Origin of the sequence: Brevundimonas intermedia, from assembly GCF_004614235.1 — a bacterium.
Lineage (GTDB): Bacteria > Pseudomonadota > Alphaproteobacteria > Caulobacterales > Caulobacteraceae > Brevundimonas > Brevundimonas intermedia_A.
In genome coordinates this window covers 278,591-389,744 of sequence record NZ_SPVH01000002.1, presented here as the reverse complement: position 1 = coordinate 389,744, position 111,154 = coordinate 278,591, and the positions used below count along the sequence as shown (strand labels likewise).

At 66.4% G+C, this 111,154-nt stretch carries 115 protein-coding genes (2 of these 115 cut by a window edge); 54 read left to right on the top strand and 61 right to left on the bottom strand.

Annotation, left to right across the window (positions count from 1 at the left end):
- The 13 genes from EGY25_RS03695 to EGY25_RS03635 all read left to right on the top strand — a co-directional run.
- Positions 1 to 296: the 3' portion of a hypothetical protein gene (locus EGY25_RS03695; protein WP_135193699.1), read on the top strand. 1,057 nt of this gene lie to the left of the window's left edge; the window shows 296 of its 1,353 coding nt (coding positions 1,058-1,353); its start codon lies off the left edge, out of view; it ends in the stop codon at positions 294 to 296.
- Positions 297 to 340: 44 nt separating this feature from the next.
- On the top strand, positions 341 to 1,159 hold the full coding sequence (ccmI, locus tag EGY25_RS03690) for a c-type cytochrome biogenesis protein CcmI (RefSeq protein WP_135193698.1): 819 nt from the start codon (positions 341 to 343) through the stop codon (positions 1,157 to 1,159).
- 70 nt (positions 1,160 to 1,229) lie between these two features.
- Positions 1,230 to 1,724: a cytochrome c maturation protein CcmE gene (gene ccmE, locus EGY25_RS03685; protein WP_135193697.1), complete on the top strand. Its 495-nt coding sequence runs from the start codon at positions 1,230 to 1,232 to the stop codon at positions 1,722 to 1,724.
- Positions 1,721 to 3,709, top strand: a complete 1,989-nt coding sequence (locus EGY25_RS03680) for a heme lyase CcmF/NrfE family subunit (protein WP_135193696.1) — start codon at positions 1,721 to 1,723, stop codon at positions 3,707 to 3,709. The genes ccmE and EGY25_RS03680 overlap by 4 nt, the downstream gene beginning before the upstream one ends.
- Positions 3,706 to 4,212, top strand: coding sequence for a cytochrome c-type biogenesis protein (locus EGY25_RS03675; protein WP_135193695.1), 507 nt, complete (start codon positions 3,706 to 3,708; stop codon positions 4,210 to 4,212). Before EGY25_RS03680 ends, EGY25_RS03675 begins: the two co-directional genes overlap by 4 nt.
- Before the next feature lie 106 nt (positions 4,213 to 4,318).
- Positions 4,319 to 5,860 carry a Do family serine endopeptidase gene (locus EGY25_RS03670; RefSeq protein WP_135193694.1) on the top strand — a complete coding sequence of 514 codons (1,542 nt, stop codon included), beginning with the start codon at positions 4,319 to 4,321 and terminating at the stop codon, positions 5,858 to 5,860.
- A gap of 85 nt (positions 5,861 to 5,945) precedes the next feature.
- Entirely contained in the window at positions 5,946 to 6,617 is a 672-nt protein-coding gene (locus EGY25_RS03665) for a response regulator transcription factor (protein ID WP_066623947.1), read from the top strand.
- A gap of 138 nt (positions 6,618 to 6,755) precedes the next feature.
- Positions 6,756 to 8,177: a sensor histidine kinase gene (locus tag EGY25_RS03660; protein ID WP_135193693.1), complete on the top strand. Its 1,422-nt coding sequence runs from the start codon at positions 6,756 to 6,758 to the stop codon at positions 8,175 to 8,177.
- Positions 8,178 to 8,326: 149 nt separating this feature from the next.
- On the top strand, positions 8,327 to 11,263 hold the full coding sequence (locus EGY25_RS03655; protein ID WP_135193692.1) for a bifunctional [glutamine synthetase] adenylyltransferase/[glutamine synthetase]-adenylyl-L-tyrosine phosphorylase: 2,937 nt from the start codon (positions 8,327 to 8,329) through the stop codon (positions 11,261 to 11,263).
- Positions 11,264 to 11,312: 49 nt separating this feature from the next.
- Complete coding sequence (locus EGY25_RS03650) at positions 11,313 to 11,975, top strand: EF-hand domain-containing protein (RefSeq protein WP_209307965.1); 663 nt, start codon at positions 11,313 to 11,315, stop codon at positions 11,973 to 11,975.
- Between the two features lie 66 nt (positions 11,976 to 12,041).
- A complete protein-coding gene (locus EGY25_RS03645) occupies positions 12,042 to 12,626 on the top strand; it encodes an RNA polymerase sigma factor (protein ID WP_135193691.1) in 585 nt (194 codons plus the stop codon).
- Positions 12,623 to 13,030 carry a hypothetical protein gene (locus EGY25_RS03640; RefSeq protein ID WP_135193690.1) on the top strand — a complete coding sequence of 136 codons (408 nt, stop codon included), beginning with the start codon at positions 12,623 to 12,625 and terminating at the stop codon, positions 13,028 to 13,030. The genes EGY25_RS03645 and EGY25_RS03640 overlap by 4 nt, the downstream gene beginning before the upstream one ends.
- Complete coding sequence (locus tag EGY25_RS03635) at positions 13,027 to 13,542, top strand: periplasmic heavy metal sensor (protein ID WP_135193689.1); 516 nt, start codon at positions 13,027 to 13,029, stop codon at positions 13,540 to 13,542. The genes EGY25_RS03640 and EGY25_RS03635 overlap by 4 nt, the downstream gene beginning before the upstream one ends.
- A 12-nt stretch (positions 13,543 to 13,554) precedes the next feature.
- Here EGY25_RS03635 and EGY25_RS03630 read toward each other — a convergent pair whose 3' ends face one another.
- The 3 genes from EGY25_RS03630 to EGY25_RS03620 form a co-directional block, all read right to left on the bottom strand.
- On the bottom strand, positions 13,555 to 14,235 hold the full coding sequence (locus EGY25_RS03630) for a bifunctional 4-hydroxy-2-oxoglutarate aldolase/2-dehydro-3-deoxy-phosphogluconate aldolase (protein WP_135193688.1): 681 nt from the start codon (positions 14,233 to 14,235) through the stop codon (positions 13,555 to 13,557).
- A 156-nt stretch (positions 14,236 to 14,391) separates the two neighbouring features.
- Positions 14,392 to 14,655 (bottom strand): hypothetical protein, encoded by a 264-nt coding sequence (locus EGY25_RS03625; protein ID WP_135193687.1) that lies wholly within the window; start codon positions 14,653 to 14,655, stop codon positions 14,392 to 14,394.
- A 120-nt stretch (positions 14,656 to 14,775) separates the two neighbouring features.
- The gene (locus EGY25_RS03620; protein ID WP_135193686.1) at positions 14,776 to 15,624 is read right to left on the bottom strand and encodes an alpha/beta hydrolase; all 849 of its coding nucleotides are present in this window, start codon (positions 15,622 to 15,624) and stop codon (positions 14,776 to 14,778) included.
- 88 nt (positions 15,625 to 15,712) lie between these two features.
- Here EGY25_RS03620 and EGY25_RS03615 point away from each other — a divergent pair, with 88 nt between their 5' ends.
- Positions 15,713 to 15,970: an Lrp/AsnC ligand binding domain-containing protein gene (locus EGY25_RS03615; RefSeq protein WP_135193685.1), complete on the top strand. Its 258-nt coding sequence runs from the start codon at positions 15,713 to 15,715 to the stop codon at positions 15,968 to 15,970.
- Here the strand turns inward: EGY25_RS03615 and EGY25_RS03610 are convergent.
- Complete coding sequence (locus EGY25_RS03610; protein ID WP_135193684.1) at positions 15,967 to 16,482, bottom strand: GNAT family acetyltransferase; 516 nt, start codon at positions 16,480 to 16,482, stop codon at positions 15,967 to 15,969. The genes EGY25_RS03615 and EGY25_RS03610 overlap by 4 nt on opposite strands.
- Before the next feature lie 115 nt (positions 16,483 to 16,597).
- On the opposite strand from EGY25_RS03610, the gene hmgA reads away from it, so the two are divergent.
- Together hmgA and EGY25_RS03600 are read left to right on the top strand one after the other, a co-directional pair.
- Positions 16,598 to 17,893, top strand: a complete 1,296-nt coding sequence (hmgA, locus tag EGY25_RS03605; RefSeq protein ID WP_209307964.1) for a homogentisate 1,2-dioxygenase — start codon at positions 16,598 to 16,600, stop codon at positions 17,891 to 17,893.
- Positions 17,890 to 18,255 carry a hypothetical protein gene (locus EGY25_RS03600; RefSeq protein WP_135193683.1) on the top strand — a complete coding sequence of 122 codons (366 nt, stop codon included), beginning with the start codon at positions 17,890 to 17,892 and terminating at the stop codon, positions 18,253 to 18,255. The genes hmgA and EGY25_RS03600 overlap by 4 nt, the downstream gene beginning before the upstream one ends.
- 80 nt (positions 18,256 to 18,335) lie before the next feature.
- On the opposite strand, the gene EGY25_RS03595 is transcribed toward EGY25_RS03600, so the two are convergent.
- The 13 genes from EGY25_RS03595 to EGY25_RS03535 all read right to left on the bottom strand — a co-directional run bounded on the left by EGY25_RS03595 (position 18,336) and on the right by EGY25_RS03535 (position 30,657).
- Entirely contained in the window at positions 18,336 to 18,641 is a 306-nt protein-coding gene (locus tag EGY25_RS03595; RefSeq protein WP_135193682.1) for a hypothetical protein, read from the bottom strand.
- A 91-nt stretch (positions 18,642 to 18,732) separates the two neighbouring features.
- Entirely contained in the window at positions 18,733 to 19,704 is a 972-nt protein-coding gene (glk, locus tag EGY25_RS03590; protein ID WP_135193681.1) for a glucokinase, read from the bottom strand.
- Positions 19,705 to 19,735: 31 nt separating this feature from the next.
- Positions 19,736 to 21,625: a phosphogluconate dehydratase gene (gene edd / locus EGY25_RS03585; RefSeq protein WP_135193680.1), complete on the bottom strand. Its 1,890-nt coding sequence runs from the start codon at positions 21,623 to 21,625 to the stop codon at positions 19,736 to 19,738.
- A gap of 1 nt (position 21,626) precedes the next feature.
- Positions 21,627 to 22,343 (bottom strand): 6-phosphogluconolactonase, encoded by a 717-nt coding sequence (pgl, locus tag EGY25_RS03580; RefSeq protein WP_135193679.1) that lies wholly within the window; start codon positions 22,341 to 22,343, stop codon positions 21,627 to 21,629.
- Positions 22,336 to 23,808, bottom strand: a complete 1,473-nt coding sequence (zwf, locus tag EGY25_RS03575) for a glucose-6-phosphate dehydrogenase (protein ID WP_135193678.1) — start codon at positions 23,806 to 23,808, stop codon at positions 22,336 to 22,338. Before zwf ends, pgl begins: the two co-directional genes overlap by 8 nt.
- A gap of 48 nt (positions 23,809 to 23,856) precedes the next feature.
- The gene (gene hisIE, locus EGY25_RS03570) at positions 23,857 to 24,483 is read right to left on the bottom strand and encodes a bifunctional phosphoribosyl-AMP cyclohydrolase/phosphoribosyl-ATP diphosphatase HisIE (protein ID WP_135193677.1); all 627 of its coding nucleotides are present in this window, start codon (positions 24,481 to 24,483) and stop codon (positions 23,857 to 23,859) included.
- Positions 24,480 to 25,247, bottom strand: coding sequence for an imidazole glycerol phosphate synthase subunit HisF (hisF, locus tag EGY25_RS03565; RefSeq protein WP_135193676.1), 768 nt, complete (start codon positions 25,245 to 25,247; stop codon positions 24,480 to 24,482). The genes hisIE and hisF overlap by 4 nt, the downstream gene beginning before the upstream one ends.
- Positions 25,244 to 25,981: a 1-(5-phosphoribosyl)-5-[(5-phosphoribosylamino)methylideneamino]imidazole-4-carboxamide isomerase gene (hisA, locus tag EGY25_RS03560; protein ID WP_135193675.1), complete on the bottom strand. Its 738-nt coding sequence runs from the start codon at positions 25,979 to 25,981 to the stop codon at positions 25,244 to 25,246. Before hisA ends, hisF begins: the two co-directional genes overlap by 4 nt.
- Positions 25,975 to 26,580, bottom strand: a complete 606-nt coding sequence (gene hisH / locus EGY25_RS03555) for an imidazole glycerol phosphate synthase subunit HisH (RefSeq protein WP_209307963.1) — start codon at positions 26,578 to 26,580, stop codon at positions 25,975 to 25,977. The genes hisA and hisH overlap by 7 nt, the downstream gene beginning before the upstream one ends.
- A gap of 166 nt (positions 26,581 to 26,746) precedes the next feature.
- Positions 26,747 to 28,171, bottom strand: coding sequence for an imidazoleglycerol-phosphate dehydratase HisB (gene hisB, locus EGY25_RS03550; protein ID WP_135193673.1), 1,425 nt, complete (start codon positions 28,169 to 28,171; stop codon positions 26,747 to 26,749).
- Positions 28,168 to 29,475 carry a histidinol dehydrogenase gene (hisD, locus tag EGY25_RS03545; RefSeq protein ID WP_135193672.1) on the bottom strand — a complete coding sequence of 436 codons (1,308 nt, stop codon included), beginning with the start codon at positions 29,473 to 29,475 and terminating at the stop codon, positions 28,168 to 28,170. The genes hisB and hisD overlap by 4 nt, the downstream gene beginning before the upstream one ends.
- On the bottom strand, positions 29,475 to 30,356 hold the full coding sequence (gene hisG, locus EGY25_RS03540; RefSeq protein WP_135193671.1) for an ATP phosphoribosyltransferase: 882 nt from the start codon (positions 30,354 to 30,356) through the stop codon (positions 29,475 to 29,477). The genes hisD and hisG overlap by 1 nt, the downstream gene beginning before the upstream one ends.
- A gap of 10 nt (positions 30,357 to 30,366) precedes the next feature.
- Positions 30,367 to 30,657, bottom strand: coding sequence for a YerC/YecD family TrpR-related protein (locus EGY25_RS03535; RefSeq protein ID WP_135193670.1), 291 nt, complete (start codon positions 30,655 to 30,657; stop codon positions 30,367 to 30,369).
- A gap of 187 nt (positions 30,658 to 30,844) precedes the next feature.
- On the opposite strand from EGY25_RS03535, the gene EGY25_RS03530 reads away from it, so the two are divergent.
- From EGY25_RS03530 to EGY25_RS03475, 12 genes are all read left to right on the top strand, one after another.
- Positions 30,845 to 32,053: an NAD(P)/FAD-dependent oxidoreductase gene (locus tag EGY25_RS03530; RefSeq protein ID WP_135193669.1), complete on the top strand. Its 1,209-nt coding sequence runs from the start codon at positions 30,845 to 30,847 to the stop codon at positions 32,051 to 32,053.
- Between the two features lie 263 nt (positions 32,054 to 32,316).
- Positions 32,317 to 33,738, top strand: a complete 1,422-nt coding sequence (locus tag EGY25_RS03525) for a circularly permuted type 2 ATP-grasp protein (protein ID WP_135193668.1) — start codon at positions 32,317 to 32,319, stop codon at positions 33,736 to 33,738.
- Complete coding sequence (locus tag EGY25_RS03520; protein ID WP_135193667.1) at positions 33,738 to 34,676, top strand: alpha-E domain-containing protein; 939 nt, start codon at positions 33,738 to 33,740, stop codon at positions 34,674 to 34,676. Before EGY25_RS03525 ends, EGY25_RS03520 begins: the two co-directional genes overlap by 1 nt.
- 1 nt (position 34,677) lies before the next feature.
- Positions 34,678 to 35,520 carry a transglutaminase family protein gene (locus EGY25_RS03515; protein WP_135193666.1) on the top strand — a complete coding sequence of 281 codons (843 nt, stop codon included), beginning with the start codon at positions 34,678 to 34,680 and terminating at the stop codon, positions 35,518 to 35,520.
- Positions 35,521 to 35,584: 64 nt separating this feature from the next.
- Complete coding sequence (locus EGY25_RS03510; protein ID WP_135193665.1) at positions 35,585 to 36,370, top strand: peptidase; 786 nt, start codon at positions 35,585 to 35,587, stop codon at positions 36,368 to 36,370.
- 96 nt (positions 36,371 to 36,466) lie between these two features.
- The gene (locus tag EGY25_RS03505) at positions 36,467 to 38,827 is read left to right on the top strand and encodes a TonB-dependent receptor (RefSeq protein WP_135193664.1); all 2,361 of its coding nucleotides are present in this window, start codon (positions 36,467 to 36,469) and stop codon (positions 38,825 to 38,827) included.
- A gap of 77 nt (positions 38,828 to 38,904) precedes the next feature.
- On the top strand, positions 38,905 to 39,591 hold the full coding sequence (locus EGY25_RS03500) for a Fe2+-dependent dioxygenase (protein WP_135193663.1): 687 nt from the start codon (positions 38,905 to 38,907) through the stop codon (positions 39,589 to 39,591).
- A gap of 67 nt (positions 39,592 to 39,658) precedes the next feature.
- The gene (locus EGY25_RS03495) at positions 39,659 to 40,336 is read left to right on the top strand and encodes a PepSY-associated TM helix domain-containing protein (protein WP_135193662.1); all 678 of its coding nucleotides are present in this window, start codon (positions 39,659 to 39,661) and stop codon (positions 40,334 to 40,336) included.
- 11 nt (positions 40,337 to 40,347) lie between these two features.
- Positions 40,348 to 40,860: a DUF2271 domain-containing protein gene (locus tag EGY25_RS03490; RefSeq protein ID WP_135193661.1), complete on the top strand. Its 513-nt coding sequence runs from the start codon at positions 40,348 to 40,350 to the stop codon at positions 40,858 to 40,860.
- 11 nt (positions 40,861 to 40,871) lie between these two features.
- On the top strand, positions 40,872 to 41,672 hold the full coding sequence (locus EGY25_RS03485; protein ID WP_209307962.1) for a DUF4198 domain-containing protein: 801 nt from the start codon (positions 40,872 to 40,874) through the stop codon (positions 41,670 to 41,672).
- A gap of 9 nt (positions 41,673 to 41,681) precedes the next feature.
- A complete protein-coding gene (locus EGY25_RS03480; RefSeq protein WP_135193659.1) occupies positions 41,682 to 42,791 on the top strand; it encodes an FAD:protein FMN transferase in 1,110 nt (369 codons plus the stop codon).
- A complete protein-coding gene (locus tag EGY25_RS03475; protein WP_135193658.1) occupies positions 42,788 to 44,164 on the top strand; it encodes a sulfite reductase subunit alpha in 1,377 nt (458 codons plus the stop codon). Before EGY25_RS03480 ends, EGY25_RS03475 begins: the two co-directional genes overlap by 4 nt.
- A gap of 127 nt (positions 44,165 to 44,291) precedes the next feature.
- On the opposite strand, the gene EGY25_RS03470 is transcribed toward EGY25_RS03475, so the two are convergent.
- Positions 44,292 to 45,686 carry a UDP-N-acetylmuramate--L-alanine ligase gene (locus tag EGY25_RS03470; protein WP_135193657.1) on the bottom strand — a complete coding sequence of 465 codons (1,395 nt, stop codon included), beginning with the start codon at positions 45,684 to 45,686 and terminating at the stop codon, positions 44,292 to 44,294.
- A gap of 68 nt (positions 45,687 to 45,754) precedes the next feature.
- Between EGY25_RS03470 and EGY25_RS03465 the strand changes: the two genes are divergently transcribed.
- From EGY25_RS03465 to ligD, 6 genes are all read left to right on the top strand, one after another.
- A complete protein-coding gene (locus EGY25_RS03465) occupies positions 45,755 to 46,591 on the top strand; it encodes an LD-carboxypeptidase (RefSeq protein ID WP_135193656.1) in 837 nt (278 codons plus the stop codon).
- Between the two features lie 263 nt (positions 46,592 to 46,854).
- Positions 46,855 to 48,714 (top strand): DNA primase, encoded by a 1,860-nt coding sequence (dnaG, locus tag EGY25_RS03460; RefSeq protein ID WP_135193655.1) that lies wholly within the window; start codon positions 46,855 to 46,857, stop codon positions 48,712 to 48,714.
- A gap of 75 nt (positions 48,715 to 48,789) precedes the next feature.
- A complete protein-coding gene (gene rpoD / locus EGY25_RS03455; RefSeq protein ID WP_135193654.1) occupies positions 48,790 to 50,739 on the top strand; it encodes an RNA polymerase sigma factor RpoD in 1,950 nt (649 codons plus the stop codon).
- 52 nt (positions 50,740 to 50,791) lie between these two features.
- Positions 50,792 to 50,959 carry a DUF2256 domain-containing protein gene (locus tag EGY25_RS03450; RefSeq protein ID WP_135193653.1) on the top strand — a complete coding sequence of 56 codons (168 nt, stop codon included), beginning with the start codon at positions 50,792 to 50,794 and terminating at the stop codon, positions 50,957 to 50,959.
- A gap of 78 nt (positions 50,960 to 51,037) precedes the next feature.
- Positions 51,038 to 51,769 carry an extensin-like domain-containing protein gene (locus EGY25_RS03445; RefSeq protein ID WP_245159330.1) on the top strand — a complete coding sequence of 244 codons (732 nt, stop codon included), beginning with the start codon at positions 51,038 to 51,040 and terminating at the stop codon, positions 51,767 to 51,769.
- Positions 51,770 to 51,822: 53 nt separating this feature from the next.
- Positions 51,823 to 54,387 carry a DNA ligase D gene (gene ligD, locus EGY25_RS03440; RefSeq protein WP_135193651.1) on the top strand — a complete coding sequence of 855 codons (2,565 nt, stop codon included), beginning with the start codon at positions 51,823 to 51,825 and terminating at the stop codon, positions 54,385 to 54,387.
- Positions 54,388 to 54,417: 30 nt separating this feature from the next.
- On the opposite strand, the gene EGY25_RS03435 is transcribed toward ligD, so the two are convergent.
- The 6 genes from EGY25_RS03435 to EGY25_RS03410 form a co-directional block, all read right to left on the bottom strand.
- On the bottom strand, positions 54,418 to 55,269 hold the full coding sequence (locus EGY25_RS03435; RefSeq protein WP_135193650.1) for a Ku protein: 852 nt from the start codon (positions 55,267 to 55,269) through the stop codon (positions 54,418 to 54,420).
- 76 nt (positions 55,270 to 55,345) lie between these two features.
- Entirely contained in the window at positions 55,346 to 55,699 is a 354-nt protein-coding gene (locus EGY25_RS03430) for a DUF1428 domain-containing protein (RefSeq protein ID WP_135193649.1), read from the bottom strand.
- A 26-nt stretch (positions 55,700 to 55,725) separates the two neighbouring features.
- Positions 55,726 to 56,208, bottom strand: coding sequence for a VOC family protein (locus EGY25_RS03425; RefSeq protein ID WP_135193648.1), 483 nt, complete (start codon positions 56,206 to 56,208; stop codon positions 55,726 to 55,728).
- On the bottom strand, positions 56,208 to 56,660 hold the full coding sequence (locus tag EGY25_RS03420; RefSeq protein WP_135193647.1) for a VOC family protein: 453 nt from the start codon (positions 56,658 to 56,660) through the stop codon (positions 56,208 to 56,210). Before EGY25_RS03420 ends, EGY25_RS03425 begins: the two co-directional genes overlap by 1 nt.
- Positions 56,657 to 57,118: an SRPBCC family protein gene (locus EGY25_RS03415; protein ID WP_135193646.1), complete on the bottom strand. Its 462-nt coding sequence runs from the start codon at positions 57,116 to 57,118 to the stop codon at positions 56,657 to 56,659. Before EGY25_RS03415 ends, EGY25_RS03420 begins: the two co-directional genes overlap by 4 nt.
- The gene (locus EGY25_RS03410) at positions 57,118 to 57,561 is read right to left on the bottom strand and encodes a VOC family protein (RefSeq protein ID WP_135193645.1); all 444 of its coding nucleotides are present in this window, start codon (positions 57,559 to 57,561) and stop codon (positions 57,118 to 57,120) included. Before EGY25_RS03410 ends, EGY25_RS03415 begins: the two co-directional genes overlap by 1 nt.
- A 60-nt stretch (positions 57,562 to 57,621) precedes the next feature.
- Between EGY25_RS03410 and EGY25_RS03405 the strand changes: the two genes are divergently transcribed.
- Entirely contained in the window at positions 57,622 to 58,305 is a 684-nt protein-coding gene (locus EGY25_RS03405; RefSeq protein WP_135193644.1) for a winged helix-turn-helix transcriptional regulator, read from the top strand.
- A 6-nt stretch (positions 58,306 to 58,311) separates the two neighbouring features.
- Here EGY25_RS03405 and EGY25_RS03400 read toward each other — a convergent pair whose 3' ends face one another.
- Positions 58,312 to 58,536: a flagellar basal body rod C-terminal domain-containing protein gene (locus EGY25_RS03400; RefSeq protein ID WP_245159329.1), complete on the bottom strand. Its 225-nt coding sequence runs from the start codon at positions 58,534 to 58,536 to the stop codon at positions 58,312 to 58,314.
- Between the two features lie 164 nt (positions 58,537 to 58,700).
- Between EGY25_RS03400 and EGY25_RS03395 the strand changes: the two genes are divergently transcribed.
- The 4 genes from EGY25_RS03395 to EGY25_RS03380 all read left to right on the top strand — a co-directional run bounded on the left by EGY25_RS03395 (position 58,701) and on the right by EGY25_RS03380 (position 63,020).
- Positions 58,701 to 59,453, top strand: a complete 753-nt coding sequence (locus tag EGY25_RS03395; protein ID WP_135193643.1) for an SDR family NAD(P)-dependent oxidoreductase — start codon at positions 58,701 to 58,703, stop codon at positions 59,451 to 59,453.
- A gap of 193 nt (positions 59,454 to 59,646) precedes the next feature.
- Positions 59,647 to 61,539 (top strand): DEAD/DEAH box helicase, encoded by a 1,893-nt coding sequence (locus tag EGY25_RS03390; protein ID WP_135193642.1) that lies wholly within the window; start codon positions 59,647 to 59,649, stop codon positions 61,537 to 61,539.
- A gap of 183 nt (positions 61,540 to 61,722) precedes the next feature.
- Entirely contained in the window at positions 61,723 to 62,046 is a 324-nt protein-coding gene (locus EGY25_RS03385) for an Mpo1-like protein (protein WP_135193641.1), read from the top strand.
- 80 nt (positions 62,047 to 62,126) lie between these two features.
- Positions 62,127 to 63,020: a hypothetical protein gene (locus tag EGY25_RS03380; RefSeq protein WP_135193640.1), complete on the top strand. Its 894-nt coding sequence runs from the start codon at positions 62,127 to 62,129 to the stop codon at positions 63,018 to 63,020.
- A 70-nt stretch (positions 63,021 to 63,090) separates the two neighbouring features.
- On the opposite strand, the gene EGY25_RS03375 is transcribed toward EGY25_RS03380, so the two are convergent.
- Complete coding sequence (locus EGY25_RS03375) at positions 63,091 to 63,648, bottom strand: 3D domain-containing protein (protein ID WP_135193639.1); 558 nt, start codon at positions 63,646 to 63,648, stop codon at positions 63,091 to 63,093.
- Between the two features lie 198 nt (positions 63,649 to 63,846).
- A complete protein-coding gene (gene dusA / locus EGY25_RS03370) occupies positions 63,847 to 64,863 on the bottom strand; it encodes a tRNA dihydrouridine(20/20a) synthase DusA (RefSeq protein WP_135193638.1) in 1,017 nt (338 codons plus the stop codon).
- 113 nt (positions 64,864 to 64,976) lie between these two features.
- On the opposite strand from dusA, the gene EGY25_RS03365 reads away from it, so the two are divergent.
- Both EGY25_RS03365 and EGY25_RS03355 read left to right on the top strand, forming a co-directional pair.
- Entirely contained in the window at positions 64,977 to 65,684 is a 708-nt protein-coding gene (locus EGY25_RS03365; protein ID WP_209307961.1) for a hypothetical protein, read from the top strand.
- Positions 65,685 to 66,415: 731 nt separating this feature from the next.
- A complete protein-coding gene (locus tag EGY25_RS03355) occupies positions 66,416 to 67,426 on the top strand; it encodes an SDR family oxidoreductase (protein WP_135193637.1) in 1,011 nt (336 codons plus the stop codon).
- A gap of 724 nt (positions 67,427 to 68,150) precedes the next feature.
- Here EGY25_RS03355 and EGY25_RS03350 read toward each other — a convergent pair.
- The 9 genes from EGY25_RS03350 to cphA form a co-directional block, all read right to left on the bottom strand.
- Positions 68,151 to 68,750, bottom strand: a complete 600-nt coding sequence (locus tag EGY25_RS03350) for a DNA-3-methyladenine glycosylase (RefSeq protein ID WP_209307960.1) — start codon at positions 68,748 to 68,750, stop codon at positions 68,151 to 68,153.
- Positions 68,723 to 69,598 carry an NAD(P)H-hydrate dehydratase gene (locus tag EGY25_RS03345; RefSeq protein ID WP_135193636.1) on the bottom strand — a complete coding sequence of 292 codons (876 nt, stop codon included), beginning with the start codon at positions 69,596 to 69,598 and terminating at the stop codon, positions 68,723 to 68,725. The genes EGY25_RS03350 and EGY25_RS03345 overlap by 28 nt, the downstream gene beginning before the upstream one ends.
- On the bottom strand, positions 69,595 to 70,347 hold the full coding sequence (locus EGY25_RS03340; protein WP_135193635.1) for a histidine phosphatase family protein: 753 nt from the start codon (positions 70,345 to 70,347) through the stop codon (positions 69,595 to 69,597). Before EGY25_RS03340 ends, EGY25_RS03345 begins: the two co-directional genes overlap by 4 nt.
- Positions 70,344 to 70,655 carry a hypothetical protein gene (locus EGY25_RS03335; RefSeq protein ID WP_135193634.1) on the bottom strand — a complete coding sequence of 104 codons (312 nt, stop codon included), beginning with the start codon at positions 70,653 to 70,655 and terminating at the stop codon, positions 70,344 to 70,346. The genes EGY25_RS03340 and EGY25_RS03335 overlap by 4 nt, the downstream gene beginning before the upstream one ends.
- Positions 70,656 to 70,869: 214 nt before the next feature.
- Complete coding sequence (locus tag EGY25_RS03330; RefSeq protein ID WP_135193633.1) at positions 70,870 to 71,589, bottom strand: Crp/Fnr family transcriptional regulator; 720 nt, start codon at positions 71,587 to 71,589, stop codon at positions 70,870 to 70,872.
- A 429-nt stretch (positions 71,590 to 72,018) separates the two neighbouring features.
- The gene (locus EGY25_RS03325) at positions 72,019 to 72,939 is read right to left on the bottom strand and encodes an isoaspartyl peptidase/L-asparaginase family protein (RefSeq protein ID WP_135193632.1); all 921 of its coding nucleotides are present in this window, start codon (positions 72,937 to 72,939) and stop codon (positions 72,019 to 72,021) included.
- Positions 72,939 to 73,130, bottom strand: coding sequence for a hypothetical protein (locus EGY25_RS03320; protein WP_135193631.1), 192 nt, complete (start codon positions 73,128 to 73,130; stop codon positions 72,939 to 72,941). Before EGY25_RS03320 ends, EGY25_RS03325 begins: the two co-directional genes overlap by 1 nt.
- Positions 73,131 to 73,170: 40 nt before the next feature.
- Positions 73,171 to 73,995 carry a cyanophycinase gene (locus EGY25_RS03315; protein WP_135193630.1) on the bottom strand — a complete coding sequence of 275 codons (825 nt, stop codon included), beginning with the start codon at positions 73,993 to 73,995 and terminating at the stop codon, positions 73,171 to 73,173.
- A complete protein-coding gene (gene cphA / locus EGY25_RS03310) occupies positions 73,988 to 76,753 on the bottom strand; it encodes a cyanophycin synthetase (protein ID WP_135193629.1) in 2,766 nt (921 codons plus the stop codon). Before cphA ends, EGY25_RS03315 begins: the two co-directional genes overlap by 8 nt.
- A 343-nt stretch (positions 76,754 to 77,096) precedes the next feature.
- On the opposite strand from cphA, the gene EGY25_RS03300 reads away from it, so the two are divergent.
- The 6 genes from EGY25_RS03300 to EGY25_RS03275 all read left to right on the top strand — a co-directional run bounded on the left by EGY25_RS03300 (position 77,097) and on the right by EGY25_RS03275 (position 81,981).
- Positions 77,097 to 78,011 carry an iron-containing redox enzyme family protein gene (locus tag EGY25_RS03300; protein ID WP_135193627.1) on the top strand — a complete coding sequence of 305 codons (915 nt, stop codon included), beginning with the start codon at positions 77,097 to 77,099 and terminating at the stop codon, positions 78,009 to 78,011.
- 161 nt (positions 78,012 to 78,172) lie between these two features.
- Entirely contained in the window at positions 78,173 to 78,964 is a 792-nt protein-coding gene (locus EGY25_RS03295; protein WP_209307959.1) for a methyltransferase, read from the top strand.
- A gap of 270 nt (positions 78,965 to 79,234) precedes the next feature.
- On the top strand, positions 79,235 to 80,428 hold the full coding sequence (locus EGY25_RS03290) for an alpha/beta fold hydrolase (protein WP_167762466.1): 1,194 nt from the start codon (positions 79,235 to 79,237) through the stop codon (positions 80,426 to 80,428).
- A 549-nt stretch (positions 80,429 to 80,977) separates the two neighbouring features.
- Complete coding sequence (locus EGY25_RS03285; protein WP_135193624.1) at positions 80,978 to 81,208, top strand: hypothetical protein; 231 nt, start codon at positions 80,978 to 80,980, stop codon at positions 81,206 to 81,208.
- A 9-nt stretch (positions 81,209 to 81,217) separates the two neighbouring features.
- Positions 81,218 to 81,664 carry a hypothetical protein gene (locus EGY25_RS03280; RefSeq protein WP_135193623.1) on the top strand — a complete coding sequence of 149 codons (447 nt, stop codon included), beginning with the start codon at positions 81,218 to 81,220 and terminating at the stop codon, positions 81,662 to 81,664.
- Positions 81,664 to 81,981 (top strand): hypothetical protein, encoded by a 318-nt coding sequence (locus tag EGY25_RS03275; protein ID WP_209307958.1) that lies wholly within the window; start codon positions 81,664 to 81,666, stop codon positions 81,979 to 81,981. Before EGY25_RS03280 ends, EGY25_RS03275 begins: the two co-directional genes overlap by 1 nt.
- Positions 81,982 to 82,272: 291 nt before the next feature.
- On the opposite strand, the gene EGY25_RS03270 is transcribed toward EGY25_RS03275, so the two are convergent.
- The 3 genes from EGY25_RS03270 to EGY25_RS03260 form a co-directional block, all read right to left on the bottom strand.
- Entirely contained in the window at positions 82,273 to 82,455 is a 183-nt protein-coding gene (locus EGY25_RS03270; RefSeq protein WP_135193622.1) for a hypothetical protein, read from the bottom strand.
- Positions 82,456 to 82,616: 161 nt separating this feature from the next.
- Positions 82,617 to 82,928 carry a hypothetical protein gene (locus EGY25_RS03265; RefSeq protein WP_135193621.1) on the bottom strand — a complete coding sequence of 104 codons (312 nt, stop codon included), beginning with the start codon at positions 82,926 to 82,928 and terminating at the stop codon, positions 82,617 to 82,619.
- 92 nt (positions 82,929 to 83,020) lie between these two features.
- Positions 83,021 to 83,812: a DUF2243 domain-containing protein gene (locus EGY25_RS03260; RefSeq protein ID WP_135193620.1), complete on the bottom strand. Its 792-nt coding sequence runs from the start codon at positions 83,810 to 83,812 to the stop codon at positions 83,021 to 83,023.
- 124 nt (positions 83,813 to 83,936) lie between these two features.
- Here EGY25_RS03260 and EGY25_RS03255 point away from each other — a divergent pair, with 124 nt between their 5' ends.
- Positions 83,937 to 84,497, top strand: coding sequence for a DUF4142 domain-containing protein (locus EGY25_RS03255; RefSeq protein ID WP_135193619.1), 561 nt, complete (start codon positions 83,937 to 83,939; stop codon positions 84,495 to 84,497).
- Positions 84,498 to 84,521: 24 nt separating this feature from the next.
- On the top strand, positions 84,522 to 85,376 hold the full coding sequence (locus tag EGY25_RS03250) for an MBL fold metallo-hydrolase (protein WP_135193618.1): 855 nt from the start codon (positions 84,522 to 84,524) through the stop codon (positions 85,374 to 85,376).
- Between the two features lie 326 nt (positions 85,377 to 85,702).
- On the opposite strand, the gene glf is transcribed toward EGY25_RS03250, so the two are convergent.
- From glf to EGY25_RS03200, 9 genes are all read right to left on the bottom strand, one after another.
- Complete coding sequence (gene glf, locus EGY25_RS03245; protein WP_135193617.1) at positions 85,703 to 87,925, bottom strand: UDP-galactopyranose mutase; 2,223 nt, start codon at positions 87,923 to 87,925, stop codon at positions 85,703 to 85,705.
- A 192-nt stretch (positions 87,926 to 88,117) separates the two neighbouring features.
- A complete protein-coding gene (locus tag EGY25_RS03240; protein ID WP_135193616.1) occupies positions 88,118 to 89,650 on the bottom strand; it encodes a family 1 glycosylhydrolase in 1,533 nt (510 codons plus the stop codon).
- Entirely contained in the window at positions 89,651 to 90,850 is a 1,200-nt protein-coding gene (gene galE / locus EGY25_RS03235) for a UDP-glucose 4-epimerase GalE (protein ID WP_245159327.1), read from the bottom strand.
- Between the two features lie 93 nt (positions 90,851 to 90,943).
- A complete protein-coding gene (locus EGY25_RS03230; RefSeq protein WP_245159326.1) occupies positions 90,944 to 91,465 on the bottom strand; it encodes a ferritin-like domain-containing protein in 522 nt (173 codons plus the stop codon).
- 511 nt (positions 91,466 to 91,976) lie between these two features.
- Positions 91,977 to 92,186 (bottom strand): hypothetical protein, encoded by a 210-nt coding sequence (locus EGY25_RS03220; protein ID WP_135193614.1) that lies wholly within the window; start codon positions 92,184 to 92,186, stop codon positions 91,977 to 91,979.
- Between the two features lie 295 nt (positions 92,187 to 92,481).
- Positions 92,482 to 93,021 (bottom strand): hypothetical protein, encoded by a 540-nt coding sequence (locus EGY25_RS03215; RefSeq protein ID WP_209307957.1) that lies wholly within the window; start codon positions 93,019 to 93,021, stop codon positions 92,482 to 92,484.
- 10 nt (positions 93,022 to 93,031) lie between these two features.
- Entirely contained in the window at positions 93,032 to 94,177 is a 1,146-nt protein-coding gene (locus tag EGY25_RS03210; RefSeq protein ID WP_135193613.1) for a zinc-dependent alcohol dehydrogenase, read from the bottom strand.
- A gap of 390 nt (positions 94,178 to 94,567) precedes the next feature.
- Entirely contained in the window at positions 94,568 to 95,932 is a 1,365-nt protein-coding gene (locus EGY25_RS03205; RefSeq protein ID WP_135193612.1) for a L,D-transpeptidase family protein, read from the bottom strand.
- A 19-nt stretch (positions 95,933 to 95,951) separates the two neighbouring features.
- Positions 95,952 to 96,299, bottom strand: a complete 348-nt coding sequence (locus EGY25_RS03200) for a hypothetical protein (protein ID WP_135193611.1) — start codon at positions 96,297 to 96,299, stop codon at positions 95,952 to 95,954.
- A 643-nt stretch (positions 96,300 to 96,942) separates the two neighbouring features.
- On the opposite strand from EGY25_RS03200, the gene EGY25_RS16925 reads away from it, so the two are divergent.
- Both EGY25_RS16925 and EGY25_RS03195 read left to right on the top strand, forming a co-directional pair.
- On the top strand, positions 96,943 to 97,185 hold the full coding sequence (locus EGY25_RS16925; RefSeq protein ID WP_432417366.1) for a cyanophycin synthetase family protein: 243 nt from the start codon (positions 96,943 to 96,945) through the stop codon (positions 97,183 to 97,185).
- On the top strand, positions 97,185 to 98,474 hold the full coding sequence (locus EGY25_RS03195) for an NAD(P)/FAD-dependent oxidoreductase (protein ID WP_209307956.1): 1,290 nt from the start codon (positions 97,185 to 97,187) through the stop codon (positions 98,472 to 98,474). Before EGY25_RS16925 ends, EGY25_RS03195 begins: the two co-directional genes overlap by 1 nt.
- Positions 98,475 to 98,889: 415 nt before the next feature.
- On the opposite strand, the gene EGY25_RS03190 is transcribed toward EGY25_RS03195, so the two are convergent.
- The 3 genes from EGY25_RS03190 to EGY25_RS03185 form a co-directional block, all read right to left on the bottom strand.
- Positions 98,890 to 99,627: a hypothetical protein gene (locus EGY25_RS03190; RefSeq protein ID WP_135193610.1), complete on the bottom strand. Its 738-nt coding sequence runs from the start codon at positions 99,625 to 99,627 to the stop codon at positions 98,890 to 98,892.
- 298 nt (positions 99,628 to 99,925) lie between these two features.
- Positions 99,926 to 100,072 carry a hypothetical protein gene (locus EGY25_RS16425; protein WP_167762465.1) on the bottom strand — a complete coding sequence of 49 codons (147 nt, stop codon included), beginning with the start codon at positions 100,070 to 100,072 and terminating at the stop codon, positions 99,926 to 99,928.
- Between the two features lie 7 nt (positions 100,073 to 100,079).
- Positions 100,080 to 100,325 (bottom strand): DUF378 domain-containing protein, encoded by a 246-nt coding sequence (locus EGY25_RS03185; RefSeq protein ID WP_135193609.1) that lies wholly within the window; start codon positions 100,323 to 100,325, stop codon positions 100,080 to 100,082.
- A gap of 158 nt (positions 100,326 to 100,483) precedes the next feature.
- On the opposite strand from EGY25_RS03185, the gene EGY25_RS03180 reads away from it, so the two are divergent.
- On the top strand, positions 100,484 to 100,699 hold the full coding sequence (locus EGY25_RS03180) for a hypothetical protein (RefSeq protein WP_135193608.1): 216 nt from the start codon (positions 100,484 to 100,486) through the stop codon (positions 100,697 to 100,699).
- A 62-nt stretch (positions 100,700 to 100,761) separates the two neighbouring features.
- Here the strand turns inward: EGY25_RS03180 and EGY25_RS03175 are convergent, their stop codons facing one another.
- The 4 genes from EGY25_RS03175 to EGY25_RS03160 form a co-directional block, all read right to left on the bottom strand.
- Entirely contained in the window at positions 100,762 to 101,661 is a 900-nt protein-coding gene (locus tag EGY25_RS03175; protein ID WP_135193607.1) for a manganese catalase family protein, read from the bottom strand.
- 99 nt (positions 101,662 to 101,760) lie between these two features.
- Positions 101,761 to 102,369 (bottom strand): cysteine hydrolase family protein, encoded by a 609-nt coding sequence (locus EGY25_RS03170; protein ID WP_135193606.1) that lies wholly within the window; start codon positions 102,367 to 102,369, stop codon positions 101,761 to 101,763.
- Between the two features lie 6 nt (positions 102,370 to 102,375).
- Positions 102,376 to 102,603 carry a hypothetical protein gene (locus EGY25_RS03165; RefSeq protein ID WP_135193605.1) on the bottom strand — a complete coding sequence of 76 codons (228 nt, stop codon included), beginning with the start codon at positions 102,601 to 102,603 and terminating at the stop codon, positions 102,376 to 102,378.
- Complete coding sequence (locus EGY25_RS03160) at positions 102,593 to 103,117, bottom strand: hemerythrin domain-containing protein (RefSeq protein ID WP_135193604.1); 525 nt, start codon at positions 103,115 to 103,117, stop codon at positions 102,593 to 102,595. Before EGY25_RS03160 ends, EGY25_RS03165 begins: the two co-directional genes overlap by 11 nt.
- Before the next feature lie 178 nt (positions 103,118 to 103,295).
- Between EGY25_RS03160 and EGY25_RS03155 the strand changes: the two genes are divergently transcribed.
- Positions 103,296 to 104,174, top strand: a complete 879-nt coding sequence (locus EGY25_RS03155; protein ID WP_135193603.1) for an SDR family NAD(P)-dependent oxidoreductase — start codon at positions 103,296 to 103,298, stop codon at positions 104,172 to 104,174.
- Positions 104,175 to 104,178: 4 nt separating this feature from the next.
- Entirely contained in the window at positions 104,179 to 105,156 is a 978-nt protein-coding gene (locus tag EGY25_RS03150; RefSeq protein WP_167762464.1) for a DMT family transporter, read from the top strand.
- On the opposite strand, the gene EGY25_RS03145 is transcribed toward EGY25_RS03150, so the two are convergent.
- The 6 genes from EGY25_RS03145 to EGY25_RS03120 form a co-directional block, all read right to left on the bottom strand.
- Positions 105,104 to 107,173: a glycoside hydrolase family 65 protein gene (locus tag EGY25_RS03145; RefSeq protein WP_135193601.1), complete on the bottom strand. Its 2,070-nt coding sequence runs from the start codon at positions 107,171 to 107,173 to the stop codon at positions 105,104 to 105,106. The genes EGY25_RS03150 and EGY25_RS03145 overlap by 53 nt on opposite strands.
- A 5-nt stretch (positions 107,174 to 107,178) precedes the next feature.
- A complete protein-coding gene (locus EGY25_RS03140) occupies positions 107,179 to 107,583 on the bottom strand; it encodes a DUF6766 family protein (RefSeq protein WP_209307955.1) in 405 nt (134 codons plus the stop codon).
- Positions 107,584 to 107,652: 69 nt separating this feature from the next.
- Positions 107,653 to 109,038 (bottom strand): UDP-glucose dehydrogenase family protein, encoded by a 1,386-nt coding sequence (locus EGY25_RS03135; RefSeq protein ID WP_135193600.1) that lies wholly within the window; start codon positions 109,036 to 109,038, stop codon positions 107,653 to 107,655.
- Positions 109,035 to 109,970: a glycosyl hydrolase gene (locus EGY25_RS03130; protein WP_135193599.1), complete on the bottom strand. Its 936-nt coding sequence runs from the start codon at positions 109,968 to 109,970 to the stop codon at positions 109,035 to 109,037. The genes EGY25_RS03135 and EGY25_RS03130 overlap by 4 nt, the downstream gene beginning before the upstream one ends.
- Positions 109,967 to 110,749 carry a TIGR04290 family methyltransferase gene (locus EGY25_RS03125; RefSeq protein ID WP_245159325.1) on the bottom strand — a complete coding sequence of 261 codons (783 nt, stop codon included), beginning with the start codon at positions 110,747 to 110,749 and terminating at the stop codon, positions 109,967 to 109,969. Before EGY25_RS03125 ends, EGY25_RS03130 begins: the two co-directional genes overlap by 4 nt.
- Before the next feature lies 1 nt (position 110,750).
- Positions 110,751 to 111,154 carry the 3' portion of a histidine phosphatase family protein gene (locus EGY25_RS03120; protein WP_135193597.1) on the bottom strand. Its footprint extends 184 nt past the window's final position, so the window shows 404 of its 588 coding nt (coding positions 185-588); the start codon falls outside the window, past its right edge; the stop codon is at positions 110,751 to 110,753.

Here is a 111,154-nt window from a genome sequence, read left to right as displayed (position 1 = left end):
AACCCATCGAGGCGGCGGCGGCTCTGCTGGCGGCAGTCGCGGCCCTGCGCGGCGCGGCCGTCACCTTCGGCTGCGAGGCCGACCGTTCGGCGCTGAAGATCGAACTGACCGACTATCTGTCCACCTGGGCCAACGAGGCGCTGGACAGCGTGGCGGACGGGGAGGCGGAGAATGCCGATCATGTGCTGCGTCTGGTGGGGGTGACGGCGCGGTTCCTGACGCTGATCGAGGCGCTGGAGGCGGCGCGGGCCGTGCGGCGGCGCGCGGCCTCGGCGGAAATGGCGCGCCTGGGCTGAAACGACGCCTCGCCCGGCGTTCGCGGATGGGTTAGACGGCGAGAATGATCGCCTTCTGGATGATGACGGGACTGGCGGCGGCCCTGGCCGCCCTGCTGGTGATGACCGGCGCACGGCGCGGCGCCGATCCGGCCGCGGGGGCCGAGACCCAGGCCGGCTGGCGCGAGATCGAGGAGCTGGATCGGCTGAAGGCGCGCGGCCTGCTGGACGACGCGGCCTATGCGGGCGCACGGGCCGAGGCGGGGCGGCGGCTTTTGGCCATGACGACGACCGCGACCCCCGTGGCTGGGCCCAAGGATCGGTTCTGGGTGCTGGGCGGGATCGCCCTGACTGTCGCTGGCGCGCTGGGCCTCTATGTCTTCACCGGATCGCCCGGCCTGCCGGATCAGGCCTATGAGCGGCGCGTCGACGACTGGGCGGCGAACCTGGAGGGGCTGGAGCCGGCGCAGCTCGCCGCCGTGACGGCGCGGGTCGTGCGCGAACGGCCGCAGGATCGCCAGGCCTTGGCCATGCTGGGCGCGGCGCGTTATGCGGCCGGCGATCCCCTGGGCGCGGCGTCGGCCTTCCGTCGGTTGATCGCCCTCGACCCCAAGGACGCCCAGGCCTGGGCGCGACTGGGCGAGAGCCTGGTGGTGGCCAATGACGACCAGATCGGCGGCGACGCCGAGGCCGCCTTCCGCGAGGCGTTGAAGCTGGACCCGGATCAGCTGGGCGCGCGCTTCTTCCTGGGCGAGGCGGCCCTGCGGCGGGGCGACGGCGTATCGGCGCGCACCCTGTGGACCCCCCTGATCGCCGCGCTCGACCCGGCCGACCCGCGTCGTCTAGACCTGGAGCGGCGACTGCCGAAGGACGGCGCGCAATGACGCGTTGGTCGCGCGCCGCCACGGCGGTATATGCCGCCGATCCGTCCTCCGAACCCGGAATGTCCGTCGCATGAGCTGGCTGCCTAAATCGCCGAAGGCGCGTCGTCGCCTGTGGGTCGTCGCCGCCGCCGCGCCGGTGCTGGCGCTCGCCGTCGGCCTGTCGCTGTGGGCGATGCAGGACAGCGTGACCTTCTTCTATTCCCCGTCCGAGGCCACGGCCGACAAGGCGCCCGAGGGCCGCAACATCCGCCTGGGCGGTCTTGTCGAGGTCGGCAGCGTTCAGAAATCCGGCGACGGCGTGGTGGCCTTTTCCGTCACCGACAATGTCGGCGTGACCCGCGTCGTCTATCACGGCGACCTGCCCGATCTGTTTCGCGAAGGGCAGGGGATCGTGGCGCAAGGAGCGTTCGGCGCCGACCGGACCTTCCACGCCAGTCAGGTCCTGGCCAAGCACGACGAGAACTATATGCCGCGCGAGGTCTCCGACCGGCTGAAGGAAAAGGGCGAGTGGCGGCCGGAGGCGGCGCCGACGACGGCCGCCGCCAGCAAGACCGTTCCCCTATGATCGCCGAACTTGGGGCCTTCGCCTTGGCGCTGGCTCTGGCGCTGTCGATCCTGCAGACGGGCCTGTCGGCGGCCGGGCGCGCGCGACGCAGTCCGGTGCTGGCCGGGGCGGCGCAAGGCGCGGCTCTGGCGGCGGCGGGCGCGATCGCCCTCAGTTTCGCGGCGCTGATCTACGCCTTCGTCGTGTCCGATTTTTCGGTCTCCAACGTCGCGGCCAACAGCCACACCGACAAGCCGATGCTGTACAAGGTCGCCGGCGCCTGGGGCAGCCACGAGGGTTCGCTGCTGCTCTGGTGCCTGGTCCTGACCGTTTTCGGCGGAGCCTTGGCCCGAGCCCGCGGCCTGCCGTTCGGGCTGAAGGCCTCGGCCGTGGCTACCCAAGGCGCGCTGGGCTCGCTGTTCCTAGCCTTCGCCGTCTTCACCTCCAGCCCCTTCACCCGCCTGGACCCCGCGCCTTTCCAGGGGGCGTCGCTGAACCCGCTGTTGCAGGACCCGGCCCTGGCTGTGCATCCGCCGCTGCTCTACGCCGGCTATGTCGGCTTTTCCGTCTGTTTCTCCCTGGCCGTCGCGGCCTTGATCGAGGGTCGGGCGCAGACCGCCTTCTGGCCCGCCTGGGGACGCTGGGTCAGGCCCTGGGCGCTCGCCAGTTGGGCCTTCCTGACCGTCGGCATCACCCTGGGGTCATTCTGGGCCTATTATGAGCTGGGCTGGGGCGGCTGGTGGTTCTGGGATCCCGTCGAGAATGCGTCATTCATGCCGTGGCTGGCGGGCGCGGCCCTGTTGCACAGCGCGGTCGTGACCGAACGGCGCGGCGCGCTGGCGGGCTGGACGGTCTTCCTGGCCTTGCTGGCCTTCACCTTCTCCATGCTGGGCGCCTTTTTGGTGCGGTCGGGCGTGCTGACCAGCGTGCATGCCTTCGCCGTCGATCCCCAGCGCGGCCTGATGCTGCTGGCGATCCTGGGGATCGCTGCCGGCGCCGCCTTCGTCCTGTTCGCCTGGCGCGCGCCCCAGCTGAAAGGCGGCGGAATGTTCGCCCCGGTCAGCCGCGAGGGGGCTCTGGTGCTGAACAACCTGTTCCTGACGGCGGCGGCGGCCACCGTGCTGCTGGGCACCCTCTATCCGCTGATCCTGGAGGCCGCGTCCGGCGCGACCATCTCGGTCGGACCGCCCTATTTCGCCGCCACCTTCACGCCGCTGATGATGGTCGCCTTCATCATCTTGCCGGCCGGGCCGCTGCTGGCCTGGAAGCGCGGCGACCTGCCCGGCGCGATGCAGCGTCTGGCCGTCGCGGCAGGTCTGGCCATCGTCTCGGCTCTTGCGGCCTATGCCCTGTGGGAACCGAAGAAGGCGCTGGCCGCCGCCGGGATCGGCCTGGGCGCCTGGCTGATTCTGGGATCGCTGGCCGAGGTGGCCGAACGCGCGCGGCTGTTCCGGGCGTCGGCGGCCGAGACCCTGCGTCGGCTCAAGGGGCTGCCGCTGGGCGCCTGGGGCATGACGCTGGCGCACCTGGGCCTGGGCGTCTTCATCCTGGGGGCGGTGGTCGAGACCGGCTTCAAGGCCGAGACGGCGCGCGCCCTGTCGCTGGGCCAGAGCGTCTCCGCCGGACCCTGGACCGTCACCCTGGACGAGGTCCGCGTGGTTGAGGGGCCGAACTATCTGGCCGAACAGGGCCGGCTGACGGTGCGACCGAGCGATGATCGCGGCCGGGCCAGCACAGTCACGGCCGAGCGCCGCTTCTTCCCCGCCGGCGGTCAGACCACGACCGAGGTCGGGTTGGATTTCCGAGGTCTCGACGACGTCTATGTCGTGATCGGCGAGCGAGCGGGCAGTCCGCAGCAGCCGGCCTGGGTCGTGCGTCTGTACTGGAACCCGTGGGCGCGACTGATCTTCCTGGGGCCGATGATCATGGCCCTGGGCGGTGTCCTGTCCCTGATGGATCGGCGGCTGCGGGTCGGCGTCGGTCCGCGACGGCGCAAGACGGCATGAGGCGTCTGGCAATTCTGATGGCCGCGCCGGTCTTGGCGCTGATGCTGACGGCGGCCGAGCCGCCGGCCGCGCCCGACAGGCCCTTGCCCGATGCGACCCAGGAGGCCCGCGCCCAGGCCCTGTTCAAGGACGTCCGCTGCGTCGTCTGTCAGCACGAGGCCATCGCCGACAGCCCGGCGGGTGTGGCGGGCGACATGCGCCGGCTTATTCGCGAGGAAATCGCGGCCGGCGCCTCGGACCAGGCCGTGCGCGACGACCTGGTGCGGCGCTTCGGCGACTATGTGCTGTTCACCCCGCCGGTGCGGGCGGGGACCTGGCTGCTGTGGTTCGGGCCGTTCGCCCTGGTGCTGCTGGCGATCACCGTGCTGATGCTGCGCGCACGCCGCCGGCCGGTGGAGGCCGCGCTTCTGACGCCCGAAGAGGAAAATCGGCTGGACGAAGTTCTGCGAAATGAGAAGCTTCGCCGCGATCTGGACGCAACCTCGCCTCACGACGGGCGCTAGTCGAGATCAACGATCGGCGGCTGGGATTGGCGTAAACGCCGTCCGGCCTATATCAATCGCGAAATCGGCGCCCGCATGGCGCTGGACAGAGGATCGCAAGGACACGATGCTGAAGCGCAAGGAGTTCATTCTCGGGGCCGCGGCCGGCCTGACCCTGGCGGCGGCGGCGACCGCCGGCGGCGTCATCAACTGGCCCGGCGCGCATGCGGAGCCGCAGGCGGTCAACCGGATCACCCCGGTTCCGGCCAACGGCGACAGCTTCACGCCCCCGCCGGGCGCGCCCAGCAGTTTCGCGACCATCTTCGATCAGGTCTCGCCCGCCGTCGTGCAGATCGACGTGACGGTCAAGGTCGACCAGCCCCAGGGCGGCGCCTTCACCATCCCCGGCCTGCCGTTCCAGTTCGTGCCGCCGCAGGGCCGTGGCGGTCCGGGCGGTGACGAGCCGCAGACGACCCAGGGCGCCGGTTCGGGCTTCTTCATTTCCCAGGACGGCTTCATCGTCACCAACAACCACGTCGTCGCCGACGCTACCGAGATCAAGGTCAAGATGTCGGACGGCCGCGAACTGCCGGCCCGCCTGATCGGCCGCGATCCCGGCACCGACCTCGCCGTGATCAAGGTCGAGGGCAATGACTTCAAGTATGTCAGCTTCGAAGAGACGGCAGAGCCCCGCGTCGGCGACTGGGTCATCGCCATCGGCAACCCCTTCGGCCTGGGCGGCACCGCCACGGCCGGCATCGTCTCGGCCAAGGCGCGCGACATCGATCCGTCGGGCTACAACGACTACATCCAGATCGACGCCGCCATCAACCGGGGCAACTCGGGCGGCCCGACCTTCGACATCCACGGCCGCGTCATCGGCGTGAACTCGGCCATCTATTCGCCCACCGGCGGATCGGTCGGCATCGGCTTCGCCATTCCGGCGGATACGGCCAAGACGATCACCGAACGTCTGATGCGCGGTCAGTCGATTGAGCGCGGCTATGTCGGCCTGGGCCTGCGGACCCTCAGCCCCGACGGTTGGGAAGCCCTGGGTCAGCCCAAGGAGTTCAAGGGCGCCCTGATCGAGAGCGTGACCGACGGCGGTCCTGCTGCACGTGCGGGCGTTCAGATCGGTGACCTGCTGGTCGGCGTCAACGGCGAGGCCGTGGCCAACAGCCAAGAAGCCACGCGTCGGGTCGGGTCGGCCAAGCCGGGCGACACCATCCGCCTGGAAGTGATCCGCGACGGCCGCCGTCAGACCCTCAACGTCCGTTCGGGTACGCGTCCGTCGGAAGAGGAACTGAACGCGGGTGAAGAGGGCGGCGGTTCTGAGGTTCCGGGTCAGGCTCAGCCCGGCCAGGGCGAAACCATCGAAGGCCTCGGCGTCACCGCCATCACGCCTGCCGCCCGCTCGCGGTTCAGCATTCCCGACAGTGTGACCGGCGTGGTCATCACCAATGTGGAGCAGGAGTCGGCTGCGGCGCGTCTCGGCTTCCAGCCGGGCTTCGTCATCACCCGCGCGAATGACCGCAACATCACCTCCGCCGCTGATCTGCGCGCGGCGGTGGCGGCGGCGAAACAGGCGGGCCGACCCAGCATTCTGCTGTTCGTCCGCACGCCCCAGGGCACCAGCCCAGTGCCCCTGCGTTTCGCTACCGGCGAATGATCGGCATTCTGACCAAGCCTTAACTCACCCTATCGCCGCCGATGCGCTACCATCGGCGGCGATTTTGATTCCGGGAGGGGTTTCGATGCGGATTCTTGTGGTCGAGGATGACGCCGAGGCGGCGACCGCCATGGTACGGGGCCTGTCCGAAGCCGGACATGAGGTGACCCACGCCGTGGACGGCGCCTTTGGACTGCTGGAGTCGCAGAAGGGCGGCTACGACGTCTATGTGGTGGACCGGATGATGCCGCGTCTGGACGGCGTCGGCATGGTCGAGACGGTGCGCAAGGGCGGCGATCAGACGCCGGTCCTGTTCCTGTCGGCCCTGGGCGAGGTCGAGGACCGGGTCACGGGCCTGAAGGCCGGGGCCGACGACTATCTAGTCAAACCCTACGCCTTCGCCGAACTGATCGCGCGGGTCGAGGCCCTGGCGCGCCGTCGCGAGACCGGCGGGGTCCAGACTGTGCTGAAGGTGGGCGACCTGGAAATGAACCTGATCGCGCGCACCGTCCATCGCGGCGCGGCCGAGATCGATCTTCAACCGCGCGAGTTCCAGCTGCTGGAATTCCTGATGCGCCACGCCGGCCAGTCAGTGACGCGCACCATGCTGCTGGAGAAGGTCTGGGAATATCATTTCGACCCCCAAACCAACGTCATCGACGTCCACATCAGTCGCTTGCGCTCCAAGATCGACAAGGGCTTCGACCGCGCGATGCTGCAGACCGTGCGCGGGGCGGGGTATCGGTTGGAGGCTTGACTTGAGATCCTCCCCCGCAACGCGGGGGAGGGGGACCGCTGGCACGGCGGTGGAGGGGGCGACCCCAGACACCGGCGCTGACCCCGCCCCCTCCACCACTTCGTGGTCCCCCTCCCCCGTGAACGGGGGAGGATTTTAGTGCGCCTTCCCTCCCTTCTTCGCCGCACGCCCTTTCGGCTGACGCTGCTGTTCCTGGCGCTGTTCGTGGCGGCGGCAGGGGCGATCCTGGCCTATGTCTATTTCGCCTCGGCGTCCGAGGCCCAGGGGCGGGCCAAGGCGGACGTGGAGATTGAGCTGGGTGCCCTGACGGCGATCCATCGCACGCGCGGTATCGACGCCCTGAACCAGGCGCTGGTCGAGCGGTCGATCCGGGGCGGGCCGTATCTGTATCTGCTGACCGATACGGCCGGAAAGACGATCACCGGCAACATCACCGAATCGCCGATCGACATCGACCTCAGCCTGCCCGCCGGCGCCAGCGACTGGGAGACCTTCCGCCTGACCGACACGGATGCGCAGGGCAAGGTCCAGCGTCGGCGCTCCATCGGGGTGATCACCACCCTGTCGGGGGGCGAGCATCTGTTCGTCGGTCAAGACATCGGCGACATCGAGGAATACCTGGCCCGCCTGACCCAGGCCCTGTGGGGCGCCATGGCGCTGGTGATGCTGCTGGGCCTGGCGGGTGGTCTCTACATCAGCCGGCGGGTGGAACAGTCGATGGCCGGTCTGAACCGCGTCGTGCAGGCGGTGCAGGAGGGCGATCTCAAGGTCCGCGCGCCCATCCGCCACACTGGCGACGAACTGGACGAGCTGGGCCAGGGGCTGAACACCATGCTGGACCGGCTGGAGGCGTCGATGTCCTCCATCCGCCACGCCGGCGACGCCATCGCGCATGATCTGCGCTCGCCCCTGACACGGATGCGGGCCAAGCTGGAGGTGGCGCTGATCGACGCCGAGGCGGGCAAGATCGACGGGGTGGAGGCCCTGGGCATCGCCCTGGACGAGGCCGATCATCTGCTGAAGACCTTCAACACCGTTTTGGCCATCGCGCGTCTGCAGGCGGGCGGGGCGCCGGATCCCAAGCTGATGGACGCCGCCGACCTCGCCGCCGACATGGCCGAACTGTACGAACCGGCGGCCGAGGACAAGGAGATCGACTTCTCGTCCGAGGTCGAGCTCGGCCTGATGATCGAGGGCAACCAGCCCTTCCTGGCCCAGGCCCTGGCCAATCTGATCGACAACGCCATCAAATACACCCCGGCGGGCGGGGCGGTGAAGCTGCGGGCGCGGCGGCGGTCGTCGGGCGAGATCGAATACTCCGTCACCGACACCGGTCCGGGCGTGCCCGAGGAGGACCGCGAGCGGGTGGTCCAGCGTTTCGTGCGCCTGGACAACAGCCGCACCGAGCCCGGCTCGGGCCTAGGCCTATCGCTGGTGACGGCGGTGGCCGAGGCCCATGGCGGCCGAGTGGTGCTGGACGAAGGCCCGGGGGCGTATGGCGACTTCGGGCCGGGGCTGCGGGTGGCCTTGGTGTTGCCGCCGGCTTCATCCTCGACCTGATTTCATCATTTTCCGCTCATCCCCGCGAAAGCGGGGACCTAGTTCTTTCGGCGCTCGGGCTTGTGGCTGTGTCTTGGATCGTGGTCCAACGGCTGTGCCGAGCGAAAGCACTGGGTCCCCGCTTTCGCGGGGATGAGCGGAAGATTTGAATGGCCGAGTCCAAGTCCCAGCCCCTGTTTCAGTCCCTCCGCCCCGCCGGTCCTGTGGCCAGCGCCGTCGCCGCCGACCGCCTGCTGGAAAGCTTGGTCGAGGCCGCCGACGCCGACGGCTGGCGCGCTGTCCTGGACGCCGCCTGGCCCGCTTTGGCTCCCGTTTCTGGCGCCTCTCCCTATCTCGCCGGACTGATGCGTCGCCGCCCCGCCCATCTGCGTCGCCTGCTGGAACAGGATCCCGCCGCCAGCCTCGCCCGGATCATCCGCGACACCGATGCGCTGGACGCCGAGCCGGACGAGGTTCGCGCCCCGCTGCGGGTGCTGAAGGCCGACCTGCATCTGCTGACCGCCCTGGCCGATCTCGGCGGCGTCTGGGATCTGGATCAGGTCACCGACGCCCTGTCGAAGTTCGCCGACGCCTCGTGCCGCGCCGCCCTGCGCGCCGTCGCCGCCGAACAGAGGGCGCGCGGTCGGCTGGTCTCGCCGCCCGGCGATCCGCGCGGCCCGATTCCCGGCCTTTTCGGCCTGGCCATGGGCAAGCACGGCGCCAATGAGCTGAACTATTCCTCCGACATCGACATCTCCCTCTTCTTCGAGCCGCGCCTGATGGTTCTGGCCCTGCGCGAGGGCGAGGAGATGCAGGACTTCGCCAATCGCGTCGGCAAGGGGATCGCCACCCTGCTGACCGAGCGGACGGCCGACGGCTACGTCTTCCGCGTAGACCTGCGGCTGCGGCCCGACCCGTCCTCGACCCCGCCGGTGGTCGCCGGGCCGATGGCTCTGGCCTATTATGAGAGCGTCGGCCAGAACTGGGAGCGTGCGGCCTTCATCAAGGCGCGGCCGGTGCTGGGCGACATGCGGGCGGCGGGCCGGTTCCTGAAGGCCATGATCCCCTTCATCTGGCGGCGCAGTCTGGACTACGCCGCTGTGCTCGACATCCAGTCGATCAAGAAACAGATCCACGTTCACAAGACGGGCGAGGGGCTGCACGCCGCTGGAGCCAATCTGAAGCTGGGGCGCGGCGGCATCCGCGAGATCGAATTTTACGCCCAGACCCAGCAGCTGATCCTGGGCGGGCGCGATCCGGGCTTGCGCAAGCAACGCACGCTGGAGGCGCTGAAGGCGCTGGCCGACGCCGACCACATCCCCCAGGCGGTCGCCGAGGAACTGTCGGCCGCCTATGTCGAACTGCGCGGGCTGGAGCATCGGGTGCAGATGCTCGACGACGAGCAGACCCATCGCCTGCCCGAGGACCGCGAACGCCGCGCCGCCGTCGCCGCCCTTGCCGGTTCCGCGCTGGCCGGTTCCGGCGATCTGGCGGCCTTTGACGCCCATGTCGAGGCCCTGCTGATCCGGGTCAACACCCGCTACGGCGAGCTGTTCGAGGGCGGCGAGGATCTGGACTCCAGCTATGGCAGCCTGGTCTTCACCGGTGTCGAGAACGATCCCGAGACGCTGGAGACCCTGCGACGCATGGGCTTTTCCGAGGCCCCGTCCGTCGCCGACACCATCCGATCCTGGCACCACGGCCGCATCCCCGCGACGCGGACGGCGCGGGGGCGTGAACTGTTCACCCGCCTGGCCCCGCGCCTGCTGGAGGCCCTGGCCCGCTCCGGCGCGCCGGACGACGCGTTTCGCCGTTTCGCCACCTTCTTTTCCGGCCTGGCGGCGGGGGTTCAGGTCCAGGCCCTGTTCCTGAACCAGCCCAAATTGTTCGAGATGGTGCTGGGCGTCATGGCCTTTGCGCCGCGCCTGGCCCGGACCCTGGGGCGGCAACCGGCGGCTTTGGACGGGGTGTTGGACGCCCGTTTCCTGGCCGACCTGTCCGCCGAGACCGGCCTGACCGAACAGATCCTGCGCGAAGCCGGCGAGACCGAGGATTTCGAGGGCGCCATGAACGCCGTGCGCCGCCTGCACCGCGAACAGATGTTCCGCATCGGCATCCACGCCATGACCGGACGCGCGGGGCCTGAAGCCGCCGGTCGCGCCTATGCGGCCCTGGCCGACGCCGCCATGCTGACCCTGTCGCCGGCGGCCCTGGCCGAGACGGAACGGCTGGGCGGCGCCTTGCCCGGCGCGGTGGCGGTGGTGGCCCTGGGCAAGGCCGGCTCGCGCGAGATGACGGCTGGGTCCGACCTGGACCTGATGACCCTGTACGAGGCGCCGCCGGAGGCCGTGTCCGCGATCAAGGGCTGGAGCGCCGACGTCTTCTACGCCCGCTTCACCCAGCGGCTGATCGCGGCCCTGTCGGCGCATACAGCCGAGGGCGGCCTGTACGAGGTCGACATGCGGCTGCGCCCCACCGGCTCCAAGGGGCCGGTCTCGGTGCGGCTGAAGGCCTTCGATGCCTATTATGCCCGTGAGGCCGAGACCTGGGAGTTTATGGTCCTGACCCGCGCCCGCGTCGTTTGGGCCAGCGATGCGAAGTTCGGCGCCCAGGTGTCCGCCGCCATCGAGGCCGCCCTGCGCCGCCCGCGCCCCGGCGTCGATATCGCCGCCGATGTCCGGAAGATGCGGGCGTTGATGGATCGCGAACGTCGCCCCCACGGCTTCTGGGATTTGAAACTGTCGCCCGGCGGCCAGGTGGACGCCGAGTTCGCGGCCCAGTTCCGCCAGCTTCAGGCCGCCGCCATCGGCGAGCCCCTGACGCTGTCGACGCTGGAGGCCCTGCACGACGACCCGGTCCTGGCGGAAGCCTGGCGGGTGCAACAGAGGCTGGCTCATCTGCTGGCCGCCGCTTTCGAGGGGCGGGTTGATCCCGAGGCCGAGCCGTCCGTCTTCCAGTTGCGTCTGGCCGAGGCGGCGGGCGCGCCGGACTTCGAGACCCTGAAGACCGAGCTGACCGACCTGCGGGCGCGGGCGCGCAAGGCCTTCGAGCGCGCCGTTCCTGCGGGCCGCGACGGAGATTCGGAGACGCCGCGTTCAATCTCCTGACAGGGCAATGTCAAAGGGTCGCGTCACGCGGTCCATGGAGATGATCGAGATGAGAAAGACCTTTCTGACCGGCCTGAGCGTCATCGCGCTGGCCGCCGTCGCCGGCGTGGCGACCGCACAGGTTCCCCCCGCTGGCGCAGCCGCTCCGTATCAGGCGCGCGGCGAAGCGAACCGTCAGATGACGCGCGCCGAGTACGTCGATACGCGCGTGGCTCGCCTGACCGCGCTGGATGCGAACCGCGACGGCACGGTCAGCGTCGAGGAACGTCAGGCCGGCATGCAGGCCCGCCAGGCCGAGCGCGCCGACGCCCGCTTCGCCAAGTTGGACGCCAACGCCGACGGCTCCATCAGCCGCGCCGAGTTCGACGCCGGCCATGCCGCGCGCCCTGATCGCGGCCCGCGCGCCGAACGCGCAGGCAATCGTGAGGGTCATCGCGGCGGTGCGCGCCACGCCATGCGCGGTCCCGGTCGTCCGGGCGTCGAAGGGCGTGGCCCCGGCCGCGAACGCGGTCCGGTGGTGATCTCAGACGTCGCCGCCAAGCTGGGCGAGCGTTTCGACAAGATGGACGCCAACCGCGACGGCGTCATCTCGGCCGACGAGCGCCGCACCGCCATGACCGCCCATCGTGCGGAGCGTCAGGCCCAGCGTGCGGAACGCCGCGCAGCCCGTCCGGCGCAACAACCGGCTTCCCCCGCCCCGGCTTCGGAGTAAGAACGGTGTCGGGGTCGGCCGTCATGAACGAACCGGTCCTTTTCGTCAGCAGCGAAAGAGGCAGGTTTGGTCGCGATCGTCGACCCCGACGAGGATCTGGTGCGCCGGGTGGGTCAGGGCGACCCGGCGGCGGCGCAGACGCTCGTCGCGCGCAAGCTGCCGCGTATTCTGGCCTTGGCCCAGCGGATGCTGGGCGACGCGGCCGAGGCCGAGGACGTGGCCCAGGAAGCCATGCTCAAGGCCTGGCGACAGGCGCCCAAATGGGCGCCCGGCAAGGCCAGGTTCGACACCTGGCTGCACCGGGTCGCGCTGAACCTCTGCTACGATCGGCTGAGACGACGGCGCGAAATCCCGACCGACACGCCGCCGGATCGCCCCGACGAGGGACCGGCGCCGGATCGGGGGCTGCTGGCGGCCGAGACAGGCGTGCGGGTCGATGCGGCGCTGAAACGGCTGCCGGACCGTCAGCGCGAGGCCATCGTCCTGTGCCATTATCAGGAGCTGTCCAATATCGAGGCGGCCGCCCTGATGGAGATCAGCGTCGAGGCGCTGGAGAGTTTGTTGTCGCGCGGTCGTCGCGCATTGCGTCAGGCCCTTTCGGACATGGCTCCGGCCGGGTCGCCGAGGGCGGGTAGAGGAGACGGACGATGAAGGCGGAACGGTTGCACGAACTGGCGGACGCCTACGGCGCCGACCTGCGTCGGTGGCCCGCGTCCGAGCGCGCCTTCGCCGAAAGCCTGCTCGCGGCCGATCCGTCGCTGAAGGCGGTGCTGGACGAGGCGGCGACGCTGGACGGGCTGCTGAACGCCGCGCCGGCGCCGGTTCCGTCCGCCGCCCTGACCGCGCGCATTCTGGCCGATGCGCCCAAACGCAAGGCGCGTGGCCGGCTGGGCCGTGCGGTCTGGTATCTGGGGGCGGGCTGGGCGGCCGCCGCCTGTGCGGGCGTGGTCGCCGGCGTCGGTCTGACGACACATCTGAGCGCCGACGCGCGGGCCGATGCGGTGCTCTATCAATCCTCGCTGACCGGCGTGGACGACACCGAGGTTCTGGGATGACGTCGAAGACCCTGAAGATCGCCCTGGCCGTCTCGGTGGCGCTGAACGTGTTCGCGGTCGCGGGCACCGTCACCTATGTGGTCAATCGCGACAGGATCGAACGCAAGATCGAGGATCAGAGGCGTCCCGGTCGCGAAGGTCCGTTGGCCGAGGTTCTGGCCGATCTGGACCCCGCCGTTCGAGACCGCGTGCGCACGGCCCTGCGGGAATCCGCCCTGGCGGCGCGTCCCGATTTCGAGGCGGCGCGGGCGGCGCGGCGCGAGGCCATCGACGTCGCAGGCCAACCGACGCTGGACGCGGCTCGTGTTCAGACGCTGCTCGAACAATCCAGGGCCGCCGAGATGCGCGGCCGCACGAGGCTGGAAAACGGCGCCGTCGCTGTTCTGGGCACGCTGACGCCCGATGAGCGCAAGGCCCTGACGCCGATCCTGCAACGCAAGGGCGACGCCCGCCGCGCCATAGTTCACGGCGAACGCAACGATCGTCAGCGGGACCAAGGACCGTCCCGCTGACGGCCTGACGGATCAGCCTTTCTTGGACGCCCGGAACGCCGCGACGGCGTCCACGGTCGCGCGGACCTTGGCCTCGATGGCGGCCCAGTCGCCCGACTTGACGGCCTCGTCCGTCACCAGCTTGGAGCCCATGCCCGCCGCCACGATGCCGGCGCCGAACCATTTAGCGATGGAGGCCTCGTCCGGATCGACGCCGCCCGTCGGCATGATCTTGACCCAGGGCATCGGTCCCTTGACCGCCTTGACGAAGTCCGGGCCGCCGACCGCCGAACCGGGGAACAGTTTGACGATGTCGCAGCCCAGTTCGTGCGCCTCTCCGATGTCGGTCACCGAGCCGCAGCCGGGGAAATAGGCCACCATGCGACGGTTGCAGACCTTGGCCACGTCGGGGATCAGGCAGGGGCTGACCACGAAGCGCGCGCCGCGGTTCAGGTAAAGCGACGCCGTGCCTGCATCGACGACCGAACCGATGCCCAGGACGACGTCCGGGTCGGTCCTGATCAGTTCGCGATTGATCTCGCCGAACAGGTCGCAGGCGAAGTCGCCGCGATTGGTGAACTCGACCACCGGCGCCCCGCCGCGCGCACAGGCGCGAATGACGTTCAGGCTGACCTCGGCGTCGGGGTGATAGAAGACCGGGCAGACGCCTTGGGTCTCCAGCGCCTGAAGCACGCTGACGCGATCGTGGGCCATGGTCTGTCTCCGCCTGTCCCGGCGCGGGCCGGGATCGTGTGTTGCAACGACCGGTCGTCCCGGCCCTGATCCCCTGCTTATCCCAGCCGACGCGAAATGCGAAAGCGCCGCGCAGCGCTTTCGCGGGGCAGGGCGGAACTTATTGTTTCACCGGTGTCAGGAGCCGCCTGATCGACCGCCGTCCGGCCCGCATCCCTGGGCCAGCAGGGCGGCCTCGACCACCGACAGCCGAGCCTGGGCCCCGCGTTCAGCGTCGGGTCTGGCCGTCGAATAGAGGACGGGCCGCTGCGAGAACCTCGCCCGCCCGCCTTGCGCGATATGGGCGATCTGCTGCGCCGTGTCCTCGGCGACCAGACGCTGGCCGTGAAGCTGGCTGCAGGTCATCGCGCCCGCGTCGGCGGGGCTCAACGTCGTCAGCATCGGGTATGTCTTGACCACGCACCCCGCCAAGGCGAGGGCGCAAACGAGGATTAGGATCGGCGCGTATCTGGACATGCGATATTGTGGAGGGCGGGAACGGCTTCGTCCACGGGTTCGCCGTCAGCATGCGGCGCGCGCGTGCGCCAAGGCGGCCAGCCGTTCGACCATCGGGCTGTCCGCATCGAACAATGGATCCAGCACCGTGAAATGGTTGAGAGCCGGCAGGGCCTCGAAGCGTGTTTCCGCGCCTAGAGCGCCCCAATGCCCGGCCATGTCGCGGCTTTGCTGAAGGAAGGCGTCGCTTTCGTCGCCGCCCACGATGCAGTTTAAAATGGCGCCGGCGGACGGGACCCAGTGGATCGGCGACAGCGCGCGCGCCTCGGTCGGGCTCAGGTCTAGGGCGGCGTTCAGCGAGGTCGGGATCAGCGGCTCCAGGTCGAACACGCCCGAGATGGAGACGGCGGCCGAGGCGCGACCGTCCGCCAACAGGCAGGCCGCCATATGCCCGCCCGCCGAATGGCCGCTGACAACAGGGCGAGCGCCGGTGCGGTCATGGATCAGATCGACGGCGACGCGCATCTGGTCGACGATCCGGCCCAGCCGCACGGTCGGCGCCAGGTCGTAGGTCGGGATGGCGACGCTGACGCCGTGAGCCAGCAGGGGCGGGGCGACGAAGCTGAACCAGCCAGCGTCCAGCGCTTGCCAATATCCGCCGTGGATGAAGACCACGACCGGCGCACCTGTCCCTGCGTCGAACCAGTCGATCCCTTCGCGTTCGCCGGGACCGTAGTGCAGGATTTCGGGCGGATGGGTGGCGCGAGCAGCCTTCGATCCCGCCTTCCAGCGCGCCATGACGGCGGGGTGGTCGGGGGCCAGGGCGCGGTTGTTGTATTGCGCCTCCAGCACGGCGTCTGTGTCTTGCGGCTTACCCGGCACGTCTTGATCCGCCCCAATTTTAAGCGAGAGCATGATTCACGCTTCTGTCGGAACCGCGCAGCGGTTCCACCAGAAACGATCATGCTCTACGAACGCCCTCGAACCAGAGGACTGATCCGCCATGATGACCGCCATCTTCGTCTTCATCAAATGCGAGCTGGGCTACGCCAACGAGGTAGCGGCCGATATCGTCGACAATGTCGAGAACGTCTCGGAGGTCTATTCGACCTCGGGCCAGCACGACCTGCTGGCCAAGTTCAACCTGCCGCGCGACGCCGACATTGGGACCTTCGTGACCAAACAGGTGCAGACGCGGCCGCATGTCCGCGACACCTTCACCGTCATCACCTTTTCGCCCTTCCTGCCGAAACAGGCCTAGGGTTTTCGGGCGGCTCCCGCCTTGCGCTTGACCTCGTCCTTGCGCTCTTCCGCCTCGTCGTCGTCGCCGACCTTCTCCTCGACCGTGGCCGAGAAACGCTGGAAGGCGCCCAGGCCGACCAGCACCAGGACGGCGGCGATCAGCAGGGCGGAGGGATAGAGCAGCAGGGCGACGTCCTCGCGCGCCGTCTTGAACACCACCACCAGCGCCTCCAGGAACAGGGCGATGACGATGGTGGACAGGAACTTCGTCAGGCTGCGCCGGGCCTCGGCGGCGCTGCGCCGCTCATTGCCGCGCCGCACCTCATCCTCGAAGATGTATTTGGCCACATCGAACACGGCGATGGCGACGATGACATAGCCCAGCATGTCCAGCACGGCGTCGGCCCCGGACTGATCCGGTCGGCCGATCCCTTCCACCGCATCCTTCACGCCAAACCCGATCAGGGCCATGGCGGAAAGCAGCAGCAGAAGACTGGCGAAGCCGAAGACGGCGCGGGTCAGATAGGTCATGGCGGTGCAGCTCCCTGGCGGCTGTCAACGCGCGAACGGCCAAGCTGTTGCCTCGCCGCAAAAGGGTGACGCTGGTCCAAGGGACGGCTAAACCGACGCCATAGGGAGACACGACATGACGCGATCCAACGCGCCCGCCTATTTGACCGGCTTCGGCAATCATTTCGCGACCGAGGCCGCGCCCGGCGCCCTGCCCGTAGGCCAGAACTCGCCGCAGAAGACGCCGATGGGCCTGTATGCCGAACAGCTGTCCGGCACGGCCTTCACCGCCCCGCGCGCCGAGAACCGCCGCAGCTGGCTGTATCGCCTGCGCCCCTCGGCCCAGCACGGCCCCTATGTGGCCTTCGACCAGGGCCGCGTCCGCTCGGGGCCGTTCGACGAGACCCCGCCCAATCCCAACCGGATGCGCTGGGACCCTCTGCCCGTGCCCGAGACCCCGACCGACTGGGTCGAGGGCCTGGTGAGCTATGGCGGAAATGGCGAACCCGACGCGGGCGCAGGCGCGGGCATCCACCTGTATGTCGCCAACCGCTCGATGACCGACCGCGTCTTCTACGATGCCGACGGCGAGCTGCTGATCGTGCCGCAACAGGGCGCCCATCGGTTCGTCACCGAGATGGGGGTGATCGAGGCCGGGCCAGGCCATGTCGTACTGATCCCGCGCGGCGTCCGGTTCCGCGTCGAGGTCGACGGGCCCGTTCGCGGCTATGTCTGCGAAAACTACGGCAGTCCGTTCCGCCTGCCGGACCTTGGTCCCATCGGGTCAAACGGCCTGGCCAATCCGCGCGACTTCGAAACCCCGGTTGCGGCGTTCGAGGACGTGGATCGCCCCACCCAGTGCGTCCAGAAATACGGCGGCCGTCTGTGGGCCACGACCTTCGACCACAGCCCTCTGGACGTGGTCGCCTGGCATGGCAATCTGGCGCCCTGCCGCTATGACACGGCGCGGTTCAACACGATCAACACCGTCAGCTACGACCACCCCGATCCGTCGATCTTCACCGTCCTGACCAGCCCGTCCGAGACGCCGGGCACGGCCAATATCGACTTCGTCATTTTCCCGCCACGCTGGATGGTGGCTGAGCATACGTTCCGACCGCCCTGGTTCCACCGCAACGTCATGAGCGAGTTCATGGGGCTGGTGACCGGCGCCTATGACGCCAAGGCCGGCGGCTTCGCACCGGGCGGCGCGTCCCTGCACAACCGGATGAGCGGCCATGGTCCCGATCAGGCCAGCTATGACGGCGCGGTCAAGGCGGAGCTGAAGCCGCACAAGATCGAAAACACCCTGGCCTTCATGTTCGAGACGCGCATGCCGATCCGCGTCACGAAATGGGCGTCCGAATCACCGCAGATGCAGCTCGACTACGACGACGTCTGGTCAGGTTTCACCAAAGGACAGATCTCATGATCCGCGTTTCCCTCATCGCCGCCGTCGCCCTGCTGGCCGCCGCCTGCTCGCCTCAGACCACGACGAGCGCCGGCTCCGACGCCCCCATGCAGAGCGCCGAGGCCTCGGCCTGCGCCACGCGCGGCGGCACGATGAAACAGGTCGGCCGGATGCAGTCCTGGCAGTGCGTGATCTCTTACGCCGACGCCGGCAAGCGCTGCACCGACGGCGATCAATGCCAGGGCGACTGCCGCATCGAGGGCAACAGCGGCGTCGCGCCGGGCGCGGCGACGGCTGGCGTCTGTCAGGCCACCAGCGACCGCTTCGGCTGCAACACCCCGGTCGAAGACGGCAAGGCCGGCCCGACCCTCTGCATCGACTGACCCATCACGCACGAAAAAGCCCCCGTCGCGAACGATGGGGGCTGATCCATCCGTAAACGGATTTACTGGGTCGCCAAATCTTACTGGGTCGAAGGCGTGTTGTTGGTGGTCATGCCGCCGTCGGCATTGCCGGCTTGCTGCTCGACCATGTCGGCCTTGCGGTCGGCGTTCTTCTCGACCTGATCGGCCTGAGCATTCAGAGCCGTTTCCTGGGCCTCGTTCGAGGTCGCAGCGGCTTGGGCTTCCAGCTGATCGGCGCGGGCTTCACCCGTCGCTTCGATGGCGTCGGCTTGCTTTTCAGCGGCCTTGTCGGCGGCGCTTTCACCGCAGGCGGCGACGCCGGCGAGCATGAAGACCGAAGCGGCGGCGATGGCGAACTTTTTCATTTGAGTTTCCTCTCCTAGGTGGAAACTCAAAAACGCCAAGGCGCCGGTTCGGTTCACGCCGCCGTGAGATTTTCGTGATCGCCCGAGTTTTTCAGTCTTCGGACTGGGCGAAGGCGACGCGCGCCGCGCCCAGCAGGGCGGCGTGCTTGTGCATGATCACCTTGGTCGGAATATCGGTCATATAGTCCTTGAACCGGCCCTTGCGTTCGAACCGCTGGCGGAAGGGACTGGCCTTGATGAAGGGCAGAATGCGCGGGACGATGCCGCCGGCGATATAGACGCCGCCGCGCGCCCCGGTCGTCAGGGCGATGTCGCCGGCCACGGCGCCCAGGATGGCGCAGAAGCGGGCCAGGGTCGCGCCGCACGGGCTGTTCGGGTCCGCCATCGCCGTCTCGGTGATCTGGGCCGGGTCGTCGATATGGGTCTCGCGGCCGTCGATCTCGGCCAACGCCCTGTGCATGTTCAGCAGGCCGGGACCGCAGATCAGGCGCTCGATGGACACCCGGTCATAGCGACGACGCAGGATGCGCAGGATTTCGTCCTCGACCGGATCGCCGGGCGGAAAACAGGCGTGGCCGCCCTCGGACGGCATGGCCATTTCCTTGCCGTAGGCGTCGCGCACGAGGGCGGCGACGCCGAAGCCGGTGCCGGGCCCCAATACGGCCACGGTGGAGTGGGGATCGCCGTCCACCGGTCCGCCCAGGCTTTCCAGCTGGTCTTCCGGCACGATGGGCGCGCCCCAGGCCAGGGCCTCGAAATCGTTGATCAGCTTGACCGGCTTCAGGCCCAGGGTCTGAAGCTCGGTCTCGGACACCGCCCAGGGCGAGTTGGTCAGGTCGATGGCGCCGTCGGTGACGGGGCCGGCCACGGCGATCACGCCGCCCGTCGGCTTGACCTCGCAGCCGTCCACGAAGGCGGCGACGCCTTCCAGGAAGGTCGGATAGGTCTCGGCGGGAAAGCTCTCGTGGTGATCCAGCACGGGCTTTCCATCGACCATGCGGGCCACGGCGAAGCGGGCATTCGTGCCGCCGACATCGCCGACGAGAAGGGTCTTGTCATTCATTTCAGGCGTTTCCTGCGCTCGGTTCGGTGGATCAGGCGTCCACTGTCCGGTCGACGAAGTTGGGGTTGGGCGGCGTGTCATCGCTTCCGCGTGAACCGGTCGGGACGGCGAAACAGACGGTCGCCCCCTGTTCGGCCGTGGTGACCACATGGCGGAAGGCGCCGAACAGTTCGCGGCCATAGCCCCAGGATGATCCCTCGGCGTTGGCGGCGGAACGGGCGGCGAGGGGACGGGCGGTCAGGTCGGCGATCCCGACCGTGGTCAGGACCCCGGCCTCGGCGTCCAGGCGGATGATGTCGCCGTCCTGCACATGGGCCAGGGGGCCGCCGGCCAGGGCCTCGGGCGAGACGTGGATGGCGGCCGGGGTCTTGCCGCTGGCGCCCGACATGCGGCCGTCGGTGACGAAGGCGACCTTGAACCCCTTGTCCTGAATGACCGACAGGGCGGGAGACAGGCTGTGCAGTTCGGGCATGCCGTTCGCCTTGGGTCCCTGGAAGCGCAGGACCACGACGACGTCGCGGAACAGTTTGCCGTCCCGGAAGGCTTGGAGCGCGTCCTCCTGGGTCTCGAACACGGCGGCGGGGGCCTCGACGATGCGGTTTTCGGGTTTGACCGCCGAGATCTTGATGACCGCGCGGCCCAGGTCGCCTTGGACGAGCCGCAGACCGCCCTCCTTGTCGAAGGGGTTTGAGGCGGGGCGCAGGATGTCGAGATCGAGGCTTTCCGAGACGCCGTCGCGCCAGACCAGTTCGCCGTCCACCATCGACGGTTCCTGGAAATAGGCCTCGATTCCCTGACCCATGATGGTGGTCACGTCGCTGTGGATATTGCCGGCCTTGGCCAGTTCACGCGCGATGAAGGCGACGCCGCCGGCGGCCTGGAAGGCGTTCACGTCGGCCGAGCCGTTGGGATAGACCCGCGCCAGCAGCGGCGTGACCGACGACAGTTCGTCCATGTCGGTCCAGTCGATCAGCACGCCCGCCGCCCGCGCCATGGCGACCAGGTGGATGGCGTGGTTGGTCGAACCGCCGGTGGCCAGCAGGGCCACGATCATGTTGACGATGGACTTCTCGCTGATGACGTCGGCCATGCGGCACTCGCCGCTGCGGGCCAGTTGGACCGCCCGCCTGGCCGCCGCCGCCGTCAGGGCATCGCGCAGGCCGGTGTCGGGATGGACGAAGGCGGTGGACGGCATGTGCAGCCCGCCCAGCTCCATCATCATCTGGTTGGAGTTGGCCGTGCCATAGAAGGTGCAGGTGCCGGGCGAGTGATAGCTGCCGATCTCGCTTTCCAGCAGGGTTTGTCGATCGACGCGGTTCTGGGCGTATTCGGCGCGGACGCGGGCTTTCTCCGCATTCGGAATGCCCGACGGCATCGGCCCGGCGGGGGCGAAGACGACCGGCAGATGACCGAAGGCCAGGGCCCCCATGAATAGGCCGGGGACGATCTTGTCGCAGACGCCCAGCATCAGGGCGGCGTCGAAGGCGTCGTGCGTCAGGGCCACGCCGGTGGACATGGCGATGACGTCGCGGCTGAACAGCGACAGCTCCATACCCGGACGTCCCTGGGTGACGCCGTCGCACATGGCGGGCGTGCCGCCGGCGACCTGGGCCGTGGCCCCGACCTCGCGCACGGCCTTGCGCACCACGTCGGGGAAGCGTTCGAACGGCTGGTGGGCTGAGAGCATGTCGTTATAGGCGGTGACGATGCCCAGATTGGGCTTGGACCCGTCCATGGCCGTCAGCTTGTCGGCGATGGTCTGGCCGGCGAAGGCGTGGGCCCAGTTGGCGCAGCTCAGCTTGGCGCGGCCGGTCCCGCTGTCGCGCGCGGCGTCCATGCGACGGATGTAGTCGGCGCGGGTCTCGCGGCTTTTCTCGACGATGCGGGCGGTGACCGCGGCGACCGTGGGGTGCAGGGCCATGTCAGCTGGCTTCCGTGTACAGAACTTCGAGGGGGACACCGGCGGCGATCAGGGCTGCGATGGGCTGAATCCTGGGATCGCCCTGGGCCTGTTCCTCGAAGATGCGACGCTTGACGGCGCCCTTCAAGCCCAGGATCACCCGGCCGGCCGACATCAGATAGGCCAGGTTGATCGACAGGCGCTCGATCGTCGGCGCCGCGCCGTCGCGGCCGTGGGGCACGCCCAGAACCGTCGGCTTCAGCGTCGGCGTCAGCAGGGTCTTCAGCGTCGGGCTGTTGGGGAACATGGAACAGATATGGCCATCCTCCCCCATGCCGAGAAGGACCGCATCGAAACGCCCGCCCGCATCGGCCAGAGCCTTGGCCGCCACGATGCCCGCACGGTCCACCGTGACCTCGGGCGTATAGAGGGGGATGAAGCGCGCGGCCGCCGCTTTGTCCTGCAACAGCACGTCACGGATCAGGCGGGCGTTCGATTCCGGCGAGGTCTCGGGGACATAGCGCTCGTCCACCAGGGTCGCGGCGATCTTGGACCAGTCCAGGTCGGTCGCGGCGAGACGGCGATAGACCGGCGCGGGCGTCGAACCGCCCGGACCGGCGAACAGGGCGCGGCCGTTCTCGCGGACGGCGGCACCCAGGGTCTCGGACAGGCGGGCGGCGATGGCCTCGGCCCAGGTCTCGACGGTGGGGAAGGTTTCGACGGGGCGGGGCTCAGACATCGGTCGTGTTCCAGTCGCGGCCGGTTCGCATCATCAGCATGTCGGCGCTGTCGGGGCCCCAGGTGCCGGCGACGTATTCGTCGGGCTTCAAGCCGGATTCGGCCCAGGCTTCGGACACCTCGTCCACCCATTTCCAGGCCTGCTCGGCCTCGTCGCGGCGCACGAATAGCGTCGAGTCTCCGGCCATCGCATCCAGCAGCAGCCGCTCATAGGCGATGCGGCGGCGGGGCGGAGCGGCGGACTTGCCGTCCCCCGAATTTGGGACGCCCCACGACAGGCTCATCTTGATCGGTTGAAGCTGCATGCGCCGATCCAGGCCGGGGCGCTTGTTCATCACCGTCAGCGAGATGTCTTCCTCGGGCTGAAGCTCGATGACCATGCGGTTGGCCTGAACCTCGCCCCGGTCGTCACGGTCGAAGATCGAGTGGGGCAGCGGCTTGAACTGGATGACGATCTCGGTGCGCTTCTCCGGCAAGCGCTTTCCGGTCCGCATGAAGAAGGGCACGCCGGCCCAGCGCCAGTTGTCGATGTCGGCGCGTACGGCGACGAAGGTTTCGGTGTCGGACTCGGCTCCCCGTTCCTCGTCATAGCCCTTGGCCGGTTTGCCCTCTGAGACGCCCGCCACATACTGGCCGCGCACGGTGACGCGCTCGGCCTCGTCCACCGTGACGGGACGCAGGGAGCGCAGCACCTTGACCTTCTCGTTACGCACCGAATCCGGGTCCAGATCGCTGGGTGGCTCCATCGCCACCAGACACAGCAGCTGCAGCATGTGGTTCTGCAGCATGTCGCGCAGGGCGCCGTATTCGTCATAGTAGGGCCAGCGATCGCCGACCCCCACCGTCTCGCCGATCGTGATCTGGACGTGATCGATCGACAGGTTGTTCCACAGCGGCTCGAAGATCGTATTGCCGAAGCGCAGGGCGATCAGGTTCTGGACCGTCTCCTTGCCCAGATAATGGTCGATACGGAACACCTGGTCTTCGCTGAAGGCGTGGGCCACGGCGTCGTCGATCTCCAGGAAGGACTTCAGGTCGCGCCCGACCGGCTTCTCCAGCACGATGCGGCAGTTCTTGTCCGCCAGACCCGCCGCCTTCATCGCCGTGACGATGCGGGCGTAGAGCGAGGGGGAGACGGCCAGGAACGACGTGACCTCGCCGTCGCCGACCTTGTCCTTCAGGGGCTTGAGGCTGTCGGGCGAGGTGGCGTCCACGGCCAGATAGTCCAGGCGGGCCTTCATCCTGGACCAGCTGGTTTCGTCCCAGGCCTGGTCGGCCTCGGCGCGGGCTTTCACGGCCTCATGCACCTTGGCGATATAGTCGTCGGCGCTTTCTTCCGAACGGGCGGCGCCGATGATCTTCAGTCCTTCAGGCAGCAGGCCGTCGTGTTCGAGGAAATACAGCGACGGCAGCAGCATGCGCATCGCCAGATCGCCGCCGCCGCCGAACAGAATGAGAGCCGCCATAGAATTTCCCTCGACTGTCCCATTTGTCGGGACGCACGCCTTTACGGCCTAGCCGCTGTCTTTGGCCGCTTCCGCGCGTGAGGCCAACACGTCCAGCACGTCCTGAAACACCATGTTACGGGCATGGAGAAGAACGAGCAGGTGATAGATCAAATCCGCAGCCTCGCTGGCGAGTTCCTCGTCAGGGCCTGCAACGCCGGCGAGAGCCGTCTCTACGCCTTCTTCACCGACCTTTTGGGCGATGCGTTTGGGGCCTTGGGCGATCAGTTTGGCGGTCCAGCTTTCGGACGGGTCGGCGGCGGCGCGCACGGCGATGGTCTGTTCCAGCCGAGCGATGCGGCCCACGCCTGGCGCATCGGCGTCGCCGAAGCAGCTGGTCCGGTTCAGGTGGCAGGCGTTGCCGACAGGCCGGACCGACAGGACCAGAGCGTCGTTGTCGCAGTCGGGCGTTATGCCCACGACATATAGCCGGTCCCCCGAGGTCTCGCCCTTCCTCCACCGCCCGCCGCGCGAGCGGGAGAAGAAGGTGGCTTCCTTGGACGCGAGGGTCTCGTCCAGGGCGGCGCGGTCCATATAGGCCAGGGTCAGGACCTGAAGCGTGGCGGCGTCCTGCACCACCACGGGGACAAGGCCATTCCCTTTTTCGAAATCGATGGTGTTGGGGTCGAGGATCATATCCGCATCTCCAGGCCTTGGTCGGCCAGGTATCGTTTCAAGTCGGGGATGGCTATCGCGCCGGTGTGAAAGACGCTGGCGGCCAGCGCGCCGGAAACGTCGGCCTGTTCGAACACGTCCCTGAAATGCTCAGGCGCGCCGGCGCCGCCCGAGGCGATCAGGGGGATGGTCAGGCGCGCGCGAGCGGCAGACAGTTGTGCGATGTCATAGCCTTTGCGCACCCCGTCCTGGTCAATGCAGTTCAGCACGATTTCGCCGGCGCCCAGGTTCTGCGCCTCGTCCAGCCAGTCCAGGGTGCGCTTGCCGGCGTGGCGACGGGCGTCGGGGTCGCCGGTGTATTTGTGGACCACCCATTCGCCGTCCTCCAGACGGCTATCGACGCCGACGACGACGCACTGGCTGCCCAGTCGTGCGGCCATGTCGGCGATCAGCTCGGGGCGTTCCAGGGCGGGGGAGTTGATCGAGACCTTGTCCGCGCCGTGATCCAGGCAGCGGGCCGCCTGATCCACGCTGCGGATGCCGCCGGCGACGCAGAAGGGGATGTCCAGCAGCCGGGCGATGTCCTTGATCCAGCCATAGTCCAGCGTCCGCCCTTCGGGGCTGGCGGTGATGTCGTAGAATACCAGTTCGTCGGCGCCCGCATCGCGGTATCGGGCGGCCAGTTCCGCCGCGTCGCCCATGTCGGTATGGCCGACGAACTTCACGCCCTTGACCACCCGGCCGTCCTTGACGTCCAGGCAGGGGATGATCCGCCGCGCTGTCACGACCGTTTAGCCGTCGCGATGGCTTCGGGCAGGGTGAAGCGGCCTTCGTAAAGGGCGCGGCCGACGATGACCCCGTGACAGCCCAGAGCCTTTACCGCCGCGATGTCTTCCAGAGACGAGACCCCGCCCGAGGCCTGGAGCACTAGGTCGGGACGGCGCTGACGGATTTCCGCCAGCAGATCCAGATTCGGTCCGGTCATTGCGCCGTCGCGGCCGACGTCCGTCACCAGCAGATGCTTGGCCGTCCCCTTGGGATAACGATCCAGCGCCTCCCACAGGGTGACGCCCGACGACTGGGTCCAGCCCTTCAGGGCGGGGACGGGCACGCCGTCCTCGATCTTGACGTCCAGGGCCAGGGTGATGCGTTCGACGCCAAAGCCCTTGAGCCAGGCGGCCACATCGTTGGGCTGGGTCACCGCCAGGGAGCCGACCACGACGCGCGACACGCCCGCGTCCAGCAGTTTGGCCACGTCGTTGGCCCCGCGCACCCCGCCGCCCGACTGGATCTTGACGTCGATGGCCTGGGTCAGTTCGCCGATCAGGCCGTGCTGACGCGCCTCGCCCGCCTCTGCGCCGTCCAGATCGACGATGTGGATCCACTGCGCGCCCTCGGTCGTGAAGGCGGTCAGCCGGGCGGCCGGCTGTTCGTCATATTGCGTCACCTGGTCGAACTTGCCGTGCATCAGACGCACGCAGACGCCGCCCTTCAGGTCGATGGCGGGATATATCAGCATGACAGGCCCAGAAAGTTCTTGAGGATGGTCGCCCCGGCCTCGGCCGAGCGTTCGGGGTGGAACTGGCAGCCCCAGCGGTTGGCGGATCGCACCATGGCCGGAACGACCCCGCCATAGTCGGCGCGGGCCAGGGTCGCCGGGCCGTCGGGACAGACGAAGCCATGGACGAAATAGGCGTAGGCGCCGTCGGCGACGCCTTCCAGCAGCGGGTCGTCCCGGTCGCGGGTCAGGCGGCTCCAGCCCATGTGCGGCACCGGCAGGTCGCCCGCCGGTTCGAGCCGGGTCACCGTGCCGGGGATCAGGTCCAGCAGATCGACGCCCTCGCCCTCGCCCTCCTCGCTGCGCCCGAACAGCAGTTGCTGGCCCAGGCAGACGCCCAGCAGGGGGCGTGAAAAGGCGCGGATCGGTTCGACCAGACCCAGTTCGGTCAGGCGGCTCATGGCGTAACCGGCCGCGCCGACGCCGGGCAGGATGACCCTTTCGGCCTCGGCAATCACAGCGGGGTCGTCGGTCAAGCGCACGGTCGCGCCCAGCCGCTCCAGCGCGAACTGGACCGAGGCGACGTTGCCGGCGCCGTAGGCGATGACGGCGACTTCCATCAGCCTTCTCCCCTCGGGGGAGAAGGTGGCTCGCGGAGCGAGACGGATGAGGGGGCTGCCAGACGCAGATCCGCTCTTGCCGTCAGTGGGGCCGACAGAGCCCCCTCATCCGAGCCCTTCGTGCCCACCTTCTCCCCCGAGGGGAGAAGGAATGCGGGTGCGCTCATCACAGCACCCCCTTGGTGCTCGGCACCGTGTCGCCCTCGACCCGAATGGCCTGGCGCAGGGCGCGGCCGAAGGCCTTGTAGACGGCCTCGGTCTTGTGGTGGTCGTCCTGGCCGGTGACCGAGATGTGGACGGCGGCGCCCATGGCCTCGGCCAGCGAGCGGAAGACGTGGGCCGTCAGGTCGGTGCGGTAGTCGCCGATGAAGGGGGTGTCGAACGTGCCCTCGAACAGCGGATAGGGGCGGCCGGACAGGTCGATGGAGACGGTGGCGTTGGCCTCGTCCATCGGCAGGACGAAGCCATAGCGGGCGATGCCCTTGCGCTCGCCCAGCGCCTGTTTCAGCGCCTGGCCCAGGGCGATGGCGCTGTCCTCTATGGTGTGGTGCGGGTCGGTGTGCAGGTCGCCCTCGCACTGGAGCCGCAGGGAGAAGCCGCCGTGGGCCGCGATCTGCTCCAGCATGTGATCGAAGAAGCCGACGCCGGTCTCGATCTTGATCGGGCCGGGGGCGTCCAGATCGACGGCGCAGACGATGCGGGTCTCTTTCGTATCGCGCACGGCCTGACCGACGCGGGCCGGGCGGCGCTTGGCGGGTGTCAGGCCGAAGGCGGCCAGCAGCCGGTCGTTGACCTCGGGCTTGATCGAGACGGGCAGGCGTAAGCGATCGCCCGACAGGTCGGCCTCGACGCCGTAGGTTTTCAGCGCGGCCAGGGCGGCGACGGGGTCTTCCGGCCGGGCCATGACGATGGGGCCCACACCGGGCTCGACCGGCATCTGGCGGCCCAGTTCGCGGGCGATCCGCTCGCGCTCGCGTCGGACCGAGGCGATCCTCTCGGCGGTCTCGATCATCCGCGACGGGTCCAGCGCCTGCTGGGCCAGCCGGACCAGAGGTTCGGGCAGGGCGTAGGGCTCCAGCACCGAGGCGAGGCGGGCCAGGGTCGGGGCCTGGGCGATGGCGGCGCCGACGCGGGCGCCGGCTAAACCATAGGCCAGGGACAGGCTGCGCAGCACGACCAGGTTGGTCTGGTCGGCGACGACCGTGACCGCCGAGACACTGTCGGAGAACTCGATCAGGCCCTCGTCCACCACCAGCAGGGCCGGGGCGACGCGTGCGGCCATTTCGGCGACGGCCTCGGGTGAGCCGAGGGCGCGGATCACCACCACAGCCGGTTCGCCCTTGGCCGGATAGATGGCGGCGAGACTGTCATAGGGCTCGGCCTTGGGCGCCTCGACCGAGCCGCCGTCGCGGGCGGCGATGCGCCAGGCCAGTTCCAGCCCGTGGGTCAGGCCGCGCACCGGCAGGACCTGGTCGGCGGGTAACGCGTAGATTGCGGCCATGCGGGCGGCGAGGGCGACAGGCTCGCCGGGATAGCGATCCAGGCCTTCGCCGCCGGAGACCAGCGGGGGATAGGGGGCGGGCAGGGTCATCCTTCGGCCCTCAGGTCGGCGGCGCGGGCGTGGGCTTCGAGGCCTTCCATCCGGGCCAGGCGGGCGGCGATGGGAGCAAGCGCGCGGGCGCCGGCCTCGCTGACCAGCTGGACCGACATGGTGGTCATGAAGCTGGCGGTGGTGACGCCGCCCAGGGTGCGGGCGCCGCCGTCGGTGGGCAGGACGTGGCTGGGGCCAGCAGCGTAGTCGCCCAGGGTCTCGGCGGCGAAGCGCCCGACGAAGACGGCGCCGGCGGCCTTGATGGAGTCCACCAAGGGCTCGGGGTCGTCGATCTGGATCGCCAGGTGTTCGGGGCCATAGAGGTTGGCGACCTCTGCGGCGGCGTCGAGGTCACGGACCAGGATGGCGCGGGCCTCGTTCAGCGAGGCGCGGGCGATGGCTTCGCGCGGCAGGGTGGCGACCTGGGTTTCAACCTCCGACAGGATGTAGTCGATGGTGGCGCGGCTGGTGGAGACCAGGATGACCTGGGCGTCGGCGTCGTGTTCGGCCTGGCTGAGCAGGTCGGCGGCGGCGATCTCGGGCGCGGCGTCGCGGTCGACGATGACCATCAGTTCGGACGGGCCGGCGGGCATGTCGACGGCGGGACCGCCGGGCAGGGCTGAGGCCTGTTTCTTGGCTTCGGCCACATAGGCGTTGCCGGGGCCGAACAGCTTGTCGCAGGCGGGGATGGTCCCGTCTTCCAGCTCGACGCCGAAGGTCAAGGCGGCGATGGCCTGGGCGCCGCCCATCAGCCAGAGGGCGTCGAGGCCGGCCTCTGCGGCGGCCAGGATCATGGCGGGGTGGACGCCGCCGGACTTGTCAGGCGGGGTGACGGCGACGCGCTGGCCCACGCCCGCAACGCCGGCGGGGATGGCCAGCATCAGCAGGGAAGAGAACAGAGGCGCGGTGCCGCCGGGGATGTAGAGGCCGGCCGAGGCGATGGGGCGCCAGGCCAGTTTCGAGCGCACGCCGGGCGTGGTCTCGATGAAGGGGGTGTCCTCCGGCTTGGTCGCCTGGTGGAAGACGCGGACATTCTCTGCCGCCATGCGCAGGGCGCGGACGTCGCCGGGGGGCAGGGCGTTGCGAGCCTCGGCCACGGCTTCGGGCGTGATGGCGATGCGGCGTGGCGGCGCCTTGTCCAGCTTGACGCACCAGTCGGTGACGGCCGCGCCGCCGCGCATCCGCACATCGTCCAGGATAGTGCGGACCACGTCGGTCACGTCGCCGGCCGTGCGCTGGGCCGGGCGGACTAGGGCCGCCTTTTTTCCGGCGGCGTCGAGGGAAGACCAGTCGATCAGCTTCATCACATCATCTTCTCGATGGGCAGGACCAGGATGGCCGAGGCGCCGGCGGCCTTCAGCTTCTCCAGCGTCTCCCAGAAGACGGCTTCCTGGCAGACGGCGTGGACGGCGACGGCGTCGTCGCGGCCCATCAAGGGCATGACGGTGGGCGAGCCGGCGCCGGGGAGGATGGCCGTGATCTGGTCCAGCGAGGCGCGCGGGGCGTTCAGCATGACGTATTTGGCGCCTTGCGAGGACACCACGCCCGACATCCGCTCGATGATGCTGTCCAGCAGGTGTTGCAGGCCGGGCTCGGGCGCGACCGGGGACTGGATCAGGACGGCCTGGCTTTCCAGCACCGTATCCTTGGCGCCCAGGCCGTTGGCCTCCAGCGTCGCGCCGGTCGAGACCAGGTCGCAGATGGCGGCGGCCAGCTTCAGCCGGGGCGCGACCTCGACGGCGCCGCGCATGACGACGATCTCGGCCTTGACCCCACGCTCGTCCAGGAAGCGGCGCAGGATCTTGGGATAGGAGGTGGCGATGCGCAGCCCGTCCAGCGAGGCCGGGCCGTCATAGGCCAGGGTCGGGGGCGTGGCGATCTTCAGGGTGCAGCGGCCGAAGCCCAGCGGCATGACGACGGACGCATTGGCGCCGCCGTTGCGGCCTTCCTCCAGCACGTTCTCGCCGACGATACCCAGGTCGCAGACGCCGTCGGCGACGAAGGTGGGGATGTCGTCGTCGCGGACGCGCAGCAGGTCGATCGGATAGTTCTCGACCCGATACAGCAGGTCGTTGTGGCCCTTGACCCATTTCAGGCCCGCGTCGCGGATCAGGTCGAGGCTGCGGTCGGCCAGACGGCCGGATTTCTGGACGGCGATGCGAAGCCGGCCTTGGACGGTGCTCATGTTCGGATACTCAGTTCGTGTTCTTCAGGCGGTCCAGGGCGAGGCGGTAGCCCTGGTGCGGCATGTCTTTGAGATAACGGGCGACGCGGACGACGGTGGTGGGGCTGGCGTGGGCCTCGACCGCGATCTCGCGATAGGATTTGCCGCCGGCGTCGAGCAGGCGCGCCACCTGCCAGCGCTCTGCGAAGGCGCGCAGTTCCGCCGGGGTGCAAAGATCGGCCAGAAAGGCGTTGATCTCGGCGCGCGTCTGCATCGACAGCAGGGCGTCGTGGAGGGCGTCGCGGGCGGGAGGGGTCGTCATGCGTGTTCCACTATGCTGTAACAGTGGAACGGTCAAGGGGCGTTTAGTGAGCTGGGCGTGAGCAAGGGGTGAGCGAGAAGTGAGCGGGACTTGTCTGGCTCACCTCTTGCTCACTAGCACTCTTCACCGATCCGCCACTCGCCACTCGCCACTCGCCACTCGCCACTCGCCACTCTACATCCCTCTCATGACCAAGATCCTGATCATCGGCGCCGGACATGCCGGCGGCTCCGTCGCGGCGTTTCTGCGGCAGTACGGCCATGAGGGGCCGATCGTGCTGATCGGCGAGGAGTATGCGCCGCCCTATCAGCGACCGCCGCTGTCCAAGGCCTGGCTGAAGGGCGAGACCGATCTGGAGGCGCTGCTGCTGCGGCCGCTGAGCTTCTATGCCGAGCAGAACATCGACTTCCGGCCTTCGACCGTCGCCGTGTCGGTGGACCCCGCAGCGAAGACGGTCGCCTTCCACGACGGATCGAGCGAGACCTATGACATTCTGGTGCTGGCGACCGGATCGACGGCGCGGAAACTGCCGGTTCCGGGCGGGGATCATCCCGACCTGCTGGAACTGCGCACGCTGAAGGACGCCGAACGGCTGAAGGCCGTGCTGGGGCCGGGCAAGCGGCTGGCGGTGGTCGGCGGCGGCTATGTGGGCTTAGAGGCGGCGGCCTCGGCCCGCGCCTTGGGCGCCGAGGCGGTGGTGATCGAACGGGCGCCGCGCGTGCTGGCGCGGGTGGCGTCGGAAACCCTGTCGGCCTTCTTCACCGCCCAGCATCGGGCGCACGGGGTCGAGATCCTGACCGGGGCCGAGGTGGTCGCCGTGGCCCAGGAAGGCGTGACACTAGCGGACGAGTCGGTTGTGCGGGCGGATGCGGTGCTGGTCGGGGTCGGCGCGCTGGCGTGTGATGGGCTGGCGCGGTCGGCGGGCTTGCGCTGCGACGATGGGGTGGTGGTGGACGAACAGGCGCGGACCAGCGATCCAGCCATCTTCGCCGTGGGCGACATGACGCGGCGGCCGATACCTGTTCACGGCGGGGTGCATCATCGGCTTGAGAGCGTGCCCAATGCGCTGGAACAGGCCAAACAGGCGGCGGCGGCCATCGTCGGACGGGACGGGCCGACGCCCGAGGTGCCGTGGTTCTGGTCCGACCAGTACGACTTCAAGCTTCAGATCGCCGGCCTGCCGTTCGACGCCGACCGGCAGGTGGTGCGCGGCGATCCGTCGGCGTCGGGCTTTGCGGTGTTCCACCTGAACGGCGACCGCATCGTCTGCGTCGAGGCGGTCAATGCGCCGCCGGAGTTCATGGCGGGCAAGCAGTTGATCGGGAAAGCGACGCCGGTCGATCTAGAAAAGCTGGCCGATCCGGCGATTTCGATGAAGGCCGTGGCGGCGGGGTGACCCCGACTTTCTCCCTCCCCGTTCGGGGAGGGGCGTCGCGCAGCGACGGGGTGGGGGCGGCCCGGCAGGGTCGCATTGCCCCAGGCAAGACATATCGTCGGATGTCGCCCTGCCGCCCCCACCCGACCTCGCTCCGCTCGGCCACCCTCCCCCGCAGGCGGAGGGAGAGGCGCAGTGCCGCTCCTCGTCGCCGCAGTGCAACAAAACTGTTGCGCTTTTCGTTTGGGGACGTTCAAGCTGCGATCTCAACGCGGCGGGGGCGAATGACGAGAGCTTTCGACGAAATGAACGGCGGCGGGTCGGGTGCGATCCGCGACAGCTACAGGACTCTGGCGGCGTGGCTGGAAAACGCGCCGGCCGATCTGCTGCAGGCGCGTTCGCGTCAGGCGGAGCTGTTCTTCCGCCGCATGGGCGTGACCTTCGCCGTCTATGGCGACGAGGAATCCAACGAACGCCTGATCCCCTTCGACGTGGTGCCGCGCATCATCGGCGCGGACGAATGGAGCGGGCTGGAAAAAGGGTTGAAGCAGCGGGTCACCGCCATCAACGCCTTCCTGAAAGACATCTATGGCGCGCAGGAATGCATCAAGGCGGGCATCGTCCCCGCCGACCTGATCCTGACCAATCCGCATTATCGACCCGAGATGCAGGGCCGCCGTCCACCGGGCGACGTCTGGTGCCATATCTCGGGTGTCGATCTGGTGCGCACGGGCGAAGACGGCTTCTACGTGCTGGAAGACAACTGCCGCACGCCGTCGGGAGTCTCCTACATGCTGGAGAACCGCGAGATGATGATGCGGCTGTTCCCCGACCTGTTCGCGGAACATGCGGTGCGGCCGGTCGAAATCTATACCGACATGCTTCTGCGGTCGTTGCAGGCGTCCGCGCCGGCGGGCGCGGGGGCGGACCCGACCATCGTCGTGCTGACGCCGGGGCCGTTCAACTCGGCCTACTATGAGCACAGCTTCCTGGCCGACAAGCTGGGGGTCGAACTGGTCCAGGGCACGGACCTGTTCGTCAACGACGACACGGTCTTCATGCGCACGACCGAGGGGCCGAAACGGGTCGATGTCATCTATCGTCGCATCGACGACGACTTCATCGATCCGCTGACCTTCATGCCGAACTCGACGGTCGGGGTGCCGGGACTGATGTCGGCCTATTTCGCCGGACGGGTAACGCTGGCCAATGCGATCGGGACGGGCGTGGCCGACGACAAGGCCGTCTATACCTATATGCCCGAGATCATCCGCTTCTTCACCGGCGAGGATGCGATCCTGCAGAACGTGCCGACGTGGCGTTGCCGCGAGGCGGACGCGCTGAAAGAGGTGCTGGATAAGCTGCCGGAACTGGTGGTCAAGGAAGTGGGCGGATCGGGCGGCTATGGCATGCTGGTCGGGCCGACCTCCACTAAGGCCGAGATCGAGGCCTTCCGCGCCAAGCTGATCGCCGATCCCGACGACTTCATCGCCCAGCCGACGCTGAGCCTGTCGACCGCGCCGACCCTGAACGGCGGCGCCCTGTCGCCCCGCCACGTCGATCTGCGGCCCTTCGTCCTGTCCAGTCCGGCCGGGGTACGTGTCGCGCCGGGCGGCCTGACGCGGGTGGCGCTGAAGGAAGGGTCGCTGGTGGTCAACTCCAGCCAGGGCGGCGGAACCAAGGACACCTGGGTGCTGGACAACTGATGCTTTCACGCACTGCAGACAGCCTGTACTGGACCGGCCGCTATATGGAGCGGGCGGACTTTCTCGCGCGCATTCTTGAGGCCGCTATTCGCCTGGCCGCCCTGCCGGCCAAGGACCAGGCCACCGTCACCGCCTGGGCCGGGGCCATCGCCTCGTCGGGGGTCAAGAGCGGCTTCGACGCCTCGGGCCGGACGATCTCGGAGAAGTCGGTCCGCGAATATCTGGCCTTCGGCTACGACAACTCGACCTCGATCAAGGCCTGTATCACCAAGGCGCGGACCAATGCGCGCTCGGTGCGGACCGCCCTGACCATCGAGTTGTGGGAGGCGATCAACGGCGCCTGGAACGGGCTGAACGAGCTGGGCGAACCGACCAAGCGCGACGACTTCACCAACTTCCTCGACTTCGTGAAATCGACGTCCCTGGCGGTCGAGGGGGCCTCGTCGCGGACCATGCTGCGCAACGACGCCTACTGGTTCCTGCGGCTGGGCATGGCGATCGAGCGGGCCGACAACACCGCGCGCCTGCTGGACGTGAAATACCATCTGCTGCTGCCGCCCGGCGAACGGGTGGGCGGACAGCTGGACTATTTCCAGTGGACGACCCTGTTGCGCGAGGTCTCGGCGCTGACCGCCTATCGCTGGGTCTATCGCGAGAGCGTGCGGCCCTGGCTGGTGGCGGACCTGCTGGTGCTGAACCGCCAGATGCCGCGCTCGCTGGCCTCGTGCCAGGGGATGATCGTCAGCTATCTGGAGCGGCTGGCGACCGATTACGGGCGGCGGGGCCCGGCGCAACGGTTGGCCTCCAACCGCCTGACCCAGTTCAACGAGGCCAAGATCGAGGACATCTTCCAGTCGGGCCTGCACGAGTACATCCAGGGCTTCCTGAACCAGAACAACGCCCTGGCTGCGGCCGTCCAAGAACAGTATCTGGTCTGACATGCGGATCCGGATCGACCACTCCACCCGCTATGCCTACGCTCGCCCGGCGCGGTTCATCGTGCAGATGCTGCGACTGACGCCGCGTTCTTGCGAGGGTCAGCAGGTGCGCGACTGGCGCATTGAGACCGACGTGGACGCCCGCCTGCGTCGCGGCGAGGACGCCTTCGGCAATGTGGTCCACAGCCTCTATACCGAGCGGCCGACCGACGCCCTGACCATCCGGGTCACGGGCGAGGTGGCGACGGTGAACACCGGCGGCGTGGTGCGGCGGGGCCAGGCCGAGCGGCTGTCGCCCATCGTCTTCCTGCGCGAGACGCCGATGACCAAGCCGGATGCGGCCATCGACGACTTCGCCCGCTCGATCCCCGAAGGCGCGACGCTGGGTCGGATGCATGCCCTCATGGGGGCGCTGAAGCAGGATGTGGCGTTCGAGGTCGGCTCGACCTCGGCCAGCCACACCGCCGCCGAAGCCTTCGCCCAGAAGCGCGGCGTCTGTCAGGACCACGCCCAGATCTTCATCGCGTCGGCGCGCCGGATGGGCGTTCCCGCCCGCTATGTCTCGGGCCACCTCAGCCGTCAGGACGGCCAGCACGACCAGGACGCCGCCCACGCCTGGGCAGAGGCCTGGGTCGAGAACCTGGGCTGGGTCGGGTTCGATCCGGCCAACGGCATCAGCCCGACCGAACACTATGTGCGCGTCGCCGTCGGTCTGGACGCGCGCGGGGCCACGCCGATCCGGGGCACCAGCTATGGCGGGGGGCACGAGACCCTGACGGTCGCCCTGAATGTGCGGCCCGTGCAACAGACCCAACAACAACTGCAGTCGCGCGGATGGCCCTGATAGGCATGTCGCGTGAATCTGTTAGCGTCATCGGATTCGCAACGCGGGGAGCGGATAGAGCGAAGTGACCTATTGCGTAGGCATGCTGGTGGACGAAGGGTTGGCGATGATCGCCGACACGCGCACCAATGCGGGCGTGGACAACATCTCGTCCTACCGAAAACTGCACATCTACAAGTCGCCTGGCGAGCGGATGCTTGCGGTCGCGACGGCGGGCAATCTGTCGGTGACCCAGACGGCGCTGGCCATGGCGTCGGCGGGCGTGAAACTGCCCGACTCCATCGATGTCGAGACGCTGGAGACCGCGCCGACCCTGTTTCGCGCGGCCCAACTGCTTGGCCATGCGATGGCCAGCGTGCGCGCCAGCATCAATACGCCGCCGACCCCCACGGCCGACGGGCTGAACGTCACGGCCTCCATGCTGCTGGGCGGTCAGATCTCGGGCGGCAAGATGGGGCTGTATCTGATCTATGGTCAGGGTAATTTCATCGAGTGCGGGCCGGACACCCCCTATCTTCAGATCGGCGAGCTGAAATACGGCAAGCCCATCCTGGATCGGGCCCTGCACAGTTCGACGACCTTGTCCGAGGCGGTGAAGCTCGGCCTGATCTCGTTCGATTCGACGATTCGCTCGAACATCGCCGTCGGGCCGCCGCTCGATCTGATCGTCATGCCGCGCGACCAGTTGAGTGGCACCGCACGGCGTATCGAAGGGGACGACCCCTATTTCCGCGACCTGGGTCGCCGCTGGTCCGAGGCTCTGGCTGCCGCCCACCGGGCCATGCCCGATCCGACCTGGCTGGATGTGGACAAGACGCCGGCGCCGAGGGCGATGACCGTTGTCAGCTGATTAAGATTGCGATTTGTTCGCAATTTGGCTTGTGCGACATAGTGAAGCTGATTATTGCGACCGCATCGCAAAATCAGACCAAAAGGTCGCAAGACTATGTCCGACTCCCGCGCCGCCGCGCTCCGCTCGCTCCTGTTCGCCTCCAGCGCCGCCGGCATGCTGATCGCCGCCCCCGCTTTCGCTGCTGAAGCCGCCGCCGAAGACGGCGTGATCGTTACGGCCGACCAGCAGCAGCCCGCCAACCTGGGCACCATCGACGTCAATGGTCAGGTCAAGAAGCCGGCCCCGGTCAGCCCCGAGTTCGTGGCGCCCCTGGTCGATACGCCACGCTCGATCACCATCATTCCGCAAGCCATCATCGAACAGACTTCGGCCTCGTCGCTGCAGGATCTGCTGTCCAACTCGCCGGGCATCACCTTTGGCGCGGGCGAGGGTGGCCAGCCGCTGGCCGACCGGCCGTTCATCCGGGGACAGTCGTCGGGCAACAACATCTTCGTGGACGGCATTCGCGACACCGGCGGCCAGCAGCGTGAGGTTTTCAACCTGGAGCAGGTCGAGGTCATCAAGGGACCGGACGCCGTTTATTCGGGTCGCGGCTCAGGCGGCGGCAGCATCAACCTGGGCTCCAAGTCGCCCAAGCTGAACGCCTTCACCAATGTCAGCGCGGGCGCCGGCACGGACGGCTATCTGCGCGGCACTGTCGACACCAATCTGCCGCTGGGCGAGACCGCAGCCCTGCGGATCAACCTGATGGGCGCCCAGGGCAACGTGCCCGGCCGCGACGCCGTCGATTACGACAAATGGGGTGCGGCCGTCAGCCTGGGCGCCGGTCTCGGCACGCCGTCGTCGATGGTCTTCAGCTACTACCACCTGACCAGCGACCAGATGCCCGACTACGGCATTCCGCTGTTCACCAAGATCGGCGTGCGCACGACCGATAGCGGCGTTCTCGATGTGCCCTACGATAGCTTCTACGGCCTCAAGGCGCGCGACTATCTGACCAATGAGGTGGATACCTTCACCTTCAAGGCCGAGCATCGCCTCAACGACTTCGCCACGATCCGCAACGTCAGTCGCTTCTCGCGCACGCTGAACGACTACATCGTCACTAACCCTGGCGACGGCGGCTATGTCGGCCGGGCCGCAGACGGGACCTACTGGATGAAGCGGGGGACCAAGACCCGCTGGAACCCGGTCACCACCCTGGCCAATGTGACGGACGTCTTCGGTCAGTTCGCCACCGGCTCGATCCGGCACAGCTATGATGTCGGCGTCGAACTGTCGCGCGAGCGCAACAAGAATGCTTCGTATTCGACCTACACGACCTCGGGCTCGGCCTGCCCGACAGGTCTGACGACCATCAGCGGATCCTATCCGACCGCGACGGGCGCTTCGGGTGCTGGAGATTGCACCCAGGTCTATAATCCCGACCCCGACGACGCCTGGACCGGCGTGATCAATCGTGGACCGACCAGTTCGAACACGACCGAAGCCATAGGCGTCTATGCGAACGACAGCATCACCCTGACCGAACCCCTGATCCTGAACCTGGGCGTTCGCTGGGACCAATATTCGGTCAAGGGCGTCAATGCGACGGCGACCCAGGCGGCCGGCGTCTGGACCTCGACGGGATTCACCGCCGTGCCGGAACAGACTTGGGAGTTCACCAACTATCAGGTCGGCCTGGTCTTCAAGCCGACGGCGAGCAGCAGCGTCTATGCGTCCTGGTCCACCTCTTCGACGCCGCCGACCATTTCGGCAGGCGACCAGAACGCCTCGGGCGGCACGGGCACGGTCGATGGGGTCGCCAACGTCGTGCTGGACCCCGAAGACACCGAAAGCTTCGAGATCGGCGCCAAGGCCAATGTCTTCCACGACCGTCTGGCCCTGTCGGCGGCGGCCTTCCACCTGACGCGCAAGAATGCGCTGATCCTGGTCGAGCCCAACGTCTTCCGTCAGGAAGGCGAGGTCGAGGTCAAGGGCATCGAACTGGGCGTGTCCGGCAACATCACCCGCGAGTGGACCGTGTTCGGCGGCTATACCTATATGGACTCCGAACTGACCAAGGCGGCCGTGGTCGTGTCGGGCACGCCGCCGGTCTCCAGCGTCAATCCGCTGCAAGGCCTGCCGCTGGCCAATACGCCCGAACACAGCGCCAGCCTGTTCACCACCTATCGCCTGCTGCCCAGACTGACGATCGGCGGCGGCGTCTATTACACTTCCGAGTCGCTGGGCGGGAACCAGGGCGGCGCGGGCGGCGGGAACAACCGCGTCTATGCCCCGGAATGGACCCGCGTGGACGCCTTCGCCACCTATGACCTGACGGATCGGGCGACGCTGCAACTGAACGTCAAGAACGCGACGGACGAGGACTACATCATCCGCACCAACGGCGTTCACCACGCCGATGTGGCGGCGGGTCGGCAAGCGATACTGGCCCTGAACCTGCGCTTCTAAAGGCCGCCTACGCAGCCTATCCTGACGGCCCCGCGATCCCCCGCGGGGCCGTTGCCTTTTTTCCGAGCGAGGCCGTCGTGCTGCTGCAGATCCCGGAAGTCTTCTCCAAGGCAGAGGTCAAGGCCCTGCGCGCGCGGCTGGACGCCGGTCCTTGGAGCGACGGCAACACCACCTCGGGCCATCAGTCGGCGACCGCGAAGAAGAACCTGCAACTGCCCGAGGATTCGGAAGTGGCGAAAGAGGTTTCGGCCCTGGTCGTTCAGGCGCTGAACGCCAATCCTATGTTCGTGGCGGCGGCCTTGCCGCACACGATCTTTCCGCCCCTGTTCAACCGCTACGAGGGCGGGGGCGAGTTCGGGCTGCATGTCGATAACGCCATCCGTCAGACGCGTGGGGGCGGGGCGTTGCGCATCCGCAGCGACCTGTCGGCGACACTATTCCTGTCCGAGCCCGAGGATTACGACGGGGGCGAGCTGATCATCGAGGAGATGTACGGGTCGCAGTCGATCAAGCTGCCGGCAGGCGACCTGGTGCTTTATCCGTCCAAGAGCCTGCACAGCGTCACGCCAGTGACGCGCGGCGCGCGGGTGTCGTCCTTCATGTGGATGCAGAGCCTGGTGCGCGACGACGCCGACCGCGAGACGCTGTTCCGCTTGGACATCGCCACCCAGCGAGTTGCGGTGGACAAGGGGCCGAAGGACCAGGCGGTGATCGAACTGACCGGCGTCTATCACAATCTGCTGCGGCGCTGGGCCGAGGTCTGAGGCGCAAGGTGTCGCGGCGCTGCTGAATGCTATTGCAACCCGTTCGCAACAATGGCACAGCGACGGCGTGACCGAACTCGCCACACAGCGTCAGGCCGAAACCGCAGCCAAGGGCCCCAAACCCAAGGCGGCGTTGAACGGCGCGCGGTCGTTCTGGCTGAAGCAGCTGCACAGTTGGCACTGGATTTCGGCGGCGGTCAGCCTGGTGGGCATGATCCTGTTCGCCGTCACCGGCATCACCCTGAACCACGCGGCCTCGATCCCCGGAAATCCGGTCACGGTCGAACAGACCGCGACCCTGCCGGCGCCCCTGTTGCAGCGGCTGGCGGCCTTCCCGCAAGAGACGACCGATCCCGTCCCTGACGCCGTCGCGCGCTGGGCGTCCGAGGCGCTGAAGGTCGAGATCGCCGGCAGGCCGACCGAGACCACGCCTGAAGAAGTCTATGTCGCCCTGGCCATGCCCGGGGGCGACGGATGGGTGACCATCGACCGTTCGAACGGCGATACCCTGCACGAGAAGACCACCCGTGGCTGGATCGCCTACCTCAACGACCTGCACAAGGGCCGCAACGCCGGCTCGGTCTGGTTCTGGTTCATCGACGTCTTCGCCGTCGCCTGCACCATTTTCGCCCTGACGGGGCTGGGCCTGATGTTCCTGCACGCCAAGGGTCGGCCCTCGACCTGGCCGCTGGCGGCGTTGGGCCTGCTGATCCCCGTCGTCATCGCCTTGATCTTCATTCACTGACGAGTATTCCGATGCGCCTGCTCCCCATCGTCATCACCACAGTCGGTCTCGCCGCCGCCGCCGCGCCCGCCATGGCCGCCGACCTGACGGTGTCGGTCGAGATTCCGCGCCTGAACACCGCCTCCTATCACCGTCCCTATGTCGCCGTGTGGATCGAGAAGCCGGACCAGTCGGCCGAGCGAACCCTGGCGATCTGGTACCAACAGACCCGCAACAACGAGGGCGACGGCAAGGACTGGCTGAAGGATCTGCGCACCTGGTGGCGCAAGGGCGGCCGGGCCATGACCCTGCCGGCCGACGGCGTGTCGGGCGCCACCCGCGCGCCGGGTCGCCAGACCGTCACCGTGCCCGCCGCCCGCCTGCGCGGTCTGCAACCCGGTCAATACAACATCGTCGTCGAGGCGGCCCGCGAACTGGGCGGCCGCGAGGTCGTGCGCGTGCCCTTCCGCTGGGGCGCGGCCAACACCGGCGCCGGAACCGGCTCCACCGAACTGGGCGCCGTGCGCGTCGCCGTCTCTCGCTAAGGATCATGACCATGAAGAAGACGATCGCCCTGCTGACTCTCGCGGCTGCTCTGGCCGCCCCGATGGCCGCCCAGGCCCACCGCGCCTGGCTGGCGCCGACCGCCACGACCCTGTCGGGCTCGGACGCCTGGGTCGGTTTCGACGCCGGCATGTCGAACCAGGTGTTCAACCCCGATCACGCCGCCATGCGCCTGAACGGCCTGGCCATCACGGCGCCGGACGGTTCGGCGGTTCAGCCCGAGAACGCCATGCAGGGCCGCTATCGCTCGACCTTCGATGCCCACCTGACGCAGAACGGCACCTACAAGATCGCCAACGTCATGGGCGGCGTCATGGCCAGCTACAAGCTGAACGGCGAGCAGAAGCGCTGGCGCGGCGCGGCGGCCGAATATCCGGCGGGCTTGCCCGAGGGCGCGACCGACGTGCAGGCGACTCGCACCGCCAGCCGCATCGAGACCTTCGTCACCCTGAACAACCCGACCGACACCGTCTTCAAGACGACCGGCGAAGGGCTTGAGCTGGTTCCGGTGACCCACCCCAACGATCTGGTCGTCGGCGAGCCCGCGACGTTCAAGCTGCTGAACAACGGTCAGCCGGCGTCGGGTCTGGAGGTCACCGTGGCGCGCGGCGGCCTGCGCTATCGCGACAATCCCGAGGAATCGACCGTCACGACCGGCGCCGACGGCGCCTTCACCGTGACTTGGCCGGAAGCGGGCATGTACTGGCTGAACGCCTCGGTCCGCACCGAAGGTCAGGGCGAAACGCTCGGTTCCAACGCCAGCTATGTGGCGGCGATGGAAGTCCTGCCCTAAGCGAAGGGTATGTCAGACACACCCTTCTCGCGCGGTTCGCGCGCCGCTCCGCCCACGGTCAATCTCGGCGACGCCAGCCCCCTGGCCGACCGCGCCGACAACCGCGTGCTGGTGCCCGTCATCGAGGGCGCGCCGCCCCGTCCGCCCAGCGACCTGATCCGTGCGCTGGGCGGCGAGACCATGGGCACGACCTGGAGCGCGCGCGTGATCGCGCCGCCGGGCGTGGGTGAGGCAGAAATCCAGGACGCGATCGAACAGGAGCTGGCGGCCGTCGTCGGCCTGTTCAGCCCGTGGGAGCCGTCCAGCGAGATCAGCCGGTTCAATAATGCGCCGGCCGGGTTCTGGGCGGTGTCGCCGCCGTTCTGGGATCTGCTGGATGCGGCGATGACCCTGGGCGACGAAACGAACGGGGCGGTCGATCCGACCTTGGGCGCGCTGGTCGATCTGTGGGGCTTTGGCCCGCCGGGACCGCGTTCGGCCCTGCTGCCGGTGCCGTCCGAAGACGAGATCGCGGCGGCCATGGCCGTGTCCGGCTGGCAGAAGCTGCGGCTGAATCCCGATGCGCGCGGCGTGATGCAGATGGGCGGGATGAAGCTGGACTTCTCCGGCATCGCCAAGGGCCATGCGGTGGACCGCGTCTCCGACCGGCTGACGGCGATGGGCGCGACCTCGCACCTGATCGAGATCGGCGGCGAGTTGAAGGGGCGCGGCGTCAAGCCGGACGCCCAGCCCTGGTGGGTCGAGATCGAACGGGTCGAGGGCTCGCCTGCGCCCCACACCGTGGCGGCCCTGTTCGATTTGGCCGTGGCGACCAGCGGCGACTATCGCCGGGCGTTCCGGCATGACGGCCGGCTGTATCCCCACACCATCGACGGCTCGACCGGGCGTCCGGTCAGCAATAATCTGAGCTCAGTCACCGTGCTGCATGCCTCGGCCATGATGGCCGACGCCTACGCCACGGCGTTGACGGTCATGGGGCCTTTCGAGGGGCCGGAGTATGCCGAGGCGCTGGGCCTGATCGCCCACTTCGTCGAGCGAACCGAGCGCGGGCCGGTCGAGCGGATGACGCCGGCCTTCGCCGCCATGATGGACGATCCCGACAGAGATCAGCCGGGGTGACAGCCGATCCGCAGCGCTGGCTGTGGGCGGTCGGGGCGTTGGCGCTTTGGCTGGCCCTGATCGCCGTCATCGTCTGGCGCGAACGTCGGGCCAGGGCGGCGGCGCGTGCGCGGTCCGACGCCTTTGCGGGCGCTGGGGCCGGGGCGGGCGAGGGGCAGGCGGTGCTGATCGCCTTCGCCAGCCAGACGGGCTTCGCCGAGGAACTGGCATGGATGACAGCGCGCGCCTTGAGCGACGGCGGCGTGGGCGCGCGGGTGGTGTCCTTCGCCGATCTGGACGTCCAGACCCTGAAGGCGACGGACCGTGCGCTGCTGATCGTCTCCACGACGGGCGAGGGCGATCCGCCCGACAGCGCGGCCCGGTTCGTGCGCAAGGCCATGGGCGAGACGGCGGATCTTTCAGGCCTGCGCTTCGGCCTGCTGGCGCTGGGCGACCGCAGCTATGACCAGTTCTGCGGCTTCGGCCATGCGGTGGACGGCTGGCTGAGGCGGTCGGGCGCCGAACCTCTGTTCGACACGGTCGAGGTCGACAACGGCGAGGCCGGCGCCGTCCGCCACTGGCAGCACCAGCTGAACCAGATCACCGGCAGCGTCACCGCCCCCGATTGGACCCCGCCGGCCTACGACCCCTGGCGGCTGGTCGAACGGACCCTGGTCAATCCCGGCAGTCCCGGCGGCGAGGCGTATCATCTGGCGTTCGAATTCGTGGGCGCGGCGCCCGAATGGTCGGCCGGCGACATCGCCGAGGTCGGCCTGCCCGAACGGGACGGCGTCACGCCGGGCTCGCGCGAATATTCGATAGCCTCCCTGCCGTCTGACGGCCGGGTCGAGTTCCTGATCCGCCTGATGCGCCATCCCGACGGCGCGCCGGGCCTGGCCTCGGGCTGGCTGACCCAAGACCTGGCGCTCGGCGGCGAGATCGGTATGCGGCTTCGCACCAACCGCAGCTTCCACGGCCCGGCGGACGAGACGCCGATGATCCTGATCGGCAACGGCACGGGGATCGCCGGGCTGCGGGCTCACCTGAAGGCGCGGACGGCGGCGGGCGGAGCCTGGCTGCTGTTCGGCGAACGGACGCAGGCGCACGACGCCTTCTTCGATGCGGAGCTTCAGGCGTGGCTGGCTTCGGGCGTGCTGCGACGGCTGGACCGATGCTTCTCTCGCGATCCGGGCGACGGACGGTATGTGCAGGATCTGGTGGCGGCTGCGTCTGACGACCTGCGCGATTGGGTCGAACGCGGTGCGGCGATCTATGTCTGCGGCAGTCTCGAAGGGATGTCGCAAGGCGTGCACGCCGCCCTAGAAAATGCGCTGGGCGCGGACGTGGTGCTGACCATGCTTGAAGACGGCCGCTATGGGCGCGACGTGTACTGAAACGTAAAAAGGCCCGTCATCCTAGGCCTTGTGCCTAGGATCCATACGCTCCGTCGACGACGGTGAGCCACGGCCGTCACCGGGAATCTGGATCCTCGCCACAAGGGCGAGGATGACGGTTCAGAGGTTAGCCCAACCGCCCCAACAATTCCGCCGCGAAGCTGGACAGGGTGTCGTCCCGCGCCCCCATGACGATGATCCGGTCTCCCGGTTGAGCGATCTCTACGATCCGGTCGCCGCACGCTGCGCGCGTCGCCAGCGCTTCGGCCTGCCGCCCAGCGGCGCGGACGCCGGAGGCGATGTCCTCGGACCCCACGCTGCGGTCCGTCGTGCCGCCGTAATAGACCGGCTCGGGCATCAGCAGCACGTCATCCTCGCGCATCAGGCCGGCGAAACCTTCGATGAACTCCGATTGCATCAGCTTCAGCGGGCCGAAACCATGCGGCTGGAACAGGATCAGCAGCCGGCCGTCGAAGGCGTGCAGCGTTTTCAGCGTGGCGGCGATCTTGTCCGGGTTATGGGCGAAGTCGTCGATGACGGTGATGTCGCCGGCCGTCCCGACCACCTCCATGCGGCGACGGATGCCGGCGAAGGTCTCCAGCGCCTTGACCGCCTCGCTGGTCGGCACGCCCAGCGCCCTGGTCGCGCCCAGCGCCGCCAGGGCATTGGCGACATTGTGCGCGCCGGGGACGTTCAGGATGACGTCGTGCTCGCTCCAGCCCTCGATCAGGCGGAACTTCATGCCGGCGGGCAGTGGGGTCAGGTCGTGGCCGGACAGGTCGGCCTTCTCCTCGCCCAGGCCGAAGGTGATGGCCTTGCCGGCCGGCAGCGTCTGGGCCAAAGCCGCCGTCTCGGGATTGTCGAGGTTCAGCACGGCCGTCGTGGCGCGGGCGACGAAGCCGCCGAACAGGTCGCGCAGCTCCTCCATCGACTTGTGGTCCAGCGAGATGTTGGAGACGACGGCGACCGTCGGATCGTAGCCAGCGATGGAGCCGTCGCTCTCGTCCACCTCCGACACGAACAGGTCCGGTCCGCCGATCAGCGCGCTGGCGAAGGGATGGTCTGCGTCGGCGAAGTTCTTCATCACCGCCCCGTTCATGACGGTGGGGGCGCGGCCCGTCTGGTGCAGGATCCAGGCGATCATGCCGGTGATGGTGGACTTGCCGCTGGTGCCCGCCACGCCGACCGACGTGGCGGTGGCGTTGAAGATTTCGCTGAGCAGCTGGGGCCGGGTCTTGATCGTCGCGCCGGCGCGTTTCGCCGCGCCGATGTCGGGCACGGTGTCCTCAATGGCGCCGGTGGCGATCAAGGTCTGATCGGCCCGGGTGACGCCCGATCCGTCCTGGGGGTGCAGGGTGACGCCGTGGGCGCGCAGCCAGTCGAACTTCTCGGGCGTGCGGCCCTGGTCCAGCGCGCGGTCGGAGCCTTCGATGGTCGCGCCGCGCGCCTGAACGATCATGGCCAGGGGCAGCATGCCCGACCCGCCGATGCCGCAGAAGAAATAGGAGGCGTCTTGGTTCATGCCCCCTTAGAACAGGGGATCGGGCCGGTCCGCCAGTGGGGATCGCAAAAACGACGAAGAAGGCGCACGTGGCGACCAATAGCTTCAAGATCGGCGTCGTCTGCGCCAGTTCGCGGTTTTCGAAAGAACGCGCCGAGGCGGTCGAGGCCTGGATGGCGCAGAACCATCCCGACCGCGACGTGGCGGTGGTGTTTCATCCCGCCTGTTTCCTGAAACACGGCCATTTCGCTGGCGACGACCGGGCGCGGGCCGACGCCTTCGTCGAGTTCGCCAACGACCCCCGCATCGACGCCATCTGGTTCGCGCGCGGCGGCTATGGCTCGTGCCGCATCGCCGATGCGGTGATTCCGCGCCTGGAGGCTGTGGCCCGCAAGAAGCGGTACATGGGCTATTCCGATGCCGGCAGCCTGCTGGCCGGGATGTACAAGGCCGGTTTCGAACATCTGGCCCACGGTCCGATGGCGTCCGATTCTGTGCGCGAAGACGCGACGGCGCGCGGCGCCCTGTCCTGGCTGACCACCGGGCGGACCGACTGGATCGAGCCGTCTCTGGCGACCGATCCGCGACCGGCCGTCGCCTTCAATCTCACCATCCTGAACGAGCTGACCGGCACGGCGCTGGAGCCGGATCTGTCCGGTCACGTCCTGATGCTGGAGGAGGTTTCTGAGGCCGCCTACCGGATCGACCGGATGATGTTTCATTTGACGAGCCAGGCAAGCATCCGCCGTGTTGCCGGGATTCGCCTGGGGCGTGTTTCGGATGTCACGCCAAACGATCCCGATTTCGGCCAGACTCCCGAGGAGATCATTCGATACTGGTGTCTGAGGTCGGGCATACCCTTCCTCGGAAACGCCGATATCGGGCACGACGGCGCCAACAAGGTCGTCCCCTTCGGTCGCCCCTAAGGCGAACGGCGCGAGGCGCAAAAGACACAGTCTCGCCACGATCCGACGAAGGAAACCGGTGCACCTCTCGACAGACCGCCGATCATTCAGTCAGATGCCGGTCCGCGAGGCGTTAGGACTTCGTTAGCCAAGGCGTTGGGGGACGCGGCGGTTTACGCCTTCTGCGATGCGGCGGTTCGTTCGGATATCGGGGGATGCCCGGACGAGCCGCCTGATCGCTCCCGATATCGACGTAGAGGCCCGCAGGCCCTAAGGATCGCCGGGTGCGTTTCGACGAAAGATTCATCGATGAACTGAAGGCTCGCCTTCGGCCGTCCGACGTGATCGGGCGGACGGTGAAGCTGAAACGTCAGGGGCGCGAATACGTCGGCCTGTCGCCCTTCTCGAAGGAGAGGTCGCCGTCCTTCTTCGTCAACGACGACAAGGGCTTTTTCCACGACTTCTCGTCCGGGAAACACGGCGACATCATCTCGTTTCTGCAGGAGACGGAGCGGCTCAGCTTCGTCGAGGCGGTGCAGCGGCTGGCCGGCGAGGCGGGCATGCAACTGCCGGCCGAAGACCCAAAGGAGGCCGAGCGCGAGCAGAAGCGGGCGGGCCTGTCGGACTGGTTGGACCTGGCCCAGAAATGGTTCGCCGCCAATCTGCGTCGCAGGCCGGGCAAGGCGGCGCGCGAATATCTCGAAAAACGCGGCCTGCCCGAAGATCAGTGGGAGCGGTTCGGCCTGGGCTATGCGCCCAATGATCGCGAGGGGCTGAAACAGGCCCTGATCCAGCGCGGCGCCAAGCCCGCCGAACTGGTCGAGGCCGGGATGCTGATCTCGCCGGAAAGCGGCGGCCAACCCTATGACCGGTTCCGCGACCGGCTGATGTTCCCCATCCTGGATGCGCGCGGGCGGATCGTCAGCTTCGGCGGCCGGGCGATGAATCCCGACGACCGGGCCAAATATCTGAACGGCCCCGAGAGCCCACTCTTCCACAAGGGCGCGACGCTCTACGGCCTGCCCGAGGCGCGGCGGATCCTGGGGGCGGAGAGCAAGAACGACCAGGCCATCATCGTGGTCGAAGGCTACATGGACGTCATCGCCTGCCAGCGCGCGGGCCTGCCGGCCGTGGCGCCGATGGGCACGGCCCTGACCGAGGAGCAGATGGAAAGGCTTTGGCGGGTGTCGTCCGAGCCGGTGCTGTGTTTCGACGGGGACGCCGCGGGGCTGCGCGCCGCCTATCGCGCCATCGAACGGTCGTTGCCGCTGCTGAAGGCCGGGCGGTCGTTTCGGTTCGCGCTGCTGGGCGCCGGGCAGGACCCCGACGACATCCTGCGCGAAAAGGGCGCCCCGGCGCTGCGTCAGGCCCTGGCCGACACGCATGGGTTCGCCGAGGTGCTGTTCCGCCGCGAACAGGATTTGGAGCCGCTGGACACGCCGGAACGCAAGGCCGGTTTCAAGGCGCGGCTGCGCAACACCGCCTCGGCCATCCAGGACAAGGATTTAGCCGAACAATACCGCCGCGACCTGTTCGACCGCTTCGACGCCCTGTTTCCGCGCAGCCCCCAACGGGCACCCTGGACGCCGGGGCAGGGCAGGCGCGGTTTCGGCCCGCCGCCCAAGCTGGGCCAGACGGCGGAGGGGGCGCAGGCGATGCAGTCGTTGTTCCGCGCCATCGAGCCGGTGCCGGCCGCCCTGGCCCACGGCGCCATCGACGACCCGGAACGGATGGACGACCATCTGGAGGAGATCGCAGCCCACGGTTTCGGCGACAAGGGGCTGGATGGCCTGGCGCAAGAGCTGGTTCGCCTGCGTCTGTCGGGCCACAGTCTTGACTCTGCCGCCCTGCGACGCCATCTGGCGCAATCGGGTCATGATGCCTTAGTGCGCGAGGTCGAGAAGGCGGCGGCAAAGTCCGGCGCGCCTTTCCTGGCCGCAAATGCGCCCCTCGCCGAGGCAAGGATCCGATGGTCGCAGGCGTTCGACGCTTCAACACGCGTAGCCGCGTTGGAGGACGCCTTGGCCCAAGCACGTGATGTGCCTGGGCAGGATGAGGCGTTTCGCCGGCTTAAGGCCGAGCGGGATGCGCTTCGCCGTGCGATCAAAGCCGGGACGATTTGGGAAGACAGCGCGGGCTCGTAACCTTACGGCCCGCCAGGCATTGTATTTTTCGTCGGGGCGGATTGATCACCCCCTCCGGCTGGAGACAGACTGACTATGAACGCACAGACCGAGACGCAGGAAACCGAGGCTTCGACCGATGGGCCCCTGCTCGATCTGACCGACGCCGGCGTCAAGAAGTTCATCAAACAGGCCAAGGCTAGAGGCTATGTGACGATGGAGGAGCTGAACAAGGTTCTGCCGTCCGAAGAAGTCACGCCCGACGCCATTGAAGACACCCTGGCCATGTTGTCCGAGATGGGCGTCAACGTCGTCGAGGCCGAGGAGGACGCGCAGGAGCAGCAGTCCACCGACGTCGCCGCCGCCGCCGGCACCGCCGTCGCCGAAGCGCCCGCCAAGGCCGCCTATGACCGCACCGACGATCCGGTGCGCATGTATCTGCGCGAGATGGGCTCGGTCGAACTGCTGAGCCGCGAGGGCGAAATCGCCATCGCCAAGCGGATCGAGGCCGGCCGCGACGCCATGATCTCGGGTCTGTGCGAAAGCGCCCTGACCTTCGAGGCCATCATGGTGTGGCGCGACGAGCTGGAGAACAACCGCATCCTGTTGCGCGAGGTCATCGACCTCGACGCCACCTATGGCGTGCTGAACCCCTCGTCCCTGCCGGGCGCTGTCCAGCCCGAGGCTGAAGAGGCGGAAGAGACCGAGGAAAAACCGGCGGCCGAGGCCAAGCCTGAAACCGACGACGATGATGACGACGACGATTTCGACGACGGCGGCGGGATGTCGATCTCGGCGCTGGAAGCCGAGCTGCGCGATGGGGTGATGGAGGTCCTGAACCTGATCGCCGCCGACTTCGGCGCGTTCCGGGCGTTGCAGGACAAGCTGGTCCAGACCCGCCTGAAGGGTGAGGTGCTGAGCGCCAAGGACGAGAAGGCCTATCGCGCCCTGACGCTGTCCATCTCGGACCGTCTGAAGACGATGAAGCTGAACAACAACCGCATCGAGGCCCTGGTCGAGCAGCTTTACGCGATCAACAAGCGTCTGATCGGTCTGGAAGGCCGTCTGTTGCGCCTGGCCGACAGCTACGGCATTTCGCGTCCCGAGTTCCTCAAGGCCTATTTCGGCGCCGAACTGGACCCGACCTGGACCGAGCGGATCAAGGACCAGGGCGTGCGCTGGACCAAGTTCAGCGACAATGAAGCCACGCAAATCGCCACCATCCGCGCCGACGTCGCCGCCGTGGCGCTGGAAGCCGGCCTGCCGATCGACGACTATCGCCGCATCGTCCAGACGGTCCAGAAGGGCGAACGCGAAGCGCGGCAAGCCAAGAAGGAAATGGTCGAGGCCAACCTGCGCCTCGTGATTTCCATCGCCAAGAAATACACCAACCGTGGCCTGCAGTTCCTGGACCTGATCCAGGAGGGCAACATCGGCCTGATGAAGGCCGTCGATAAGTTCGAATACCGTCGCGGCTACAAGTTCTCGACCTACGCCACCTGGTGGATTCGTCAGGCGATCACCCGGTCGATCGCCGATCAGGCGCGGACCATCCGCATCCCGGTCCACATGATCGAGACGATCAACAAGATCGTCCGCACCAGCCGCCAGATGCTGCACGAGATCGGCCGCGAGCCGACCCCGGAGGAACTGGCCGAAAAGCTGGCCATGCCGCTGGAGAAGGTGCGCAAGGTCCTGAAGATCGCCAAGGAGCCCATCAGCCTCGAAACGCCCATCGGCGACGAGGAGGATTCGCACCTGGGCGACTTCATCGAGGACAAGAACGCCATCCTGCCCATTGATGCGGCCATCCAGTCGAACCTGCGCGAGACCACCACCCGCGTTCTGGCGTCCCTGACCCCGCGCGAGGAGCGGGTGCTGCGCATGCGCTTCGGCATCGGCATGAACACCGACCACACGCTGGAAGAGGTCGGTCAGCAGTTCAGCGTCACGCGCGAACGCATCCGCCAGATCGAGGCCAAGGCCCTGAGAAAGCTCAAACACCCCAGCCGGTCGCGCAAGCTGCGCAGCTTCCTGGACAGCTGAAGACGATTAGGGGTGGCTCCGACGGGGCCGCCCTTTTTCATTGTGGAACGGCATGGGTCGAAAGCACGTCAACCTCGGTACGGCGCCCGCCAAGGCCGATCTGCCGCAGAAGGGCTGCGCCGCGTGCGGCCTGCCGTTCGCGTGGCGCAAGAAGTGGGCGCGGGACTGGGCGCAGGTGCGGTTCTGCTCGGACCGGTGCCGGGCCAAGGGGGGCGGCTGAAGATCGGCGGTAGATGGCTCTCCGCCTCGTGACCGCGCGCGATCAGGGAATCAGATAAGCGTCCTGGCGATGTTTGCCGTGTCCCGCGCCTCACCCTTCCTGATCGCCCTCAGCGTCTTGCTGATCCTGAGCGGCTGCGTGCGGCGGCCGCCCGAGCCTTTCAGGCCGTCACCCTATCCGTCGCGCACCGAGGCGCCCCTGGTCGGGGGGCTGGTGGATCGGGCCATCGATGGTGGCACGCAAGGCGCGGTGGTGCGTGAGGGGCGGGACCTGGGCCGGTGTTTAGCCGAACTGAACGCCGCGCGGGTGCGGTTCAGCCCCGTTCCTGATCGTCAGAACACCGCGACCTGCGGCCTGAGCCAGGGCGGGGTGCTGGGCGCAGACCTGGGCACGGTGGCGCGCTTGGCGCCGGGCGATGTGGAGATGACCTGCCAGACGGCGCTGGCCCTGAGCATCTGGCGTCGGCAGTCGCTGGAGCCGGCGGCGCGCGAGATCCTGGGCTCGGACGTGGTCCAGATCGATCACATGGGCGCCTACGCCTGTCGCAATGTGAACAACGGCGTCGGCTCGAACCGCGTCAGCGCCCATTCCCAAGCGGCGGCGCTGGACTTCGCCGGGGTGCGGCTGAGGGACGGGCGGCGGATCACGGTGACGAAGGACTGGTCGGGCGATGCTCCCGAGGCGCGTTTCCTGCGCCGCATCCGCGACGACGCCTGCCGCATCTTCGGCACGACGCTGAGCCCCGACTACAACGCCGTCCACCACGACCACCTGCATCTGGAGGCGACGGACACGCGGTTCTGTCGGTAAGGGCGTGAAGCCGCCGTAGCGCAACGGTTTGGGCCGAGGCGGATTACGCCCCTATGCGCGGTGAACTGAAGACCTATCAGGCCAAGCGCCGGTTCGGCGAAACGCCGGAGCCGAAGGGCGCCAAGGGCGGCCGCGCCAAGGGCGGCTTTCGCTATCTGATCCAGCGCCATGCGGCGACGCGGCTGCATTATGATTTCCGCATCGAGGCGGACGGGGTGTTGAAATCCTGGGCCGTGACCAAGGCGCCGTCGCGCGACACGGCGGTCAAGCGGCTGGCGGTCGAGGTCGAGGATCATCCGCTGGATTACGGATCGTTCGAGGGCACGATTCCCGACGGCAACTATGGCGCCGGCACGGTGCAGATGTGGGACGTCGGGACCTGGGAGCCGCAGGAGCCGGACTTGGAGGCGGCCTGGGCCAAGGGCCAGATCAAGATGATCCTTCATGGCGAGCGGCTGAAGGGCAAATGGGCGCTGATCCGGCTGAAGAGCGACCGGGGCAAGCCGTCCAAGAGAAACAACTGGCTGCTGCTGAAGGAGAAGGACGACTTCGCGGTGGCGGGCGAGGGGGATGCGCTGGCCGAGATCGACGCCTCGGTGACGACCGGGCGGTCGCTGGCCGAGATCGCGGACGGGACGAAGGAATGGACGGCGTCCAAGCCGACGGGGCGGAAGGGTCCGGCCAGGCCCAGGCCGTCCAAGGCGGCGGCGAAGGCGACCAAGCCGCCGGCCTTCGTGCCGATCCAGTTGTGCAAGGTGACCGACCATCCGCCGGGCGGCACCGGGTGGGCGCACGAGATCAAGTTCGACGGATACCGCATCCAGATCGGCGTCGGCGGCGGTCGGGCGGTCTTGAGGACTCGCAAGGGTCTGGACTGGAGCGACCGTTTCCCGGACCTGGCGGCGGACGCCGCGACCTGGCCCGACGCGGTGATCGACGGGGAGCTGTGCGCGCTGGACGACGATCACATGCCGGACTTCGGGGCGTTGCAGGCCGCGATCTCGGACGAGAAGACGGAAGGCCTGGTCTATTTCGCCTTCGACCTGCTGTTCGAGGGGGCGGAGGATCTGCGCAAGCTGCCGCTGTCGCATCGCAAGGCGCGGCTGCAGGCCTATGTGGACCGGATCGGAAAGGCGGGGGCAGCGCGGCTGCGCTACGTCGAGCATTTCGCCTCGACCGGGCAGGCGGTGCTGGAGAGCGCCTGTCGTATGGATCTGGAAGGGGTCATCTCCAAGACGCTGGACGCGCCCTATCACGCCGGGCGGTCCTCGACCTGGCTGAAATCCAAATGCCGGGGGCGCGACGAGGTCGTGATCGGCGGCTGGTCGTCGCAGGGCGGGACGCGGTTTCGGTCCCTGCTGGTCGGGGTCAAGGAGAAGACGGGGCTGCGCTATCTGGGCCGGGTCGGGACCGGCTATGGCGAGGCGGTCACCAAGACGCTGGTCCCGGCGCTGAAGGGCGTGGCGGCGGACAGGTCGCCATTCGCCGGGGCGGGCGCGCCCAAGGCGGCCAAGGACATTCACTGGGTCAAGCCGGTGCTGGTCGCCGAGGTCGAGCATGGCGGATACACCGAATCCGGCTCGCTGCGGCAGGCGGCGTTCAAGGGCCTGCGCGAGGACAAGGCGGCCGCCGAGGTGACGCAGGCGCCGCAGCCGCCGACGGACATGGGCGAGGCCGACACGAAGGCGACCACGACGGTGCGGGCGGCCGGAAAGCCCGGCAAGGTGGTCGTGGCGGGGGTGACGATCTCCAGTCCCGACAAGCTGTTGTGGCCTGCTGTCGGCGACCGGCCGGGGATCACCAAGGCGGACCTGGCGCGCTATTACGAGGCGGCGGCCGAGCGAATCCTGCCCCATGTGGCGGACCGGCCGACCTCGATCATCCGGGCGCCCGAGGGGATCGGCGGCGAGACCTTCTTCCAGCGCCACGCCATGGCGGGGTCGAACCCGCGCCTGAAGCTGATCGACGTCAAGGCGCGCACGCCTTACGTCGCCGCCGTCGATGTGGGCGGCCTGGTCGCCATCGCCCAGTCGGGCGGGCTGGAGCTGCACCCCTGGGGCTGCGCGCCCGGCGCGCCGGAGGTTCCGGACCAGATCACCTTCGACCTGGATCCCGACGAGGGACTGGACTTCGCCGACGTGATCGCGGCGGCGAAGGTGGTGAAGAAGACGATCGAGGGGCTGGGCCTGGCGGCCTTCGTCAAGACAACCGGCGGCAAGGGGCTGCACGTTGTCGTGCCCATCAAGACCGACGCCCGCTCGCGCGTCACCTGGGACCAGAACAAGGCCTTCGCCAAGGCGGTCGCCGAGGCCATCCGCGTCGAGGCGCCGGACCGGTTCACCACGACCCTGGCCAAGAAGGCGCGGGGCGGAAAGATCTTCATCGACTATCTGAGGAACGGGCGGATGGCGACGGCGGTCGCGCCCTGGTCGCCGCGCGCGCGGCCGGGGGCGGGGATCGCGTTCCCTCTGTCATGGGGACAGGTGAGGGCGGGGCTGGACCCGGCAGCGTTCAATCTGTGGACCTTTGAGGCCCTGCTCAAGAAGCCCGACCCGTGGGCCGATTTCCGTGCGTCGGCGGTCAGCCTGAAGCCCGCGTTGAAAGCGATGGGGGTCTGAAGACCCTTCTCCCGCAAGGGGAGAAGGGTTTTAGGCGGCGGTCTTCTTCTTGGCGGGAGCCTTCTTCGCCGGCGCCTTCTTGGCGGCCGGTTTCTTCGCCCCCGTCGCCGAACCCTTCAGGCTGTTCCGCAATGCCGCCATCAGGTCGATGACGTTCGTGTCGTCCGGTTCGGCGACATCCACCACGCCCTTGCCGCCCTTTGACTTGGCCTTGATCATGGCGCGCAGGGCGTCGTCGTAGCCGTCCTTGAAGTCGGACGGATCGAAGTCCGCCTCCTTCTGGCCGATGATGCGAGCGGCGATCTCAACCATGTCGAGGTCGGCCTTCACGGTGGGGATGTCGTCGAAATAGTCGTCGGAATCGCGCACCTCGTCATGGGCGCGCAGGGTGTAGGCGATCAGGCCCTTGCCCCGGACCTCCAGCGCCAGCTGACGTTCCTTGCCGCGCAGGACCAGGCAGCCCAGGGCGACCTTGCCCTGTTTCTTCATGGCGTCGCGGATGACGGCGAAGGCCTCGACGCCCGCGCCCTTTTCAGGGACCACGAAGAAGGGATCGTCCCAGTACAGCCGGTCGATCTCGGTATCGTCGACGAACTTGTCGATGGAGATGGTCTTGGTGCTTTCCAGCTTCACCTTGTCGAAGTCGGCGTCGTCGAACAGGACGTATTCGTCCTTGGACACCTCATAGCCGCGCACCAGATCGCTGCGCTCGACCGGGCCGGTGTCGGGGTCGGTCGGCACCATGCGGATGCGGTTGTTGGTGTCGGGATTGATCAGGTGAAACCGCACGTCGTTCGTGCTGGTCGTCGCCGTGTAGAGGGCCACCGGACAGGTGACCAGCGACAGCTTCAGATGTCCTTGCCAGGTGGGGCGGGCGGCCATGTCGTTTCTCCTCGATCCATGACAATGCGTCGGGAGGATTTGGGTTCGGACACGGCCGCCCTACGTGGGCCTTGCGTCAGGGCTTGCCGTCGAACACGACCTCGAAACCACCCCACATCATGCGCTTGCCGTCGAAGGGCATGTCCATATTGGCGAAGTCGGGGTCATCCTGCATCTTGCCGAAACAGGCGTCGGCCGCGGCGCGGTCGGGCCAGGTCACCCAGGAAAAGACGACGACCTCGCCGTCTTCCAGCTTCACCGCCATGGGAAAGCTGGTCAGCTTGCCGTCGGGCACGTCCTCGCCCCAGGTCTCGACCTGGGACAGGGCGCCGTATTTCTGGAACAGCGGCCAGGAGGCCTCGGCGGACTTGACGTAGCGCGCCTTGTCTTCGGTCTTCACGGGGGTCAGGAAGCCGGTCACATAGGTCATCTGTCGTCTCCTTTTGGTGAGGGTGTTCAGAGGTCGGCGACGGCGCGGTCCAGCGCCGCGATGTCGATCTTTCGCATGGTCATCATGGCCTGCATGGCGGCGGCCGCGCGCGCCGGGTCGGGGTCGGTGGTCAGGTCCATCAGGCGGCGCGGCGTGATCTGCCAGGACAGGCCCCAGCGGTCCTTCAGCCAGCCGCAATCGTTCTCGCTGCCGCCGTCGGCGATCAGGGCGTCCCACAGGCGATCCGTCTCGGCCTGATCCTCGGTCATCACCATGAAGGAGACGGCCTCGGTGAAGCGGAAGGCCGGGCCGCCGTTCAGGGCCAGATAGGCTTGGCCAGCCAGGACGAACTGGACCGTCAGGACCGAGCCGGCCGGGCCGGACGGCGTGTCGACGGGCGAGCGATTGACGGCGGTCACGCGGCTGTCGGGCATGAGAGAGACGTAGAAGGCGGTCGCCGCCTCCGCGTCGCCGTCGAACCACAGGCAGGGAACGATCTTGTTGGCCATCACGCGTGCGCCTGGGGCGGGAAGGTGTTGATCATCCAGTCCTTGCCGAACCGGTCGCGCACCATGCCGAAGCCGGCGGACCAGGAGGTGGCGGCGAAGGGCAGCTGGATCAGGCCGTTCTCGCCGAGCCGGTCGAAGGCCGTTCTGGCCTTGTCGGCGCTGTCGAAATGCAGGGCGACCGAGGTTTGGGCGGGCGGCTTTCGCATTTCTTCGGCCTTGCGCTGGCCGGTGTCGGCGCAGACGCCGGGCGGGCTGTCGGACCCCATGATCGCCTGGTCGCCGACCTGCATCCAGGCGTGGGCGATCTTGTCGTTCCATTCTGGGCCGACGGGGGCCTCGGGCATGTCGGCGAAGGTGATCAGGTTCAGTTGGTCGGCGCCCAGAACCTCGGCGTAGAAGCCGAAGGCCTCGCGCGCCTGATCGTGGAACATCAGATTGGGGGTGATCTTCACTTGGTGTCTCCCTCTGCAAGAGCGGCGAGCTGATCGGCGACGGCGCCCCAGCCCTGTTCGAAGCCCATGTCCCTGTGTTTCGCGGCGGTCTTTTCGTCCCAATGACGGGCGATGGAGGTATAACGCGTGCCGCCCGCCTCGGGCTCGAAGGTGTCGATGCGCACGAAGTCCAGATCGCCGGATTGGGGAACCCAGCCCTCGGTGAAGGCGCCGGTCGAGACCAGCTTGCGGCCCGGCACGACCTCCAGGAAGACGCCGAAATGAGGATGCCGCTCGCCCTCGGGAGAGGCCAGTTCGATATTGGCCCGTCCGCCGACGCGCAGGTCCCAATCGACGACCGGGGTGGTCCAGGGGCGAGGGCAGAACCATTCGCCGGTGCGCTGGGTGTAGATCGTCCACACCGTTTCCGGCGAGGCCTTGATCAGGCGGCTGATGCCGAGTTCGCGGGGGTCGGCCATCACGCTGCCGTGGCGTCGGCGGCGACGGCCTCGGGGCCCGCAGAAACGGCGGCCGGGTCCATCCACATGACCTCCCAGATATGGCCGTCGGGGTCGGCGTAGCTGCGGCCGTACATGAAGCCGTAGTCCTGGGTCGCGTTGGGATCGATCCGGCCGCCTGCGCCGCCCGCCTGATCGACGACCGCGTCGACTGCCTCGCGGCTGGCCTGCGACAGGCACAGCATGACCTGGGCCGAGACATGGGCGTCGGGGATCTGGCGGTCGGTGAAGGTGCGCCATTTGTCATGGGTCAGCAGCATGACGTGGATCACGTCGGACACGACCATGCAGGCGGCCGTGTCGTCGCTGAACATCGGGTTCTTTGTCGCACCGACGGCCTCGTAGAAGGCGATGGACCTGGGCAGGTCGGTGACGGGCAGGTTGATGAAAATCAGCTGGGGCACGGCGTTTCCTCTTCCTTGTTTATTTGCGAAACCTGACTCCGATGATTATGATAGTCAACTATGAAGTTAGAAAAAGTAACCGAAAAGGCCGGACGCAAATATCACGACGCCTGCGGGGCGGCGCACGGGCTGGATCTGATCGGCGAGCGCTGGGCGCTGCTGGTCATCCGCGAACTGATGATGGGGCCGCGCCGGTTCGGCGACCTGAGAAAGGATCTGCACGGCATCTCGGCCAATGTACTGACCCAGCGGCTGGAGGGGCTGGAGGCGTCGGGCATTCTGCGGCGCAGGAAGCTGCCGCCGCCCGCCTCGGTCCAGGTCTATGAGCTGACGGACTGGGGTTACGAGATCAAGCCGGTGTTCATGGTGCTGGGCGGCTGGGCGGCGCGCTCGCCGCTGCACGACCCGACCCTGCCGCTCAGCGCGGTGTCGATCATGCAGTCGTTCGAGACGATGTTCGACCCGGCCCTGGCGGGCGACGCGGCGATGAGCGTGGGCTTCGTCTTCGGCGACGAGCCCTTCGTCGTTCGCATCGAAGAAGGTGTCATTACGACCCGCCGCGACGCGACGGACGCCGCCGATGTCGTGCTGACGACCCAGCCGCCGCTGGTCGCCGCCTGCGTCTATGGCAAGGTCCCGCCGGCGGCGTTCGAGGCGGACGGGATGATGACCCTGACCGGCGACCGGGCCGTGTTCGACCGGTTCGTGGGCTTCTTCAACCTGCCGGAGAAGGCGGGCGCCTGAGAAGCGTCAGGCCAGCATGTCCAGCAGGCTTCCGGTCATCTCGTCGGCGGTGCGGACCACGGCGGCGTTGGCGCTGAAGGCGGTCTTGGCCTGGATACGTTCGACGGTTTCCTCGGCGAGATTGTCCAGCGGCGCGGTCGCGGTGCGGCGCGCGCTGTTGTCGAACCGGTTCTGGGCGCCGAGCATTCCGGCTGCGCCGATGGCCATGCTTGAAATGGAATGGGCCTGCATCTCAAGCCTCCCGAAAGGAAATCCCTCGGCGGCCAGATGAGGCCTGATCCCTCAACGTGGCGCGAACAAACAGGGTGAACGGCGAAATGTGCCCGCACGGGTTACATATCCCCGTCGCCGATCCATATCGGGTGAACGTCAATGCATCAAAGGAGACCGGCGCCATGACACTCAAGGATCAGGCCATCATCGTTACGGGCGGGGCCAGCGGCATCGGCCATGCCTCGGCGCTGGAGCTGGCGCGACAGGGCGCGAACCTGATCATCGCCGACTTCGACCTCAACGGCGCCGAACGGGTCGCCGCCGAGGTCCAGGCGTTGGGCGTCAAGGCGTTCGCCTACAAGGTCGATGTGTCCGATCCGGCCGCCGTCGAGGCCCTGGTCGATTTTGCGGTCGAGACGCTGGGAACCCTGACCGGCGTGTTCAACAACGCCGGCATCTCCAAGGTTCAGTCCCTGCTGGAGATGGACCCTGCGTCGTATCGCCGGGTGATCGAGGTCGATCAGTTCAGCGTCTATTACGGCCTGTATTATGGGGCCAGGAAGATGGTCGAACTGGGGGTGAAGGGCGTGTTCGTCAACACGGCCTCGATCTATGGCTCGGTCGCCGCCAAGGGCAGCTTCAACTACAATGCCGCCAAGGCCGCCGTCATCGCCATGACCCGGTCGGGCGCGCTGGAACTGGCCGAGCATGGTATCCGCGTGACCGCCGTCGCTCCGGGCTTCATCGACACGCCGATGATGGGTCAGCTGGATCAGTCCGCCCGTGCGGCGCTGGCCGCCCAGCATGTGACCAACCAACTGATCTCGCCCGAGAAGGTGGCCAGTGTCGTGGCCTTCCTGTTCAGCGACGCCGCATCGGCCGTCAACGGATCGACGGTGGCGGCCGACGACGGCTTCCTGGCCTTCAAGGTCTAAGAGGGCAAAACCGAGCGGGCGAAGGTCCGATCCGAGGTCGGTCTTTCGCAGAGTGATCGCGGTAACGATGTTTTCCGCCCCGCTTGCGCCCTTTTTCGTGTATAGAGCGCCATCATTCGCCCGGCCTGAGGTCTGACCTCGGCCGGGCGCGGTCGTTTCGGCGACCGCCCTTGTCCGTTTGCCCAGGTTTCCTATGCCCTTTCCCGCCGTCCATCCCGCGCTCGACCGCGCCCTCGTCAACAAGGGCTATGCCGAACCCACCCCGGTTCAGGCCGCCGTCCTGGAAGTCGAATACGCCGAACGCGACCTGCTGGTCTCGGCGCAGACGGGCTCGGGCAAGACCGTCGCCTTCGGCCTGGCCGCCGCCCCGACCCTGCTGGGCGACAAGCCGATCTTCGGCCCCGGCGGCGCGCCCCTGTGCCTGGCCATCGCGCCCACGCGGGAACTGGCCATGCAGGTCGCGGCCGAGCTGACGTGGCTGTACGCCGACTCCGGCGCCAAGATCGCCACCTGCGTCGGCGGCATGGATGCGCGCCGCGAAGCCCGCGCGCTCAGCTTCGGCGTCCATATCGTCGTCGGCACGCCCGGCCGCCTGAAGGACCATATCGACCGGGGCAACCTGGACCTGTCCGAGCTGAAGGTCGCCGTCCTGGACGAGGCCGACGAGATGCTGGACATGGGCTTCCGCGAGGATCTGGAGCACATCCTGGACCAGGCGCCGGCCGAACGCCGCACCCTGATGTTCTCCGCCACCATCGCGCGCGAGATCGCGACCCTGGCCAAGCGCTACCAGAAGGACGCGGTGCGGATCGACGCGACCGACAAGACGCGCCAGCACGCCGACATCGAATACCGCGCCTATCGCATCGCGCCCAACGAGATCGAACACGCGGTGGTCAACACCCTGCGCTGGTTCGAAATGCCGCGCGCCATGGTCTTCTGCTCGACGCGGGATTCCGTGCGTCACCTTCAGGCCTCGCTGCTGGAACGCGGCTTCTCGACCGTGTCCCTGTCGGGCGAGATGGGTCAGCGCGAGCGCACCGACGCCCTGCAGGCGCTGCGGGACGGCCGGGCTCGCGTCTGCGTCGCCACCGACGTGGCCGCGCGCGGTCTGGACCTGCCCGACCTGGGCCTGGTCATCCACGCCGAACTGCCGATGAACCGCGCCGGCCTGCTGCACCGTTCGGGCCGGACGGGCCGGGCGGGCAAGAAGGGCGTCTCCGTGATGCTGGTGCCGCACTCGCGTCGCCGCAAGGCCGAGCGCCTGATGGACGACGCCGGGATCGACGCCGTCTGGTCCGGCGCGCCGACCTTCGACGAAATCCGCAAGGCCGACGAAGGCCGTCTGCTGTCGCCCGAGTTCTTCGAGGCCGAGGTCTCCGACGAGGACATGATCGTCGCCAAGCGGATGATCGCCGAGCGCACGCCAGACGAGATCGCCGCCGCCCTGGTGCGTCTGCTGCGCAAGGAACAGCCGGCGCCGGAAGAACTGTCCGATCCCGGTTCGGATCGCAGCCCCGTCAAGCGTGAGCGCACCGTACGCAACGAAGACGGAACGGCCGCCCAGCCCTGGCCCGGCGACCGCCTGGGCTCCGACGACGTGGTCTGGTTCCGCCTGGACGTGGGCCGCAACAAGAACGCCGACCCCAAATGGCTGATCCCGCTGATCTGCCGCATCGGCGGCATCACCAAGCCTCAGATCGGCGCCATCCGCACCTTCCCCGACGAGACCCGGTTCGAGGTCGCCAAGACCCACGAGAAGGCCTTCCGCGAGGCCGTCGCCGCGTCCAAGGACGAGGTGAAGATCACGCCGTCGGAAGCCCCGACGCCGGGTGCGATGAAGGCCGGTCGCTTCTCCGGCAAGCCGAACCGCGACGAGGGCGACCGTCCCTTCAAGAAGACCCCCTACAAGCGCGCCGACAGCGGCGACGCCCGTCCCGCCTTCAAGAAGCCCTGGGCGCCCAAGTCTGACGGGGGCGGCAACCCGCGCTCGAACGCTGCGGCTGACAAGCCGTTCGCCAAGAAGGCCTTCCAGGGCAAGCCGAACTTCAAGAAGGACGGCTTCAAGGGCAAGCCGAAGGGCTGAGGCGTTACACGTCCAAAGAGTAGTCCGTCATCCTCGCCCTTGTGGCGAGGATCCAGACTCCCGGTGTCTGCCATTGTGCGGCACTTTCAATACCGGGAGTCTGGATCCTAGGCACAAGGCCTAGGATGACGTGAGAGTGGGGGTGCTCTTGCCACCCGTCTCATCCGGGCGCACCCTTCGCCCATGAGCACGCCGTCGGCGCCCGAAGGACGATACGCCTCGTTCGAGGCCTTCTATCCCTATTACATCCACGAACATTCCAACCGGACGTGCCGGCGCATCCACGTCGTCGGCACCGGACTGGTGATCCTGGCGTTCGGGGTCTTCGTGGCGACGCAGAACCCCTGGTGGCTGCTGGCCATGCCGTTGATCGGATACGGTTTCGCCTGGGTGGGTCATTTCTTCTTCGAGAAGAACCGGCCCGCGACGTTCAAATATCCGCTGTGGAGCCTGATGGGCGACTTCCGGCTGTTCTTCGAGACGGTGTCTGGCAAGCGTCGCTTCTGATCCGTATTTCAAGCTGCGCGGTTATTGGAAACCGACTAGGCTGCCCCTGCGGCGGTTCGCCGCTGCTGGAGGGAGCGCTCATGAAATCCATCGCCATCGTCGCCGCCGCCTCGGTCCTGTTCGCGCCGGGCGTCAGCCTGGCGCAGAAGGGCGAAGCCAGGCCCGACTTCAACCTGGATCCCAACTACGGCACGGTCGACCTCTCGGTCGGGTTCGAGCCCGACCCCTACACCAAGGCCATACGCGCGGGCGGCTCGATCCCGGCCTCTCGCGCCAAGTCCGGCTGCGAGGGCAATGTCAGCGCCGCGCCCGATTTTCAGGTCACCTATGAGGCGGGCGCGCTGGACCTGACGTTCAAGGCCGTGGCGTCGGAGGATACGACGCTGCTGGTCAACACGCCGGGCGGCGACTGGTATTGCGACGACGACAGCGGCGGCGATCTGGATCCCGAGGTCACGATCGACGGCCCCCAAAGCGGCCGTTACGATATCTGGGTCGGAACCTATGGCGACAGCATGGTCGATTCGACCCTGTCGGTCACAGAGCGCGTCGGCATGGATGGCGACGATTCGGGCAGCGGCCCCGACATCAGCCTGGAGCCCAACTACGGCACCGCCAATCTGCGCGGCGGCTTCACGCCCGATCCCTGGATCAAGTCGATCTTGGCCGGCGGTTCGTCGCCGGCCTCGGCGGCCAAGTCGGGCTGCGAAGGCTCGGTCAGCGCGGCCCCGGACATCCAGATCTTCTTCGAGCCAGGCGATGCGGACCTGACGTTCCGCGTGCGGGCGGAGGAGGACACCACCCTGCTGATCAATACGCCGAACGGCCGCTTCTATTGCGACGACGACAGCGGCGGCGACCTTGATCCCAAGGTCACGATCACCAATCCGCAGAGCGGCCGCTACGACATCTGGGTCGGCACCTACAACGACTCGATGGTGCAATCGACCCTGGAAGTGTCCGAGATGGACTGATCGCGCTCAGGCGCAGACACGAAAACGCCGGCGACCGTGAGGACGCCGGCGTTTTTCATGATTGGACCGATCAGTTGGAGGCGGTGGTCCAGGCCGGGGGGCAGCCGTCGAAATCGCCGGCGTCGACGATGGTCAGGGTGCGCATGTTCAGGCGTTGCGCCTGGCTCATCGAGCCGCGGCCGTGGCCGGTGTAGAGATCGACCTTCTGGCCCTTGATCGCGCCGCCGGTGTCGGAGGCATACCAGTAGCCGTCGTGGATCGTGCCGTCGGCGAGGCGCAGGCCCACGGTCTCGCGGATGAACAGCTTGGTGCGGCGGGGGATCACGCGGGGATCGACCGCGACGGTGCGCATGGCGATCGGACGGCAACCGAGCGAATCGTTGCCCGTCGCGCCGCCGCCGCCTGCGTGATAGAGGCGCGCGGAGGCGCGCCAGTCGGGATCGGAGGCCATCAGCTCGGCCTGTTCGGCGTTCAGGGAGGTTTCAATTTCGGCGGAACCGACGGTGGCGGCAGGGGTTTCAACCCTGACTTCATCCGCCGCTACGACATCATTGTAGGGGACAGGCCCGCTCGTCACAGACGACACGGCAGCCCAAAGCATGGCGATAGCAGCGGAAGCGCCGATCATGAGTTTCGCTCAGGAGACACCGGCTCCCAACGCCGCCGGCGCCCGCCTTGTCGCGTTAACTTGTGGCGAGAAAGCGGCCAAATCGTTCCGCGCGCTTTGCGTTACGGTTTGTTTCTAAGTTAACATGCTGTTTTTAAAGAGTTATCCATCCCCAGCTTGCGATGTGCGGCAAGCCCGTGATTGGCCCATGAGGACTGGCTACGCTGCCTCGTCCCGATGCGCCTCGGCCTCGCGCACGGCTTCGACGGCGCGGTCCAGCACTTCCAGCCCGGCGCCGGGCTGGATCGTCTCGACCGTCAGGATGCGCCGGAAGGCGCGCGCGCCGGGGCGACCGTGCATCAGGCCCAGCATGTGCCGCGCCATGGCGGGCAGGGCGACCCCTTCGGACAACCGCGCGGCCATATAGGGGCGATAGCGGTCCAGGGCCGCAAAGGCGTCGGTGTCGGCGACAGCCTCGCCATACAGGCGACGGTCCGCCTGACCCAGGATGGCCGGCTCGTGATAGGCGGCGCGGCCCAGCATGACCCCGTCCAGCTTAACGCCGTCGATCTCGGCCAGATGCGCCTCGGCCGCGTCCATGGAGGCGATGCCGCCGTTGATCGAGATGTTCAGATGCGGCCGCTCGCGCTTCAGCCGGCGCACCAGGGCGTAGTCCAGCGGCGGCACGTCGCGGTTCTCCTTGGGCGAGAGCCCCTTCAGCCAGGCCTTGCGCGCATGGACGATGAAAACCTCCACGCCCACAGCGGCGCAGGCGTCCACGGTGGCGAACAGGCTGACCGCCGGATCCTGATCGTCCACGCCGATGCGGCATTTGACGGTGGCGGGAACGCTGACTGCCTCGCGGATCGCCGCCATACAGTCCGCCACCAGCTCAGGCTCGCGCATCAGACAGGCCCCGAACCTGCCCGACTGAACCCGGTCCGACGGGCAGCCGACGTTCAGATTGATCTCGTCATAGCCGAACGCCTGACCGATCTTGGCGGCCTCGGCCAACTGCCCCGGATCCGACCCGCCCAGCTGCAGCGCCACCGGATGCTCCAGCGCATCGAACCCCAGCAGCCGCTCGCGATCGCCATGCAGCACCGCCGGCGCCGTCACCATCTCCGTATAGAGCAGGGCCCGCGTCGTCAGCGCACGGTGAAACGCCCGGCAATGCCGGTCGGTCCAGTCCATCATCGGGGCCACGGCCAGCCTACGTGCTTGATTTATCGACATTTTTACAGTAATATCAAAATGTTGGTTGGTGACGTGTGCACTCGATTTTACGCCGTGTTGCGACGCTTTTTCCGGCTTTTCGACATCTCAGTGCACACAGAGCGCACACGAAAATGGCGACATATTCTAAACTCCCGTCCGGAACATGGCGGGTCCAGGTCAGACGGAAGGGCCGCTATATAAGCGAGACCTTCCTCAAACGCGATGATGCGCGCCGCTGGGCCACCGAGACCGAGGGCCGGATCGATCGTGGTGAGGTTCCGACGCCTGAACGCGCTGCGCGTCTTCGCACCTTCGGCGAGCTTATCGACCTGCACATCGACGACATGAAATCGGTTGGTAAGGCACCGCGGCGGTCGAAAGCCGCGACGCTGAGAATGCTAAAGGCGCGCCTCGGGCGGAAGAAGCTTGGTCAAATCGATCGGCAGTTATTCATCGACTTCGGCAAAGAGCGGGCGAAGGAGGGGGCTGGGCCGATGACTTTGAGCATCGACATCGGCGCCATCAAGCTGGTCATCACACACGCGATCGCAGTCCACGGACTGACAATCTCCGCCGAGCCGGTGAACATGGCTCGTTTGGCGCTTAAGCGCCTTGGACTTGTCGGCAAGGGAGTTGATCGCGATCGGAGACCGACTGAGGAAGAGCTGCAGAAGCTTATCGGTCACTTTGAAGGTAATCCACGCCAAATCATTCCGATGGCAAGAGTCATCCGTTTCGCGGTCGCTACAGCCATGCGGCAGGAGGAGATTTTCCGGGTGGTGTGGTCAGACTACTCGGCGCGGACATTCAGGCTCAGGGTCTTGATGGCGCCCGCGTAGGCGTCGTCGGTGCGGGTGAAGGTTCCAATGGTCGCCATGTTCGTCTCTCCTTTTGTGGATCGAGCCGCGCCAGCCGCGGCCTCGATGGCGATCGGCAGGCCGAGCGGACGCCGGTCCGCAGCCCCGCAGCCGCAGGCGCCACCGGGCCCGAAGCCTTGGCGAAGGACCGAGAGGCGACGTCTTTCTTGTCTCGCGAGGAGGCCGAAAGGCCGGGGAAGAAAGTCGGCGTCGACGGTTGCGAAGACCGGGGGACGATTGGACAGATCAAGCCAGGAGAGGCCGCGCGCGGCGTGATCGGGCCGCCCGAGAGAGGCGGATAACGCGAGGTTTGGAGTTCATCTGTTCAGGCGACGGCGTCGATGCGGGGGGCTGACCAGAAGCGCGTGTGCATGAGACCTGCCGCACGATGATTGGGACCGCAGGACACGGCTATCCAGGACAGGGGCGGCGAAGGCGACGCGCGAACGGCAATTGGAAGACGGCCGAACGGTCGAGTTCTCAACGTCGCTGGCGAACATGTTCTGTCGCGAGCGTCGCGATGGTTCGAAGGTCGTCGGCAGCGATGTCGAGCGGCTCGTGCAATCGAGAAAGGGCGTAGGCGATACCGTCATCTCGATCGTCGGTTCCACAGTCCGTTCGCGTGAGGCTCCTCGATTGCAAGCGGGCGGAACCTCCGGTGGGGGCTGCCGGTTCGATTGGGGTCCCCCCCCCCCCCGCCGCGAGGAAGCGACATGACGCTCCGCCAGAAGACGCTTGACCAACAGACTGTCGTCATCACCGGCGCCACATCCGGCATCGGCTTGGCGACGGCGAAGACCGCTGCGGCCAGGGGCGCGGCCATCGTGCTTGTCGCCCGCACAGAGTATGGGTTGAATAGGGTCGCCCGTGAGATCACGGAGGAGGGCGGACGGGTCGTATCCCTCGTCGCGGATGTCGGGGACGAGGCCCAGCTTCAGGCCGTCGTCGATAAGGCCATAGACATCTTCGGCGGTTTCGACACCTGGATCAACGCTGCAGGAGTGGGGGTCTATGGTGCGCTCATGGATCTGCCGTCCGATGAGCATCGCCGCCTGTTCCAGACGAACTACTGGGGGGTGGTGTACGGCTCAAAGGCCGCCGTCAGACACTTCAAGACCCGAGACGGCGGGGGGACTCTGATCAACGTGGGATCGATCAATTCCGACTTCGCCATTCCGCTGCTCGGAGCCTATGCCGCCAGCAAACATGCCGTGAAGGGTTTCACGGACGCTCTTCGCATGGAGCTGCGGCATGCCCGCTCGCCAGTGCAGGTCACTCTAATCAAGCCGTCCGGTATCGGCACGCCGTTCTCGGAGCACGCGCGCAACCACACGGACAACACACCGCGGGTGGCGCCGCCGGTCTATGCGCCTGAAGTGGTGGCGCGCGCCATCCTGCATGCGGCGACCCACAAGGTCCGCAGCGTGACCGTCGGCGGCGCTGGCCGGGCCATGGTCGCCAGCGCCCAACTCATGCCGGGGCTCATGGATCGCTTCTTCGGCTGGTCTATGCCTAAGATTCAGCGATCAAATGATCCCGAGACGCCAGGCGACAACCTGTTCGGGGGGCGGTCTGAAGGCCGTCTGTACAGGGCTAAAGGGCCGGGTCGCGGTTTCAGCACCTATACGACCGCCGCGAACCGGCCGCTGTTGTCCGCAGGCCTGCTCTTGATCGCCGCTGCGGGGGCTTTCGCGCTGATGCGCCAGGGTGCGAGACGCGATTGACTACTGTCAGCAGGACGGCGGCGCAGCTGGCGCTGAGGGACGTCTTGCGGTTCTGATTGAGCGCACGCGCGAACTCGCCGACGAGCCGCGAAAGCGCGCGCGTTGACCCAGGTTTGGCCGTCATCACCGCCCGAATGCCCCTCGTTCGCATGACGGCGGCCAGGGCGCTCATTAAAGGCCGGTGGCGCGGCCATGAGCGCCTGCCTAGCCGAAGAACGGCTAACGCGGGATGGAGGCTGCCGAGGAGCGTGTGTCGCCCTTTGCGTTTTGGCCCGCCTTATAGATCTTGATGGGACCCTTGCCCGCTCGGTCAGAACTCCCAGGATAAGGCAGTTCGCCCCGGGAAGGAGGGGGCGGCTTTGGTGGGTTGGTCACGCTGGTTCTCCTCTTCGGCCCTAAGGCTTCTGGTGGATTTCGCTAGACGATGGACGGTAGGCGAGGACGGAGATCCGGTGAAGGACTTCGCTTTCAGCGAAACGGCCTGCGTGCACCTCATTAATGAGGGCTTCGATCTTCGACAGCCGGTCCTGGGAGGACGCAAGAGAGTCAGTATCATCGTCATGTTGAGGCTCTGCATTCAGCAAACGCGCGATTCGCCAAAGCGCTCCTTCCACGCCTCCTATCTCGGAAGTGTGGGAGCCGCAGCCACGTCTCAGACCTCGTGAGTTTCAGTGCCGGCTCCACGTGAGCGGCTCACCAAAGCCGTCGCGATTAAAGCATCCGTTTAAGCCGTCGTGCCGGCAAATGAGCGGCTGAGATAAGGTGAGCCGCACCGGCCGAACCGCCAGGGCGTTTCGATGCCGTGTCGGATGCCGATCCGCCGGCCGACGATGACCGGCTCGGCATCTCCAAGGTTAAGCGCAAACGGCGCGGCCGCAATCGGCCGGCCATTGAGTGCGCCCGTGACTTCGAGCGCCTGGCACAGACGGCCCGGACCGGCGCAGAGATCCCGGGCTCGAACTTGGCCCCGGCGTTCGGCCATGACCTCCAGATTCCACACCGGCTCGAGGGCGCGGATGAGGACCGCGCTGCCAGGCGTCGCGGCGTCGCAGACGATGTTCAGACACCAGTGCAGGCCGTAGATCCGATAGACATACGCCCGGCCGATCGGCCCGAACATCGGCGCATTGCGCGGGGTCGGTCCGCGGAAACTATGCGAAGCGGGATCGTGAACGTCATAGGCCTCGGTCTCGACGATGATCCCGCCTGCGCCGTGGACCGTGAGACGGGCGCCGATCAGACCAGCGGCGACTTCCGGAGCCGGACGAGATAGAAGCGCCGCGAGGCCCGGCCCTCTCAGGACGGGGCGTCCGAGGCTGGACACAGCCGGTCGAGCACGAACGGCAATCGGCCCGGAAGCTCTCGCGCCAGGAAGCCTAGCGGTGCGCCGGTCGCGGCGAGCTCCGAGCCCGCTTCGGCGTGGAGGACGACACCCCAGAGGGCGGCGACCGCCGGCGGAGCGCCCCGGGCGAGGATCCCGCCTATCGTACCGGCCAGAACATCGCCAGAGCCCGAGGTGCCGAGACCCGCTACACCGCCGTCATGTCGCCACGCCATCCCGTCCGGGGATACGACGAAGGTTGTCGCGCCCTTCATCACCACAACCGAGCGGAACATCGCCGCCGCTTCACGGGCGGCGCCGAGCGGATCGGCCCGGATGTCGTCCTTGTCACGATTGAGGATCGCCGCCATCTCCCCGGCGTGAGGCGTCATGACGATTCTGCCGTCGGCGCGTGCGGCGAAGGCGGCGGCCTCATTCCAGACAGGCATCGCTCCGGCGTCGATCACCGCCGGGATAGAGGGAGTGCTTTCCAGCAACCTCGACGCCAAGCGCCGCCGGGACTTGCCGGTGTCCATGCCAGGGCCGAGCACGAGGGCGGAGGCCTTGACGGCTTGGCGGACCAGAGGGGAGGCGCTCATCGCGGGCGCGATGACGATCCGAGCCTCCGGCACCGCCACGGCCACCGCGGCGGCCGAGGCGCGGTCCGTCCGAATCTGCAGCTTGCCCGCACCGGCCCTTAGGGCAGCGACGCCCGCGAGGATCGCCGCGCCCGCCATCACAGCCTCGCCACCGACAACCAGCACAGCGCCCCGGTCTTCCTTGTCGCCGTTTTCGGGAAGCCGGGGCAGGGGATGGCGGGACAGGGCCGAAGCATCGAGGCGCGTCGTCATCGCGCGGCGACCTTGGCGTCCGGCGCGGACGTCACCGGCGTCCCTTGGTCTTCCAGCGGGGCGACGAAGTTGTAGCCATCGAGTGAAAGGCCGTCCTCGCCATTTCGCGAATAGGTCGTCACACCACAGTTGGCGACATCGCCTTCGGCGTCGATCGCGAGGATCTCGGTCTCGGTCAGGCTTTCCAGCAGGTACCGTAGGCAGAGGACCACGACCTGATGACAGACGATCAAGACGCGCTCGTCGCGATGATGCAGGCTCAGTGTGTCGAGGGCCGCACGAAGCCGGAGGATGACGTCACACCAGCTCTCCCCACCCGGCGGTCGGTGGTAGAACTTTCCCAACCGGCGACGGGCTTCGGCCTGTTCCGGATAACGGGCTGCGATGCCGTGGGTGGTCAAGCGATCAAGCACGCCGAACTCGCGTTCGCGCAGGCGTTCGTCGACGCAGAAGGCGAGATCGGCCCTGGCGAGACCGCCCGCCTCGGCGATCGCGATCGCGGTCTGGCGGGCCCTCAGATAGGTAGAGGTCAGGACGACGGTCGGGCGATCTTCCTTTGGAAGAGCCGCGAACCATCGACCCAGCGCATCGGATTGCGCGTGCCCGAGATCGCTGAGCGGCACATCGACATCTCGGATATCGAGATCGATCTCCCCGAGGCCGGCGGCGTGGGCAAGATCGCGAGCGACGTTGCCGGCGCTTTGCCCATGGCGGACGATCCAAAGGCGGGCGGGCCAGGGACAGGTCATCCCGCCGGCGCTCCGTGCCTCACGTTTGACTGGAGAAGGGCGATGACGGTCTTGAACAGATCCATTGCGGACCGGTCGTCCAGGCTCTCGATGTCCGCCTCGCCGATCGCCGCGTCCAGGCGTCGAATCACGTTTGCGCAGTCGAGCGGAGCCGAACCTGTGCCCTCAGCCGCCCACCCGGCGATGGCGGCGATCGTCTGGAGCGACTCCTGTTCAGAAATCTGGGCGTCATCCAGCAGGGCGACGGCGGCGATCTCGCGGATTTCCCTAAGGGCGCGGCGGCAGGCTAGGGCGTCTTTCGCGGTCATAGGGGTACAACACTTCCGCAGCCCTGCGGTTCACGTTCGGCGTCATCGCGGATGAGAGTTCGCGCCGTCTGATCGAAAGGCGAAGCTTGCTTTCGTTTGGGGCGACGACTTTGGGTCGTGAGCGGCTTCGCGCCTGGGGTGGTGAGGTCGGCGGAGGGCCTATTCGGCTGATGCGCGATGAGCGCCCTCACACTGCGCACTTCGCAACGTGAGCCTAGTGCGCCCTCCGCCACCGGGTGCTGCCGATCGCCTCGTAACATTCACAGGTCTGCCGGATCAGGGCGTCCCTGTTGAGGATACGGAGTCGACCGCGGCGGCTCTGCACGGCTTTGCTGTCGGACAAAGCTCGGATCACGCTGTTGATCGTCGTGCGCTGGGCCCCGAGCAGCTGCGCCAGATCCTCCTGTTTAAGATCGAACTCGTGCCGGCCCGTCCGATCCTGTGTCATAAGCAGCCAGCGCACAACGCGGGCTGTCACTGAGTGAACCGTGTTGCAAACGGCGTTCTGAGCGGCCTCGATCTGATTGTAGTGGGTAAGGCTGAGAAGAAGCCGGTGGAGGTGAGGACTCGCATCCATGCGCTCGCGGAAGGCCTGCGTCGGGATCGCCAGGGCTGAGCCTCCGACGGCGACCAGTAGATCCCAGCCGATCGGCTCATCCGCCATGAAGGCCGCTAGCCCGGTCACGCCCTCGCGTCCCACGTTGCTGGCCATGGACAGCATGCCGTCGGCCAGGTGGATGACATTGCTGATGTCGGAATCGATCGGCAGGAAGACCCTGTCGACGGCCTCGCCACGCCTGAGGAGAATGTCGTCCTTTGGAAGATGGGAGAGAACAGCGCGTCGGCCCAGGACGGCCTTGTCCTCCTCGGTCATCGCGGCCCATAGGCCGTTGGCTTTTGCCGCTTCCATGCTGCGCGTCTCCACGACCTTCACCCCAGCCCCTCCCAATGGCGAGCTGGTGTATGAATCGTTCTCAGGCTTCTGTCGCCTGCGCCACATAAGGCTCTTTCGCTGCGAGAGTTGCATTCGGCTATCATCAGACTCTCCGCGGCGGCGCCGCAGAGGCTTGAGGATCAGGTGAGCAGAGCGACGGCACGCTTGGGCCATTGAAGAGCCGGTACAGATGCAAGGCGCGTGCATCGACTTCACCGCTGTCGGAAGGCCGTCGGTCCAGGAGGGAGGCAGGGGTAGACGAGATGATGCGAGAACGGTCGGCGTTCGCGGGGATCCGCCCTGCGCCGTCGCAGCAGCCCTTTCCTGAACAGTGCTCGACGTCCTGTCGAACTGATCTGTTTCTGCTCGAAACGTCGATGACCGAAAGGACACCCCGATCGTATTGCAGCAAGCGAAGGATGGCCTGGCTCAGACCTCGTCTCCAACCTGACGGAGGGATGCGCCGACCGAACCTACACGGGCGGGCGAGCGTGAGGACATGCAAGCGCGCTTCATCCCCGGCGTGTTGAAGGGCATAATGATCTCTCCGGTCACATCAATGGCGATCAGTCCACCGTCTCCTCCGAGCGCGCGGACGGCGTCGAGCACCGCCTGGGCGGCGTCGTTCAGCGGCGCGGCGTTGTACCGAAGACGGGCGGCGACGTCCGCCGCCGCGTTCGCGCGAATGAAAGCCTCGCCTTCGCCGGTACAGGATATCGCGACTCGATCGTCCGCCCAGGTTCCTGCCCCGATCACGGCGCTGTCGCCGACTCGACCGGGCTTCGCGCCGTATGTGCCGCCCGTCGAAGTGGCCGCTGCGAGGGCGCCGTGACGGTCGAGCGCGACGGCGCCGACCGTGCCGTGGCCCGAGGGAAGGTCTTGCGCGTCGAATCCGTCAGGGGTTCTCAGCCAGCTGGACAGATCCCGCACCTCTTCCAACCCCTGTTCGATAGCGAGAGCCCGAGCGCCCTCCGCGACCATCAGGACCGCGTCGCCAGCGTCGAGGATGCACCGAGCCATTCGGATCGGTCTCGCAATGCCTTGCAGCGCGGCCACAGCCCCGGATCGGCGGTCGCGTCCGTCCATCAGGCTGGCGTCCAACTCGACCTGGCCCAGAGCGTTGGGCGACGTACCCCGGCCAGCCACGAACAGGCCGGAAGCTTCCATCTCGGCGGTTAGATCCTCGACGACGTCCAAGGCTGCCGCGCCCTCCGCAAGCCTCTGGCCTCCCAGCACGACGAGGCGGCCAAGAGCGGCTTCGGCCCGGCGGTAGTCGCGGCCTGTCTTGACGCCGGCGCCGCCGTGAAGAGCGAGCGACCAGACGCCCTGGGGCGATGGGGACAGGTCCATCAACCCCAAGGCTTCTGGTAGACGTCGCCTCGGGCCTCCCGCGTCAGCCGAGCGATCGCCGTCAGCGCTTCGCCCTCTTCTAAATTGTCTTCGGGGTTCCGCACGCGGTCCAGAACTTGGCCGATTTCCGCCAGAACACCCCTCAGGGGTCTGACCTCCGTCTCGCGAAAGGCTTGCTCGAACAGTCCCACGGTCATCTCCTCTACGCGGACGCCAAAAAGGGCGTCGCTCCTACTTTTGTAAACTTGATGGGTTATCACTCCCGCCGCACGCCGGACGGCGTTCTTTGATGGCGAAGGTGTCGCCTGCGGAGAGGACGTGGACCCGGATGTCGAACATCGACAGCGCCTGCTCGGCGCGCGCTTCGGCGATGTTTGAGTGGGTTGAACCCTCGCCGTCGACGACGTAGGCGGCGCCGCTGCCTATGACGAGGAACCGGTCTTCCTCCACGACGATCGCAGTATCCTCATCAATGCCGATCCCCAGCAGGCGCGGATTGTGGGCGACCGCCCCGATCAGGCGACCATAGCGTCCTCGTTCGGCGAAGTGCTGGTCGATGATCACGTTACGGAGAAGGCCGAGGCCGGGCGCCATATGAAGCTCGCCGATACGATAGGACTCTGCGCTGGGTCCATTGACGAGCATGGTTTCACTCATGACCGACGCGCCTGCCGACGTGCCGGCGATGAGTCCCCCGGCGCGATGCAGCTCGCGGATGCGCTTCTCGATCGGGGTGTCGCCGATCTGGCTTGAAATCCGAAGCTGGTCGCCGCCGCTGAAGAAGACGCCCCCCGCTCCGTCAAGTAGCGAAAGGGCTTCAGGCGACTGGCTTTCGGCGCGTTCATTTACATAGAGTTCGACCAAGTCGGTCAGGCCTATGTCGGCGAACGCCTGCCGATAGCTCTCGAAATAGCCGTCCGGCTCATGAGAGGCGATCGTGGCTATGACCAGCCGTCCCCCCTTCAGCCGCTTGGCGACCTGCCTTAGGATGACCCGGTCATGCTCCTTGTCCTCGTGGCCGCCGATGATGATGAGGGGGCCGGCGGCGTCAACCATGCGGGGGCTCCAGTATGAAGGCGGGAGGGGGAGGCGAAGGTGGCGAAGGCCGGGGTTCGAAGACCTGCACCTGGCGCCAGACCGATTCGATCCTGGTCGGTGTCAGGATGACGAGGTCTCCAGGGCGAGCCATCTGGAGACAGGCAGCCACCGCCTCCTCCTCCTTGCGAATGCCCGTAATCCGCTCGGAAGCGCAGCCTGCGGACCTAGCCCCCTGCGTCAGAAGGCGGATGACGTCGCCGCCGGGACGGCCGCGGTTGTCCGGCGTCTCGCGGAACACCAGCTGATCGAAATGTTCTGCGCCGATCTCACCCATCTCTATGATTTCCTGGTCGCGACGGTCGCCGGGAACGCTGAGCATGGCGATGCTTCGGCCACCCTCTGTCTTGAGCGCCTGGGTCAGACGCCCCAGGGCCCGCAAACCGTCAGGATTGTGCGCATAGTCCATGATGATGCGGATACCGCCCACGTCACGGACATTGAGGCGTCCGGGGTTCTGCTCGTAGGTCGAGGCGAAAGTCGCCAATTCTGCGCCGACGACGTCAGGCGATAGCCCAGCCGCCACGGCCATGGCGGAGGCAGCCAGCGCATTGGCGACGTTGAAGGCGGCGTGCCCTCCCATGGCGGCCGGTATGGCGTCGGCGCGGCAGACGAGATGACGCGCCTCCCGGTCATGGACCGCCAGCTCTCCCGTAACAGGGTCGTACAGGGCGGCCATTCCGCCTCCCGCGATGTGTTTGAGAATGAAACCCGGGCAGTCTTCGCCCCCGCGCATAGAAAACCAGCAGACGCGGCCGCCGGCGTGACGCGCCATGGCGATGGTGAGCGGATCGTCGCCGTTCAGGACACTGACGCCGCGCCGGCCGACGGCCTCGACGACCACGGACTTCACCCTCGCGAGGTCGCCGAGCGTGTCCACGCCTTTCAAGCCCAAATGGTCCGCCTGCACGTTGAGAACCGCGCCGACGTCGCACCGATCGAAGGCGAGGCCTTCCCGCAAGATGCCGCCACGCGCGCATTCAAGGACGGCGATGTCTACTGTGGGGTCACGCAGAACCATACGCGCGCTCTTAGGGCCGCTGGCGTCCGCCGCCGAGATCTGTTCATCGCCGATATAGACGCCGCTGGTGTTGGTGAGGCCGACGGTCTGGCCCTGACGCGAGAAGATATGAGCCAGCATGCGGCCTACGGTCGACTTCCCGTTTGTGCCCGTGACGGCGAGAATGGGAATCCGTGCGCGCGAACCCGGCGGATAGATCATTCGCAAAATCGGCTCGGCGACGTCGCGCGGCGTCCCTTCTGACGGGTCCATGTGCATGCGCAGGCCGGGCGCGGCGTTGATCTCGACAATGCCGCCGCCAGTCTCCCGGACCGGCCTGGAAATGTCGGGCGCCAGCATGTCGATGCCGGCGACATCCAAGCCCACAGCCAAGGCCGCACGTCGCGCGATGGCGGCATTGTCCGGATGGATCGTATCCGTGCGGTCGATCGCCGTACCGCCGGAGGACAGGTTCGCCGTCGTCCTCAGAACAACCACCTGCCCGACGCTGGGCACGCTTTCGGTCGATAAGCCTTGCCGCTCCAAAATGTCATGCGCCGCGGCATCGTCCAGACGGATGCGGGTCAGGGAGTTCTCGTGACCCGCGCCTCGGCGTGGATCGCGATTGACGACATCGACGAGAGCGGCGACGCTGCTGACGCCGTCGCCGATCACCTGGGCGGGCACGCGTTCGGCGACCGCCACAACCTGGCCATCGACGACAAGGATACGGTGGTCGCGACCGGGCAATTCTTCCTCCACGATCACGCGGCGGCTGTGAGCTGCGGCGAGACCGAAGGCGGCGACCAGCGCGTCATCGGTCGTCACTCCTGTAGTGACGCCGCGCCCATGGTTGCCGTCCAGCGGCTTGGCGACCAGTGGTCGCGTCAAGCGGCGCGAGGCGCTTAAGGCCTCATCCGCCGTGGTGACGACGACGCCCTTGGCCACGGGGCACCCGATCTCCTGCAGCAGGGCCTTGGCTTGCGCCTTATCGCCGGCGAGTTCGGAGGCCACCAACCCGGTACGGTCGGTGACGCTGGCGCGTAGGCGGCGCTGCCGCGATCCCCAACCAAGCTGGACTAGACTCTGACTGTTCAGCCGCGTGACCGGTATGCGCCTGCGACGCGCCGCATCCACCAACGCCTGCGTCGTGGGGCCGAATGCGCTTCTGCGTGCGATCTCCTTCAAGAGTTGCACAGCCTCATCGACCGTGTTGATCGCCGAAAAGCGGTCTTCAGGAATTGTGGTCGGCGCGGTGACCAGGTCCAGACCGTCCAGACCCTGGAGCTCTGGCGGCAGAAGCGCATGACAAATCTGGAAAGCAAGGCGGCCGGCGGCAAGACCGGAGGCCTCGTCCGCATAGTCGAAGAGGACGTTGTAGACGCCAGGCCGTCCTCTGACCGATCGCGTCTTGCCGCGTGAGGCCTTTAGGCCCGCCAGGGTTTGCAGCTCCAGCGCGACATGTTCGACGACATGGCCGAACCAGGTTCCAATTTCAAGCCGGCGAACAAAGCCGCCGGGCTCCCGGTACGAGCAGCCGTGCCCATCGAGCGAGGGTAGGGTCGAGAGCAGGGCGGAGTTGAAACCCGGCAGTCGATCGCTGGGCCAAGCCTCGAGCTCGCCCAGATCGACCTGGATCCGGACCATGGGGCGGGACCCATAGAGATGAGGACCGCGATAGACTGCACGCTCTAAGATATGCAGGCTTTTAGAGCTCATGCGGCGAGGCTCTCAGGCGCGTGAATCTGCGTCATCCCGCGGGCGATGCCGCGGACGACGAGGGCCGCGGCGACGGCCCGCGAGGGGGCGGATCCGGTGACGAGGGGCAGGCCGTTTTCAGAGGCCCGAATGACCCAGACCCAACCCTCGCCCTCTGGCCGAAGGCTCCAGGAATAGCCAGCGTGATCCATGCGGAGTCTCCTTAAGACTGTCGGAAACATCCACTGACGCCACACTGTTCCAGAGTCGGATATACGACTTAACTCGTTGCTCTCATTGGCTTACCTAGTGGAACCTGACCCTGCACTAGGCGTATTGGGGAACCGCATAGACGGAGCCTGAGATGTTCGCCGACGTGACCACACCTTCCTCGTTCAATGCGTTCGCCGATCCGGCCCGCTTCCATCAGCGGCTGGCCCGGTGGAACAATCGTCGCCTGGCGCCGACGACGCCCGGGCCCAACTGGATGGCCGACGTGCGCGAAGACGCGGAGATGAGCCTAGAGGAGGGCGCGTTCGTCGAGCGCGCGCGTGCTGAGGCCGCCGCCTATCTCGGCGATCTGCCGACGGATGTGGAGGGTTTCATCGCCTGGTTTGAGGCCCTGAAGGGGAATGGACCCGGAGAGAACGATCCCCTCTTCCCTTGGTTGGCGGAGACGGCGTCTCTCGACCAGATGCGGTGGTTCCTGCTGCAGGAAGTCGCCGGGGAAGCGGGCTTCGAAGATCTCGTCGCAATCGCGCAGGTCAAGATGCCGACCCGCCCCAAGCTGGAGCTGGCCCGAAACTACTGGGACGAAATGGGCCGCGGCAACGAAGGCGGCATGCATGGACCGATGCTGCAAAAGCTGGCCGATCGACTGGAGTTGAGCCCGACCATCGAAGGGACGGTCTGGCCTTCTCTCGCGCTCGGAAACACCCTCGTGGCCTTTTCAACGACACGCCGGTATGCGTTTCACGCTTTGGGGGCGCTTGGGGCCGTTGAGTTGACGGCGCCCTGGCGCGCGGGCCATGTGGCTGAGGGCCTGAAACGCGTCGGCGTCGGACCGGAGCGGAAGTATTTCGCACTTCACGCCACACTTGACGTCGAACATTCACGAACCTGGAACGAGGAGGTCCTGCGCCCCCTGGCTGAGGAATATCCCGATTGCATCCGCAGTTTGGCCGAGGGGGCGGTCATGCGCCTGATGGCGGGCCAGCGCTGCTATCAGGCCTATCGCGACCATCTCTGGGGCGCCGCGCCGGCTCTCCGTTCGGCGTGATGCTCCATCCGCCGCCGGTCGTCTCGTCTCTCACGTCTTATGATGATGCGGTCCTGGGCCTCCTCGCAGAGCTCGAAGCGTCGGACTACCAGTTCACCACGCCGAACCGCAGCACCCACAAGCTTGTAAGCCAACGTCGGCGCGCCGACCAAGCCAGCCTCATGACGGACGTTTTCGGGTGGGTCCGTCCCTTCGCGACTGGCCTTCTTCCGGTTCGGCTGGAGCGTCTTCTGCAGGAGGCAGGACTGCTCGCCGCCAGCGAGGGGCTGCTGCGGTCTCGTCTGCGGGTCGGGCGCGTCGGTGACATTCTCTTCGCCCATTCGGCGCCCGGAGCGGCCGGCGACGCCGCCGTCTTCCTGGGCCCCGACAGCCATCGCTTTGCGCGTTTCTTGCGCCAAACGCTGGAAGGAGCGCCGGTTGCCCGTCGCGCATTGGACATCGGCGTGGGCGCCGGCGCGGGCGGCTTAACCCTGTTGTCCTGCGGCTTCGCCGAGCACGTGGTCGGTAGCGACGTCAATCCCGACGCCTTGCGCCTGGCCAGGCTGAACGCCGCCCATGCGGGGCTCAGCCTGCATACTCGCCTGGGCTCGGGACCGCCCGGGGCGCCTGAGATTTTCGACTTGATTGTCGCCAACCCGCCGTTCATCGCGGGTGCGAGCGGTGTGACGTACCGAGACGGGGGCGACCTGCATGGGGCCGCGTTGGCGCTGGACTGGATGCGCGCCGGCGTCGATCGGCTGACGCCTGGCGGGCGGTTCATCCTCTATACCGGGGCTCCTGTGGTCGAGGGTGAGGATGTGGTTCGAACAGCGCTTGAGGAACTGGTCCGGCGGCGAGGCCTGACATTGTCATACGAGGAGATCGATCCCGACATTTTCAGCTCCAGCCTGAGGTCGCCGGCTTACAGGGACGTCGAACGCATAGCTGCGGTCGGCGCCGTCATTAAAGGCTGAATTTCACGATCGAACGCGGCTCAGGCCGCATCTACGCCGACATGCGACCGCTCGCCCGCATGTGAAGACGCTGGGGGCAGCTGTCGAGAACGCTTGAGCGATCGGCCGCCGAACTTCTGGAGGCGGCGGCGCCAGCGTCGACACGTCGGACTAGTATGTCGATCGAGGTGGAACCGAACGCCGGCTTCTGTCGCCGAGACGACATTGGGAACGCGGAGGATGGGGCGGCATTTGCCCTGTGCCGCAACGACCGCGCTGTCAGGACGTCCCATGCCCCTTATCCCTCTCGTGCGGGCGTTGTTCTCGCTCCTTGGATATCTGGTCCTTGCTCTTGTCGCCTACCTCATCTGGACTTGGTGGCGGGGTGACGTTCTACTTGATCCATCTGGCATCCCTCTGCGCGTGCGCGAGGATTGGCGTTTGTGGGTCGCTGTCGGCGTGGTCGGCTGGAGTTTGGGAGGACGCGCATTCGCTCTGCTACTCCTCGCGAAGGCCGACATTGAACCCACTCGGGCGCACCGGGGCGCGGGTGTGATGACAACCAGTTCAACCGGCGCCACGCTTTACGTCGAGAGCGAGGGCGGCGAGGAAGGGCCTGTTGTCATCGTCACCCATGGCTGGGGGCTCGACAGCACGATCTGGCAATATTTGAAGCGTCGGCTCGGCGCCGAGCGGAGCCTCATCCCTCATCGTCTTGTCACCTGGGACCTGCCGGGGCTCGGCAAATCCAAATCGCCCCCGGCGGGCGACATCGCCCTCGCGAACTTCGGAGCCGACCTGGCGCACCTGATCGAAGAGACGGCGCCTCGCCCCGTCATTTTGATCGGGCACAGCATCGGCGGGATGACGATTCAGACGCTCGTCCGGGATCATCCGGCCCTTTTCCATGCGCGCGTGGCGGGTGTCGTGCTGCTTAACACCACCTATACAAATCCTTTGCGTACCATGGTTTTCAGTCCCTTGATGATGGCGCTGCGCCGCCCCCTGATCGAGCCGATGTTCAAGCTGACGGTGCTGCTCGCGCCTTTGGCTTGGCTAAGCGCCTGGCAGTCCTATCTGAACGGAACGGCGCACCTCTCCAACCGTCTGCAGTTTGGTCGGGCTGTGACGCGCAGCCAGCTCGAACATACGACGCTGCTGGGGACGCGCAATTCGCAGTCGGTCCTCGCTAAGGGCAACCTTGCCATGTTCGATTGGGACGCCTCAGGGGCCATCGCGGCCATGCCGTGTCCAGTATTGGTCATTGGCGGGGATCTTGACCTGGTCACGAAGATTGAGGCCAGCGAGGCCCTGGCGGAAGCTTCGTCAGCAGGATCCCTGGCCCCTGTCACCGGCGTCAATCACATGGGGTTTATCGAGCGGGAGCAACATTACAATGGACTGATTGGGGGCTTTATCGCGGAGAGGGCTGACGGTCGCCGGTTCGCTTCAGTCGATGTGAACGCCTCATTCAATCTCTCCTGATGCCGAGATACACCCTCTCGACGGTTCGGGACGGCCGTCCAGTCAATCATGAAAGCCTGCGCGCCATCACCGATGAGCAGGCGCGCGGACAGGCTCAGTTACGGTTGACTCGCTTGGTCCCTGGCGACGTTCTTGTCCTCACACTCGCAGGGACCGAATGTGGACGATGGGGGCCAAGACCCGGCGGCTGACGACGCGCCGACCACGACGCAGTACTCTGTGCGGGTTGCAGAGACCTCGTCTAGTGGTTTCTAAACGGTTGCGGCCTGACCCGAACCCGCCGGATGGTGACAAGAGAAATCGCCCCCGATGTGCGGTCGCCGTGTCAAGTCGGCCATACAGCCATGCGGATCAATCAGGACGAGGGCTCCATACGGCAATATTGGGCGCGCAATGGCTTGTTCCGAATGATCAAAGCGACAAAAGCCGCCGCCTTGTGAAGAAGGCCGCGGCCCTATATCGCGCAACACAATGAAACCGGTTTTTGCAGACGGTCTCGACTCCACAATCGCGTAACGCCGTGCCAGGTTCCGTTCGGAGGATGGGACCATGGGAATACGCAAGACCCTGATCAAATCGCGGGCAGGCGTGAAACTGAAGAGGATCGAGCAGCTCGCCGGCAAGAGACAGAAGGTGGTGCAGTCGCCGCGGCGGCTGGCCACGCTACGCGCTGACCAACAGCAGTCCTTCGCTGACGAGGCGGCGGTCGAAGACGCCTTTGACGTCGAGTTCATAGCCTCCCTGTCCGACCCATCCCCCACACGCATCGGCGCGGGTTGATCGACTGAGATGGCGCCGAAACTGAAGGTCTTTACCTGGTCAGACGGATTTCATGCTTTCACCGTGGCCACGAGCTCACGACCCAAGGCGTTGGAGGCTTGGGGGTCGAAGCAGGATCTGTTCGCCACCGGACTGGCGAGCCAACTCAGCGGCGGCCCCGACTACGAGATCGCCTTGGCTTCGCCCGGAGAAGTCATCGAACGCGGCCTCGCTGTCGATATCGGTAAGATCGAAAAGGCCAAGCCGAAATCACCGAGGCGCCCATCAAAAGCCAAACGCGACAAGATTGGGAAGCTGCAGGCGACGCTCGCCGACCTGGATGATGCGCATCAATCCGCTGTCGTCGATCTCGATGCTCGGCAAAAGGCGCTGGATGTCGAGCGGCAGCGTATAAAAATCGAATATGAGCAGACCCGAAAGGGCCTGACGTCTGAACTCAAAAAGGCCAGGGCCTGATGCGCACCATTGATCATAAGCGAGACGGCATGATCCAGAACAGTGGAGCAAGATCGAGGCGATGGCGCGTCATACGATGGCTTTCCATCGCCTGCCTTCTGGCTCTGCCCTGGATCGCCATGCAGTTCACCCGAGAGGTCGCGTGGACCGCATCCGACTTTGCGACCATGGCTGCACTTTTGATTGGTGCAGGTTTAGCCTTTGAGGTTCTGATTTCAAGAACGCTGTCGCCCAGGCCGAGATGGCTCATCGGGTTGACCATTGTCGGCGTGATTGCGCTTGTCTGGGCCGAGGGCGCGGTCGGCGTTTTCCATTGATCCGGAAGTTGTCGATCATTTCACTCGCAGTACCGTCGCGCGTCGCGATCCCGCCGGGCCTGCCGCAAGATCTCGTCCCCAGGGTCGCGCCGCTGGCGCTGCTCTATTCCCGTTCCAGGTTTAGCGCCGATTAGGCACCGGTATGAATATGGCCGCAGCTCGCCTTTGAACGTCGATCTGGAGAGGGGGCCAAGTTTGTGCTCGCGAACCGCGATATCACGCTGGCCGGCCTCGGCGGAGGCGGTATTTCCCACCCCCTTGCCGTCTGGAAGGGATGGCCGTGTTCTGGCTTCAGTTTGTCGGGGGCGAGGGCACGCCCTCACGAGCCTGTGCCGGCGGCATGACGGCGTCTTCGCTATTGCCCACCAAATGTGCGTTGCGCCAGAAGAAGTCGCCGATGATCAGATAGGTGATGAAGCCCAGCGCAATAAGGACGAGGGCAATCACCCAGTGTGGGCGACGTGATCTGCTCATCTTGCTTCCTTCATCTTCCAGTCTCCGTAGCGGCTCTGGTTTGTCGATGGACCGTTCTGCGTCATCACGGGCTGTCTCTCCGGGTCTGGCGTCCGGGATGAAGCCTTGGCGGGCCCTGGCGGATAGCCGCCAAGGCCCGCGTGATCATGACTGGCCCGCATCTACTGGGGCGAGGATGTGGAGCCGTCCTGAGCCGTAGCGCCCGGGGATGTCGTGCTCGACCCCGTGGTGGTTTGAGGCGGGTTCTGGCGCTGGTTTTCCGGATCGGTTGCACCCGATGCGGACGGCGTCGTTGTCGTGCCGCCTTGCATCGCCGCTCCATTACTGGCGGGGACATCGGTCAAGGTTCCGACCTCACCCACAGGTTCGCCTGCGTCGGTGGCGTCGCGGGGTTGGGCGTCGTTCTGGTCGCCGCACGCCGATAGCAGACCGAGGCTGGCGAAAGCGGCGGCGATTTTAAGATAGGTTTTCATGGTCATTTCTCCCTTTGAAAAACATCAAGGGTTGCTCGGGCGGATCGTTGCGACCGTCGGATTTCCGACCTAGCGCCGACGACGGTGTGCGATCACAAACGGCGAGTTGCATCGGACGGTGATCTTTTCGACCAGTTCAGACACCCGGCAGGCCCTGTATTCTGCACCAGCAGAGCGCCGTGGCGGTACAGTTTCCAAGGCGCGGTGTCGTCGGACAGACGAAGGACGGCCACCGTCCCGCTCGCATCCATCTGGACGAGGCGAGCGTCCAAAGCCGCGACGGCGGGCAGGACCTCTTTCGTCGTGGCGAAGATCACAAGGGTGTCGGCGCCGGGCGGCGGCGTCCGCAAGTTCCACAGGCCGGCGCCGCTCAGCAGAACCAGGAGCGCAAGCAAGGAATAGATATGGGACGGGAACAAACGTGTGCGGCCCACCGCGAGTACGAGTCCTAGCGCGATCGGAGCGAGGCCCAGTCCGATGAGCCATCCCGTATCCCAGGCGATAGGGTTGGGCACGTCGAGACGAACGCGGTGAATACCCAAGACCCAGTGGAAAAGTCCCACATCCAAGACATTCCATGCGCCGAAGCCGACAAGGACCCCGCTCCACAGCCGACGGGACCCGTTCGGCGCTGCTAGCTCCTGCCGGGCGCGCCAGAGCAGGATCAGACCAGCGAGAGCGACGACATACATGAACGCATGGAAGAGGCCATCGGCGAGAATCTGCGCCCGTATGCTGAACACGGCGTCGGCCTGCACCAAGCTCAAGAGGTGGTGCCACTGCAAAATCTGGTGCAGCAAGACCCCGTCGAAGAAGCCGCTCAGGGCGAAGCCGAGGACGACAGCGGCGCCGAACGGCGCGGACAAATGACTGCCCTCAGACATCGAATACCCCAGATTTTACGCCACCTGAACCTTGGATCTTCGTCGGAGTTGCCTGTGTCGCGCATCGGTCACAGGAAACCTGAACCGATCTTCCAGGTTGGACCTCCCAACCCAGGAGATATCGATGCAACGTCTTGTCCTCGCCGCCGCCGCCGCCGCCTTGATCGGCGCGTGTGCCTCCACGCCTTCCGGACCGTCGGCGGAGGTGATCGCCGAAGCCGCCGGCCAAGCGGCGCCCGCCGCCGCAGATTTTGTCCGCATGGCGGGCGCCAGCGATCTTTATGAGATTCAATCCAGTCAGATCCTGCTGAACGGGAGTGAGGACGAGGCCTTGCGCCGGTTCGCCACGATGATGATCGAACATCACACCCAGACCACTGCGACGGTGACGGCCGCCGCGAGACAAGCAGGCCTCACGCCGCCACCCCCGGCCCTGGACCCCGCCAAGGCGCAGATGATCCGTGATCTGCAAACGGCCCAAGGCGCCGCTCGCGACCAACTTTACAGAAGCCAGCAAATCATGGCGCACCGGGAAGCCTTGACGCTGCATTCCAGCTACGCCGACCAAGGCGATACGCCGCAGCTGAAACGCGCCGCAGCCTCGGCCGTCCCCATTGTCGCGCAGCACTTCAACGCTCTCGCTGCGATGGAAGGCGACGGAGCTGCAAGCCACACCGGACACTGACGATCTGACTGGAGCGCCCGCGCTGTGATCGTCCATCACCTCAACTGCGGCTGCGACAAGCCTGTGGGCGGCGCTTTTCTGGATGGTCGCAGTCGCGGACTGTTTGGTTGTCTGGTTTGTCACTGCCTGTTGATCGAGACGGCGACGCAAGGGTTGGTCCTGGTCGATACGGGCTATGGGCTCAGGGATGTCCGTCAGCCGCGGTCGCGTATCAGTCCCCTGATGTTGACCCTGATGAATATCCAGTTGCGAGAAGAGCGGACGGCTTTGCGTCAGATCGAGGCGCTCGGCTACGCCGCCTCTGACGTCCGCCACGTCGTGGTCACCCATCTGGACTTCGATCACGCTGGGGGTTTGACCGACTTCCCTCGCGCCCGCATCCATGTGACCGCCGAAGAACTCTCCGCAGCCAGAGGCGGGGACGGCGGCCGAACGACGGGGTTGAGGTACCGTCTGGCCCAGTTCGGCGAGGTCGATCAGTGGCGCGCCTATCGTCCGGCCGGCGAACGATGGCAGGGTTTCGAAGCGGTTCAGCCGCTGGAGGGATTGCCGGACGGCATTCTGCTGGTTCCTCTCGCCGGCCACACCCGGGGCCACGCCGGGGTGGCTGTCAACTCCAACAGAGGCTGGCTGCTGCACGCCGGCGACGCCTATTTCCATGCGGACGAGATGACGGGTCAAAGGCGACGATGCCCGCCGCTTCTGCGGGCCTATCAACGATTGATGGAGGTCGATCGTCGCCAGCGGAGGCTCAACCAATCAAGGCTGCGTCGGTTGATCGCCGATCGCGGCGGCGAGATCGAGGTGTTTTGCTCCCACGATGCGCAGGAACTGGCGCGGGCGAAAGCTGCCTCTAACTCAGCCTTAATCCAAGGCTGACCAGGAAAGGCGGCGCTCGTCCGCCGAGATTTGGGCGCAGGGAGTTGTCAGCGCATGATCGAGCCCGACCGCCTGTCCAAATGTCACCAAAGCCTACAGGTCGGACGCGCGCGCACGCCCAACCCGTCACTAGAATCCCTCTCTTCCCCTCAGTCGGCGCCAAACCAGCCGGTCGTCCTCCCAGATTTCCACCCCGGTCCTGCCGGGCATCCGCAGGAGTTCGCTCGCCGCTCTGGCGCGCGCCGCTTCATCGCTATCCAGCGTCGTCTCCTCGCGGGCCGTGCTTCCAGGGGCCGGAATGAAATAATGAAAGGCGTAGCGCGGCATTAAAGTCCGGCGACACTCGCCGCCTCGACGGGTTTGACGCCCGGGAGCCGCCGCCAAGTCGCCAGCGCCTGACCCACCACCTGGTCCATGTTGTAGTAGCGATAGGTGGCCAGTCGGCCGACGAAACTGACATCGTCCAGTTCGCGCGCCAGCGCCTCATATCGCTTGAACAAGGCCTGATTTTCCGGCCGAGGGATGGGATAGTAGGGGTCCCCTTCTGCGGCGGGATATTCGTAGGTAATGCTGGTCTTGGGGTGAGCTTGGCCGGTTAGGTGCTTGTATTCGGTGATGCGAGTCCAGGGCGTCGCTTCATCAGGATAGTTGACGGTCGCGACCGGCTGGAACTGCGACTGATCCAGGGTCTTGTGGTCGAACCGTAGCGACCGGTAGGGCAAAGGGCCGTAGCGATAATCGAAATACTCGTCGATTGGGCCGGTGAAGACGGTGCGGTCGCGCGACACGTCGGCCGCGACGTCTCGATAATCGACATCCGTCTCGATCCGGATGTTGTCGTGATCCAGCATGTTCTCGAACATTCGCGTGTAGCCGTGGCGGGGCATGGCCTGGAACGCGTCGGTGAAATAACGATCGTCCGTGTTGGTGCGCGTCGGCACGCGCGCGGTGACCGACCGGTCCAGCTCGGACGGGTCCAGCCCCCATTGCTTGCGCGTATAGCCCTTGAAGAAGGTCTCGTAGAGCTCCCTGCCCACGGCGGAGACAACCACGTCCTCGCTGGTGCGAATGACCTCGATCGGCTCGGATCGAGACGCCAGGAAGGCCTCGGCGGCCTCGTCGGATTGGAGATCCAGGCCGTAGAGGATGTTCAACGTAGTGCGATTGATCGGCATCGGCGCCAGTCGATCGCCTACTCGGGCTAGGACCCGGTGTTCATACGGACGCCACTGCGTGAAGCGGGACAGATAGTCGAAGACCTCGGCGGAGTTCGTGTGGAAGATGTGGGGGCCGTATTGATGGATCAGGACGCCCGCCTCGTCCGGGCGGTCGTAGGCGTTGCCGGCGATGTGAGGGCGGCGGTCCACCATCAAAACCTTGGCTCCGTTCGAGGCCATCCGTTCGGCCAGCACCGATCCCGCGAAGCCCGCGCCGACCACCAAGGCATCGTAGTGGGTGCGGCGGTCGGCGGGCCAGACGGCGGGGGACGCCCGCCAATCCGAAACGACCGTGCGAACGCGTCGCTTGACGGCGCTGTCGATCAGGGCGGCCATGCGAAGGTGGGTCTGCTCCCAGGACAGGCTGGCCAAGGCTTCATCAACCTCATCCAGCCACGCGCCGTCGACGCCCAGGTCCAGAGCGGCCTCGCACCCGGCCACGAAGGTCTCGGGGTTTTCAGCGATCTTGACGCCCTCAAGCGCGCCGTAATGGCGAACCACGTCGCGAATGGGCGTGGAGACCACGGGCCGACCGGCGGCCAAATACTCCGGCGTCTTGGTGGGGCTGATGAACCGAGTGGAATCGTTGATGGCGAACGGCATAAGGGCGACGTCCCACGTGCTCAGGAGGGTCGGCAGTTCGTCATAAGAGCGTAGGCCCAGGTAATGGATATTGGGCCGTTGCGGCAGGTCGTCTTCGGGGATCTTCACCACAGGCCCCACCAGGATCAGCTGCCAGGTCGGCCTTGCGTCAGCGATCGCCGCGATCAGGTCAAGATCCATGCGTTCATCAATCACGCCGTAGAAGCCTAGCCGCGCTTCTGATCCGTGCCGACTTGCATCCGCTGGCCCGCGCGCTTGTTGGAAGTGGGAGCGGTCCACACTGGACGGGAAGGGGTGGATGTTGGCGTGGCGATCCTGCTTGGCCTCGTAGAGGCTGTATCCTCCAGTGAACACCACGTCCGCCGCCGACATGAGTTCCGTTTCCAGGCGGGTAAGCTCCGGGGGCGCGAACCGGAAGGCGGCTAACTCATCCATGCAGTCGTAGACGACAGCGGCAGCGTCGATGTGGCGTGCCAGTGGCAGCATCATCGGCGTATAGTACCAGAGCACCGGCCGCTCGATTCCGTGCGCCGCCGTGGCCTCGTCCAGAAGCTGGCGGAGAACGGCCTGGCGGCACGCGCCTTCGAGCCCATCGGGCAACCGCGGGGTCGCCACGACGACCCTCGTTTCCGCGCAACGACGAAGATCCAGCCCCATTCCCGAACCGGGCTCCGCCGGCAGGGGCTCCTCGAAAAACAGCACGGTGCGGGTCGCTGCGAACCGGCTCATCAGATGCTGCGGCCGCTGAAAGACGAAGTCCCAACGCAGGTGAGACAGACAGACAATAGGGTCCTGCCGGTCATGGGGAGCGCTCAGAGGGATGATGTCTGCCGTGGAATTCGAGGAGGTCATTCGGCGCCTTTCGTTGAGGGGGCGACCAGCCAATCCGGGATCAAGATGATCCGTTCCATGAGGCTGAATTTACGCACCATTTCGCCGTGTCGTGTCGGAATCCCGACGCAAGAGAAGGGCGTTGTCCAAGGCCAGGTCCAATGTTCTGCCCTGCGGCCACGCCTGGGCGCCGGATACCGCCATCCAGCAAGGTCCGCCGGTGTTCTCGGTCTCGACGCGAAGGCCTCTGAGGTTGCACTCTTCGAGGAATTCCGCGGGTGGAGCCCCCTCCAATCGGATGGTCGCCGCACGCGGCAGTCGCGGCGGAGCAGCCGCCAGTGGAACGACCCGATAGGGCGGGAAGCTCAGGCGCCGGGGCGAACGCCACCAGCCGGCCTCCTGCGCGACCTGCAGATCCGCCATTCCTCGCGTAGCAAGGACGGATGTCAGCGCGGCCAGCGCCGTGGGCCTGACGCCCCCGCCGGCGAGGTCGAACACACCGCTTTCATACCGACCGTTCGCCTGGGTCAGCAGCGTATCCCAATCGTGGCTGCCCAGAAGGCTCCAGACCGTGACCGCCTCCACCTCCACACCCGCATGGCGCGCCAAGAGCGCGGCATCCCAGCATTCCGCCAGCCAGCGCAGCTGCTCTTCGCGAGTGCAGCCGAGATGGCATTCCGTAATGGCGACTGGAAGGCGATAGCGCCTCCAGAGGTGCTGCAGATGCTGCATCCAGCCCGCAGGCGCAGGGTCGATCACTCGCACCGCCTCGATGTCGGCATAGGGCAGTTCGTCGTTGCCGCCGTGGGTCGATGCTGGATAGCGCTCCAGCCGGTGATCCAGGAAACGGTCGCTGGTGACGTAGTGGTTCAATCCGATGACCGGAGGGCAGGGATCAGCTGCGATACGCTTCAAACGGCCTTCCAAGCCAAAGCTCTGCAGCCGCGCATGAAGGGGATGGTCCGTCGTCACTCGCCCGCACAGCAGATCCCAGGTCATCAGCCGGCGCGTGTTCTCGTGCCGAGCCTGCGCCAGGCACGGTTCCGTCGCAAAGGTGTGGCCGAAATCCTCCGTCTGGATCAGGCGCGCTCGCGGATTGACCGCCCGGATCGCCGCCATGGACAGCCGTATGCCGTCGATCTGATTGAGCAGCGCTGTCCAGAAGGCGGCTTCGTCGCGCTCGTGAGGATACCAATGACCGTAGAGGGCGCTGAAACGTGCCGTCGTCAGCGGCTCGTTGACCGGCGTCCAGTCGTCAACCCAGGGATATCGCGCCGCCACCGCGCCTGCATAAGTCGCCAATCCGTCAGCGAAACTGGGATCGAGCAGGTCCGTCCAGGACGGCCCCGATCCATGGTGGAGCAGGCCGACGATAGGTCTCATGTTCAGCGCCCGCAGGCGCGCCAGACGTTCATCAGACCACGACCAGTCGAAGGCGCCAGGTGTTTTTTCGGTTCTTTCCCAAAGCACCGGATAGCGGATCGCCTTCAAACCCAACCCGGCGAAAAGGTCGAGATCCGCGATGCGATCCTGATGGCCCGACAAGACGGTCTGATCACGCCAAGTCGCGCCGATCCGATTAACGGTGCATTCGTGACCGCCCCAGACCTCCAGAGGTTTCATTCAAGCGACGCGCGCTGCGGACGTCGCTGATGCGGGACCGAAGCGCGGGTTAAGGCGCCAAGCGAGCGCTGTCGCGACAATGTCGTCGATCGTCTGGTGGGCCGGCCGCCAGTTCAGAACAGCGCGCGCGCGCGAAGGATCGGCGACCAAAACGGCGGGGTCTCCCGGTCGTCGTGGACCGACGGTGAAGGGCGTCGCCCGCCCCGTCGCTCGGCTGACGGCTGAAATGACATCCAGAACCGACAGGCCTCGGCCCAAACCGAGGTTCAAAGCGACGAAACCGGCGTCGCCAACGGGCGCGTCCAGTGCTCGCACGTGGGCTTCGGCGAGATCGGCAACATGGATGTAGTCGCGGATGCACGCGCCGTCTGGCGTCGAGAAGTCCCGGCCGAAGACCGTGAGACGGGGGCCTAGACCGAGGCTGGCCTCGATAGCGAGCGGAATGAGGTGGCTCTCCGGTTGGTGCGCCTCTCCAATTTCACCCTCCGGATCAGCGCCGGAGGCGTTGAAGTATCTTAACGCCACACCTTGGACGCCATGGGCCCGGCAGTGGGCGGCGATCAGGCGTTCCGCCGCCAGCTTGCTCTCGCCGTATGGGTTGATCGGAACCGTGGGTGCATCCTCATCCAACAACTCGCCCGAATCCCCGCCCGGCTGGCCATAGACCGCCGCCGTAGACGAGAAGACGATGCGGTTCAGGCCGTTGACCCGCATGGCGGCGAGAACGCTGGCGACGCCGTTGAGATTGTAATCCCAGAACAGGGCCGGTTCGTGCATCGAGCGTCCCACTTCGATGAGGCCGGCGAAGTGAATGACGGCAGATACGGCATGAGCCTTCATGCAGGCGCTGACCGCCGCACTATCGCGAACGTCGCCGACGACCAGGGGTCCCCACCGAACGGCGTCGGCATGGCCGTTCGACAGGTCGTCAAAAACCACCGGTTCGAAGTCGGCGCGCGCCAATGCCTTGCAGGTGTGGGAGCCGATGTAGCCCGCGCCACCGGCGACCAATATTCGTCGCGGCATGATGTTCTTCCTCAATATGTTCCAGATCGGAAAGCGAGAGGGCGCGCGCTGTTGCCCGACGTCCGGAATTCGACGCACGGACCGCTTTGTCTGCTGGCAATGACGGCCACGCGCCTGCGCAAGCGGTCGGTAGCTTCGACGGGATTGCGGTAATCGACGCGTTCGCACGCGCACCCAACGTAGGTGTCCAGACGGCGGCTCACGCTACCAGTCCAGACGCCATGAATGTTGACACTTACCGTAGAGTGACGGTTGGAATTCGCCCGATCAGCGACTGGGATTTTCGCCCTCGCGCTTCAGGCGCAGGAACTTCTCGGTCAGGGCGGGTAGGCTGTCGTCGACCCAACGGGCCATGCGTTGTTCCTCCTCCAGCGTCGCGTTCAACGGATCCAGCGCCGCTGTATAATCGCCTTGCTGGGCCAGCAGGATCAGCCCCTTGTAGGAGGCGACTTCGAAGTTCTCGAAAGCGAAGTTCGCGAAGGCGTTCTTCAGGATTTCGTCCTCGGCGAACCCATGACTTAGGGCGGCCAAGTTTCCGCTCATGGACAGGGCGGCGTCCTTGAGGCCCGAGGGCGCTTGGTCAAATTGGCCGAGTAATCTTTCCAGCCGCGTGATCTGTTGTTCCGTCTCCACGCGGTGAGCACGCAACTGATCGGCCACTTCTGTGAAGTTCTTCGCGCGGTCGATCTGTCGATCCATAAGCGCAAGGGCTTCATGCTCGACGGCATGGGCGTTCTTCAAACCGGCCACGAAAACTTCGCGCCAGACTTCATCATTCATCACGGCCATTCATCAGGTCCTTTCTCGGAAGGGAGATTTGGCTAACCCCGCCAATGCGCCCACGGTCCCCAATGTCGGAAATCGGACCCGGCATGATGAAGGCCGGTGGACGGTAGTCCGACCAAGATCGGGCGCTACCCTTTGTCGGCGAGAACGGCTATCGGCCCTGTTGATAGCCCTGATGGGAGGTGTTTTGGCGGGTGTTTCCCTGCCGCCCTTGCTGGGACAGATTGCGGGAGTGGGCTCCGCCGGGGCCGCCCGGATCCTGCTTGATTTCGTGCCCGTGTTCGACTGCCGGGTCCGAGCCGGCGCCTTTGTGGCTTCGCTGGTCTTCCGGAATCCGTGGGGATTTCGTCATCGTTGATCGTCTCCGTACATGGGTGGTGAAAATCCGGGTGGGGCTGAAAGCGACATGGGCAGGCCCCGATCAAGCGCAGGGCGTTCTTTCGACGGCTCGTTCGGTCGGCAATCCCAAAGCCTGATTGAGGTGACAGGGCGTCACTGCCCGCGTCGAACCTCCTCACCAGAGTTGCGATCGCGCCAGGCCGTCGCGATCGACCTCAGCAAGCAGCTGGCCCTGATGGAATACCGAAGCGCTGTCGAACGTCCGACTTGTTCTCAGCCGTTGTCGAACCGCCGACAGCGCTTCGCTTTGGTCTCTCGCGGCGATCGTCTCGACGCGGTGCAATCCGGTCCAGCTCGTCGCCAGACGAAGTTTAAAATCCTGCATGAAACGTCTCCTTCTTATGACGGAGACAATGCGGCGCCCCGTAGGACGGTTCGCTATGTTCACTACCCCGCAGATCCGCAAAGGTGTCCAACGTTCGAAGCCGGACTGGCGAGGTGGTCGGCGACGGCCTAGGTCGGGTGCCGGCGACGCGTCCGGGTCTCCTACTGGTAGCCGCCTTCCTCCTCGCGTTGACGCGCCGCCTCTTCCTGGGCCTCGTCGCCATCGGGCATGTCTTCGGGATCGAGCGCTTCTTCGTGGGGTTCGGGATCCATGGCGTCTCTCGCTTCTAAGGGGGTTAGAGAGAAAGGTGATGGCGCCGACGGTTCAGCAGCACGAGACCCGCCACTGCGACCCCCACAACGGCCGCTGTCGCCAGCGCCGCCTCGTGTCGGCGCTCGTGTTTGACGAAACCCATTTCGAAGAGCGGGTTCGGCATCCGGCCCCGTCTGAAGTCCTGCAGGAGGCCTTCGACTGTATTCAGCCGGTCGGCGCCCATCAGCAGGAGCCAATGGCCCCACTGGCCTTCGCTGAAGCGGAAAGCGGCGCGGCGCACCATGCCGGACAGACCGGCGGGCGGCGTCGATTCACCGACCACCGCAGGCCGCCGGCCATACTCGACGGATTGGAGAATCTCGACGCCGGCGACTTGGGCGCTGGGCGGCGTCCAGTCGGCGCGGGCGCCGTCGTCGCCGCTACGGTCGCGGATCGGCCACGTCGGATCGTTCTTGGGATCGGCGTCCACGCCCCAGCCGACCACCGTCGCGGGATCGATCGACGGATAGGCGACGCTCGGAGCCTCGCTGGCGGCGGCGTTGGCCTTATCGCTCTGTGTCATGACGTTCCGATCACTCTGCATTGGGGATCAGGACAGGCTTGATGCAGCCGTCCAGCTTGGAGGAGAACAGGTGATAGGCCTCCGCCACATCCTCCAATGGGACGCGGTGGGTGATCAGTCCCTTGGGGTCGATCCGGCCCGCCTGGACGTGGTCGATCAGACGCGGCAGCAGCCGTTTCACCGAGGCCTGATTGGCCCGGATGGTCACGCCCTTGTTCACGACATTGCCGATAGGGATCATGTTGCCGGTGGGGCCATAGACCCCGACAATCGACACCACGCCGCCCTTCTTGACCGAGTTGATCGCCCAAGCGAGCGGGGTCGCATTGCCTGCCTCGAACTTCAGCTTCTTGCCGAACAGGGTATGCCAGGCGTTGCCGGAGGCGTCGGCGCCGACTGCGTCGATACAGACGTCGGCCCCAATCTCAGTGATCTTCTTCAGGAAGACGACGGGGTCGCCGATCTCTCGGAAATCATAGACTTCAGCCGGGCAATAGGTGCGGGCGAACTCCAGCCGGTATTCGACGTGGTCGATCACGATCACTCGCCCGGCGCCGAACAGCCAAGCGCAGCGCGCGGCCATCAGGCCCACGGGACCGGCGCCGAACACCACCACGGTGTCCCCCTTCTGGATGCCCCCCATCTCCGCCGCCTGATAACCGGTGGGCACGACATCGGTCAGTAGGACGGCGTCATCGGGATCCATCCAGTCGGGGATCAGCGTCGGCCCAAAGTCGGCATAGGGGACGCGCACATATTCCGCTTGGCCGCCGTCGTAGCCGCCTGCCGTATGGGAATAGCCGAAGATGCCGCCGACCGCTGTGGCCTGCGCATTGGACTCATGACAGTTGCCGAACAGACCCTGTTTGCAGAAGTGGCACTGTCCGCAGGCGATGTTGAAGGGCACCAGCACCCGGTCGCCCCGCTTCAGGTTTTGGACGTCTGGGCCAACCTCCTCGACAACCCCGCAGAATTCGTGGCCGAAGGTCATGCCGACCCGGGTGTCGGGCACCATCCCGTGATAGAGGTGCAGGTCCGAGCCGCAGATGCACGACCGCGTCACGCGCACCACGGCGTCGCGCGGATGCTGGATCACCGGCATCGGTTTGTGTTCGATCCTGACCCGTCGCGGGCCTCTGTAATCCATCGCCAGCATGCGGTGTCCTTTGTCCTGAGCACAACCAACCGGACTTCCGCCGGGCGGTTCCTTGTGTCCGACGATGGACGCGGCGGCGATCATGAGGAGGCGAGACCGACGCCTTGCCTCAGGCGGCCATGCTGCGACCGCCGGTTTCGCGGCCACCGGTTTCGCGGCCAGCGAGATCTCGCGGTGGGGTCTTTCCCAGCTTCAAGCCAACAGGCGCATCACCGGCGTGAACCCCACGTGATCCAGCAGGATCGACGCAAGGAAGATCAGGTCGACCGCTGTTCACGAACCGTCGCCCCGCTGAAAGTTCTCCGATGATCGTCTGTGGACACAGCCCACTCCCACCGGTCGGGCCCACGGTTGTGCACCCCTGCAGTCCGTCTTCGGTGCGATCTGTTGTCAGAGGCCGTCTCGGCCGTAGATGTCGGGCCAGAACTCTACTGTTCTTGCCTTTGACGCCGTGCTCGTTTGGTAGATCAGATAAATCGGGACCGGCTGCCTCAACGGCACGGGCTGTTCTGCAGTCCCGTCTGCGGCGCTCCCCAGGGGCCGGTTGAACAACCATTCGAACAGTCCTTGGGGATCTTCCAAACGCACACAACCGGCGCTGAACGCGCGGTCTGGCCTGGCGAAAAGGCGCTGGTCTGGTGTGTCATGCAGATAGATGCCGAGGTCATTCGGAAGCATGAACTTCACCCTGCCCATCATATTTTCCGGCCCCGGTTGCTGACGAACCCGCACCCGAAGAGCGCCCGCAGCGATGGCGCGCCAATCCAGGCCCGACGGGTCAAGCCGGCGGGCGCTCTCAGACCAGTCTGACAAGGCTTCCAGACCTCGCCCATCGAAGGCGGCGACGCCGTTTTGGAGCACGGCAGGCGCGATGCGCTCGCGCAGCAAATCCTGAGGGATGTTCCAGTAGGGATTGAGGATCGCGTATTCTATTGCTCCCGCCATCATGGGGGTCGCAGTCTGAGGCGCCCCGACAACCACCCGCATCGTCGTGACGATCTGTCGACCTTCGTAGGCGTAGAGGATCGCCGAAGCGGTGTTGACGACGACGTGCCGGGGGCCCGGTGACGCCGGTAGTGCGCGCAGTCGCGCGAAGTTGAGCTTGAGCGTGCGGGCGTTCGACGCCGGTTCTGGTGATCCGTTCCGGGCGTGAGGGACAGTCGGGGTGGTCAAGCCTTCCCGACGGGACTTCACAGCCACGGCCAACTCGTCGAGCAGCGGGTGGACGCTCAAAACGTCACTCAGCCCTTTGTCGCGCGCTTCAGTCTCGGCGATGTCCTGAACGATGCGGCCAGGGGAGGCGCGGGGGCGTCCACGATTGGAGGTGGTCCACAGCAGGTCTTGCGCCTCCGGGGGGCCTTGTAAGGCAGCCCCGAAGCGTCCGACGAGACGCGAGAGGCCGCCTTCTAGCTCGCCCGCTCCAGCCGGCGTCTTGTCGTCGGCGGCCGCCAGTTGTCGAACTGCTGCAACGCGTTCCAGTGAAATGTCGTAGTCGCCGGCCTTTGAGATGGCGGCCAGCGCCTGCGAGCCTGCGGCGGTGATCGCCCCGTTCGCGTCCAGCCACAGAGGCGCGTAACCGCGCCTCATGTAAACGGCCGCAATGTCTGGATCTCGAAGCGCGGCGCCCAAGGCTCGGCGATAGTCGGGATGGTTGGCTAGGAGCGGACGCATAGGGCCCGCGAGCGGAACGCAGGCAGCCGCAAGGCCGCCGGCCGCGATGGAAATCGCAGTCCGACGGCTGATGGCTTTCCGCACTTCTGTCACCGACCCCGCGTTAGCCGCGTTCGCCTGCCCATTGACTGGCTGTGCCGCCCTGAGAGGAGGTCTGGGCGCCTGAGCCTTGGCTCATCGAGCCATTGTTATTGTAGGGCGTGGACGAGCTTGGGCCGCTTGGTCCCTGGTTCATGCCCGAGGCGGTCGAGGTTTGCGCACCCGATCCGGTCATGCCGGGCTGCGACGTCGATCCCGTCATATTCGACCCTTGACCCTGGTTCAGGGTTGAGGAGCCCTGGCCCGTTGATTGACCCGTCGTACTGTTTTGGCCCGTTCCGCTTTGTGCGATGGCGACGGAACTGACGACCAGAGCGCCGATAGCGGCGGCGGCGGCGATGTGCTTGTTCATGATGTCCTCCTGTTGACAAGACGTCTCAGCAACGGAGCGGCTGGTGGCCTGTTCCGGATACTGGAGATATGCCAACTATTGGTCATCCAAATAATAGTCAGGCCGATGGATCAACTATTCATGGCTCGACGGCCATCCGTTTACATGGCCAAGCTCATGGCAAAGCATGCGGGCGTAGAGTTCCTGATCATAGGCGCAAGGATTGGGCATGATGACGCGTTGCCCCGTCGCGCAAGCGTCCGTAATACGCTGTCTAAACAGGGTCTTATCTTAGGTCTTGTGTCGGGTTTTCGACCTAGAAAAACCCGCTCGGCCTTCAGCAGTTCCGGTGAGCGTCTTCAGGAGTTTACATGGGACATCCCGGATACAGATGGTTGCTCCACGCCGAAGACGGCAAATGGCGATGGCGCGCCTTGGATCGTGACCGGGGCGCGATAATGGTTGAGGGGACGGCCGACAGCCGGGCCAAAGCCGCCGCCTGTTTGGCACGCACCCTCACGCTCGGCGTGCTGGCGACCTTTCAGGAGGAAGGGCGGCCATGACGCCGCCGGAGTTCATTCGAGGGCTGGAACGTGTCGTTCACCGCGACCGTATCTCTATCGCGGCACGCCCATGATCCGCACCCCGGACCCATCTCGGCGCGATCGAAGGCCGTCCGACCGGTCAATTTCGCGGCTTCACTACGACACCGCTCGAACGCCAGACCCGGCGGCAGGAGCATGGCTGCGCGTTCCAACGACCCGACGGCCTTCACAAACGGATGAGCGACGGCATGTGGTTTGGTGAACGCATCGAACATGTGGCGCTGGAGTCTCAGGCCCTAACAGGCGCTCGCACGGGATGGCGGCCAAGACTCGGCAGAGTCTTAGCCTGTCGAGTACGCTGATGCGGGATGTCGCAGACACTCTGCAGCCGATGACTGGTAAGCGGCGTCGCGTGGTTATCGTCGGCGCCGGGTTCGGCGGCCTGGCGGCGGCCAAGGCGTTGAAAGCGACACCCGTCGACGTCGTGGTGGTGGATCGCACCAATCATCACCTGTTTCAACCGCTCCTCTATCAAGTCGCCACGGCAGCACTTTCCGCGACAGACATCGCCGTGGCGGCGCGAACACTGCTTCGGCGCCAGGCCAATACGGCGATGATCATGGGGGAGGTGACGGGGGTCGATCACAAACGGCGCTGCGTAATTCTGAGCGACGGGTCGGAGATCTGTTACGACTGGCTCATCCTGGCGACGGGCGCCGCCTACAGCTTTTTCGGTCACCCGGAGTGGAGCCGCGAAGCGTGCGTGCTCAAATCTCTCGACGATGCGCTCGACATCCGTCGTCGTCTTCTCTGTGCATTCGAAGCCGCTGAGCGAGCCGGCCCCGCCCGCACGGTCGCGCCGACGTTCGTCGTCGTAGGTGGCGGGCCGACTGGAGTTGAAATGGCGGGAGCCCTGGCTGAGATGACCCGCCAGACCTTGCGCCGAGAATTCCGCCACACCAATCCGGAAAGCGCTCGGGTTATTCTCTACGAAGCGGGTCCGCGTGTTCTCTCGGCCTTCCCAGAGAACCTTTCCGCCTACGCCGCGCAGGCTCTGGCGGAATTGGGTGTCGAGGTCAGGACTGGCTCTGCAGTGGAGGACATTGGTGAAGGTCGGGTTCGAGTCGGGGGCGAGACCCTGGAAACGGCTGTCATCCTCTGGTGTGCTGGCGTCGCCGCGCGACCGGCGGCGGAGTGGCTCAACGTCGAGGCCGCGAGGAACGGAGCGGTCGTCGTCGGACCGGACTTCGCGGTTGCCGGGCATGAGGGGGTCTATGCAATCGGCGATGTCTGCCACTACGCAGTGGGCGATCGTCCCCTGCCGGCACTTGCGCCGGTCGCCAAACAGCAGGGGAGGTGGGTCGGTCGCCAAATTGCGGCGGTAGCGGCGGGGCGGCGGTCGTCGAAGACCGCCTTCCGCTACCAGGACTGGGGAACAATGGCGGTGATCGGTCGCTCCCGGGCCGTCGCTGTGCTCGGCGGCCGACATCTGCGCGGCGTGACGGCGTGGCTTGCTTGGTCCCTTGTCCACCTGATGCTGCTTGTCGATTTTCGCAGCCGGCTTACCGTCTACATCAACTGGACCTGGGCCTGGTTTACCCGCGGTCGTGGAGCTCGGCTCATCACGGGAATCCGTCGGCGGAGCGGCTAAGGGAGCGGCTGGAGGGCTGTCGTCGTACGGCTTGGGAACCAAGGCGTTGATGCAAGCATAGGCGCCTAGGCTATTGGCTGCGCAACATCCTTGAACAGCTTGGTCGTTGGGTCGCGATCATCGCGATGATCGCCCAGATGAGCAGCGCGCCCGGGATCGGCGGCGCCCGTGACGCTGCTAGAGCGATAGTCACGATCGAGCGTCTTCCAGCTCAGCGTGAGCGCCGCTGCATTTGAGCGCAAAGGCTCGCCAGCGCCGACGGCGTCTCGTCTCTGCGTTCACCTGATCGGTCCCACAGGCCGAGTGAAGAAGCCCTCTGACCGCAGGGGATCAGGTTGGAAGCGACGGTCAGTCGGTGGCGCCGTCAGCGATGCGCGAGGCGCTCCCTTGTCGACGCCAATCCTGCCGGAACGCTCTAAACAATCGGCAAGACCGCCACCTGCAGCGTCTCTGGATCAATTTTTGCTTGATACAGCGCCGTCGGCGCCCGTCGCTGGGAAACAATCTGGCGGACGCGCGCACGAAGCCCGTCGGGCATCAAGGAACCAAGGACGACGCCGTCGATCATTAGCGGGTCAATCTTTACGTGTGTTCCGGCGCGAGCCGGTAGCAGCCAGCGCCATTCTGCTTCGTCCTTCAACCCTGGGGGCTTGGTGAGCACGGCCCGCGTCGTCCAAGCCAGTTCGGGTCCGAGAACCTTCCCTATGACCGAAGCGTCTTGCGCGTAGTGGACAGGTAGCAGGGCAGTCTTCACGGAGGCTAACCCCGTGGTGGCGAACCTTATGCACGCTCCGCGTTGACGATCTCCCTGGTTGCGCCATACAGCCACGCTGTTCTGATGTTCCGAGAGGCAGACGACGCCAAGGTGCGCAAATCTGTCCCTTGTCGGCCCGGAGCTATCAACGCCTTCCCCCGGCTGTCCGGGCTCCATTCGCGGGCACGGACCAGGGCCGGGTTCGACGTGCCACGTGTTGTATTCCATGGTCCGAACATTAAAGACGGGATTTAGCTCGAGCATGCTGCGGGCATAAATTTCATTGGCCAGCAGAAGTCGCTCCAACCAGCCGAGTTGCTCCTCGGTTCTGAGCCTCACATAATGGAAGAGGTAGGGGGGGCGGGCTTTGACCCAAGGTCCCTGGACAACATCGGACATCGTAACTCCTCCTGGACCGAAGGATCGAACGGCCGCCCGTGTTGCAAATGTCTACAATTCAACAAACTTGATGCTGGCTTCTGCGGCCGGGCAGCGGCATGGCGATATGGCTGCGGTGTGTTCCGGCACATCGATATCCGACGGTCCAGTCAGTCTCTCCGCGCAACTATGCGAGGGTCGAGCTCGCGCCCTGGCGCGACCTAACCCCGTAGAGCGGCCCGGTCGCTGCGGGGACGATCCTCCTTGTTGGAAGTTGATGATGATGCCGGCAGCGCCTAGGAGCGGCGACGCTAGAGAGCTAAAGCGGCGGCGGCTGAGTTCTGAAGAACGCCGTGGCGCCCACGCCGAAATAGAGCAGGGCGAACGCGATCAGCAGGATGAGGATCAGCCACCCAAGCCGGCGGCGATTGCGCAGAATGGGCGGCTTGCGATCGTCGTCATTCATGGCGCGATCAGTGGCGTCGGGTCGATGAGTGGATCCCGGTCTCGACGCGCGTTTCACGGGTCTTGATCGCGGCGAGGAATGGCGCGATCTGCCAAAGCGCCGACAGGCCGACCAAGCAATAGACGACTCGGGACAGCACAGACCCCTCGCCGAATAGGGCGGCGACGAGATCGAACTCGAAAGCGCCGACGAGGCCCCAGTTCAGGCCCCCGACGATGACGAGAAAGAGGGTCAGGAGGTTCAGGGCTTTCATAGTATTCTCCGTTGCTGATTGACCGGAAAGCCCTGTGCTGGAGGGCTGTTCCCCGATAGCCGCCGGAGCCTGTTTCCTGATCGAAACCCGACAGAGCGGAACCTGAACGGCTCTCTGATGCTGCTCCTGCTGGCTCTGCGACAGGCCGAAACCTGGCTTTGATCGAGGGCTTTGAATGCGGCCTGCGCATCCGTGACGAGACGGACTTGCCGTCAGCCACGAAGGGAATGGTCTTGCTGCCTGTCGACACTGAAATTCTCGTCCAGAGCATCGAGCGGGCGTTCCGGCGATTGCGCATCGTCGCATTTGGCGCGGCGCTGGCCGGCATGGTCGCGCTTGCAGCGCTGGTGATCGCCCTTTGGGGAGCGGGCTGAAGAAAACGGCGCGATCGTCATGATCGCGCCGTTGCTGGGCCGCAAGTCGATGAGGCGCTTGGCTAGAAGGGGAGCGGCGTAGTCGAACCGGCGCCGGGCCCAGCGCCCAAATCCGCGCCCGTGAGCGGATTGGCTTCGGGGTCTGACATCGTGCGGGTCATGAAGGCGTCTACCGCCTTCTGTTCGTTCTTCGCCAAGGCCACATCGGCGTGTCCGTCGCCGCCGTCGACGGCTGTCTGTTGTTCGCGATCAGAAACCGCCGTCCACTGGTCGCCCGTGTTCCAAGGGCCTTCCGCGTCGCCCTCGCCTTGGGACATGTTGTAGTAGACGTCGGCGAATTCCGGCCGGCCAGGCAACTTGCCGGGAGGGAAGTTGGCGGGGATGGCGTAGAGCGCCTTTTCGAAAGCCTTCTGGTGGGCGACCTCGCGCGTCATCAGGAAGGACAGGGCGTCCTTGATGCCGGGATCGTCGGTGACGTTGATCAGGCGTTCGTAGACGATCTTCGCGCGAGCTTCGGCGGCGATGTTGGACCGGAGGTCGCAGGTCGGGTCGCCGATAGAGTCGATGTAGGCTGCCGTCCAGGGCACGCCCGCAGAGTTCACCAGAGCCGTTCCGCCGCCGTAGAGAATGGACATGGTGTGGCTCTCGCCGCCCTGCGTCATGCTGGCGTAAAGATCGGCTTCTTCCTCCGCCGCCTCGGCCAGCCGCCCCTTGGCGCCACGGTTGAGCATGGCGACGATCGAACCGATGACCTCCAAGTGGCTGAGTTCCTCGGTCGCGATATCCATCAGCAGGTCGCGGCGACCGACGTCTTCGTCGGCCAGGCCTTGGGTGAAATATCGCATAGCGGCGGCCAGCTCGCCTTGGGGGCCGCCGAACTGCTCCAGCATAAGAGTGGCGAGCGCTGGGTTCGTTTCCGAAACCCTTACAGTATACATCAGGCGCTTGTTGTGCATGAACATTTGAGCTTCTCCAGGATGGACAAGGCCAACCTGCCGGATGGGCTCTGGTTGCTGGATGATCGCTTCCTGTCGGCAAATGGACTCAACGGTCCGGTCTGACTATTTCGAGGGCCAGACCCTTAGTATTTCATCGACTTCGGCCGTCTCGATCTGTTGGCCGAAACGGCGGTGATACAGAGCGATCAGACTGTCGTGATCCTCATCAGAAGAGCTGCAGAGCGCATCCGTCGCCACCACCACCCGATATCCAAGATCCATGGCGCCCAGCACGGTCGCCAGGACGCAGACGTCGGTTTCGGCCCCTGTGATCACCAGCGTGTCCACCCCGCTGCGGCGCAGGACGGGGTCGAGGTCCGTTCCGGTCCAGGGCGAGTAGAGGGTCTTGTCCACGATCCAAGCGGGAGGTGAAAAACGTTGAAGGTCCAACGCCAGATCGGTCATTCGTTCGCCCAGCACCTCCAGCGTCATGGACGGCCAGCGGTCCCAGTAGCCTCGCCAGGCGCCGCGGCCCTCGCCAGGACGCGTTGCGGGGATGAAGCGTGTGAAGCAGGTGCGTTCGGCTTTTTCCTCACATAATCGAACGATGACCGGCAGCACCCGCGTCGCCCACGGCGTCTTCCAGTCGGTGTCCTCGACGAACATTCTCTGCATGTCGATGCACAGGTGCGCCGCAGAAGATGGGATGCCGTCCTTCAGACCATTGGCCATCGCCTCTCAAGCTCCAGGGCGCTCGGCCGCTCCGCCGTCGGCGTTGGGCGAGGACGGTTTGATCTCCGTGAGCGAAGGCGTCGTCTGGGTGTTGGAATGGTGTTCGATGCGGCCGCTTTCGACCTCGGCGCGCGCGAAGACCTCTTCCTGACCGGTTTCCAAAAGCTGATCGTCAGGTCCGCCTAGACCGCCTTGGGCGAGACCCGATGCGCTGTTCGAAAGATCAGTCGACATAGCGCTGATACTCTTCGGTGTAGCGCGCCGTGAGGCGATCCTGATCGTCGCCGTGCTTCTTCAGATGCAGGAACCAGCCGTTCTCCTCCTCGAACATATGCGTCAGCACCGCACCTTCGATGTGACCCCATTTGTCCAGCCAGGCATCGGACGACGGGGCGATGTTCTCAAGCTCGGCCATCTGCATCTTGGCGGTGGTCTGTTCGGAATAGGCCGCCCCCGCCTGTAGCTTGTGACCGTGCTGGGCCATGGCGGGATAGAGAACGATCTCCTCGGCCAGCGAATGGCCGTTCAACACCAGGGCGAGGGTCTTCATGGCCGCCGTGCGCTCTGCGGCCGATCCCGCATTGCGGCCCTGAGCGAAGGCGTCGCGGATGAGTTCGTGATGATCGAGCGCCAGCGACAGCCAGTCGCCGTTCTGGGCCGCCGCCCGGGCCTTTTCGGTCGCTTCGCGGCGATGGTCTTCCGAGGGTTGGGGTGTGATGGCGGCGAGCGCCTTGTCGATGACGGACATGGATCCTCCTGTGTCTGGCGTCACAGCGCAGAACGTCCGCGTCCCGTTCCTGTGTTCAAAAACGGACGCTAAAAAGCCCCGCTATAACAGAGGGATAATCACATGGATGGCGCGTGCAGGAACCGCAGCAGTATCGACCAGTTCGCTACTTCAACGTCCAAAAAGAGGAGCCTGAACCTTGTTAGATGCAGATCCTGATCCAGCACCTTGCCCTTCGACCCTTCCCAGATTTTCAGGACGATGCGCGGTCGTCACCGGGGCGGCGCGGGGGATCGGTCGGGCTATCGCAGTCGCTCTGGCGCGAGAGGGCTGCGACCTGGTCCTGGGGGATATCTTGGCCGATCTGCCGGACGGTACGCCCTATCCCAAGGCGACGGCGGACGATTTTCAAACCACGGTCAACGCCGTTCAGGCTGAAGGCGTTCGCTGCATAGCGTTGAAGGTGGATGTCGCGCGCGCCGAAGAGGCCGCCATTCTGATCCGCCGCGCCGAGGACAGTTTTGGACGGCTCGACTTCCTGATCGCAAACGCAGGAATGTCGATCGAAGGGCCGATTACGGAGATGCGGCCAGAGACCTTCGAGACCGTCGTCCGGGCCAATCTGAACGGGGTCTTCAATGTGCTGTCGCCGGCTTTGAAGGTCATGACCGAGGTGGGGCGCGGGCGCGTCGTGGCCATCGGCAGCGGCGTCAGCAAACATGGGGAGAAGGAAGCCGCTCCCTATGTGGCCGCCAAGTCCGGCCTCGCGGGGCTGTGCAAGACTGCCGCGCTGGAAGCGGCCAAAAGCGGTGTGACGGTCAACGTTGTTCTGCCTGGTCCCGTCGATACCCCAATGATGTCGAGCCAGGAACGGTTTCAGCAGGCGGTTCCCGACAAATCGAATCCGACGCGGGAAGACTATCTGGAGGCCAATAAGGACGCTACGCCAATGGGGTTGGCCTGGGTGACGCCTGAAGACATCGCCTCGGCCGTCTTGTTCCTGCTGAGCGACGAGGCGCGGTTCATCAGTGGGGAGACGCTGGGGGTCGATGCGGCGGATTCCGCCAACTGGTCCTGACCCCTTGCCGCCTCCGATCGCCACCTGGCCTGGTCCCGACGGCGATCCGCCGGCGGCGACCAACAATCTGCATTCCACAGCCGGCTCTGGAACTTTCGCACCTCTGACGGTGGTGGCGGCCGTCGGGCTTTTCGCCTGCGCCGATCTGTTCGCCAAGCCGCTGAGTGCGACCTTGCCGGCCGCCCAGATCGCCTGGATGCGCTATGTCGTCCTGCTGGCCGTCGCCGTATCGATGGTGTGGGGACGCAGGCGGCGGTGGGTGGCGAGCCGGCCTGCGCTCCAGCTTCTGCGCGGCTTTGCGCTGCTGGGCTCGGGCCTGCTGTTCATTCGCGGGCTTCGGGATTTGGGCGTTGCAGAGGCGACGGCGATTTCGTTCGTCACCCCGGCCTTCGTAACGCTGTTGTCGATCGTCGTGCTGGGTGAGAGCGTCCACGTGCGGCGATGGGCGGCGCTTTTGATCGGATTGGCGGGGGTGGTGACCATCTTGCGGCCGGGCGGAGAGGCCTTTCAGTCTGCGGCCCTGTTCCCGCTTGGTTCTGCGGCGTGCGGCGCCGTGATGGTCGTCACCACACGCAGGATCGGCGACGGCGATGCGGTGGAGACGATCTTGTTGTGGTCTTCCGGCGTGGGCTTTCTGGCGCTGACGGCGTCGTGGCCGGCCTTCGCCGTGGCGATGACGCCGTTACAGATCGCTCAGGCTGTGATGATGGGCGGCCTCTATGCCATGGGCCAGTATTTGTTGATCGTCGGCTATACGCGGGGCGAGGCCTCGCTGTTGGCGCCCTTTTCCTACGCCCAGGTTCTGTTCGCGGCCGGCCTTTCCGCCCTCGTCTTCGGCGTGGTCCCCGATAGCACGACGCTGGCCGGCATCGGCCTGATCCTTCTTGGCGGCGCCTATACGCTGTATCGCGAAAGCGCTCTCACACGGCTCAGGTCGAGAGGAATGTCACCTCGGCGCGCGCGTCGCCGTGCCGCGCTCTGATCCGGGCTGGACGGCCGCGCACCCAGACCCTGACGATCTCGATCTCTTCCCACCCCTGAGGCAGAACCACCGGTCGGCGAGCCCATGTCTCGGGCGGTCCGTCGTCGATAATCAGGCCTGTGAAGCCGAACATCAGCCCCAGCAGCATCCCGCCCAGATTGGCGAAGAAGGGGCCGGCAGGAACCTCGCTGTCAGGATGGTCGAGGCGGTATTCGAGACACTGGTGAAAGCGCGGCTGGTCGTAGGCGACATAGCCTTCCTCGAACAGTTTCAGCGCCAGGTCCCGGTCGCCTGTCATCGCCGCCCAGACACTGTAGAGCGCCGGTAGCATGGGCGCGCCGATGTAGTCGGGCCAGCGCTGAAGAAAGAAGTCCAAGGTCGCGCGCCGCTGGCGTTCGTTCGCCGGAAAGTCGCTGGGGAACAGGCCGGCGAGCGGGGAGGGCGTGGCGCCCTTGGGTTCTCGCACGTCGAAGTCGTCATGAGAGGCGATCACGCCATCGCTGCGTACCGGGAGATACAGGCCGTCCAGCACCTCTTCCCACGCATCCGGTGCCTGCCGCCCCAATTGGTCGGCCATTCGCAGCGCACGACGCAGCACACCGGCGGCGGTCATCAAGGTGAAGGCGTCGTTGTCGGGCGGCTCCGGAACCTCCGCCGGCCCCATTGAGCGCAGGATTTCGAAACCGCGATCGGTCCGGGTGGTGCGGCTGACGAACCAGTCGGCGACGCCGCTGACGACCGGCCAGGCGTCCTCGCGCAGGAAGGCTTCGTCCCCTGTCGCGTCGGCGTACATCGCGAAGGCGCGCGCGACATGCAGGGAGACGTGGTCCTCATGATGGGCCGCCGACCCGCCGCCTGGCGCCGCTTCCTGGGCCGTCATCGGCGCGGCTTCCCATGGAAACTGAAGGCCCCGACGTCCCGACAGTCGCGCGTTGGACCCCGCCGCCGCCAGCCCTCGCGTCCGAAAGTCCAGCGCCGCCCGCGCCGCATCCGGCTGCGACAGGACAAGGGGTGGGATGCAGAAGGCGTCCACGTCCCACATCACATGGCCAAAATAGTAGGTGTAGTCGTGCCACGTCGCGAGGCCGAAGATCGAGGTGGACGCGGGCGAGGCGGAATGGGCCGAACTGTTGAGGTAGAAATAGGCCGCGTCGATCAGGGCCTGGTGATCCGGCTGGGCGCCGCGAACCACGATGCGGCCCAGCCACAGATCCGCCCAGGCCTCGCGGTTTCGTCGCCTCAGCGTATCGAAGCCGGTCTCGCGGGCACGGTCGACGCGGCGCACCGCTTCCTCATCAGGTCGCGCGTGGATGACCGAAGGAACCAGGGCCGCCATCTGGCGCAGCCTAGTTGTTCGACCCTTGGCGGCGCGTAATTGATAGGTGCTGACCAGGGGGCCGGATGCGTCCCAAGCCTCGACCTTCCTCTCCGCCTCGGCCGAGACCTCGGTATGCAGGGCCAGCCCGCAGGTGCTGACGGCGCCGTCCGTCTCCCACAGCATTGAGCCGTCGCAGGCGGGTTCTGGCTCGCCGGGCGTGTCGGTGCGCCGTCGGGCGACGCGGCCACGCAAGCCTGCTGGATCGACGCGGGCGCGCAGGGTCAGGTCGCAAGCGCCGTCCACGGTGACGGCGATCTCCTGCAACACCAGGGCGGGGGCGGTGCGGCTGGCGAAGGTGACGACGACGACCTCGGCCCGGCGCTCTGCCGTAGCGAAGACGAAGCGGCTCTCCAACTCCGCCGTCTCGAAGTCATAGGTCTGGACCAGATCCGAAACGGCCCAGGGCTGGTCGCTGAGCCAGACCCCGTTCAGCCCGATGTCCGCAGCAAGGGGATAGGGAGCCGGGGCCGCCGCCTCGATGCGACGCTCGGGGTGTTCGCCGGCCAGGCCGCTGACCAGGGTCATGCCGCTCTGCAACGGCATCTCCCGCACCCGCAGACCGATCAGGCCATTGCTGACATAGGCGGGCAGGTCGCCGTTTCGTGGGCCTTTGGCGGGAGGGGGACTGATGGGAGACATCGAAATCACCGTGCGTAAGGCGGATCGACATGGATGGAGGCATGACCCCCGTGCCGTTCGTGACGCTGGTCGATCTGCGCGATAAGGGCCAGGCCGCGCTCCTTGCCGACCAACTCAAGCAGGGCGTCCAGCTTGGCCTCGGTCCGGTCGTCGTTTTCCTTGGATGACGGCGAGCCGACGTAGAGGAAATAGGCCAGGCCGACGACCTGCCACAGCAGTTGCAGGAACTCCGATTGCCAGTTCTCGAAGGTGTCTCGCGCCATCTCCATCAGATAGGGGGTGACCTGCGCGGCCTGGCCGTGCTCGCGCGCCTCGTCGACGAAGGCGAACCATCCAAACAGCCAATGCAAGACTATGGAGACGGTGAAAAAGGCCAGGGTGATCCAGGCGTAGCCATAGCGCTTCAGCATAGGGGGCTCTCCCTTGGCGGCGATGACGCCGCGCGATCGGGTGGAAAAACACGCGCGTCACCCATCGGTTCAGTCCACATCCGGCGACTGAAGCGCCGACTGCATCCGGTCGATGACCGCCGCCCCGTGCCCCAGGGCGGCGATCGATCTCCGAGACGCCGGGCGACCGAGCGAGATGTAGTCGAAGCCCGCCCTGGCGACCGCCTCCGGATCGAAAAGGTTGCGAAAGTCGATCAGGCGGTGGCCCCGCATGATCCGATGCAGTCGCTCCAGATCGAGGCTCGCATAGGCCGGCCATTCGGTCAGCAAGACCAGCACATCCGCGCCCTGCGCCGCAGCATATGCATCTCGAAAGAAGGCGACGCCGGGCAGTTTCGGCCGCGCGGCCACGATCGCTTCAGGGTCGCTGGCGCAAACGGTCGCGCCCCGCGCCTGGAGGTCGGGGATCAGGTCGAGAGCGGCGGCCTCGCGCATGTCGTCGGTGCCCGCCTTGAAGGCGAGGCCCAGCACTGTCACGACCTTGTCGGTCAGGTCGCCCGTCGCAGCAGCGACCCGCGCCCCGAGATGGCGTTTACGGCGTCGGTTCGCGGTCTCTGCGGCCGCTATCACGGACAGGGTCGCATCGGCCTTACGCGCCGTTGCGAGCAGGGCCTGAGTATCCTTGGGAAAACACGAACCGCCATAGCCGGGGCCGGGCTGAAGGAACCGCCCGCCGATACGGGCGTCCATCCCCATGCCTTCGGCCACGAACGCAGCGTCAGCGCCGATGTCTTCGCAGAGGTCGGCGATCTCGTTGATGTAGCTGATCTTGACGGCGAGGAAGGCGTTTGAGGCGTATTTGATCAGCTCCGACGTGCGGCGATCGGAGAACAGCACGGGGCAGCCCCGTGCGGTCAACGGCCGATAGACCGCTTCCATCACCGCGTTTGCACGGGACGTCTCCGCGCCGATCACGATCCGATCAGGCTTGAGGAAGTCGCCGACGGCGCACCCCTCGCGCAGGAACTCGGGGTTGGACACCACGGCCGTTTCAACGTCCGACGCGTGGGCGGCCAGGATTGCTTCTACTTCGTCGCCGGTTCCGACGGGAACGGTCGATTTGGTCGCCACGACGGTAAACCCCCGCAAATGAGCCGCGATGTCGCGCGCGGCGGCGTGGACGAAGCTCAAGTCGGCTTCGCCATCACTGTCTGCCGGGGTGCCGACGGCGATGAAGACGACGTCGCTGGAGCTCACTCCGTCAGCCGTATGGCTGGAGAAGCTCAGACGGTCGGCCATCCGGTTGCGAGCGATCAGCGCCGGCAGGTCCGGCTCGTAGATGGGACAGTCGCCGGCCAGCAAGCGATCGATCTTCGCCCGATCGCTGTCGATGCAGCAGACTTCATGCCCCAGTTCGGCCAGGCAGGCGCCGGTGACGAGGCCGACATAGCCGGTTCCGATGACGCCGATTCTCATGCTGCGCTCGCCTCGATCGGTTGCGGGGCGACGACCGGCGAGCGGACCGGCGCATAACGGGCCGTCATTTCGGCGCAGAACGCCGCGAACTCCTCCGGGACCTGGGGCGGGCTGGTGTGGTGAGCCTCCAGTCCGCGATGTTCTGGGGTGAAGCAGAAGGTCACCGTGACGTCGAAGTCGGACAGAGTCTCCATTTGGCGGTCGAACCAGTCCAACGCGCCGTCGCGGTAGCGATCCGCCCAGGACAGGCCAGTGCGCAGCCGGCGCACGCCGAGGTCCTTCAACCAGCGTACGGCGTCATCCAGACGGTGGTCGTGGTAGTGGAACCACTGGCACACGCCCATATCCGACGCGTATGGCCGGAACGCCTCCACCGCCGGCTTGGGCGAGCCGTCCTCGCGCAGTAGGCCCATGTGGAAATGCCGATAGTAGGACGAGCCTTCCGCCTCGCGATGACGCGTGGTCGCCTCCCACGTTCTGGGCAGATCGTAGAGGCTGTACCAATGAATGCGCGGCGCCTTGCCGATCAGCAGTTCGGCGGTCTTGCGCACGCCCCAGGCCTGGACTTCTTCGGAACCGAAGGCGGAGACGCCGACTTCCGTCACCCAGACGGGCTTGTTCGTGACCGCCTTGATTTCCTCGATCCGCGCCGGCCATTCGTCTATGGGCCACAGGTTCCAGTCCAGCGGAAAGCCATGGACGGCGACCACATCGACGGCGTCCATGACCCCTTGCGCCTCAAGCCGGCGGATGAACGACGGATCGATCGGCGACATTCCGCCCAGCACTCGTGTCACCGCCGGATTCTCGGCACGGATCGCCGCGCCCGCCAGCCGTGTCAGCTCTGCAAAACGCTCCCACTCCGGGTCCAGCAAAGGATCCCAGTGCGACTTGTTGTTGGGTTCATTCCAAATCTTGACCGCTTCGATCATCGGCGCGTCTCCGTGTATTTGTCATGACCGTTGACGGCAGGGCGGGCGGGATAGACGGCGGCGGCATCCGTCGGGCGGTCCACCCGGCGACACAGAAAGACCTCTTCTTCCGGCCGTTGAAGAAGGTCGAAGCCGGCGCTTCTCAACATGGCCTTGCTGGCCGAGGCGTTGGGCGCCCACCAGTTGGTCCAATCTCCGGCGTAGCGGTGCTCAATGAAGTGCAGCTTCGGATAGTCGGGCCGGTCGAAATGCGCCGTTTCGGAAAAGGCGTAGTCGATTTCGGGCTCGAAAATGTCGTCCGCGCCACGCTGCATCGACTGAAAAAGCAGCAGGTCGTCGGCCACGTGCTCGTGGATCAGGTCCAGCGCTAAAAGCGGGTGCCGCAAGTGGTAGAGCACGCCCATGAAGATGACGAGGTCGAACCGTTCCCCCAGCTTCGCCAGGTCGTAGACGGACAGTTTGCGGAACTCGATATCGGCGTCTTCGACTTCGGCGGCCAGCCGCGCCTGATCCAGGTAGCGGTCGTCGAAGTCGATGCCGAGGACGCGGTCGGCGCCGCGCCGCTTCATCTCAAGCGAATAGAAGCCGGCGTTACAACCGATGTCGAGCACACTGCGTCCGCTAAGGTCTTCCGGCACGACGTGGGCAAAGCGAGCGAATTTGTTGGCGGGATAGTCGTGGAGGAAGTGATCGGGTGCAGTCCGAACGCCTCTCAGCTCCATGTTGTGAAACCAAGGGCCGAGCTCGGCCACGCGGTCGTGAACCTGCTGGGCGGTCATTTCAGACATGGGGAACCTCGTTTAGGCGAAGAAGCGTGAGGCCCTCGGGCGTCGCGGATACGGTGGTCACCGAACCCGGGGAGACCTCAAACCGGTCGTGGGCTTGCAAAGACAGACCGAGCGTCAGCGCCACGACAGACTTGATGACGTCGGCGTGGCTGACCGCCGCCACTGGCCCGACATCCGTAGTCGCCAGGCTTTCCAGCCAGCGCGATAGCCGGATCTGCACCTCCAGCATCGTCTCGCCATCAGGCGGCCGCGCCTGATCGCGACGGGCGTTCCATCTGCGCCATTCGGGCAGCGGATCGAGCTCGGCGAAGTCTCGTCCGGTCCAGGCTCCGAAATCGATCTCGTTCAAGGCAGTCTCCTCCTCCAGAGGGCGGGCGTGAGCGGCGGCGATGACGG

Excerpts from the sequence above, each read along its gene's own strand:
- ccmI (WP_135193698.1), top strand. The coding sequence starts at position 341 with ATGATCGCCTTCTGGATGATGACGGGACTGGCGGCGGCCCTGGCCGCC.
- ccmE (WP_135193697.1), top strand. The coding sequence starts at position 1,230 with ATGAGCTGGCTGCCTAAATCGCCGAAGGCGCGTCGTCGCCTGTGGGTC.
- EGY25_RS03680 (WP_135193696.1), top strand. The coding sequence starts at position 1,721 with ATGATCGCCGAACTTGGGGCCTTCGCCTTGGCGCTGGCTCTGGCGCTG.
- EGY25_RS03675 (WP_135193695.1), top strand. The coding sequence starts at position 3,706 with ATGAGGCGTCTGGCAATTCTGATGGCCGCGCCGGTCTTGGCGCTGATG.
- EGY25_RS03670 (WP_135193694.1), top strand. The coding sequence starts at position 4,319 with ATGCTGAAGCGCAAGGAGTTCATTCTCGGGGCCGCGGCCGGCCTGACC.
- EGY25_RS03665 (WP_066623947.1), top strand. The coding sequence starts at position 5,946 with ATGCGGATTCTTGTGGTCGAGGATGACGCCGAGGCGGCGACCGCCATG.
- EGY25_RS03655 (WP_135193692.1), top strand. The coding sequence starts at position 8,327 with ATGGCCGAGTCCAAGTCCCAGCCCCTGTTTCAGTCCCTCCGCCCCGCC.
- EGY25_RS03650 (WP_209307965.1), top strand. The coding sequence starts at position 11,313 with ATGAGAAAGACCTTTCTGACCGGCCTGAGCGTCATCGCGCTGGCCGCC.
- EGY25_RS03640 (WP_135193690.1), top strand. The coding sequence starts at position 12,623 with ATGAAGGCGGAACGGTTGCACGAACTGGCGGACGCCTACGGCGCCGAC.
- EGY25_RS03635 (WP_135193689.1), top strand. The coding sequence starts at position 13,027 with ATGACGTCGAAGACCCTGAAGATCGCCCTGGCCGTCTCGGTGGCGCTG.
- EGY25_RS03630 (WP_135193688.1), bottom strand. The coding sequence starts at position 14,235 with ATGGCCCACGATCGCGTCAGCGTGCTTCAGGCGCTGGAGACCCAAGGC.
- EGY25_RS03625 (WP_135193687.1), bottom strand. The coding sequence starts at position 14,655 with ATGCTGACGACGTTGAGCCCCGCCGACGCGGGCGCGATGACCTGCAGC.
- EGY25_RS03620 (WP_135193686.1), bottom strand. The coding sequence starts at position 15,624 with ATGCTCTCGCTTAAAATTGGGGCGGATCAAGACGTGCCGGGTAAGCCG.
- EGY25_RS03615 (WP_135193685.1), top strand. The coding sequence starts at position 15,713 with ATGATGACCGCCATCTTCGTCTTCATCAAATGCGAGCTGGGCTACGCC.
- EGY25_RS03610 (WP_135193684.1), bottom strand. The coding sequence starts at position 16,482 with ATGACCTATCTGACCCGCGCCGTCTTCGGCTTCGCCAGTCTTCTGCTG.
- hmgA (WP_209307964.1), top strand. The coding sequence starts at position 16,598 with ATGACGCGATCCAACGCGCCCGCCTATTTGACCGGCTTCGGCAATCAT.
- EGY25_RS03600 (WP_135193683.1), top strand. The coding sequence starts at position 17,890 with ATGATCCGCGTTTCCCTCATCGCCGCCGTCGCCCTGCTGGCCGCCGCC.
- EGY25_RS03595 (WP_135193682.1), bottom strand. The coding sequence starts at position 18,641 with ATGAAAAAGTTCGCCATCGCCGCCGCTTCGGTCTTCATGCTCGCCGGC.
- glk (WP_135193681.1), bottom strand. The coding sequence starts at position 19,704 with ATGAATGACAAGACCCTTCTCGTCGGCGATGTCGGCGGCACGAATGCC.
- edd (WP_135193680.1), bottom strand. The coding sequence starts at position 21,625 with ATGGCCCTGCACCCCACGGTCGCCGCGGTCACCGCCCGCATCGTCGAG.
- pgl (WP_135193679.1), bottom strand. The coding sequence starts at position 22,343 with ATGTCTGAGCCCCGCCCCGTCGAAACCTTCCCCACCGTCGAGACCTGG.
- zwf (WP_135193678.1), bottom strand. The coding sequence starts at position 23,808 with ATGGCGGCTCTCATTCTGTTCGGCGGCGGCGGCGATCTGGCGATGCGC.
- hisIE (WP_135193677.1), bottom strand. The coding sequence starts at position 24,483 with ATGATCCTCGACCCCAACACCATCGATTTCGAAAAAGGGAATGGCCTT.
- hisA (WP_135193675.1), bottom strand. The coding sequence starts at position 25,981 with ATGCTGATATATCCCGCCATCGACCTGAAGGGCGGCGTCTGCGTGCGT.
- hisH (WP_209307963.1), bottom strand. The coding sequence starts at position 26,580 with ATGGAAGTCGCCGTCATCGCCTACGGCGCCGGCAACGTCGCCTCGGTC.
- hisB (WP_135193673.1), bottom strand. The coding sequence starts at position 28,171 with ATGACCCTGCCCGCCCCCTATCCCCCGCTGGTCTCCGGCGGCGAAGGC.
- hisD (WP_135193672.1), bottom strand. The coding sequence starts at position 29,475 with ATGAAGCTGATCGACTGGTCTTCCCTCGACGCCGCCGGAAAAAAGGCG.
- hisG (WP_135193671.1), bottom strand. The coding sequence starts at position 30,356 with ATGAGCACCGTCCAAGGCCGGCTTCGCATCGCCGTCCAGAAATCCGGC.
- EGY25_RS03535 (WP_135193670.1), bottom strand. The coding sequence starts at position 30,657 with ATGACGACCCCTCCCGCCCGCGACGCCCTCCACGACGCCCTGCTGTCG.
- EGY25_RS03530 (WP_135193669.1), top strand. The coding sequence starts at position 30,845 with ATGACCAAGATCCTGATCATCGGCGCCGGACATGCCGGCGGCTCCGTC.
- EGY25_RS03525 (WP_135193668.1), top strand. The coding sequence starts at position 32,317 with ATGACGAGAGCTTTCGACGAAATGAACGGCGGCGGGTCGGGTGCGATC.
- EGY25_RS03520 (WP_135193667.1), top strand. The coding sequence starts at position 33,738 with ATGCTTTCACGCACTGCAGACAGCCTGTACTGGACCGGCCGCTATATG.
- EGY25_RS03515 (WP_135193666.1), top strand. The coding sequence starts at position 34,678 with ATGCGGATCCGGATCGACCACTCCACCCGCTATGCCTACGCTCGCCCG.
- EGY25_RS03505 (WP_135193664.1), top strand. The coding sequence starts at position 36,467 with ATGTCCGACTCCCGCGCCGCCGCGCTCCGCTCGCTCCTGTTCGCCTCC.
- EGY25_RS03490 (WP_135193661.1), top strand. The coding sequence starts at position 40,348 with ATGCGCCTGCTCCCCATCGTCATCACCACAGTCGGTCTCGCCGCCGCC.
- EGY25_RS03485 (WP_209307962.1), top strand. The coding sequence starts at position 40,872 with ATGAAGAAGACGATCGCCCTGCTGACTCTCGCGGCTGCTCTGGCCGCC.
- EGY25_RS03480 (WP_135193659.1), top strand. The coding sequence starts at position 41,682 with ATGTCAGACACACCCTTCTCGCGCGGTTCGCGCGCCGCTCCGCCCACG.
- EGY25_RS03470 (WP_135193657.1), bottom strand. The coding sequence starts at position 45,686 with ATGAACCAAGACGCCTCCTATTTCTTCTGCGGCATCGGCGGGTCGGGC.
- rpoD (WP_135193654.1), top strand. The coding sequence starts at position 48,790 with ATGAACGCACAGACCGAGACGCAGGAAACCGAGGCTTCGACCGATGGG.
- EGY25_RS03450 (WP_135193653.1), top strand. The coding sequence starts at position 50,792 with ATGGGTCGAAAGCACGTCAACCTCGGTACGGCGCCCGCCAAGGCCGAT.
- ligD (WP_135193651.1), top strand. The coding sequence starts at position 51,823 with ATGCGCGGTGAACTGAAGACCTATCAGGCCAAGCGCCGGTTCGGCGAA.
- EGY25_RS03435 (WP_135193650.1), bottom strand. The coding sequence starts at position 55,269 with ATGGCCGCCCGCCCCACCTGGCAAGGACATCTGAAGCTGTCGCTGGTC.
- EGY25_RS03430 (WP_135193649.1), bottom strand. The coding sequence starts at position 55,699 with ATGACCTATGTGACCGGCTTCCTGACCCCCGTGAAGACCGAAGACAAG.
- EGY25_RS03425 (WP_135193648.1), bottom strand. The coding sequence starts at position 56,208 with ATGGCCAACAAGATCGTTCCCTGCCTGTGGTTCGACGGCGACGCGGAG.
- EGY25_RS03415 (WP_135193646.1), bottom strand. The coding sequence starts at position 57,118 with ATGGCCGACCCCCGCGAACTCGGCATCAGCCGCCTGATCAAGGCCTCG.
- EGY25_RS03405 (WP_135193644.1), top strand. The coding sequence starts at position 57,622 with ATGAAGTTAGAAAAAGTAACCGAAAAGGCCGGACGCAAATATCACGAC.
- EGY25_RS03400 (WP_245159329.1), bottom strand. The coding sequence starts at position 58,536 with ATGCAGGCCCATTCCATTTCAAGCATGGCCATCGGCGCAGCCGGAATG.
- EGY25_RS03395 (WP_135193643.1), top strand. The coding sequence starts at position 58,701 with ATGACACTCAAGGATCAGGCCATCATCGTTACGGGCGGGGCCAGCGGC.
- EGY25_RS03390 (WP_135193642.1), top strand. The coding sequence starts at position 59,647 with ATGCCCTTTCCCGCCGTCCATCCCGCGCTCGACCGCGCCCTCGTCAAC.
- EGY25_RS03385 (WP_135193641.1), top strand. The coding sequence starts at position 61,723 with ATGAGCACGCCGTCGGCGCCCGAAGGACGATACGCCTCGTTCGAGGCC.
- EGY25_RS03380 (WP_135193640.1), top strand. The coding sequence starts at position 62,127 with ATGAAATCCATCGCCATCGTCGCCGCCGCCTCGGTCCTGTTCGCGCCG.
- EGY25_RS03375 (WP_135193639.1), bottom strand. The coding sequence starts at position 63,648 with ATGATCGGCGCTTCCGCTGCTATCGCCATGCTTTGGGCTGCCGTGTCG.
- dusA (WP_135193638.1), bottom strand. The coding sequence starts at position 64,863 with ATGTCGATAAATCAAGCACGTAGGCTGGCCGTGGCCCCGATGATGGAC.
- EGY25_RS03365 (WP_209307961.1), top strand. The coding sequence starts at position 64,977 with ATGGCGACATATTCTAAACTCCCGTCCGGAACATGGCGGGTCCAGGTC.
- EGY25_RS03355 (WP_135193637.1), top strand. The coding sequence starts at position 66,416 with ATGACGCTCCGCCAGAAGACGCTTGACCAACAGACTGTCGTCATCACC.
- EGY25_RS03345 (WP_135193636.1), bottom strand. The coding sequence starts at position 69,598 with ATGACGACGCGCCTCGATGCTTCGGCCCTGTCCCGCCATCCCCTGCCC.
- EGY25_RS03340 (WP_135193635.1), bottom strand. The coding sequence starts at position 70,347 with ATGACCTGTCCCTGGCCCGCCCGCCTTTGGATCGTCCGCCATGGGCAA.
- EGY25_RS03335 (WP_135193634.1), bottom strand. The coding sequence starts at position 70,655 with ATGACCGCGAAAGACGCCCTAGCCTGCCGCCGCGCCCTTAGGGAAATC.
- EGY25_RS03325 (WP_135193632.1), bottom strand. The coding sequence starts at position 72,939 with ATGGACCTGTCCCCATCGCCCCAGGGCGTCTGGTCGCTCGCTCTTCAC.
- EGY25_RS03315 (WP_135193630.1), bottom strand. The coding sequence starts at position 73,995 with ATGGTTGACGCCGCCGGCCCCCTCATCATCATCGGCGGCCACGAGGAC.
- cphA (WP_135193629.1), bottom strand. The coding sequence starts at position 76,753 with ATGAGCTCTAAAAGCCTGCATATCTTAGAGCGTGCAGTCTATCGCGGT.
- EGY25_RS03300 (WP_135193627.1), top strand. The coding sequence starts at position 77,097 with ATGTTCGCCGACGTGACCACACCTTCCTCGTTCAATGCGTTCGCCGAT.
- EGY25_RS03295 (WP_209307959.1), top strand. The coding sequence starts at position 78,173 with ATGACGGACGTTTTCGGGTGGGTCCGTCCCTTCGCGACTGGCCTTCTT.
- EGY25_RS03290 (WP_167762466.1), top strand. The coding sequence starts at position 79,235 with ATGCCCCTTATCCCTCTCGTGCGGGCGTTGTTCTCGCTCCTTGGATAT.
- EGY25_RS03285 (WP_135193624.1), top strand. The coding sequence starts at position 80,978 with ATGGGAATACGCAAGACCCTGATCAAATCGCGGGCAGGCGTGAAACTG.
- EGY25_RS03280 (WP_135193623.1), top strand. The coding sequence starts at position 81,218 with ATGGCGCCGAAACTGAAGGTCTTTACCTGGTCAGACGGATTTCATGCT.
- EGY25_RS03275 (WP_209307958.1), top strand. The coding sequence starts at position 81,664 with ATGCGCACCATTGATCATAAGCGAGACGGCATGATCCAGAACAGTGGA.
- EGY25_RS03270 (WP_135193622.1), bottom strand. The coding sequence starts at position 82,455 with ATGAGCAGATCACGTCGCCCACACTGGGTGATTGCCCTCGTCCTTATT.
- EGY25_RS03265 (WP_135193621.1), bottom strand. The coding sequence starts at position 82,928 with ATGAAAACCTATCTTAAAATCGCCGCCGCTTTCGCCAGCCTCGGTCTG.
- EGY25_RS03260 (WP_135193620.1), bottom strand. The coding sequence starts at position 83,812 with ATGTCTGAGGGCAGTCATTTGTCCGCGCCGTTCGGCGCCGCTGTCGTC.
- EGY25_RS03255 (WP_135193619.1), top strand. The coding sequence starts at position 83,937 with ATGCAACGTCTTGTCCTCGCCGCCGCCGCCGCCGCCTTGATCGGCGCG.
- glf (WP_135193617.1), bottom strand. The coding sequence starts at position 87,925 with ATGAGCCGGTTCGCAGCGACCCGCACCGTGCTGTTTTTCGAGGAGCCC.
- EGY25_RS03240 (WP_135193616.1), bottom strand. The coding sequence starts at position 89,650 with ATGAAACCTCTGGAGGTCTGGGGCGGTCACGAATGCACCGTTAATCGG.
- EGY25_RS03230 (WP_245159326.1), bottom strand. The coding sequence starts at position 91,465 with ATGGCCGTGATGAATGATGAAGTCTGGCGCGAAGTTTTCGTGGCCGGT.
- EGY25_RS03220 (WP_135193614.1), bottom strand. The coding sequence starts at position 92,186 with ATGCAGGATTTTAAACTTCGTCTGGCGACGAGCTGGACCGGATTGCAC.
- EGY25_RS03215 (WP_209307957.1), bottom strand. The coding sequence starts at position 93,021 with ATGACACAGAGCGATAAGGCCAACGCCGCCGCCAGCGAGGCTCCGAGC.
- EGY25_RS03210 (WP_135193613.1), bottom strand. The coding sequence starts at position 94,177 with ATGCTGGCGATGGATTACAGAGGCCCGCGACGGGTCAGGATCGAACAC.
- EGY25_RS03200 (WP_135193611.1), bottom strand. The coding sequence starts at position 96,299 with ATGAACAAGCACATCGCCGCCGCCGCCGCTATCGGCGCTCTGGTCGTC.
- EGY25_RS03195 (WP_209307956.1), top strand. The coding sequence starts at position 97,185 with ATGCGGGATGTCGCAGACACTCTGCAGCCGATGACTGGTAAGCGGCGT.
- EGY25_RS03190 (WP_135193610.1), bottom strand. The coding sequence starts at position 99,627 with ATGTCCGATGTTGTCCAGGGACCTTGGGTCAAAGCCCGCCCCCCCTAC.
- EGY25_RS16425 (WP_167762465.1), bottom strand. The coding sequence starts at position 100,072 with ATGAATGACGACGATCGCAAGCCGCCCATTCTGCGCAATCGCCGCCGG.
- EGY25_RS03185 (WP_135193609.1), bottom strand. The coding sequence starts at position 100,325 with ATGAAAGCCCTGAACCTCCTGACCCTCTTTCTCGTCATCGTCGGGGGC.
- EGY25_RS03175 (WP_135193607.1), bottom strand. The coding sequence starts at position 101,661 with ATGTTCATGCACAACAAGCGCCTGATGTATACTGTAAGGGTTTCGGAA.
- EGY25_RS03170 (WP_135193606.1), bottom strand. The coding sequence starts at position 102,369 with ATGGCCAATGGTCTGAAGGACGGCATCCCATCTTCTGCGGCGCACCTG.
- EGY25_RS03165 (WP_135193605.1), bottom strand. The coding sequence starts at position 102,603 with ATGTCGACTGATCTTTCGAACAGCGCATCGGGTCTCGCCCAAGGCGGT.
- EGY25_RS03160 (WP_135193604.1), bottom strand. The coding sequence starts at position 103,117 with ATGTCCGTCATCGACAAGGCGCTCGCCGCCATCACACCCCAACCCTCG.
- EGY25_RS03145 (WP_135193601.1), bottom strand. The coding sequence starts at position 107,173 with ATGTCTCCCATCAGTCCCCCTCCCGCCAAAGGCCCACGAAACGGCGAC.
- EGY25_RS03140 (WP_209307955.1), bottom strand. The coding sequence starts at position 107,583 with ATGCTGAAGCGCTATGGCTACGCCTGGATCACCCTGGCCTTTTTCACC.
- EGY25_RS03135 (WP_135193600.1), bottom strand. The coding sequence starts at position 109,038 with ATGAGAATCGGCGTCATCGGAACCGGCTATGTCGGCCTCGTCACCGGC.
- EGY25_RS03130 (WP_135193599.1), bottom strand. The coding sequence starts at position 109,970 with ATGATCGAAGCGGTCAAGATTTGGAATGAACCCAACAACAAGTCGCAC.
- EGY25_RS03125 (WP_245159325.1), bottom strand. The coding sequence starts at position 110,749 with ATGACCGCCCAGCAGGTTCACGACCGCGTGGCCGAGCTCGGCCCTTGG.